Origin of the sequence: Pseudomonas pergaminensis, assembly GCF_024112395.2 — a bacterium.
Taxonomy (GTDB): Bacteria; Pseudomonadota; Gammaproteobacteria; order Pseudomonadales; family Pseudomonadaceae; genus Aquipseudomonas; species Aquipseudomonas pergaminensis.
This window is the reverse complement of record NZ_CP078013.2, coordinates 4632394-4747736: the sequence shown is the minus strand read 5'-3', so window position 1 is coordinate 4747736 and position 115343 is coordinate 4632394. Positions and strand designations below refer to the sequence as shown.

General features: G+C 61.5%; 96 protein-coding genes, 1 tRNA gene and 1 pseudogene (3 of these 98 cut by a window edge). 51 read left to right on the top strand and 47 right to left on the bottom strand.

The window, feature by feature from the left end; translation table 11 throughout:
• A protein-coding gene (locus KUA23_RS21440) for a non-ribosomal peptide synthetase (RefSeq protein WP_252992810.1) crosses the window boundary here: on the top strand, positions 1-6992 show its 3' portion. It extends 5890 nt beyond the left edge of the window; the window shows 6992 of its 12882 coding nt (coding positions 5891-12882); its start codon lies beyond the left edge, outside the window; it ends in the stop codon at positions 6990-6992.
• 109 nt (positions 6993-7101) lie between these two features.
• Here KUA23_RS21440 and dsbG read toward each other — a convergent pair whose 3' ends face one another.
• The 3 genes from dsbG to dsbD are packed head-to-tail and all read right to left on the bottom strand — an operon-like array spanning position 7102 to position 10417.
• Positions 7102-7863, bottom strand: coding sequence for a thiol:disulfide interchange protein DsbG (gene dsbG, locus KUA23_RS21435; RefSeq protein WP_078049582.1), 762 nt, complete (start codon positions 7861-7863; stop codon positions 7102-7104).
• A complete protein-coding gene (locus KUA23_RS21430; protein ID WP_078049581.1) occupies positions 7839-8690 on the bottom strand; it encodes a TlpA disulfide reductase family protein in 852 nt (283 codons plus the stop codon). Before KUA23_RS21430 ends, dsbG begins: the two co-directional genes overlap by 25 nt.
• Entirely contained in the window at positions 8690-10417 is a 1728-nt protein-coding gene (gene dsbD / locus KUA23_RS21425; protein ID WP_252992809.1) for a protein-disulfide reductase DsbD, read from the bottom strand. Before dsbD ends, KUA23_RS21430 begins: the two co-directional genes overlap by 1 nt.
• Positions 10418-10581: 164 nt before the next feature.
• On the opposite strand from dsbD, the gene KUA23_RS21420 reads away from it, so the two are divergent.
• The 5 genes from KUA23_RS21420 to KUA23_RS21400 all read left to right on the top strand — a co-directional run bounded on the left by KUA23_RS21420 (position 10582) and on the right by KUA23_RS21400 (position 15435).
• Positions 10582-11262, top strand: a complete 681-nt coding sequence (locus KUA23_RS21420) for a response regulator (RefSeq protein WP_025858611.1) — start codon at positions 10582-10584, stop codon at positions 11260-11262.
• Positions 11259-12581, top strand: a complete 1323-nt coding sequence (locus KUA23_RS21415) for an ATP-binding protein (RefSeq protein WP_078049579.1) — start codon at positions 11259-11261, stop codon at positions 12579-12581. Before KUA23_RS21420 ends, KUA23_RS21415 begins: the two co-directional genes overlap by 4 nt.
• Positions 12582-12705: 124 nt before the next feature.
• On the top strand, positions 12706-13473 hold the full coding sequence (locus KUA23_RS21410; protein WP_078049578.1) for an N-acetylmuramoyl-L-alanine amidase: 768 nt from the start codon (positions 12706-12708) through the stop codon (positions 13471-13473).
• A gap of 263 nt (positions 13474-13736) precedes the next feature.
• Complete coding sequence (locus tag KUA23_RS21405; protein WP_078049577.1) at positions 13737-15131, top strand: aspartate aminotransferase family protein; 1395 nt, start codon at positions 13737-13739, stop codon at positions 15129-15131.
• Between the two features lie 82 nt (positions 15132-15213).
• Positions 15214-15435 (top strand): MbtH family protein, encoded by a 222-nt coding sequence (locus tag KUA23_RS21400; protein WP_065873388.1) that lies wholly within the window; start codon positions 15214-15216, stop codon positions 15433-15435.
• 113 nt (positions 15436-15548) lie between these two features.
• On the opposite strand, the gene KUA23_RS21395 is transcribed toward KUA23_RS21400, so the two are convergent.
• The 8 genes from KUA23_RS21395 to minC all read right to left on the bottom strand — a co-directional run bounded on the left by KUA23_RS21395 (position 15549) and on the right by minC (position 23741).
• Positions 15549-16895, bottom strand: a complete 1347-nt coding sequence (locus KUA23_RS21395) for an amidohydrolase (RefSeq protein ID WP_100492422.1) — start codon at positions 16893-16895, stop codon at positions 15549-15551.
• A 17-nt stretch (positions 16896-16912) separates the two neighbouring features.
• Positions 16913-19078 carry a mechanosensitive ion channel family protein gene (locus KUA23_RS21390; protein ID WP_078049575.1) on the bottom strand — a complete coding sequence of 722 codons (2166 nt, stop codon included), beginning with the start codon at positions 19076-19078 and terminating at the stop codon, positions 16913-16915.
• 52 nt (positions 19079-19130) lie between these two features.
• Positions 19131-19307, bottom strand: coding sequence for a hypothetical protein (locus KUA23_RS21385; RefSeq protein ID WP_177409498.1), 177 nt, complete (start codon positions 19305-19307; stop codon positions 19131-19133).
• Between the two features lie 207 nt (positions 19308-19514).
• Positions 19515-20804 carry a M18 family aminopeptidase gene (locus KUA23_RS21380; RefSeq protein WP_025854984.1) on the bottom strand — a complete coding sequence of 430 codons (1290 nt, stop codon included), beginning with the start codon at positions 20802-20804 and terminating at the stop codon, positions 19515-19517.
• A 197-nt stretch (positions 20805-21001) separates the two neighbouring features.
• Positions 21002-21637 carry an RluA family pseudouridine synthase gene (locus tag KUA23_RS21375; protein WP_078049574.1) on the bottom strand — a complete coding sequence of 212 codons (636 nt, stop codon included), beginning with the start codon at positions 21635-21637 and terminating at the stop codon, positions 21002-21004.
• A gap of 95 nt (positions 21638-21732) precedes the next feature.
• Entirely contained in the window at positions 21733-21987 is a 255-nt protein-coding gene (minE, locus tag KUA23_RS21370) for a cell division topological specificity factor MinE (RefSeq protein WP_003175252.1), read from the bottom strand.
• A gap of 3 nt (positions 21988-21990) precedes the next feature.
• Complete coding sequence (gene minD, locus KUA23_RS21365) at positions 21991-22803, bottom strand: septum site-determining protein MinD (RefSeq protein WP_003175251.1); 813 nt, start codon at positions 22801-22803, stop codon at positions 21991-21993.
• 200 nt (positions 22804-23003) lie between these two features.
• Positions 23004-23741: a septum site-determining protein MinC gene (minC, locus tag KUA23_RS21360; RefSeq protein WP_078049573.1), complete on the bottom strand. Its 738-nt coding sequence runs from the start codon at positions 23739-23741 to the stop codon at positions 23004-23006.
• A 119-nt stretch (positions 23742-23860) separates the two neighbouring features.
• Here minC and KUA23_RS21355 point away from each other — a divergent pair, with 119 nt between their 5' ends.
• Together KUA23_RS21355 and KUA23_RS21350 are read left to right on the top strand one after the other, a co-directional pair.
• Positions 23861-24793, top strand: coding sequence for a lipid A biosynthesis lauroyl acyltransferase (locus KUA23_RS21355; RefSeq protein WP_099492369.1), 933 nt, complete (start codon positions 23861-23863; stop codon positions 24791-24793).
• A gap of 42 nt (positions 24794-24835) precedes the next feature.
• Entirely contained in the window at positions 24836-25969 is a 1134-nt protein-coding gene (locus tag KUA23_RS21350; RefSeq protein WP_100492424.1) for a patatin-like phospholipase family protein, read from the top strand.
• A gap of 54 nt (positions 25970-26023) precedes the next feature.
• On the opposite strand, the gene KUA23_RS21345 is transcribed toward KUA23_RS21350, so the two are convergent.
• The 7 genes from KUA23_RS21345 to puuE form a co-directional block, all read right to left on the bottom strand.
• Entirely contained in the window at positions 26024-26809 is a 786-nt protein-coding gene (locus KUA23_RS21345; RefSeq protein WP_078049570.1) for an outer membrane protein OmpK, read from the bottom strand.
• Positions 26810-27259: 450 nt separating this feature from the next.
• Positions 27260-28606 carry a nucleobase:cation symporter-2 family protein gene (locus tag KUA23_RS21340; RefSeq protein ID WP_016976352.1) on the bottom strand — a complete coding sequence of 449 codons (1347 nt, stop codon included), beginning with the start codon at positions 28604-28606 and terminating at the stop codon, positions 27260-27262.
• A gap of 194 nt (positions 28607-28800) precedes the next feature.
• Complete coding sequence (locus KUA23_RS21335; protein WP_252992808.1) at positions 28801-30111, bottom strand: urate hydroxylase PuuD; 1311 nt, start codon at positions 30109-30111, stop codon at positions 28801-28803.
• Between the two features lie 51 nt (positions 30112-30162).
• Positions 30163-30666 (bottom strand): ureidoglycolate lyase, encoded by a 504-nt coding sequence (locus tag KUA23_RS21330; RefSeq protein ID WP_099492371.1) that lies wholly within the window; start codon positions 30664-30666, stop codon positions 30163-30165.
• Between the two features lie 119 nt (positions 30667-30785).
• The gene (gene alc, locus KUA23_RS21325) at positions 30786-31781 is read right to left on the bottom strand and encodes an allantoicase (protein ID WP_078049568.1); all 996 of its coding nucleotides are present in this window, start codon (positions 31779-31781) and stop codon (positions 30786-30788) included.
• Positions 31782-31822: 41 nt separating this feature from the next.
• Positions 31823-32338, bottom strand: a complete 516-nt coding sequence (gene uraD, locus KUA23_RS21320) for a 2-oxo-4-hydroxy-4-carboxy-5-ureidoimidazoline decarboxylase (protein ID WP_078049567.1) — start codon at positions 32336-32338, stop codon at positions 31823-31825.
• Positions 32335-33261 (bottom strand): allantoinase PuuE, encoded by a 927-nt coding sequence (gene puuE, locus KUA23_RS21315; RefSeq protein ID WP_078049566.1) that lies wholly within the window; start codon positions 33259-33261, stop codon positions 32335-32337. The genes uraD and puuE overlap by 4 nt, the downstream gene beginning before the upstream one ends.
• Positions 33262-33650: 389 nt before the next feature.
• On the opposite strand from puuE, the gene uraH reads away from it, so the two are divergent.
• Positions 33651-34004 (top strand): hydroxyisourate hydrolase, encoded by a 354-nt coding sequence (uraH, locus tag KUA23_RS21310; RefSeq protein WP_099492373.1) that lies wholly within the window; start codon positions 33651-33653, stop codon positions 34002-34004.
• Between the two features lie 155 nt (positions 34005-34159).
• Positions 34160-39343, top strand: a complete 5184-nt coding sequence (locus tag KUA23_RS21305; protein ID WP_252992807.1) for a dermonecrotic toxin domain-containing protein — start codon at positions 34160-34162, stop codon at positions 39341-39343.
• On the opposite strand, the gene KUA23_RS21300 is transcribed toward KUA23_RS21305, so the two are convergent.
• The 3 genes from KUA23_RS21300 to KUA23_RS21290 form a co-directional block, all read right to left on the bottom strand.
• Complete coding sequence (locus KUA23_RS21300; RefSeq protein ID WP_099492375.1) at positions 39327-39965, bottom strand: LysE family translocator; 639 nt, start codon at positions 39963-39965, stop codon at positions 39327-39329. The two genes, KUA23_RS21305 and KUA23_RS21300, sit on opposite strands and share 17 nt — an antisense overlap.
• A 10-nt stretch (positions 39966-39975) precedes the next feature.
• Positions 39976-41322 carry an NCS2 family permease gene (locus KUA23_RS21295; protein WP_078049562.1) on the bottom strand — a complete coding sequence of 449 codons (1347 nt, stop codon included), beginning with the start codon at positions 41320-41322 and terminating at the stop codon, positions 39976-39978.
• Positions 41323-41504: 182 nt separating this feature from the next.
• On the bottom strand, positions 41505-41933 hold the full coding sequence (locus tag KUA23_RS21290; RefSeq protein WP_078049561.1) for a MarR family winged helix-turn-helix transcriptional regulator: 429 nt from the start codon (positions 41931-41933) through the stop codon (positions 41505-41507).
• 81 nt (positions 41934-42014) lie between these two features.
• Between KUA23_RS21290 and KUA23_RS21285 the strand changes: the two genes are divergently transcribed.
• Complete coding sequence (locus KUA23_RS21285) at positions 42015-43181, top strand: aminotransferase-like domain-containing protein (RefSeq protein WP_100492426.1); 1167 nt, start codon at positions 42015-42017, stop codon at positions 43179-43181.
• A 10-nt stretch (positions 43182-43191) separates the two neighbouring features.
• Positions 43192-43794, top strand: a complete 603-nt coding sequence (locus tag KUA23_RS21280) for a glutathione S-transferase family protein (RefSeq protein WP_078049560.1) — start codon at positions 43192-43194, stop codon at positions 43792-43794.
• A gap of 100 nt (positions 43795-43894) precedes the next feature.
• On the opposite strand, the gene KUA23_RS21275 is transcribed toward KUA23_RS21280, so the two are convergent.
• Positions 43895-44785, bottom strand: a complete 891-nt coding sequence (locus KUA23_RS21275) for a LysR family transcriptional regulator (RefSeq protein ID WP_099492376.1) — start codon at positions 44783-44785, stop codon at positions 43895-43897.
• A 111-nt stretch (positions 44786-44896) separates the two neighbouring features.
• Here KUA23_RS21275 and KUA23_RS21270 point away from each other — a divergent pair, with 111 nt between their 5' ends.
• Genes KUA23_RS21270 through KUA23_RS21260 form a run of 3 tightly spaced genes read left to right on the top strand, consistent with a single transcriptional unit; the run spans position 44897 to position 47827 of the window.
• A complete protein-coding gene (locus tag KUA23_RS21270) occupies positions 44897-46189 on the top strand; it encodes a CitMHS family transporter (protein ID WP_100490090.1) in 1293 nt (430 codons plus the stop codon).
• Between the two features lies 1 nt (position 46190).
• The gene (locus KUA23_RS21265) at positions 46191-47516 is read left to right on the top strand and encodes an acyclic terpene utilization AtuA family protein (RefSeq protein ID WP_214498067.1); all 1326 of its coding nucleotides are present in this window, start codon (positions 46191-46193) and stop codon (positions 47514-47516) included.
• A complete protein-coding gene (locus tag KUA23_RS21260; RefSeq protein WP_099492378.1) occupies positions 47513-47827 on the top strand; it encodes an AtuA-related protein in 315 nt (104 codons plus the stop codon). The genes KUA23_RS21265 and KUA23_RS21260 overlap by 4 nt, the downstream gene beginning before the upstream one ends.
• Before the next feature lie 95 nt (positions 47828-47922).
• On the opposite strand, the gene KUA23_RS21255 is transcribed toward KUA23_RS21260, so the two are convergent.
• The 5 genes from KUA23_RS21255 to KUA23_RS21235 form a co-directional block, all read right to left on the bottom strand.
• Positions 47923-48294, bottom strand: coding sequence for a glutathione S-transferase N-terminal domain-containing protein (locus KUA23_RS21255; RefSeq protein ID WP_078049555.1), 372 nt, complete (start codon positions 48292-48294; stop codon positions 47923-47925).
• 102 nt (positions 48295-48396) lie between these two features.
• A complete protein-coding gene (gene folE / locus KUA23_RS21250) occupies positions 48397-48942 on the bottom strand; it encodes a GTP cyclohydrolase I FolE (RefSeq protein ID WP_003442011.1) in 546 nt (181 codons plus the stop codon).
• 78 nt (positions 48943-49020) lie between these two features.
• A complete protein-coding gene (locus tag KUA23_RS21245; protein WP_078049554.1) occupies positions 49021-49578 on the bottom strand; it encodes a Smr/MutS family protein in 558 nt (185 codons plus the stop codon).
• 75 nt (positions 49579-49653) lie between these two features.
• Positions 49654-49974, bottom strand: coding sequence for a hypothetical protein (locus tag KUA23_RS21240; RefSeq protein WP_078049553.1), 321 nt, complete (start codon positions 49972-49974; stop codon positions 49654-49656).
• Positions 49975-50116: 142 nt separating this feature from the next.
• Positions 50117-50707: a cysteine hydrolase family protein gene (locus KUA23_RS21235; RefSeq protein ID WP_078049552.1), complete on the bottom strand. Its 591-nt coding sequence runs from the start codon at positions 50705-50707 to the stop codon at positions 50117-50119.
• Positions 50708-50947: 240 nt separating this feature from the next.
• On the opposite strand from KUA23_RS21235, the gene prmB reads away from it, so the two are divergent.
• The gene (prmB, locus tag KUA23_RS21230; protein ID WP_078049551.1) at positions 50948-51856 is read left to right on the top strand and encodes a 50S ribosomal protein L3 N(5)-glutamine methyltransferase; all 909 of its coding nucleotides are present in this window, start codon (positions 50948-50950) and stop codon (positions 51854-51856) included.
• Between the two features lie 980 nt (positions 51857-52836).
• On the opposite strand, the gene KUA23_RS21225 is transcribed toward prmB, so the two are convergent.
• A complete protein-coding gene (locus KUA23_RS21225) occupies positions 52837-53643 on the bottom strand; it encodes a hypothetical protein (RefSeq protein ID WP_058424625.1) in 807 nt (268 codons plus the stop codon).
• A 99-nt stretch (positions 53644-53742) separates the two neighbouring features.
• The gene (locus KUA23_RS21220) at positions 53743-54705 is read right to left on the bottom strand and encodes an alpha/beta hydrolase (protein WP_346356355.1); all 963 of its coding nucleotides are present in this window, start codon (positions 54703-54705) and stop codon (positions 53743-53745) included.
• A 143-nt stretch (positions 54706-54848) separates the two neighbouring features.
• Between KUA23_RS21220 and aroC the strand changes: the two genes are divergently transcribed.
• From aroC to KUA23_RS21200, 4 genes are all read left to right on the top strand, one after another.
• A complete protein-coding gene (gene aroC / locus KUA23_RS21215; RefSeq protein WP_252992806.1) occupies positions 54849-55940 on the top strand; it encodes a chorismate synthase in 1092 nt (363 codons plus the stop codon).
• A gap of 97 nt (positions 55941-56037) precedes the next feature.
• Complete coding sequence (locus tag KUA23_RS21210) at positions 56038-57201, top strand: MFS transporter (protein WP_078050975.1); 1164 nt, start codon at positions 56038-56040, stop codon at positions 57199-57201.
• Positions 57198-57728, top strand: coding sequence for a 1,2-dihydroxy-3-keto-5-methylthiopentene dioxygenase (locus KUA23_RS21205; RefSeq protein ID WP_078049547.1), 531 nt, complete (start codon positions 57198-57200; stop codon positions 57726-57728). The genes KUA23_RS21210 and KUA23_RS21205 overlap by 4 nt, the downstream gene beginning before the upstream one ends.
• Positions 57729-57939: 211 nt before the next feature.
• Positions 57940-58209, top strand: a complete 270-nt coding sequence (locus tag KUA23_RS21200; RefSeq protein WP_078049546.1) for a response regulator transcription factor — start codon at positions 57940-57942, stop codon at positions 58207-58209.
• Between the two features lie 73 nt (positions 58210-58282).
• On the opposite strand, the gene KUA23_RS21195 is transcribed toward KUA23_RS21200, so the two are convergent.
• A complete protein-coding gene (locus KUA23_RS21195; RefSeq protein WP_010208870.1) occupies positions 58283-58561 on the bottom strand; it encodes a DUF3509 domain-containing protein in 279 nt (92 codons plus the stop codon).
• Positions 58562-58913: 352 nt separating this feature from the next.
• Between KUA23_RS21195 and KUA23_RS21190 the strand changes: the two genes are divergently transcribed.
• The 5 genes from KUA23_RS21190 to KUA23_RS21170 all read left to right on the top strand — a co-directional run bounded on the left by KUA23_RS21190 (position 58914) and on the right by KUA23_RS21170 (position 64633).
• Positions 58914-60740, top strand: coding sequence for a long-chain-acyl-CoA synthetase (locus tag KUA23_RS21190; RefSeq protein ID WP_252992805.1), 1827 nt, complete (start codon positions 58914-58916; stop codon positions 60738-60740).
• 114 nt (positions 60741-60854) lie between these two features.
• On the top strand, positions 60855-61370 hold the full coding sequence (locus KUA23_RS21185) for an ankyrin repeat domain-containing protein (RefSeq protein WP_078049544.1): 516 nt from the start codon (positions 60855-60857) through the stop codon (positions 61368-61370).
• A gap of 41 nt (positions 61371-61411) precedes the next feature.
• Complete coding sequence (locus KUA23_RS21180; protein WP_099492287.1) at positions 61412-61942, top strand: hypothetical protein; 531 nt, start codon at positions 61412-61414, stop codon at positions 61940-61942.
• A 68-nt stretch (positions 61943-62010) separates the two neighbouring features.
• A complete protein-coding gene (locus tag KUA23_RS21175; RefSeq protein WP_003172956.1) occupies positions 62011-62202 on the top strand; it encodes a PLDc N-terminal domain-containing protein in 192 nt (63 codons plus the stop codon).
• A 343-nt stretch (positions 62203-62545) separates the two neighbouring features.
• Positions 62546-64633 (top strand): LTA synthase family protein, encoded by a 2088-nt coding sequence (locus KUA23_RS21170; RefSeq protein ID WP_099492288.1) that lies wholly within the window; start codon positions 62546-62548, stop codon positions 64631-64633.
• 71 nt (positions 64634-64704) lie between these two features.
• Here the strand turns inward: KUA23_RS21170 and KUA23_RS21165 are convergent, their stop codons facing one another.
• Positions 64705-64857, bottom strand: a complete 153-nt coding sequence (locus KUA23_RS21165) for a DUF3309 family protein (protein ID WP_015885095.1) — start codon at positions 64855-64857, stop codon at positions 64705-64707.
• Between the two features lie 328 nt (positions 64858-65185).
• Here KUA23_RS21165 and KUA23_RS21160 point away from each other — a divergent pair, with 328 nt between their 5' ends.
• Positions 65186-66001 carry an SDR family oxidoreductase gene (locus KUA23_RS21160; RefSeq protein WP_078049541.1) on the top strand — a complete coding sequence of 272 codons (816 nt, stop codon included), beginning with the start codon at positions 65186-65188 and terminating at the stop codon, positions 65999-66001.
• A gap of 128 nt (positions 66002-66129) precedes the next feature.
• Positions 66130-66333, top strand: coding sequence for a carbon storage regulator CsrA (csrA, locus tag KUA23_RS21155; RefSeq protein WP_078049540.1), 204 nt, complete (start codon positions 66130-66132; stop codon positions 66331-66333).
• A 2-nt stretch (positions 66334-66335) separates the two neighbouring features.
• On the opposite strand, the gene KUA23_RS21150 is transcribed toward csrA, so the two are convergent.
• The 4 genes from KUA23_RS21150 to KUA23_RS21135 all read right to left on the bottom strand — a co-directional run bounded on the left by KUA23_RS21150 (position 66336) and on the right by KUA23_RS21135 (position 71466).
• Complete coding sequence (locus KUA23_RS21150; protein ID WP_003192759.1) at positions 66336-66563, bottom strand: YheU family protein; 228 nt, start codon at positions 66561-66563, stop codon at positions 66336-66338.
• Positions 66564-66622: 59 nt separating this feature from the next.
• Positions 66623-67807, bottom strand: coding sequence for an osmoprotectant NAGGN system M42 family peptidase (locus KUA23_RS21145; RefSeq protein WP_015885092.1), 1185 nt, complete (start codon positions 67805-67807; stop codon positions 66623-66625).
• Between the two features lie 149 nt (positions 67808-67956).
• Complete coding sequence (gene ngg / locus KUA23_RS21140) at positions 67957-69690, bottom strand: N-acetylglutaminylglutamine synthetase (protein WP_252992804.1); 1734 nt, start codon at positions 69688-69690, stop codon at positions 67957-67959.
• A gap of 3 nt (positions 69691-69693) precedes the next feature.
• Positions 69694-71466 (bottom strand): N-acetylglutaminylglutamine amidotransferase, encoded by a 1773-nt coding sequence (locus tag KUA23_RS21135; RefSeq protein ID WP_252992803.1) that lies wholly within the window; start codon positions 71464-71466, stop codon positions 69694-69696.
• Between the two features lie 309 nt (positions 71467-71775).
• Here KUA23_RS21135 and KUA23_RS21130 point away from each other — a divergent pair, with 309 nt between their 5' ends.
• Entirely contained in the window at positions 71776-76608 is a 4833-nt protein-coding gene (locus KUA23_RS21130; RefSeq protein ID WP_252992802.1) for an NEL-type E3 ubiquitin ligase domain-containing protein, read from the top strand.
• On the opposite strand, the gene mnmC is transcribed toward KUA23_RS21130, so the two are convergent.
• Complete coding sequence (gene mnmC / locus KUA23_RS21125) at positions 76605-78593, bottom strand: bifunctional tRNA (5-methylaminomethyl-2-thiouridine)(34)-methyltransferase MnmC2/FAD-dependent 5-carboxymethylaminomethyl-2-thiouridine(34) oxidoreductase MnmC1 (protein ID WP_252992801.1); 1989 nt, start codon at positions 78591-78593, stop codon at positions 76605-76607. The two genes, KUA23_RS21130 and mnmC, sit on opposite strands and share 4 nt — an antisense overlap.
• Before the next feature lie 141 nt (positions 78594-78734).
• Between mnmC and pap the strand changes: the two genes are divergently transcribed.
• From pap to KUA23_RS21110, 3 genes are all read left to right on the top strand, one after another.
• Positions 78735-80249 (top strand): polyphosphate:AMP phosphotransferase, encoded by a 1515-nt coding sequence (gene pap / locus KUA23_RS21120; RefSeq protein WP_100490096.1) that lies wholly within the window; start codon positions 78735-78737, stop codon positions 80247-80249.
• Positions 80250-80357: 108 nt separating this feature from the next.
• Entirely contained in the window at positions 80358-81542 is a 1185-nt protein-coding gene (locus KUA23_RS21115; protein WP_252992800.1) for a thiolase family protein, read from the top strand.
• Between the two features lie 487 nt (positions 81543-82029).
• Positions 82030-82986 carry a DMT family transporter gene (locus tag KUA23_RS21110; RefSeq protein WP_078049533.1) on the top strand — a complete coding sequence of 319 codons (957 nt, stop codon included), beginning with the start codon at positions 82030-82032 and terminating at the stop codon, positions 82984-82986.
• Here the strand turns inward: KUA23_RS21110 and KUA23_RS21105 are convergent.
• Complete coding sequence (locus tag KUA23_RS21105; protein WP_100490098.1) at positions 82983-84365, bottom strand: class II fumarate hydratase; 1383 nt, start codon at positions 84363-84365, stop codon at positions 82983-82985. The two genes, KUA23_RS21110 and KUA23_RS21105, sit on opposite strands and share 4 nt — an antisense overlap.
• A 193-nt stretch (positions 84366-84558) precedes the next feature.
• Here KUA23_RS21105 and KUA23_RS21100 point away from each other — a divergent pair, with 193 nt between their 5' ends.
• The 7 genes from KUA23_RS21100 (at position 84559) to KUA23_RS21070 (ending at position 92345) form a co-directional block, all read left to right on the top strand.
• Positions 84559-85077 (top strand): DUF2059 domain-containing protein, encoded by a 519-nt coding sequence (locus KUA23_RS21100; protein WP_003236690.1) that lies wholly within the window; start codon positions 84559-84561, stop codon positions 85075-85077.
• A 6-nt stretch (positions 85078-85083) separates the two neighbouring features.
• Complete coding sequence (locus KUA23_RS21095) at positions 85084-85377, top strand: BolA family protein (RefSeq protein ID WP_069077894.1); 294 nt, start codon at positions 85084-85086, stop codon at positions 85375-85377.
• A gap of 196 nt (positions 85378-85573) precedes the next feature.
• Positions 85574-86515, top strand: a complete 942-nt coding sequence (gene trhO / locus KUA23_RS21090) for an oxygen-dependent tRNA uridine(34) hydroxylase TrhO (RefSeq protein ID WP_078049531.1) — start codon at positions 85574-85576, stop codon at positions 86513-86515.
• Between the two features lie 36 nt (positions 86516-86551).
• Positions 86552-87154 carry a DsbA family protein gene (locus KUA23_RS21085; protein WP_178076789.1) on the top strand — a complete coding sequence of 201 codons (603 nt, stop codon included), beginning with the start codon at positions 86552-86554 and terminating at the stop codon, positions 87152-87154.
• Complete coding sequence (locus KUA23_RS21080; RefSeq protein WP_252992799.1) at positions 87147-88964, top strand: ABC transporter ATP-binding protein; 1818 nt, start codon at positions 87147-87149, stop codon at positions 88962-88964. The genes KUA23_RS21085 and KUA23_RS21080 overlap by 8 nt, the downstream gene beginning before the upstream one ends.
• Before the next feature lie 71 nt (positions 88965-89035).
• Positions 89036-91498 carry an EAL domain-containing protein gene (locus tag KUA23_RS21075; protein ID WP_252992798.1) on the top strand — a complete coding sequence of 821 codons (2463 nt, stop codon included), beginning with the start codon at positions 89036-89038 and terminating at the stop codon, positions 91496-91498.
• A 79-nt stretch (positions 91499-91577) separates the two neighbouring features.
• Complete coding sequence (locus tag KUA23_RS21070) at positions 91578-92345, top strand: iron-containing redox enzyme family protein (RefSeq protein WP_428847468.1); 768 nt, start codon at positions 91578-91580, stop codon at positions 92343-92345.
• A 19-nt stretch (positions 92346-92364) separates the two neighbouring features.
• On the opposite strand, the gene KUA23_RS21065 is transcribed toward KUA23_RS21070, so the two are convergent.
• The 4 genes from KUA23_RS21065 to KUA23_RS21050 all read right to left on the bottom strand — a co-directional run bounded on the left by KUA23_RS21065 (position 92365) and on the right by KUA23_RS21050 (position 96928).
• Positions 92365-93291: a GGDEF domain-containing protein gene (locus tag KUA23_RS21065; protein ID WP_078049526.1), complete on the bottom strand. Its 927-nt coding sequence runs from the start codon at positions 93289-93291 to the stop codon at positions 92365-92367.
• Between the two features lie 307 nt (positions 93292-93598).
• The gene (locus KUA23_RS21060; RefSeq protein ID WP_252992796.1) at positions 93599-94873 is read right to left on the bottom strand and encodes an MFS transporter; all 1275 of its coding nucleotides are present in this window, start codon (positions 94871-94873) and stop codon (positions 93599-93601) included.
• A gap of 54 nt (positions 94874-94927) precedes the next feature.
• Entirely contained in the window at positions 94928-96082 is a 1155-nt protein-coding gene (locus KUA23_RS21055; protein ID WP_078049524.1) for an acyl-CoA dehydrogenase family protein, read from the bottom strand.
• 69 nt (positions 96083-96151) lie between these two features.
• Positions 96152-96928 carry an IclR family transcriptional regulator gene (locus tag KUA23_RS21050; protein WP_252994303.1) on the bottom strand — a complete coding sequence of 259 codons (777 nt, stop codon included), beginning with the start codon at positions 96926-96928 and terminating at the stop codon, positions 96152-96154.
• 358 nt (positions 96929-97286) lie between these two features.
• Here KUA23_RS21050 and KUA23_RS21045 point away from each other — a divergent pair, with 358 nt between their 5' ends.
• The 3 genes from KUA23_RS21045 to KUA23_RS21035 are packed head-to-tail and all read left to right on the top strand — an operon-like array spanning position 97287 to position 100863.
• Complete coding sequence (locus tag KUA23_RS21045) at positions 97287-98072, top strand: enoyl-CoA hydratase (protein WP_252992795.1); 786 nt, start codon at positions 97287-97289, stop codon at positions 98070-98072.
• 2 nt (positions 98073-98074) lie between these two features.
• Positions 98075-99604 carry a 3-hydroxyacyl-CoA dehydrogenase gene (locus KUA23_RS21040; protein WP_252992794.1) on the top strand — a complete coding sequence of 510 codons (1530 nt, stop codon included), beginning with the start codon at positions 98075-98077 and terminating at the stop codon, positions 99602-99604.
• 26 nt (positions 99605-99630) lie between these two features.
• A complete protein-coding gene (locus KUA23_RS21035) occupies positions 99631-100863 on the top strand; it encodes a CaiB/BaiF CoA transferase family protein (protein WP_252992793.1) in 1233 nt (410 codons plus the stop codon).
• On the opposite strand, the gene lldD is transcribed toward KUA23_RS21035, so the two are convergent.
• The gene (lldD, locus tag KUA23_RS21030; protein ID WP_099492300.1) at positions 100860-101990 is read right to left on the bottom strand and encodes an FMN-dependent L-lactate dehydrogenase LldD; all 1131 of its coding nucleotides are present in this window, start codon (positions 101988-101990) and stop codon (positions 100860-100862) included. The two genes, KUA23_RS21035 and lldD, sit on opposite strands and share 4 nt — an antisense overlap.
• Positions 101991-102091: 101 nt before the next feature.
• Between lldD and KUA23_RS21025 the strand changes: the two genes are divergently transcribed.
• On the top strand, positions 102092-102988 hold the full coding sequence (locus tag KUA23_RS21025) for a LysR family transcriptional regulator (protein ID WP_078049520.1): 897 nt from the start codon (positions 102092-102094) through the stop codon (positions 102986-102988).
• Between the two features lie 60 nt (positions 102989-103048).
• Positions 103049-103124 (top strand) — tRNA-Asn (locus KUA23_RS21020).
• 186 nt (positions 103125-103310) lie between these two features.
• On the opposite strand, the gene KUA23_RS21015 is transcribed toward KUA23_RS21020, so the two are convergent.
• Entirely contained in the window at positions 103311-104258 is a 948-nt protein-coding gene (locus KUA23_RS21015) for a helix-turn-helix transcriptional regulator (protein WP_100490104.1), read from the bottom strand.
• Between the two features lie 173 nt (positions 104259-104431).
• Between KUA23_RS21015 and KUA23_RS21010 the strand changes: the two genes are divergently transcribed.
• The 3 genes from KUA23_RS21010 to KUA23_RS21000 are packed head-to-tail and all read left to right on the top strand — an operon-like array spanning position 104432 to position 106897.
• Positions 104432-104860 carry a hypothetical protein gene (locus tag KUA23_RS21010; protein WP_100490105.1) on the top strand — a complete coding sequence of 143 codons (429 nt, stop codon included), beginning with the start codon at positions 104432-104434 and terminating at the stop codon, positions 104858-104860.
• A 3-nt stretch (positions 104861-104863) separates the two neighbouring features.
• Positions 104864-106225 (top strand): M48 family metallopeptidase, encoded by a 1362-nt coding sequence (locus tag KUA23_RS21005; protein ID WP_252992792.1) that lies wholly within the window; start codon positions 104864-104866, stop codon positions 106223-106225.
• 3 nt (positions 106226-106228) lie between these two features.
• A complete protein-coding gene (locus KUA23_RS21000) occupies positions 106229-106897 on the top strand; it encodes a hypothetical protein (protein ID WP_223204471.1) in 669 nt (222 codons plus the stop codon).
• Positions 106898-106983: 86 nt separating this feature from the next.
• Here the strand turns inward: KUA23_RS21000 and KUA23_RS20995 are convergent, their stop codons facing one another.
• Positions 106984-108270: a CitMHS family transporter gene (locus KUA23_RS20995; RefSeq protein WP_071490729.1), complete on the bottom strand. Its 1287-nt coding sequence runs from the start codon at positions 108268-108270 to the stop codon at positions 106984-106986.
• A gap of 108 nt (positions 108271-108378) precedes the next feature.
• Positions 108379-109305, bottom strand: a complete 927-nt coding sequence (locus KUA23_RS20990) for an SMP-30/gluconolactonase/LRE family protein (protein ID WP_100490107.1) — start codon at positions 109303-109305, stop codon at positions 108379-108381.
• A gap of 329 nt (positions 109306-109634) precedes the next feature.
• Between KUA23_RS20990 and KUA23_RS20985 the strand changes: the two genes are divergently transcribed.
• From KUA23_RS20985 to KUA23_RS20965, 5 genes are all read left to right on the top strand, one after another.
• Complete coding sequence (locus tag KUA23_RS20985; RefSeq protein ID WP_071492792.1) at positions 109635-110576, top strand: hydroxymethylglutaryl-CoA lyase; 942 nt, start codon at positions 109635-109637, stop codon at positions 110574-110576.
• Positions 110573-111772: a CaiB/BaiF CoA transferase family protein gene (locus KUA23_RS20980; protein WP_078049516.1), complete on the top strand. Its 1200-nt coding sequence runs from the start codon at positions 110573-110575 to the stop codon at positions 111770-111772. The genes KUA23_RS20985 and KUA23_RS20980 overlap by 4 nt, the downstream gene beginning before the upstream one ends.
• Positions 111773-111858: 86 nt before the next feature.
• Positions 111859-113175, top strand: coding sequence for an MFS transporter (locus tag KUA23_RS20975; RefSeq protein WP_058424970.1), 1317 nt, complete (start codon positions 111859-111861; stop codon positions 113173-113175).
• A 120-nt stretch (positions 113176-113295) separates the two neighbouring features.
• A complete protein-coding gene (locus KUA23_RS20970; protein WP_102592320.1) occupies positions 113296-114075 on the top strand; it encodes an IclR family transcriptional regulator in 780 nt (259 codons plus the stop codon).
• Between the two features lie 272 nt (positions 114076-114347).
• The gene (locus tag KUA23_RS20965; RefSeq protein ID WP_179028358.1) at positions 114348-114755 is read left to right on the top strand and encodes a HEAT repeat domain-containing protein; all 408 of its coding nucleotides are present in this window, start codon (positions 114348-114350) and stop codon (positions 114753-114755) included.
• 290 nt (positions 114756-115045) lie between these two features.
• Here KUA23_RS20965 and KUA23_RS20960 read toward each other — a convergent pair whose 3' ends face one another.
• Positions 115046-115343, bottom strand: partial view of an antibiotic biosynthesis monooxygenase family protein gene (locus tag KUA23_RS20960; protein WP_252992791.1) — the 3' portion only. The gene runs 2 nt beyond the window's last position; the window shows 298 of its 300 coding nt (coding positions 3-300); its start codon straddles the right edge of the window (only 1 of its three bases is visible, at position 115343); it ends in the stop codon at positions 115046-115048.
• Positions 115342-115343: pseudogene (locus tag KUA23_RS20955) on the bottom strand (zinc-binding dehydrogenase); its annotated part runs 252 nt beyond the window's last position; the annotation flags it as partial. The gene KUA23_RS20960 and the pseudogene KUA23_RS20955, both read right to left, overlap by 4 nt.

Sequence of the window (115343 nt, the reverse complement as noted above, 5' to 3'; positions counted from 1 at the left end):
ACCGCTACAGCGGCCAGACCGACCTGCGCATCGGTGCGCCCGTGGCCAACCGTATTCGCCCGGAAAGCGAAGGGCTGATCGGCGCCTTCCTCAACACCCAGGTGCTGCGTTGCCAGCTCACTGGGCAGATGAACGTCGCTGAATTGTTCGAGCAGGTGCGCCACACCGTGATCGAAGGCCAGTCCCATCAGGACCTGCCGTTCGATCACCTGGTGGAAGCCCTGCAGCCACCGCGCAGTGCGGCGTACAACCCGCTGTTCCAGGTGATGTGCAACGTGCAGCGCTGGGAATTCCAGCAAAGCCGCCAACTGGCCGGCATGACCGTCGAATACCTGGCCAACGATGCGCGTGCGACCAAGTTCGACCTCAACCTGGAAGTCACCGACCTCGACCATCGGCTGGGTTGCTGCCTGACCTACAGCACCGACCTGTTCGACGAGCCGCGTATTGCGCGCATGGCAGAACATTGGCGCAACCTGCTGGAAGCCTTGATCGCCAACCCGCAACAGCGCCTCAGCGAACTGCCCTTGCTGAGCGCCGCCGAGCAGCGGGCCGTGCAGGACAGCCTGGGCATCGAGGCGGGCGAACACCGCCTTGATCAGTGCATCCATCCACTGTTCAGCCAGCAGGCGGCAGCCCGTGGTGATGCACCGGCGCTGACCTTCGCCGGTGAAACGCTGAGCTACCGCGAGCTGGAGGCCCGCGCCAACCGCCTGGCCTGGATGCTGCGTGAGCGCGGCGTCGGCCCGCAGGTGCGGGTGGGCCTGGCACTGCCGCGCTCGCTGGAAATGGTCATCGGCCTGCTGGCGATCCTCAAGGCGGGCGGCGCCTACGTGCCGCTGGACCCTGAATATCCGCTGGACCGCTTGCACTACATGATCGAAGACAGCGGCATCGGCCTGTTGCTCAGCGATGCGGCGATGTTCGCAGCGCTCGGCGAATTGCCGGCGAGCGTGGCCTGCTGGTGCCTGGAAGATGACTTGCCGGTGCTCGCCAACTACCCGGCCGATGCGCTGCCGTTTATCAGCCTGGCGCAACACCAGGCGTACTTGATCTACACCTCCGGCTCCACCGGCAAGCCGAAAGGCGTGGTGGTGTCCCACGGTGAAATCGCCATGCATTGCACAGCGGTGATCGAGCGGTTTGGCATGCGCCCGGATGACTGCGAATTGCACTTCTATTCGATCAACTTCGACGCCGCCACCGAGCGTTTGCTGGTGCCGCTGCTCAGTGGCGCGCAGGTGGTACTGCGCGCCCAGGGCCAGTGGGATGCCGAGGAAATCTGCGGATTGATCCGCACCCATGGCATCAACATCCTGGGCTTCACCCCGAGCTACGGCAGCCAGTTGGCGCAGTGGTTGGCCACTCAGCAGCAGACCTTGCCGGTGCGTATGTGCATCACCGGCGGCGAAGCCCTGACCGGCGAACACTTGCAGCGCATCCGTGCCGCGTTCAAGCCACAGGTGTTCTTCAACGCCTATGGCCCGACTGAAACCGTGGTGATGCCGCTGGCCAGCCTTGCACCGGAGCAGTTGGAGGAGGGCGCCGCCAGCGTGCCGATCGGCAGCATCATCGGTGACCGCGTGGCTTACATTCTCGACGCCGACCTGGCCCTGGTGCCGCAAGGCGCGACCGGCGAGTTGTACGTCGGCGGCGCCGGCCTGGCCCAGGGGTATCACCAGCGTCCGGGCATGACCGCCGAGCGTTTTGTCGCGGACCCGTTTGCGCGCAACGGTGGGCGCCTGTACCGCACCGGGGACCTGGTGCGCCAACGCGCCGATGGCCTGGTGGAGTACTTGGGGCGTATCGACCATCAAGTGAAGGTTCGCGGTTTCCGCATCGAACTGGGCGAGATCGAAACCCGCCTGCTGGAGCACGATGCCGTGCGCGAAGCGGTGGTGCTGGCGCTGGATTCGCCGAGCGGCAAGCAGTTGGTGGCGTATCTGGTCAGCGATGCCGAGCACGGCGCGCTGCGTGACGCGCTGAAGGCCCATCTCAAGGCGCAACTGCCGGATTACATGGTGCCGGCGCACTTGATCGTGCTGGACAGCATGCCGCTGACCGCCAACGGCAAGCTTGATCGCCGTGCCCTGCCGCAACCAGATCCTGAGGCAAACCGCCAAACATATGTGGCGCCACGCAATGAACTTGAAAGCACCCTGGCTGCGATCTGGTGTGCGGTACTGAACGTGCAACAAGTCGGCCTGGACGATAACTTCTTTGAGCTGGGTGGCGACTCGATCCTGTCGATCCAGGTGGTCAGCCGTGCGCGGCAGGCCGGGATTCATTTCAGCCCTCGCGACCTGTTCCAGCACCAGACCGTGCAGACCCTGGCCGCCGTCGCCACCCGCTCCGAGCAGGTCACGGCCGAGCAGGGCGTACTGACCGGGCCTTCGGGCCTCACGCCGATCCAGCACTGGTTCTTCGACACCGAGATTCCACAGCGTCAGCACTGGAACCAGGCGCTGGTCCTCAAACCATTGCAACTGCTGGAGCCTCATCGCCTGGAGCAAGCGCTGCTGGCCGTGCTGGAGCACCACGACGCCCTGCGCCTGAGCTTCTCCCGGCGTGACGCGCACTGGCACGCCGAGCATTTGGCCGTGCCGCGAGGCGGCGTGCTGATGCAGGCGCAAGTGCGCGACATGGCGCACTGCACCGCGCTGTTCACCGACACCCAACGCAGCCTCCACCTGGAACACGGCCCGCTGCTGCGCGCCTTGCTGGTGGACGGGCCCGAGGGGCAGCAACGCCTGCTGATCGCGATCCATCATCTGGTGGTGGACGGCGTGTCGTGGCGCGTGTTGTTGGAAGACCTGCAGAACGTCTACCGTCAACTCAGCGACGGTCAGTCCGTCAGCCTGCCGGCCAAGACCAGCGCCTTGCGTGACTGGGCCGCGCGTTTGCAGGCCTATGCCGGCAGCGAATCCCTGCGTGAAGAGTTGAGCGTCTGGCAAGACCAATTGGCTGGGCCGGAAACCGTATTGCCGGTGCCCCGTCCGCAAGGCTCGCTGCGTAACCGCGATGCCGACACCGTCAGCGTGCGCCTGGATGCCGAGCACACCCGCCAGTTGTTGCAACAGGCCCCGAGCGCCTACCGCACCCAGGTCAACGACCTGCTGCTGACCGCCTTGGCCCGTGTGCTGTGCCGCTGGAGCGGCCACGCGTCGGCGCTGATCCAACTGGAAGGCCACGGCCGCGAAACCCTGTTCGATGACATCGACCTGACCCGCAGTGTTGGCTGGTTCACCAGTGCCTATCCGCTGCGCCTGACCCCGCAAGCGTCCCAGGGCGACTCGATCAAGGCGATCAAGGAGCAACTGCGCGGCGTGCCGCATAAAGGCCTGGGCTATGGCGTGCTGCGCTACCTGGCCGACGACCTGTGCAAACAGCGCATGGGCGCACTGCCGAGCGCGCAGATCACCTTCAACTACCTGGGCCAGTTCGACCAGAGCTTTGGCGCCGATGCGCTGTTCCACCCGATGGACGAGTCCACAGGCCTGGCCCATGACCCGGATGCGCCGCTGCCCAACGAGTTGAGCGTCGACAGCCAGGTGTACGGCGGTGAGCTGGTGCTGCGCTGGACCTTCAGCCGTGAGCGCTTCGATCAGCACAGCGTGCGCGAATTGGCCGAGGCGTACCTGGCCGAACTGCAAAGCCTGACCCAGCACTGCCTGCAGGACGATGCCGGTGGTCTTACACCGTCCGACTTCCCGCTGGCCCACCTGAGCCAGTCGCAACTCGACAGCCTGCCGATACCGGCCAACGTCATCGAAGACGTCTACCCGCTGACACCGATGCAGGAAGGCCTGTTGCTGCATACCCTGCTCGAACCGGGCACCGGCCTGTATTACATGCAGGACCGCTACCGTATCAACAGCGCCCTGGACCCCGAGCGCTTCGCCCAGGCCTGGCAGGCGGTGATCGCCCGTCACGAAGCCTTGCGCGCCTCGTTCTGCTGGAACGTCGGCGAAGACATGCTGCAAGTAATCCACACACCGGGCAGCACGCCGATTGAATACCTGGACTGGAGCGAGGACCCGGAAAGCGAACAGGAACCGCGTCTGCAAGCGCTGCTCAAGCAAGAGCGCGAAGCCGGTTTCGATCTGCTCAACCAGGCGCCGTTCCACCTGCGCCTGATCCGCGTCGGCGCTGAACGCTACTGGTTCATGATGAGCAACCACCACATCCTTATCGATGCCTGGTGCCGTTCGTTGCTGATGAATGACTTCTTCGAGATCTACATGGCCCTAAGCGAAGGCCACGAGGCGCAGTTGGCCACGCCGCCGCGTTATCGCGACTACATTGCCTGGCTGCAACGTCAGAACCTCAACGAGGCACGCCAATGGTGGCAGCAGAACCTGCAAGGGTTCGAACGCACCACACCGATCCCGAGTGACCGGCCGTTCCTGCGTGAACACGCGGGCCACAGCGGCGGCATGGTGGTGGGCGATTGCTACACCCGCCTCGATGCCCGCGACGGTGCGCAATTGCGTGAGTTGGCCCAGGCTCATCAACTGACCGTCAACACCTTCGCCCAGGCGGCGTGGGCCTTGGTGCTGCGGCGCTTGAGCGGCGACCGTGACGTGTTGTTCGGTGTCACCGTGGCCGGGCGCCCGGTGGAAATGCCGGAGATGCAACGCACCGTCGGCCTGTTCATCAACAGCATCGCGCTGCGGGTAAAACTGCCCGAGGACGATCAGCGTTGCAGCGTGCGCCAGTGGTTGAGCGGCTTGCTCGACAGCAATATGCAACTGCGCGAGTACGAATACCTGCCGCTGGTTACGATCCAGGAGCACAGCGAATTGCCCAAGGGCCAGCCACTGTTCGACAGCCTGTTCGTGTTCGAAAATGCCCCGGTGGAAGTCTCGGTGCTGGACCGTGCGCAAAGCCTGAATGCCACCTCGGACTCCGGCCGCACCCACACCAACTTCCCGCTGACCGCCGTGTGTTACCCGGGTGATGACCTTGGTTTGCACCTGTCCTACGACCAGCGCTACTTCGACGAGACCACCGTGCAAGGCATGCTCGGCGAGTTCAAGCGCCTGCTGCTGGCGCTGGTGCAGGGCTTCCATGGCGACATGGCCGACCTGCCGCTGATCGGTGAGCAAGAGCGCGGGTTCCTGGTGGAAGGCTGTAACCAGAGCGAGCACGACTACCCGCTGGAGCGTAGCTATGTCGAACTGTTCGAGGCCCAGGTATCCGCGCATCCTCAGCGGGTTGCCGCCAGTTGCCTTGATCAGCAATGGACGTATGACGAACTCAATCGCCGCAGTAACGGCCTGGGCCACGCGCTGATCAGTGCGGGCGTCGGTCTGGATCAACCCGTGGCATTGCTGGCCGAACGCAACCTCGACCTGCTGGGTATGATCATCGGCAGCTTCAAGGCCGGTGCCGGCTACCTGCCGCTCGACCCAGGCCTGCCGAGCCAGCGACTGCGCAGCATCATCGACCTCAGCCGCACACCGCTGCTGGTGTGCACTGAGGCATGTCGCGAGCAGGCCATCGAGTTGCTGGAAGGCTTCGACTGCCAGTTGCTGGTGTGGGAAGAAGTGCCTGCACGCGGCGAAAATCCCGGCATCTACAGCGGTCCGGACAACCTCGCCTATGTGATCTATACCTCGGGTTCCACTGGCCTGCCCAAGGGCGTGATGGTGGAACAGCGCGGCATGCTCAATAACCAGTTGAGCAAGGTGCCGTACCTGGCCTTGAGTGACGCAGATGTGATCGCACAGACCGCTTCGCAGAGCTTCGATATTTCCGTGTGGCAATTCCTCGCCGCGCCGCTGTTTGGCGCGCGGGTGGACATCGTGCCGAATACTCTCGCCCATGATCCCCAAGGTTTGCTGGAGCACGTTCAGGCCCAAGGGATTACCGTGCTGGAAAGCGTGCCGTCGCTGATCCAGGGCATGCTGGCCCAGGAGCGTATTGGCCTGGACGGTCTGCGCTGGATGCTGCCGACTGGTGAAGCCATGCCGCCGGAGCTGGCGCACCAATGGCTGTTGCGCTACCCCCAGATTGGCCTGGTGAACGCATATGGCCCGGCCGAATGCTCGGACGATGTGGCGTTCTACCGCGTCGACCTGGCGTCGACCCGTGGCACTTACTTGCCGATTGGCACACCGACCGACAACAACCGTTTGTACCTGCTCGATGGGGCGCTGGAGCTGGTGCCCCAAGGCGCGGTTGGCGAGTTGTGTGTCGCCGGTACGGGCGTCGGTCGCGGTTACGTCAGCGACCCACTGCGCACCGCCCCAGTGTTTGTACCGAACCCCTTCGGTGCCGCGGGCGAACGGCTTTACCGCACCGGCGACCTAGCGCGCCGTCGCAGTGACGGCGTGCTGGAGTACGTCGGGCGAATCGACCATCAAGTGAAGATTCGCGGCTACCGTATCGAACTGGGTGAAATCGAAGCGCGCCTGCACGAACAACCGGAAGTACGCGATGCGGCGGTGGGCGTGCAGGAAGGCGTCAATGGCAAGCACCTGGTCGGCTACCTGGTGGCGGCTGATGCAGCGCTGAACCCCGGCGAGCGCCTAGACCGCATCAAGCAGCGCCTGCGGGCCGAACTGCCGGAATACATGGTGCCGCTGCACTGGCTATGGCTTGACCGCCTGCCACTGAACGCCAACGGCAAACTCGACCGCAAAGCCTTGCCGACCCTGGAGATCGGCCAGTTGCACAGCCAGGACTACCTGGCGCCGCGAAACGAACTGGAAACCACCCTGGCCGCCATTTGGGCCGAGGTGCTGAAAGTCGACAGGGTAGGGGTAGAGGACAACTTCTTCGAACTGGGCGGGCATTCGCTGCTGGCCACGCAGATTGCCTCGCGGGTGCAGAAAACCCTGCAACGTGACGTACCGCTGCGGGCGATGTTCGAGTGCAGCACGGTGGCGGAGTTGGCCGAGTACATCAATGGGTTGGCGGCGAATGAGATCAGCGCCGAGAAGGTGGACCGGTTGAGTGATTTGATGGCGGAGTTGGAGGGGCTTTAAGCTTCGTTGTCTGTCAGGGCCTCATCGCCGGCAAGCCGGCTCCTACAGGTGAAACGCACTCCAACTGTAGGGGCCGGCCTGCCGGCGCTGGTGTCAGACCGGGCGCCGCTTACTTCGGCCCAAGAATCTTGACCAGCTTTTCCGGCGACGGCGCCCCTTGCTGTTGCTGCAAGCCACCCTTGTCATCCAGATAGAAAATCGCCGGCGTTGCCGACAATTCCAGCTCGTCCATCAACTTCATGTTGTTATCAAGCTTGGCCTCGATATCGGCCGGGATCTTGGCCAGGGCCTGCAGCTTGCTGCCCTTGCCGGCGGCTTCGTGTTCTTCCAAGGCCTTTTGCGGGTCTTTGGCGGCAAACAGCGCGGCGGATTTGCCCGGGCTGTCTTCGCGGATAATGCCCACCATGATGTGGCGCAGCTGCACCTTGCCGGCCTTCACCCAGGGGCGGGCCTGTTCCCAGAACATGTTGCAGTACGGGCAATTGGGGTCGCTGAACAGGTAGACGATGCGCGGCGCGTTTTTGTCGCCGTCCTGGATCCAGCTGCTTTTCTCCATTTTGGCCCAGACTTCCTTGGCCATCGGCGCGTACACCAGTTTTTCCAGGGGCGCGCTGCTCAGGTCGTTGCCCTGGGCGTCGTACAGGTTGCCGGCGATCACGTTCTTGCCGTCGGCGGTCAGGTACAGCGCCATGCCACGGTTCTGGTACTGGGCGGCGTAGCCGGTGAGGCCGCTGGGAGCGTCGAATTTGCCGAGGATCTTGGCACCCTTGGCTTCGATCTGTTTGATCGGCGCCGGCCAGTCTTCGGCCTGGGCCAGGGTGGCGGCAAGCGTCAGCGGCAGCAGGGTCAGCAGGTGGCGGAGGCGGGGCATGTCGGTTTCCTTGTGGCAGCAGGAGCGGAGTCGAAGGGTTCCATGGCACGGGCCAGGCTGGCCTGGGACAACTCGCCCAGGTGGCTGTTGATCAGGCGCCCGTCGGCGCGATAGAACAGGGTGGTAGGCAAGGCCATCGAGCCCACGGCCTGGCCGAGGCGGCCGCTGGCGTCGAACAGCACGTTGTCGAGGGTCAGGCCCTGGGTGGCGAGAAAGGTGCTGACGCTTTGCATGCTTTCGGCCTGGTTGACGAACAGGAAGGTCACGTCCGGGCGTTGATGTTGGGCGCGTTCCAGCACCGGCATTTCACGCCGGCAGGGCGGGCACCAGGTGGCCCAGAGGTTGATCACCAGCGGGCCGCCCTTGTAGTCGGCCAGTTGCACCACGTCGCCATTGGCATTGCGCAGGGTGATGTCCGGCAGTTGCGAGCCTTTGTCATACAGGCTCAGGGACAGGCTGGCCATGCCCCAGAACACCAGGCCGGTGATGACCCCGGCACTCAGCGGCTTGCGCAGGGCCGGGCGACGCCAGCCGTAGGCGAGTGCGCCGAGCACCAGTGCGATCACGCCGGGCCAGGCGAGGAAGCCGCCGTCACGCAGGTCGACCATTTGCAGCCAGTCGTTGCGGTAGTCACTCCAGTACATCAGCACAAAGCTGACGCGGGCCACCAGCATACCCAGCAGGAACAGGCTGAACAGCACCGACTCCGGGTTTTCACCGCCACGCTTGGCCACGCGCCAGCCCACCAGGGTGGCGAGGATCAGCGCGCTGATCAGCAGGATGTGATTCAGGGCGATGGCGAAGGTGCCAATGGTCAGCGTCAGCATCAGAGGGCGTCCCGGGCTTGCGTCCAGCGTTGCAGGAAGGCGGTGGCATCCACTTCGCCGGTGATGCGCTGGGCACGGCGTTCTTCACCGTCCGGGCCGATCCACACGAAGCTGGGTGGGCCGGGGACTTTATAGCGGCCGAGCAGCTCGCGGCTGGCGGCATTGTCGGCGGTGACGTCCAGGCGCAGCAGGCGCACGTCTTTCAAGGCGTCGAGTACTTCCGGTTTGCCGAACACCTGTTTTTCCATGATCTTGCACGACACGCACCAGTCGGCGTAATAGTCCACCAGCACCCATTGTCCCTGGGCCTTGGCACTGTCGAGCTGGCTTTGCAACACGGCGGGGTCGCTGGTGGTCATGAAGGCGTCGTGGGCGGTGGGGGCGGCGGCGGCCCGTGAGCCACTGTAGACCTTCAGCGGTTGCCACAGGTCATCGCTGCCACCCGCTGCGCCCACCACCAACACGGCGCCCCACAGGCCCAACACCAGGGAGCCGGCGCCGAACACTTTGGCGGCGAGGCCGTATTCGCGGGCCAGGGTCCAGCCGCAGTAGGCCATCACCAGCGCGAGTGCGCCCCACAGGCCGACCCACAGGTTTTCGCCGACCACCGGACGAATCATCCACACGGCGGTGCCGAGGAACAGGAAGCCGAAGATGCCCTTGAGTACGTTCATCCAGGTGCCCGGCTTGGGCAGGAAGCGGTTGCCCACGGTCACCAGCAGCAACAGTGGAATACCCATGCCGATGCCCATGTAGAACAGGATCAAGCCACCGTGCAGCGCGTTGCCGCTTTGCGCGATATACAGCAGCACGCCCGCCAGCGGCGCGGTCATGCAGGGGCCTACCAGCAGGCCGGATAGTGCACCGAGCACCCCGGCGCCTACCAGGCTGCCGCCGCTTTGCTGACGGCTGACGTTGTCCAGGCGATCGCGCAGGAACGCCGGCAGTTGCAGCTCAAAGAAGCCGAACATCGGCAGGGCGAGGATCACGAACAACGCGGCGAAACTGCCGAGGATCCAGGGCGTCTGCAGCAGCGCGGCGAGGTTGCTGCCGAGCAGGGCAGCCAATACACCCAACGCGGCATACACCAACGCCATGCACACCACGTAGCTGCTGGCCAGGGCAAAGCCGCGACGCGGGCTGGCGCCACTGCCCACCACCAGGCCGGCGAGAATCGGCAGCATCGGCAACGAGCACGGCGCAAACGCCAACAACAGGCCCAGGCCGAAGAACAGCAACAGGCTCCAGCCCAGGCTGCGCTGCTGCAAACCACTGGCCAGGCTCTGGTCCTGAGCTTCGGCGGTGGCGGCCACGGCCGGGTTGCCACCCAGGTCCACGGTGATCGATTGCGGCGGGTAGCACAGGCCCGCGTCGGCGCAGCCCTGCCAGCCCAGCTTGATTTGGCCGGTGGCGCCGGCCGGAATCTTCACTTCCAGGCCCTGGCGATACACCTCCTGGTCGCCGAAGAACTCATCGCTGTGGGCCTCGCCTTGCGGCAGCACGGGCTTTTCGGCCAGGCCATCGAATTTCATGCGCTGCTTGTACAGGTAATAACCGTCGGCAATCTGCCAATACAGCTGCGTCTCGCCACTTTCAAGACGTTCGGAGGTAAAGGTGAAGGCTTTGCCCACCGGAAGGAAATCAGGTTTGGTCTCAAACGGGTTGCCCGGCGCGGCCTGGGCCAATCCCGCGAACAACACCAGCAGTAAGGTAAACAGATGCCGCATGGTCAAGCCTTAGTTCGATGCAAGTGAGGCACACAATGTGTGGCGTTGATTAACCGATGATTAACCGAGGCTATTCTAGAGTCTTAGTGGGCGTCTTTTCACGGCATAATCGGCGCTTAATCCACGGCACTTTTAATCTCCCGATCTTTTATGAAGGGTTCAGCATGCACGTATTGGTCTGCGAAGACGACGAACTCATCGCCAGCGGCATCGTGGCCGGCCTCACCGCCCAGGGTTTTACCGTCGAGCGCGTGGCCACGGCGGGCGCCGCACGCGCGATGCTCAAGGCGGCGACCTTCGACATCATGGTGCTCGACCTCGGCCTGCCGGATGAAGACGGCCTCAAGCTATTGCAGCAACAGCGCAGCCAGGGCCTGGAAATTCCGGTGCTGATCCTCACCGCGCGAGACTCGGTGACCAACCGCGTCGACGGCCTGCAAGCCGGCGCCGACGACTACCTGCTCAAACCCTTCGACCTGCGCGAACTCGCCGCGCGCCTGCAAACCCTGTTGCGACGGGTGGCGGGGCGCAGCGTCAACCTGATCGAGCATGGTCGCCTGGCCTACGACCCCAGCAGCCGCGAAACCTTCCTGGGCGGCCAGCCGGTGGACCTCTCGCGCCGCGAGCAGGCGCTGCTGCAAGCCTTGCTGCACAACAAGGGGCGTGTGCTGTCCAGCGAGCAGCTCAAGGACAGCGTCTACGGCTTCAACGACGAGTTGGAGAGCAACGCCCTCAACGTGCATATCCACCACCTGCGGCGCAAATTGGGTAACGGCATCGTCGAGACCGTGCGCGGCCTCGGCTACCGCCTGGGCCCGGCTGACGGGGGCGAGGACGCATCGTGAAAAGCCTGCGCCTGCGCCTGACGTTCAAGCTGGGCGCCGCTTTTGTGTTGATCTGGGCCCTGGCGGCCGCCTGGATGCTCAACGACCTGCGCAACCAGATGATGTTCTCCCTCGACCAGCGCCTGGTGGCGTCGGCGCGCATGGTGGCGGGGCTGACCGAGCAGATGCCGGGCCTTGCCAGTGTGAGTGGCGGCGCGCATTTCAGCGCCGAACAGTTGCAGGTGCCGGGTGGCATGGCCTGCCAGGTCAGCTCCTTGCGCGGGGAAATCCTGGCACGCAGCCACACCACGCCGGACGAGGGGCTGGAATCGCGCATGAGCGGGTTTCGTGACCAGGTCATCGATGGCGTGGGTTGGCGCAGTTTCACCCTGTCCCGTGGCGACCTTTTAATCACCACCGCCGACCGCCAGGTGGAGCGTGAAGCGCTGAACCTGTCGATCCTGCTGGCGGCGTCGGTGCCGGTGGGCGTGGCGATGCTCGGCTGCCTGTGCCTGCTGTGGCTGGGTATCGGTCAGAGCCTGCTGCCGCTCAATCGCATGCGCGACGCCTTGATGCGCCGCAGTGCCGACTCCCTCGAACCGCTGCAGATCCATCCGTTGCCCAGCGAGCTCAAGCCGCTGCTCGACACTCAGAACCAACTGCTGCAACGCATCGCCAAGACCATCGAGCGCGAACGCCGCCTTACCGGCGACGCCGCCCATGAACTGCGCAGCCCGCTGACAGCCATCAAGACCCACCTGCAAGTAGCCCGCATGACCGAAGGCGCGGCCCGCGACCAGTCCCTGGCCCATGCAGAGGAGGGCGCCGACCGCCTGCACCGGACCCTGGAACAATTGCTGTTGCTGGCGCGAGTGGAGGGCAACCTGTCGTTTGACGATGGCATGCACTCCAGTGCCGAGGATGTGGCACGGCTGGCGATCCAGGATGCCAATGCCGGTGACAACGCGCGTATCGACCTGATCCTGCCGGCCAACCTCTCGGCCACCCCGGTGGAAATGCCGGTGGGCCTGGCGGTTGCGGCCTTGCGCAACCTGCTGGACAACGCCTTGCGCCACACGCCGGCGGACACCCGGGTGGAACTCAGCGTAATCACCGCCGCCGACACGGTGGTGTTTCGCGTGCGCGACCACGGCAAGCAGATCTCCCCCGAGGACCTGCAGTACCTGACCCAACGCTTCTGGCGCAATGGCAACAGCGAAGGCTGCGGCCTGGGCCTGGCGATCGTGCAAGCGATCGTGCAGCGTTGCGCCTGCTCGTTGAAGTTCGACAGCCAACCGGACGGCCTGCGCGTCGACCTGGGCATGCCGCTGCGACGCTGATCCCTTTTCTCTCACGTGCCAAATAGTTACCGCCCTCCTGAGGATCAAGTCTTCAGGATGGCGGTAATTTTTTTGCGCTTTAACGGGCTGAACGACTCGGCCTGTATTGAAAAGGACGGTTCTTATGTTGGTCATTGATACAAGTTTCCCTGCCAAAGGCTTCAACGAACGCAACGGCGAGCCGGTGCGGCAGTTGATCCTGCATTACACCGCGGCGCCTTTTGGCTCATCCCTGCGCACCCTGACCCAGGACGGGGTCAGTGCGCACTACCTGCTGCCCGATCCAGAGGACCCCAGCTACCGCGCTGCGGGCTATGAAGAACTGCGGGTCTTCCGGTTGGTGGAGGAGGACAAACGCGCCTGGCATGCCGGGGTGAGCCATTGGGCGGGGCGTGACAACCTTAATAGCCGCTCGATTGGCATCGAGATCGTCAACCTGGCGCGGGATGACGGCGGCGTGTTCACGTTTCCTGCCTACGGGGAGGAACAAATCGAGGTGTTGATTGCGCTGGTCCGCGACGTTCTGGGGCGTTATCCGCAGATCGGGCCGACCGACATCCTCGGGCACTCGGACGTGGCGTACGGGCGCAAGAGTGATCCGGGGCCTCGGCTGCCGTGGCAGGGTTTGCATGAGGCGGGGGTAGGGGCCTGGTTTGATGAGGCGACGCGGGCAATGTACCAGCGCCGCTTTTGCCTCGGGTTGCCGCCAGAGGTCGAGGTGGAGCGGGCGTTTCAGCGTTACGGGTATGCGCCTGCGAAAAATCGGCAAGGGTTTCAGCAGAGGACGAGGGCGTTTCAGATGCACTTTCGGCCTCGGGATTACTGCGGGTTTCTGGACGGGGAGACCTGCGCGATTTTGTATGCGCTGAACGAAAAATACCTGGGGCTCTGATGCCGAACGCGGTTCAAATGTGGGAGCGGGCTTGCTCGCGAATGCAATCTGCCAGTTGATGGGAGTGGCGACTGACGCACCGCCTTCGCGAGCAAGCCCGCTCCCACATTTGGATCTTCATCCATCAGTTAACGATCACAGTCACTAAATCCCTCTCATGCTGGTGCGTTTCCAGAACAGGAAATCCGTGCGCATGCCCCTTGGGCCAGACGCCAGCGGATCGGCAGTTTGGTCACCACATCAGCGTATTGAGGGATCGAGAAATGTCAGTCGCTACCAGCCGTATCGAAGACGCCCAGGTGCATGAAACGCTCTATCAGTTCGACGAAACACCCTTGCTCGCCCGCCAGCGCCAGCAGGAGTCCAACGCCCGCAGCTACCCTCGGCGCATTCCCCTGGCGCTCAAGCGCGCCAAGGGTATTTACGTGGAAGACGTGGAAGGCCGCAGCTTCATCGACTGCCTGGCCGGCGCCGGCACCCTGGCGTTGGGGCATAACCACCCGGTGGTGATCGAGGCCATCCAGCAAGTGCTGGCCGATGAACTGCCACTGCACACGCTGGACCTGACTACGCCGGTCAAGGACCAGTTCGTGCAGGACCTGTTCGGCCTGTTGCCGCCGGCATTGGCGCGGGAAGCGAAGATCCAGTTCTGCGGGCCCACCGGCACCGATGCGGTGGAAGCCGCGTTGAAGCTGGTGCGCACCGCCACCGGGCGCAGCACGGTGTTGTCGTTCCAGGGCGGTTACCACGGCATGAGCCAGGGTGCCTTGAGCCTGATGGGCAGCCTGGGGCCGAAGAAACCCTTGGGCGCCTTGCTCGGCAATGGCGTGCAATTCTTACCGTACCCCTACGACTACCGTTGCCCGTTTGGTTTAGGCGGGGCGCAAGGGGTGAAGGTCAACCTGCACTACTTGGAAAACCTGCTGAATGACCCTGAGGCGGGGGTATTGCTGCCGGCGGCGGTGATTGTCGAGGTGGTGCAGGGCGAGGGCGGTGTGATTCCGGCTGACCTCGACTGGCTGCGTGGCCTGCGACGCATCACCGAGCAGGCGGGCGTGGCGTTGATCGTCGATGAAATCCAGAGCGGTTTCGGCCGCACCGGTAAGATGTTCGCCTTTGAACACGCCGGCATCATTCCGGATGTGGTGGTGATGTCCAAGGCCATCGGCGGCAGCTTGCCGCTGGCGGTGGTGGTGTACCGCGACTGGCTCGACACCTGGCTGCCGGGCGCACACGCCGGGACCTTCCGTGGCAACCAGATGGCGATGGCGGCGGGCTCGGCGGTGATGCGCTACCTCAAGGACCACGACCTGGCCGGTCACGCCGCAACCATGGGCGAGCGCCTGGGTGAGCACCTGCGCATCCTGCAGCGCGACTTCCCGCACCTGGGGGATATTCGCGGCCGTGGGCTGATGCTCGGCGTGGAACTGGTAGACCCGACTGGCACGCCAGACATCCAGGGCCACCCGCCGGTGCATCGCCAGCTGGCGCCGCTGGTGCAGCGCGAATGCCTCAAGCGTGGGCTGATCCTCGAGCTCGGTGGCCGGCATGGCAGCGTGGTACGGTTCCTGCCACCACTGGTGATCACCGCTGTTGAAATCGACCGGGTGGCGGATATCTTCGGGCGCGCTTTGGCGGCAGCGGTCGCCAGCCTCTAATTTTTTTCCGGTTCGGTACGTTTCTACAGATATCAGTGCTGCGCGCGGTGCGCAGCCAGCCTTTTAGCGATGGAGAACAGCAATGACCTCAGTATTTGACCGCGACGACATCCTGTTTCAGGTAGTGGTCAACCATGAAGAACAGTATTCCATCTGGCCCGATTACAAGGCTGTGCCGGAAGGCTGGCGCACCGTGGGAAAGAGCGGCATGAAGAAAGAGTGCCTGGCCTACATCGAAGAAGTCTGGACCGATATGCGTCCACTGAGCCTGCGCCAGAAGATGGATGGCGCCACGCTCGCTTAAGCACCGCAAATCAAATGTGGGAGCGGGCTTGCCCGCGATAGCGGTTTACCAGTCATCGAATACATCGCCTGACACACCGCCATCACGGGCAAGCCCGCTCCCACAGAAACGCTTTACAGTGCCTGGTTGGCGTACAGGTAATCCGTCGCCAACGACGCCAACGTCCTCACCCCCACTACCAGCGCTGACTCATCCACAAAGAACCCCGGGTTGTGGTTCGGCGCCGCCTTGCTCATGTCCTGATCCCTCGGCGTCACCCCCAGGAACACAAACAGCCCCGGTGTTTCCTTGGCATAAAACGAGAAATCTTCGGCGCCGCCCACCAGCGGGGCCTGCACCACGTCATCCTTGGCCGCCCAGCGCAGGCTCGGCAGCATCTTCTCGGTCAACGCCGGGTTGTTGATGGTGGGGTCGTACTTCTCGATGATGGTGACTTCGGCCTTGGCGCCGCCGCTTTCGGCGATTTTTTCCACGGTCTGCCGCACATCCGCGTGCAGTTTCTGGCGGATGCCGTAGTCGTAGGAGCGAATGGTGCCGGTCATGTCCACCGACTCAGGGATGATGTTGTAGCGCGTGCCACCGTTGATGGTGCCAATGCTCACCACTGAGGGGAACGAGGAAATGTCGGTGCGGCGGCTGACCACGGTTTGCAGGCCGACGATGGTCTCTGCGCCCACGGTGATCGGGTCGATGCCGTCCCAGGGGCGACCGGCGTGGGTCTGTTTGCCAAGGATCTTGATGCGCAAGTCATCCGAGCTGGCCAGGGTCGGTCCTGGGCGGTAGGCAATCTGGCCGGCGGGTACACCCGCCCACACATGCAAGCCAAACACTGCGTCCGGCTTGGGCGCCTTCATCACGCCTTCTTGCACCATCATTTTGGCCCCCCAGGTATTTTTACCGTCGGGGATGAAATCACTCGGGCCTTCTTCGGCCGGTTGGAAGTAGAACACCACGGTGCCGGGCAGGCGTTCGCGCATGCCGGTCAGGATCTTCGCAGTGCTCAGCAGGATGGCGACATGGGCGTCGTGGCCGCAGGCGTGCATCACGTCGACGTCCTTGCCCAAGTAGGTGCCTTTGGCTTTGGAGGCGAAAGGCAAGTCGGCGACTTCCTTCACCGGTAGTGCATCCATGTCGGCACGCAAGGCGACGGTCGGGCCGGGCAGGGCGCCTTTGAGTACGGCGACCACGCCGGTGCGGGCGACACCGGTCTTGACCTCAAGGCCCAGGTCACGCAGCTGTTTGGCGACCAGCTCGGCCGTGCGGGTTTCGGTGTTGCCCAGTTCAGGGTGGGCGTGAATGTCGCGTCGGGTTTCCAGCAGCGCCGGCTCAAGTGCCGTTGCCTGGGTGGCGATTGCCTCCCGGGCACTCTCCTGGTCGCTGCTGGCGGCAACCACGACACTGCTGGCCACAGCGCACAGCATGCCGAACGCCCATTGGTGTGTCAGACCGGTTAAACGCATAAGGACCTCTCCTGAGTTTATTGTTGTTGATCTTTCTCCTGCACCGTGCCGGCGGTCACCACCTGCACACTCAAGCGCGGCGTGGCCAGGTCCAGCCCGGCTTCATCCAGATGACGCTTGAGCGACAGGTTGAACGCCCGCGACACTTCCCACTGCTTGATCGGCGCCGTCTTGAAGCGTGCGCGCAGGATCGCGCTGCCGGATTCGAAACTCTCTACGCCCTGGATCTCCAGTGGCGACCAGATATTGCGACGTTGCAGAGGGTCGTTGCGCATTTTCTGGCCGACATCGCGCATCAGCTTGATGGCGTCGTCGATTTCCATGTTGTAGGGAATCGCCACCCGGAAGATCGCGTAGCCGAACTCCCGTGAGTAGTTCTTGATGCTCTTGATCTCGCTGAACGGAATGGTGTGCACGATGCCGTCGATGTCGCGCAGGCGCACGGTGCGGATGGTCAGGCCTTCCACCGTCCCCAGGTGGCCGCCGACATCCACGTAGTCATCGATGGCCAGGGAGTCTTCGATGATGATGAACAGGCCGGTGATCAAGTCTGCCACCAGCGATTGCGCACCAAAGCCGATGGCCAGGCCGATCACACCGGCACCCGCCAGCAGCGGCGTGACGTTCATGCCCATGTTCGCCAGGGCGACAATCGCGGCGATGATAAAGATGGTCACGAACAACACGTTGCGGATCAACGGCATCATGGTTTGCGCCCGCGCATTGGCCAGGCCTTTGCGCGAACGGGTGAGGGCGTGATGGATCGCGGTGTCACTGAGGATCCAGATCAGCCAGGCGAACAGCAGCGTGCCGCCGAGGCCGAACAGCTTGACGCTGATTTCATGGCCGTCGCCTTCGGTAAAACGGATCAGCGACAGGCCCCACACGCGCAGGCCTAATTCGATAAACACCAGCCATACCACCAGGTGGGCCAGGGTGTAGACGAAGCTTTTCAGGCGCTCGGAGTACAGCGCATGGCGTTTGTGCCCGCGTTGCGGCTTGAGGGCGTGGCGACGCACCAACCCGTTGATCACCATGCACAGCACCAGCAACACGGTGCACAGCAGGGACTGGCGCAAGGCCGTGCTGGTATCGCCGGCAGAGACAAAGGTGGCGAACAGCGAGATGCCCACCAGCAACAACGCCGGGATGTACCAGAAGGAGCCGATGATTTCGATGGTGTCACTGAGGGCGCGGCGCGTCAGGCGGCGCGACAGTGGCTGGTTGCGGATCAGGTGGGCGATGGGCCGGCGGAAACGCAGGATGAATACGCCGGTGGACAGCGCCGCCATCACATTGGCGACCGTTGCAGCCGTATGGGACAAGTGCTGGCCCAGGGCCTGAACCAAGCGCGGGTCGCTCAAGGCTTCACCGAAGGCGGCAAAACTGCCGATCCACCAGAGTGGGCGGAAGGCCTGGTGGCGCAGGATATACAACGCGCGATGACGATGGGGACCGTCGAGCACGGAGAAGGCAATCACGCAGATGGCCGAAAAACAGGTGCCCACCACCAGCGCGTAGGCCAGGACCATCGCCAGGGATTTGCCCAGGGACGAGGGCAGCGCATAGCTCAGGTAGACCGTGATCACCAGGGCGATCAGCCACGGGCCGAGTTTGCGCAGGGCAAAGCGCACCATGTCCCAGGTGCGCGGGTGTTGCGGCAGTTCTTCGGGCAGGCCGAAGCGTTCGCGAACGCGGTGGCTGAGCCAGATCAGCGCGGCGGCGAGCAGGCTCCAGACCGCCAGGATCAGGGCAAACCCGAAAATGATCGGCAGCCATTCGTTGGCCGGCAGCATCAGCGCGCTGAGTTCTTCCTTGGCCAGGTCGACCTCGTTGGACCAGCGCCCCAACGGGCTGTCGGCGCCGGAGAACTGCTGCTCAAAACCGGACAGCGTACTGCCGATCAGCCCCAGTACCCCCTGCTCGGCGGCAGGCTGGGCTTTTTGTGTGGCGGCGCGCAGTTTTTTCAGGTCAGTGAGCAACTGGGTACGCTGCTGGTCGTTCTCCAGGGTTTTGATCACCTCGTCCAACGACTGCCCCAGCGGCACTTCGGCCTGGGGTTGGGTCTTATTGGTACTGCCCAGCAAGCCAGGCAAGCTCACGGCTTGGGCAGGCGCGAGCGGCAGCAGGGTGAGCAGGGCAATCAGGCAATAGCAGGGCAGGGCAAACAGACGGGAAAGCACGAGGCGGTCAACCTTGGAAACGACGAATTGACCGAGTGTACGAGTGCAATCGTCATTCGGCCAGTTTGGCGAGGATCTTGTACACCACGGTGCCCAGGATCAGCAGCATGCCGATCCACATGCCGAATACGCCGAGGGGCTTGTCACGGAAGTTGAAGCCTACCGCCAACAGGATCATGCCGATCATGATCGGGATAAGCATGGCGTGGAAGGAGGACATGGAGATCATGGTGCGACGGCCTTGTCGGAGTGGGAATACTGACAAGTCTAGGTCGGATTGCGGAAAATGCAGGTGATGCAGATCAGGTGTACGCAGAACTAATGTGGGAGCGGGCTTGCTCGCGAATGCGGTGGATCAGTCACAACATCTTTGACTGACACTCTGCATTCGCGAGCAAGCCCGCTCCCACATTTTTGACCGAGTCAGCCCTAATTATCAGGGCAGGTCGTGGCTTGCATAAAACGCACCCAACACCTTGACCAGATGCGCCAGGTCATGGCTGCCGCACAGTTCGCGAATGGAGTGCATGGCAAACGTCGGCAGGCCGATGTCCACGGTGCGCACGCCCAGGTGGCTGGCGGTGATCGGGCCGATGGTGGAGCCGCAACCCATGTCGCTGCGCACCACGAAGCTCTGCACCGGCACTTCCTGAGCCATGCACAGGTGGCGGAAGAACCCGGCGGTTTCGCTGTTGGTGGCGTAGCGCTGATTGCTGTTGACCTTGATCACCGGGCCGGCATTGAGCTTGGGACCGTGGTTGGCGTCGTGCTTCTCGGCGTAGTTCGGGTGCACGCCGTGGGCGTTGTCGGCCGATACCAACAGGGATTTCTGAATGGTGCGTACGAATTCATCACCTTCCGGCAGCAGGCGGCGCAGGGTCTGCTCGAGCATCGGGCCATCGGCGCCGCACGCCGAGCAGGAGCCGACCTCTTCGTGGTCGTTGCACACCAGCACGCAGGTTTCTTCGCTGTCGCTGGTGAGCAGGGCTTGCAGGCCCGCGTAGCACGACAGCAGGTTATCCAGGCGTGCGCCAGCGATGAAGTCGCCGTTCAGGCCGATGACCGCAGCGCTTTGCGTGTCGTAGAAGCTCAGCTCGTAGTCGAGCACCACATCGGCGTTCAAGCCATGTTCCCGCGCAAGCTGCTCGGTGAGCACGGCGCGGAAGTCCACGCGCTCGTCACCGGCAAATTGCGCGAGGATCGGCGGCAGCTCGGTCTGGGCATTGATCGCCCAACCCTGGTTGGCTTCACGGTTCAGGTGAATGGCCAGGTTGGGGATGATGGCAATCGGCAGCTTGAAATCGATCAGCTGGCTTTCGACCTTGCCATCGCGGCGGAAAGTGACGCGGCCGGCCAGGGACAGGTCGCGGTCGAACCACGGCGCCAGCAGCGCGCCGCCGTAGACTTCCACGCCCAACTGCCAGAAGCCCTGGCGTTGCAGTTCAGGCTGGGGCTTGACCCGCAGGCACGGGCTGTCGGTGTGGGCGCCGACCAGGCGGATACCGCCTTGCAGCGGCGAATGACGGCCGAGCTTGAAGGCGATGATCGAGGAATCGTTACGGGTGACGTAATAGCGCCCGTTGGCCTCGGTGGTCCAGGTTTCGCGCTCGTCGAGACGCTGGTAGCCGGCCGCTTCCAGGCGCTGGGCCAGGGCAGCAGTGGCATGAAAAGGAGTAGGGGAGGCCTTGAGGAAGTCGATCAGGCCTTGATTCAACGCTTCGCGCATAAATAGCTCCAGACAGCAATGCGCGGAGTTTACCGTATTGGCTCGCGATTTGGCGTGAAGCTACCTTCTTGAGCAACACACAAAACTACTGTGGGAGCTGGCTTGCCTGCGATAGCGGTGTGTCAGTCAATGCATTTGGCACAGATAGACCGCTATCGCAGGCAAGCCAGCTCCCACAATGTACTGCGTTCGCAGCTTTAAAAAGGGGCGGGGCACTCGAAGCGCAAACGCTCGCCACTTTGCGGGTGGGTGAAGCTCAGCATGCTGGCGTGCAGGCACAGGCGCGGCCAGGCGGCCAGGGCCTGCTCATGGGCATACAGGCCATCACCCAACAGCGGGTGGCCGATCGAGAGCATGTGCACGCGCAACTGATGCGAGCGCCCGGTGATCGGCGTCAGCTCGACGCGGCACCAGTCGCCACACCGTTCCAACACCTTCCAGAAGGTCAGCGCATGCTTGCCGAATTCATGGTCGACCACATGGCGAGGCTTGGTCGGCGGGTCGTAGCGCAGGGGCAGGTCGATGCTGCCGCTGTCCAGTTCCGGTTGGCCCCAGGCCAGGGCGGTGTAAGCCTTTTCGGTTTCACGGTCGTGAAACTGGCGGGACAATTCGCGGTGGGTGTCGGCGTCCCGGGCCAGCAGGATGATCCCAGAGGTTTCCCAGTCCAGGCGATGGACGATGCGGGCTTCGGGGTAGCCGTTTTCCTGCAGGCGGGTGATCAGGCAATCCTTGTTGTCATCGGCGCGGCCAGGCACCGAGAGCAGCAGGGTGGGCTTGTTCACCACCAGGACAGCGTCGTCCTGATAGAGGATATGGATAGTGGACAACGGCATTAAACAGCCTCGTAACAAACGCCAACGGCGGCTCGCCCACCCGGCCCGTAAAACAGGTCAGGGTGAACGAGCCGCCGTGGCAGCCGCCTTTTCGATCAACGATCAGGCAGGGTGATATTGAGTTCCAGAATCGAGCAGCTGCCGTCATTTTCCAGGGCGACATGCACGTCATCGTTGCCGATATTGACGTACTTGCGGATCACCTCGACCAGTTCCTTCTGCAAGGCTGGCAGGTAGTCCGGCGTGCTGCGTTGGCCGCGTTCGTGCGCCACGATGATCTGTAGACGCTCTTTCGCTACCGACGCGGTACTTGGCTTTTTGTTGGCGCGAAAGAAGTCGAGAAATTTCATTGTTTAGTTGCCTCCAAAGATACGCTCGAAGAATCCCTTCTTCTTAACATCGAGGAAGCGATGTTCCACGGTCTTGCCCAGCAAGCGATCAACGGCATCGCTGTACGCCTGGCCGGCGTCGCTCTGGTCGTCAAGAATCACTGGAACACCCTGGTTGGAAGCCTTCAGGACGGCCTGGGATTCCGGGATCACACCCAGCAGGGTCACGGCGAGGATTTCCTTCACGTCTTCAACGCCCAGCATTTCGCCGTTGCTGACGCGCTCAGGGTTGTAGCGGGTGAGCAGCAGGTGCTCCTTGATCGGGTCCTGGCCTTCCTCGGCGCGCTTGGATTTGCTGGCCAGCAGGCCGAGCATGCGGTCCGAGTCACGTACGGAGGACACTTCCGGGTTGGTGACCACGATGGCTTCATCGGCGAAGTACATTGCCAGGTGAGCACCGGTCTCGATACCGGCCGGCGAGTCGCAGACCACGTATTCGAAGGTTTCCTTCAGCTCGGCGAGGACTTTGCCTACGCCTTCTTTGGTCAGCGCGTCTTTGTCACGGGTCTGGCTCGCGGCCAGCACGTACAGGTTCTCAAGGCGCTTGTCCTTGATCAGGGCCTGTTGCAGGTTGGCTTCACCGTTGACCACGTTGACGAAGTCATACACCACGCGGCGCTCGCAGCCCATGATCAGGTCGAGGTTACGCAAGCCGACGTCGAAGTCGACGATAACTGTCTTGTGGCCGCGCAGAGCGAGACCGGTACCGATAGCGGCGCTGGTGGTGGTCTTACCCACACCACCCTTGCCGGATGTAACCACGAGAATCTTGGCCAAGGTGTTTCACCCCTAAGGAAAAAGGACATTTCGGTCCCTGAAAAACATCTCTTGGAACTCGCTGCAGGCGGACAGCCTTTGTAGGAAAAAGATGGGGTTTCCCTAGGGGAAACGCCACTTCCGATTATTCCTACGCAAGTCTTGCCGGTTTCGCTGTGCTATCAGAGTCTAGAGATGCTTGGAAAATGCGGCAGTATCCGTTAAAGACGGATGATGTTCAACACATCGCCCGACAGGTTGACCTGCACCGAAGCCCCCCACAGCGGATCACGGCGCAAATCTTCTGAAACCTTGTACTGGCCTGCGATGGACACTAGCTCAGCGGTCAACTGCTGGCAAAAAATACGGGCCTTGGTATCTCCCTTGATGCCGGCGAGGGCACGTCCGCGCATCGGGCCGTATACATGGATGTTGCCATCGGCCAGAAGTTCCGCCCCCGGACTGACCGAGGAGATCACCACAAGGTCGCCACCCTGGGCGTAAATTTGCTGCCCGCCGCGTACGGGCGAGGTGATGATCTTTGTAGGCTTGATCGCAGGCTCGGGTGGTTTTTCCGGTTTTTTCTTCTCTTCACCGACCAATGGTTCAAGCGGACGCTCGCGCGCGCCGGACGGTGGCAGTACTGGCAGTTCAATGGCGATGGCGGCGGCAATGTCCTCGATACGGCTGGCGCGAATCGCGAGGGTGCGCAGCCCATGGGAGCGACACACACGCATCAGGCCAGGCAGATCGATGCTGCCCTGGCCGGCGGGCAGTTTGTCCAGGGCCAGCACCAGCGGGGCATTGTTGAAGAAATTCGGCGCCAGGGCGACCTTGGCGGCCAGCTGGCGGTCCAGGGCCTCGAGGTCATTACGGGCGAGTTCCAGCACGGTGATGGCGAGCATGCTGCCTTTCAGCTGGAACACGGGATCTTGGTCTAGCGGTTCGGTTTGGCTCATGGTCGGCAAAAGCGGCTTGTCACGAAAAGTGTCGAGACTTATAACGAGAACACTCACGGGCCGCAAGCCGAGTCGAACCGTTGTAGAATGCGCGGCCCTTGTCTTTACCGGAATCTGTAATGGATCGCCCGCGTTTTCGAGCTGTATTTTTTCACCCGCGTTTTTGGCTGTTATGGCTGGGACTCGGCCTGCTGTGGCTGGTCACCCAACTGCCGTACCGTGCGCTGCTGGCGATTGGTCGCCTGCTGGGTGCGGGTATGTACCGCGTGGCCGGCGAACGTCGCCGCATCGCTGCGCGAAACCTGGAACTGTGCTTCCCGGAAAAATCCGCCAAAGAGCGTAAACATTTGCTCAAGGAAAACTTTGCCTCCACCGGCATCGCGTTCTTTGAAATGGCCATGAGCTGGTGGTGGTCGCGCCAGCGCCTGGCGCGCCTGGCCCACGTCGAAGGCCTGGAACACCTCAAGCAGGCCCAGCTGGATGGCAAGGGCGTGATCCTCATGGCCCTGCACTTCACCACCCTGGAAATCGGCGCAGCGCTGCTGGGGCAGAAGCACACCATTGATGGCATGTACCGCGAGCACGGCAACCCGTTGTTCGACTATATCCAGCGCCGTGGCCGCGAGCGTCATAACCTCGATTCCCTGGCCGTGGAGCGCGAAGACGTGCGTGGCATGCTCAAGCTGCTGCGCGCCGGTCGCGCCATCTGGTACGCACCGGACCAGGACTACGGCGCCAAGCAAAGCATCTTCGTGCCGCTGTTCGGCATCCAGGCCGCCACCGTGACCGCCACCAGCAAGTTCGCCCGCCTGGGCAAGGCGCTGGTGGTGCCGTTCACCCAGGAGCGCCTGGCCGACGGCAGCGGCTACCGCCTGGTGATCCACCCGCCGTTGACCGACTTCCCCGGCGAGAGCGATGAAGTCGACTGCCTGCGCATCAACCAGTGGGTCGAAGCCTCGGTACGTGAATGCCCCGAGCAATACCTGTGGACCCATCGCCGCTTCAAGAGCCGGCCGCCGGGTGAAGCCAAGCTGTACGAAAAACGCCGCTGATAAGACCGAACCTTCCCTTGATGGCCCACATGGAGTGACGCAATGCGCCCAGCTGAACCGGTTACTGGCTTGATTCTTTCCGGCGGTGGGGCGCGAGCGGCGTATCAGGTAGGGGTATTGGCGGCCATTGCCGAGTTGTTGCCGCCAGGGTCGCCGAACCCTTTCCCGGTGATCGTCGGCACCTCGGCCGGCGCGATCAACGCAGTAACCCTGGCCAGTGGTGCCATGGACTTCACCGCCGCCATCCAACGCCTGACCGCGTTCTGGCAGGGCTTTCGCAGCCATCTGGTGCTGCGCAGCGATTGGCCGGGGGTGATTCGTCAGGCGGGCCGCTTTTTCATCCACAGCCTGCTGGGCATTGGTGCCCAAGTGCCGGTGGCACTGCTGAACAGCTCGCCGTTGCGCGAATTGTTGCAAGAGCGCTTGAACCTTGAGGGCATCGACGAGGCTATCCGCCACAAGCACCTGCACGCCGTTGCGGTGACGGCCTTCGGTTACGAGTCCGGGCAAGCGGTAACTTTCTACCAGGGCGGCGGCACCATCGACGCCTGGTTACGCCACCGCCGCATCGGCGTGCCGACCCAACTGACGGTTGAGCACCTGCTGGCCAGTTCGGCGATTCCCTTACTGTTCGCCCCGGTGAAGCTCGACCAGGAGTATTTTGGCGATGGCGCCGTGCGGCAATCGGCACCGATCAGCCCGGCGTTGCACCTGGGCGCCAGCCGCGTGCTGGTGGTCGGCGTCAGTGGCAACCCGCGCGGCAATGAACCGGCGACGCAACGTACCTACACCGGCCAGGAGCCGACCCTGGCGCAGATCGGCGGGCACATGCTCAACAGCACGTTCATTGACAGCCTGGAAAGCGACATCGAATTGCTGGAACGCTTGAATCAGTACAGCCATGCCGCGCCTGGCGTGGCGGCGGTGGAGGTGCTGGTGATTGCACCGAGCCAACCCATCGATGAAATCGCGGCGCGGCATCGGCAGGAATTGCCGGCGGCATTGCGTATGTTTTTACGCGGGCCGGGAGCGACCAAGACCAGCGGGGCAGGGGTGTTGAGTTACTTGCTGTTCGAGGCGGGGTATTGCAGCGAATTGATTGAGTTGGGGCGGCGCGATGCGTTGGCCAAGCGTGAAGAGTTGTCGCGGTTCCTAGGCCTCACGCCGAACCTGTAGGCGCCCGGCAAGCCGGGCTCCTACAGGGGGAGGGGCATGGAAAATCAGCCAGGGTCAGAAGTGGTACTTGACCAGGAAACTAGCGGTGTCCTGGTTTGTCTTGAATGCACCCGAATCTTCAATCCCGTACTTGTTCTTCCAGTAGTCGTATTCAAAACCCACATACAACTGCTTGTCGCCCCAATGCAGCGCTTTGCCCAGGTCGTATTTGACTTGTGGGTTGAAGTGCAGGTTGGCGTGGTAAGTACCACGGGCGTTCGTATCATTGTCGACTACCCAGTCCATAAAGCCGTCGATCAGGATATTCGAGTTGCCCACCGGGATTGTGTACGACCACACCGGGGTGATCTGCCAAACACCGTCACCCGGGCGATTGCCTTCGGTCTGGCGCTGGTAGAAGTTCAACTGGAAGTAATCGAAACCGGGGATGTTCAAGTCAAAACCAGGGCCCACCAGGTACGACTCGTTATCGCCTTCGCCGAACTCGTAAGTGAGTGCCAGCAATACATCCTTGATCGGGCCGAATGACAGGTCCTTGTCCAGAATCTTGCCGAACGACAAACGTGGGCTGAACTCGCCGTAGTAAGTATTCGGGCCCACATTGCCGTCTTCCTTGCCGTTATAAAAGATGCGGTCGAGGAAGAAGAAGTTGTCGCCGTACTTCCAGGCATCGGCATGTTCGAACGTGACGGTTTGCTGGATCTGCGGGTTGACGGTAAAGCTCTTGCCCCACAAGTAAGTCAGGCTGTTGTTCTGCCACTGCAACAGGTCACCGGCCACGGCTTGGCCACCGGCCAGCAGGGATCCCGCCAGCATCAGGCCTTTGAACATAGGTTTCATTCGGTTGCTCCCGAGTTAAAGTTTTATGGTTTTTCTTCTACGCAGACGCTCTGGTGTGGCGCCTTTTGGTTCGCTGCAAAAATCGTCTGTTCGGTCAGCTTTAGTGCTTTTAGCAAGAGCTGCGCCAAGGTGTTTAAAAAGCCAAAAAATCCCCGTCGGCTGCATGGGATGCAGTCGAATTCAGAGGACGTTTGCGCACTTTGGCCGCAGACATGAGGCCGGGATAAGTTGGCCTTGCAGTCAGCTTTTACATTTGCTGTTTTTTTTTGAGTCGATTCGAGCGGGCGCGGAGAATACTGGCTCCCAGGCCGTGGCTCAAGTGCGCTGTAACAGAGCGCGTGGGGCGAGAATGGGGCACGGCTTGTGGCCGGCCCCAGGTGAAGGGTGTGCATGCTTGTGTTCCCTGTTTCGTTATTGTTTTTATTCTTTGCTTTTTAGTAACAGGGGGAATCAATGCGTATGAGCGACTTCAGGGCGTTCAGCGCCACCGAGAATGTTGAACAGGATATTCAGCGACAACGCGCTGAGCGTGGCCATGGCGATGCCACTGTGGGTAATCGGGCTCATCCACAGCGGTAGCTGCGCGAAGAACTCCGGGCGCACCACGGGGATCAGGCCCATGCCGATACTCACCGCCACCAGCAACTGGTTGCGACGGTCGGCGATGTCGGCTTCCTGCAGGATCTTGATCCCGGTCGCCGCCACCATGCCGAACATGGCGATGGCCGCGCCGCCCAGCACCGCCGGTGGAATCGATGCCACGAGGTAGGCGGCCTTGGGCAACAGGCTCAGCACAATCAGGAAGACCCCGGCCATGATCGTCACCGAACGGCAACGCACGCCGGTCATCTGCACCAGGCCGATGTTCTGCGCGAAGGAAGAGTGGGTGAAGGTGTTGAAGAAGCCGGCAAAGAATGACGCACCGGCATCACACAACAGGCCACGGCGCAGCATCTTCGGCGTGACATCCTGGCCGGTGATCTTGCCCAGCGCGAGAAACATCCCGGTGGATTCGACAAAGATGATCACTACCACCAGGCACATCGACAGGATCGGCGCCAACTCGAACTTGGGCATGCCGAAGTGCAGCGGCGTCACCACTTGCACCCACGGCGCCATCGCCAGGCCGCTGAGGTCGACCATGCCGAGCGCACCGCACAAGGCGTAGCCCAGGCCCATGCCGATCAGCACCGAGATATTCACCCAGAAACCGCGCATGAAGCGGTTGATCAGTAGGATGGTGGCCAGTACCAGTGCGGCAATCGCCAGGTAGATCGGCGAGCCAAATGTGGCGGCGGCACTGCCGCCCCCGGCCCAGTTCACGGCCACCGGAAACAGCGACAGGCCGATCGCGGTGATCACCGTGCCGGTCACCAGTGGTGGGAAAAAGCGTACGACCTTGGACATGAACGGCGCGATCAGCATGCCGAAGAACCCGGCGGCGATGGTTGCGCCGAAGATCCCCTGCAAGCCGATGCCGGGCATGCCGGCCATGGCGACCATGCTGCCGACGGCGGCAAAACTGGCGCCCATCATCACCGGCATGCGAATGCCCACCGGGCCGATGCCAAACGACTGCACCATGGTGGCGATCCCGGCCACCAGCAGGTCGGCGTTGATCAGGAAGGCGATTTCTTCACGGCTCAGGCCGGCGGCTTGGCCAATAATCAGGGGCACGGCGACGGCGCCGCCGTACATCAGCAAGACGTGTTGCAGGCCTACCAGAATCAGTTGCAAGAGGGGCAGCCGCACCATGGCGGGCGCGGCAGGAATCTGCGGTTCGGCTAACTCGGTCATGCAGCACCTCGGATCTTTTTATTGTTGTGTTGTTTGGCATTCAATTGCCGGGTGGAACTTGCGCTTGAAAACGCTGCAAAGCCCCTGTGGGAGCGGGCTTGCTCGCGAAAGCGGTGTGTCATTCAAAACATAAGTGACTGAACCCTCGCATTCGCGAGCAAGCCCGCTCCCACCATTGGATTTGCATCAGGCTGTCAGTTGGTACGGGCCCCCTGATTGATCCAGGTGCCAATCAAGTCCCGTTCCTGCTGGGTCATCTGGGTGATGTTGCCCAACGGCATGATCTGGCTCGCCACGGCCTGCGCTTGAATACGCGCGGCCTGCTGCTGGATCTGTGCCGGGGTGTCAAACATCACCCCAGCCGGCGCGGTGCTGAACAGTGGGCTGGTGGGCTTGGCCGAATGGCACACGGTGCAACGCTGTTCGATCACGCTGTGGACCTGGCCGAAATCGGTGGTGGCCTGGGCCGGTGCCGGTTCGGCCGCCGGAGCAGCCGGAGCAGCCGGTGCAGCAGGTGCAGCAGGTTTCAGGCCACCACCCACTGCGGTTTCCGGCAATGGCTGATACTCGATTGCCGCGGGTGCCTTGGCCACTTCTGGCGAAGTCGATACCGGTTTTGGCCCGGTCACATACGCTAGGCAAATCATCGCCAGCGCGCCTACCGGCAACGTCCACGCATACTTCTGGCTGTTATGCCGGGTGTTGAAGTAGTGCCGCACCAACACCGCCGCCACCGCGATACCGGCCAGGATCAGCCAGTTGTATTGGCTGCCGTAGGTGCTCGGGAAGTGGTTGCTGATCATGATGAACAGCACCGGCAAGGTGAAGTAGTTGTTGTGCCGTGAACGCAGCAGGCCTTTGGCCGGCAGCGCCGGGTCTGGTGTGCGGTTCTCGGCGATCGCCGCGACCAGTGCACGTTGCGCCGGCATGATGATGCGGAACACGTTGCCCACCATGATGGTGCCGATCACCGCACCCACGTGCAGGTAGGCGCCACGGCCACTGAACACTTTGCTGAAGCCGTACGCGGCGGCAATCAACAGCACGAACAGGATGAAACCGAGCAGGGCAGGGCGCTTGCCCAGGGCCGAATCGCAGAGGAAGGAGTAGATGAACCAGCCGGCGAACAATGAGCCAATGCCCAGCAATACGCCTTCCGGACCACTGAGGCTGCTGCCAGGGGCCAGCAGGTACAACGTGGGGTTCCAGTAAAACACTACGCACAGCAGCGCGATGCCGGACATCCAGGTGAAATAGGCTTCCCATTTGAACCAGTGCAGGTTGTCCGGCATGGTCGGAGGGGCCAGTTTGTATTTTTCCAGGTGGTAGATACCGCCACCGTGGATCGCCCACAAGTCACCGGCCAGGCCGCTCTTGGGGTTGACGCGATTGAGGTTGTTTTCCAGCCAGACGAAGTAGAAAGAAGCGCCGATCCACGCGACGCCCGTGATCATGTGAACCCAGCGCACGCTCAGGTTCAGCCATTCCATCAAATGTGCTTCCACAGTCTTTACCTCTCGCCTGTCACCCTTGTTGTCGGGTGATCAGACCTTCTCTTATTGGTGGGGGGCGAGGATCAACCGCTCATCCTCTTTGAAAAAATGCTCATCGCAGTTATTGCCTGTGCCACTGCGATCAACCACCAGGAAGTCATCCCGCTTTTCGATCGTCAGCACCGGGTGGTGCCAGACGCCGCGATGGTAATTAATGCCCTGCCTGCCGTTGGTGACGAAGGCGCGGACCAAGCCCGATACAGGTGCATCGCCAAGTGGCGCGACCACGATCAGAAAGGGGTTGCCGAGCAGCGGAATGAAAGCCTGGCTGCCCAGCGGGTGTCGTTCCAGCATGCACACGGTCAGCGGCATGTCCTGCGCGTCGGCGCGGAAGATGCTGATGATGGCGTTGTCCTCTGGCTTGGCGGTTTCCACCGTTGCCAGTTTGTGGAAGCGCATGGTCGACCCGTTGTTGATCATGAAGTGATCGCTGCCGTCGGTTTCGATAACGTCTCCGAAAGGGGCGAAGGCTTCTTTGGTCAGGGGTTCGATCATCAGTGTGCGCATGGCTGTCTTCTTATCCGAATACTGTGTTGTTTGATCTGTTGTCATCGCGGGCAAGCCCGCTCCCACACTGGGAATGCATTCCCCTGTGGGAGCTGGCTTGCCTGCGATGGGTTCACCGCTTACTTAGCTACCTTGCCCAATACGCGCAGGCGGCTCACGCCACCATCCGGGAACACGTTCAGGCGGATGTGGGTAATCGGGCCCAGCGCCTTGATCTGCTCGGCGAACGTGTGTTCAGCGTGCATTTCCAGCTTCTGCGCCGGCAGCAGTTCGCGCCAGAACAGCGATTGGGTTTCGATCTGGCTGTCGGTGCCGCCCTTCACGAACGCGCCCTGGATCGAGCAGGTGTCCGGGTAGTTGCCCTTGAAGTGCAGGGTATCGACGATGATCTTCTCGATCTCGCCTGGGTGGCCCAGGGCGACAATCACCCAGTCATTGCCTGGCGTGCGACGACGTGCGGTTTCCCAGCCGTCGCCCATGTTGATGCCACGGCCCGGGTTGAGGATGTTGCTCATGCGGCCGAAGTGCTCGTCGGAGCACGCCAGCGCGCGGCCACCATTCAAGGCAGCAGCCAGGTCGACCTGTTCGTTGTCGCCCACCGAAGACCAGTCGCGGAACGGCACGCCGTACACACGCAGACGCGCCACGCCGCCATCCGGGTAGATGTTGAAGCGCAGGTGGCTGAATGCCTGGTCGTTGTTGATCTCGTGGTAGTGGTGGCTGTTGCCCTGCAGCTCGACGGCCGACAGCACTTCCACCCACTGGGTGTTTTCGTCAGGCTCGCCCGAGGCCAGGAAGCAGGCTTCCAGGGACGCCGACGGCGGGTAGTTGCCGGTGAAGAATGAAGTGTCGATGTCCACGCCCTTGATCGAACCCGGCACGCCCAGGCGGATCACCGCGCTGTCGTAGCCTTCGAAGCGCTTGCGGCGCGACTCCCAGCCGTCCATCCACTTGCCGTTGTCATCGAAAACGCCCTCCTTCCACACGGCCGGAGTCGGCTGGAACAGGCGGTTGGCGTCGGCGAACCAGTCATCGGTGACGGAGATGATCTTGGTGCCCAGGCGGGCGTCGGCCAGGTTGACGAACTTTTCGAAAGGTACGGCGTAAGCTTTCATTCTTCTTGTCTGCCTTAGATAAAGTGGCTGGGGATGGTCGTTTAGAGGGTCAGTAAGCGGAACAACGCGATCTTGTTGATCTCGTCCAGCGCGCACTTGAACTCAGTGTCCACCGAGTTGTGGATGCGCGTTTCGAACGCGGCGAGGATCTGGTGCCGGTTGCTGCCTTTTACCGCCATGATGAAGGGAAACTTGAACTTGGCCTTGTAGGCATCGTTCAGCTCGGTGAAGCGCGAGAACTCTTCGGCCGTGCATTGGTGAATACCGGCGCCAGCCTGTTCATTGGTGCTGGCTTCGGTGAGTTGCCCCTGGACGGCGGCTTTGCCGGCCAGGTCCGGGTGAGCGACTACCAGCATAAGCTGGCTGGCATGATCGGCGCTCAACAGGATGTCGCTCATGCGCTGGTGCAGGGTTTCGATCTGGTCGATCGAAGTGTCCTGGCCCAGGTCGAAGGCCTTTTCGGCCACCCATGGCGAATGTTCGTAGATGTCGGCGAAGGCTGCGACGAATGCATCGCGGCTCAGGGTCGAGGGTTTCAAGGTGTGGAACGCAGTCATTTCGCGGCTCCCGTGTACGGGTGGGTTTCGTGCCAGTGACGGGCGATGTCGACGCGGCGGGTGAACCACACCTGTTCATGACCTTTTGCGTATTCGATAAAACGCTTCAACGACGCCAGGCGCGCCGGGCGGCCGATCAGGCGGCAATGCAGGCCGATGGAAAGCATTTTCGGCGCCTCGGCGCCTTCGGCGTAGAGCACGTCGAACGCGTCCTTGAGGTACTCGAAAAAGTCATCACCCTTGTTGAAACCCTGCACCTGGGTAAAGCGCATGTCGTTGGTGTCCAGGGTGTAGGGGATCACCAGGTGCGGCTTGCCGGTGGGGTTATTGGGTTCCCAGTAGGGCAGGTCATCGTCGTAGGTGTCGCAGTCGTAGAGAAAGCCACCTTCCTCCATCACCAGCCGCCGCGTATTGGGGCCGGTGCGCCCGGTGTACCAGCCCAGCGGGCGTTCGCCGGTCAGTTCGGTGAGGATGCGGATGGCTTCGAGCATGTGCTCGCGCTCCTGGGCCTCGTCCATGTATTGGTAGTCGATCCAGCGGTAGCCGTGGCTGCAGATCTCGTGGCCGGCGGCGACCATCGCGCGGATCACATCCGGGTGGCGCTGGGCGGCCATGGCCACGGCGAAGATGGTCAGCGGGATATCGAATTCCTTGAACAGTTTGAGGATGCGCCACACGCCGGCACGGCTGCCGTATTCGTACAGCGACTCCATGCTCATGTTGCGCTCGCCCTGCAGCGGCTGGGCCGAGACCATTTCCGACAGGAAGGCTTCGGACTCTTTGTCGCCGTGGAGGATATTGCGCTCGCCGCCTTCTTCGTAGTTGAGTACGAAAGACAGCGCAATGCGCGCCTTGCCCGGCCAGTGGGGGTGAGGAGGGTTACTGCCGTAACCGATCAGGTCGCGTGGGTAGTCAGCGCTCACTGCAGTCTTCCTTCTTGTTCGTCGTAGTAGCGATGAGTGATTGTATACAACTTATCGCCGACTTTGTAAGCCCGCATTTCTGCATTTTTTCTAAACGGCACATGAATAGGCTATTGCAAGAAACCTGCCTGACTGGTCAGCTAAACCGCAAAATCTTTTTGCCAGATGCCCACCTGTAGGAGCTGGCTTGCCAGCGAGGGGTTCCCATCGGCGTATCAGGCCAGACACTGGCGTCGGCACGCCGGCTCCTATAGGGGTTGGGATATTTGTTGAATTTATTGTGTACAATTTTTTTAGAAAGTGTCTTAATCAGCCATCGCCGACTTTTTCGCTGCCCCGAAAAAGTGCGGATCACTCTTCTTACTGTCTACGGGAGGCGCAAAGACGCCATGGGACGCTTGACCACACACGTATTGGACGCCGCGCACGGCTGCCCCGGCAGCGCGATCAAGGTTGAACTGTACCGCGTCGAAGGCGCGCAACTGGAACGGGTTGCCACCGCCCTGACCAACAGCGACGGTCGTTGCGACGCGCCGCTGCTGCAAGGTGATGACTATCGCAGCGGCGTGTACCAACTGCAATTCAGCGCCGGCGACTATTACCGCGCGCGTGGTGTGCAACTGCCAGAGCCGGCCTTCCTGGATGTAGTGGTGCTGCGCTTTGGCATCAGCGCCGAGCAGGATCATTACCATGTTCCCCTCCTGATTTCGCCTTACAGCTACTCCACCTATCGCGGTAGCTGAGCGTCACCTTGCTTCACACCCCCAAAGCTCTTCGTTGGTTTTTCGCCCGCCCACACTGCGGGCTTTTTTTCGATTCTTGGATGGGCTTAACTATCTAGCGCCTTTTGAATATGCGCCCCATCTAGGCTGGTTTTTTCTCATTGATAGAAAACACCATGAGCCCGCCCCTCGATACCAACGATGCAGACATAGCCGCCCAAACGGCATCGCAGGACATGCGCAACACACTGCGATGGCGAATAAACGCCAGTACGCATCCCAGCCGCTTGGTCAATAAGATTGCCCTTGCCGACCTTCGGTGTGTCGAGTCGACTCGGGCACTTGCCCACCTGATAGGACGTTCGCCCACAGTATTGAAGGTCATTCGCGCCGAGCTGCACAAGGCGTTTGAGATTGACCCGGACACGCTGTTGTTTACCCAGCTCAAGCCGCCGCTCTTGCCCGAGAAGGTCCAGACGCTGACCGAGCGGGCATTGTTGGTGCTGGTGAAGCCGGCGGTGGAAATCAACGTCAACGCCTTCACCGCACTGAGCGTCAAGGGCGAGCCGAATCGTCGATTGCTCTACACGCCGTCGGAGGTGGTGCAACGGGTTATCGAGATGCGGCTGACTGACCGGCTGGCCCACGCGCAGGAAACCTATTGGAATACCCTGGCCATGGGTTCCTGGCTGACGCGGCGTGAGCGCTGGATCGAGCTGCACGTGGGACTGTTCGCTGACCGGGCCTTTATTACCTGGCAATTGGACGAACTGTCGAGTGCGGCAATGCAGATGGTCCAGGCCGTCATCGATGCCCCGACTGCTGAGGCACGCCAGCGGGCGGGTGAACCTTGGGTCAACGTGCACGTGAGCCAATTGATGTGGCCGGGTGCGCCCGCTGAAGCGATCCCCGGAGCATTGCATATTTATCGTGAGGGCGAGCCTGCTAGAGCCCTCCACGTAATTTACCTTCCAGGTGTGGTACGCAATTTTTACGAGTATCCGAGCTTCACCGACCTTCAATGCGGCCTGCTGGAGCTGGACAGAGAGCGTTTTCACCAGCTGTGGCAGTGTATGCCGTTGAATCGACGCAATCGATTGTGCCCACCGGCTGGCCTGTCGCCGACAACTGGATTCGCGTGTGGTCCGAAGATTGTGGGGGATGCACTGACGCAAGGCGCTCAGATGTTGCTGGAGGGGCAATGGGCCAATGAAGTCGCTTGTGCCTTTACGATTAATCTGGCGCAGGTCTACTCCGCAGAGCCCCCCCGGTCTCAACCGCTGGAGGCAGTGCCCTTTCTCAGGTTCATGGAGCGCACCAGAAAGCAGTTGATCGGCGGCGTTCGCCTGGGGCCCATCCGCGACTCATTACTTGAGTGGGATCATCAGCGACGACACGCAGAAATAGTGTTTGCGAGCATGGCACCGGGCCTCGCGTTACTCACCGAAAAGCATCAGTTAAAACGCTATGAAAAAGGTCTGGTCGCGCTGTTGGCCCCGGATGATCCCGCCGCAGAGACACCCGCGTACCAAGAGCTCCGGTCGCTGATGAGTCAATTGGAGGTGCATGCACAGGCGTTGAAGACGTTGATGAAGGAGGTGCTGCAACGGTCGCTTGATCTGGTTTTTTGGGCTGAGCGACCCGGCGGAGCGGGGACTCCCAGGCGTGTTTCTCTGTTCATGAACGCCCAGGCCGAGGCTCTGCGTTGTGAGGTTCAATTGCAACACCGACTCGCACTCCTCAGCACGGCCCATCGGGACTTGATGATTGAAGTGATAGAGCAGCCTTTGGCAAGCAAGCGCCCCGGCAGTCAAACAAGGGTGATGTCAGTCGCAATCGGCAACGACCTAGGCGCCTTCTTTTCGCTCCATAACCTGTGGGTGGTCACCACGGCAGCGGCGCTCAGGAGGCCGACGCGCCAGCTCCCCGTGGTTCTGTACGCTTTTGGGGTGGAGGGGGGGGTGTTGGCTTTTTCCGGGATGGAGCGGTTAACCCGCAGTCTCAAGGCGAGCCTGAGCAGCCGGGACGACTCTGTGCTGTGGGGCTGTGTGGAGCGCGATAAGCGTCGCGACTTACGTGCACACGCCGCCCGTGAAACCCTGAGCGTGCGCTATGTAGAGATCCCAGGTAAACCCGCGCTGGCCACGCTCAAGAAATTGCTGGGGGCCTACGACCGTTTGCACAAAAGCAGTGAAGATATCACCGGTGTTTTCAGCGAGGTAAAGGATCCGCAGTTGAGCCGTGCGCTGCTGCTGATTGAGCTGAAGCAACACCTGCAGGTTCCTGTCAACAGTACTCTGAGCCGCGCGCAGGCGAATATTGAGCTGCTGCGCAAGGTTGCGCTTGAAGCGAAAAAACTGCCGGCATGGTTAACGGGGGCAACGCGTGCGCAGCGTAGACCCTTCAGGCGCTTGCAGACGCTGTACATGAGCAGCGTCTGGGCATTTTTAGCGCGGCAAGAGCAACGTCTGCCGGACTTGCACACCTATGCCCGCCAAGCGTTGACCGCCCGCTTGCGTCGCGAGGGGATCGCCTTGGAGATTGGTGTGGATGAGCCCTTTATCGCGATGTCTGGCGATATTCACGGCACGTATTGTGATTATGAAGAGGCTTGCCTCCTGAAGGGTCCGCGAACCCTATTGCCCCTGTCTTCTGCATGCAGGGCCTTCAGTCTGTTGGAGGTGGCGCTGCAAAACCTTGATCCGCTGGCATCTTGGACGCAGTACAAATTAAACCGTGCCTGTATTCTGCGAAGGCCATGGCCAGGCTTTCATGTTAACCATCTGAGGCAAATGATCTCTTCGCTGGATATCGGCGGTCACTACGACGGGTTGATAAAAAACACCTTTTACCCACCGGCCAGCCCCGACCACTCGCCCAGCGAAGGACGTATTCCCGAGTTATTGAATCGCGTGTTGCGCACGGGCGCTGATTATCATCTGTTTTGCGCGGTTCAACAGGGGTTGTCCACCACAGCACAGAGCGTGTTCAGCACGGCAATGGCCGCACGTGCGCCGCAGGATCTGTTGAAAAACCAACATGAATTACGACTGCATGGGGTTCATGTGGTGGGACATACGATGCAACATGATCGCTATGTCGCCGGGATAGTGGTGGTAGAAGACAAGCGCTCCGGACTTTGCGTGGTCTATTGGCCCCAGGCCCCGCACGCGTTGGTGCTCACTGAGTACAGCGGGCTTGAAAAGGCCCGAGCTGAGTTGAACCGCCTGGGCGCATTGCCCGATAACGCCAAGGCGCTGGCGCGGCAGGTCGCGCCGGGTTGGGCCTTTCAGGCAACGCTTGAACCAGAGGCCACCAGCATTCTCGATGTGGCCACCGGTACCGCCTTTGTGAAAGGGATTTGGCGGTTATCTCGCGCGCTTCGGGTGAAGCATCGGGAGCCATCGCTGTCGCTTGACGAGATAGAGGAGCAGTTGTCCGAACAGATTGCCAGTGATCCGCAGGATTGGCTGGCAATCGTCGCCAACCCCGGCTGCGATGCCCAGGCGTTGCTGTACCGCGGGTACGTACATGAGCTGCAGCGCCAGACACAGGCGGCCAGTTACTCCAACAAGGCGCTGGAAAAATATCGAACCCGCCGTCTTCGCGATGAGAGCGTCGCCAAAATACGCATGGTATTGAGTGTCTTTATTCCGATTCTCGGGCTGTTCAGTGACCTCTATGAGTTGCACATCGCCGCGCAACGTTATCAACGCTCTGGCGACCCCCGTGATAAAGGCGTGCTCGCCGATACGATAAAATTTTTCATGGTCGGCCTGGTCATGACCTTCATACCTGGCCCGGGTAGAGCGGGGGCGGGTGCTGCACGGTCTGCTCTGCCTCCGGCTTTGCGGCGGATGCATCGCTGGCGTGTGGAGCCGGCCCCTACCTTCCCCTCGACCCCATCGGTGAGGCAGCTTCCGGCACTGGAGCGTTTTAAAGTCAAATCGGTGCACGAAGACGCTGTGGCGTTGAAGGGGCCGGGGCGGGAAGGTGTCTACGTCAAAAATGGCGAGCTGTTTGTGGTGGACGGCACTCACCATTATCCGGTTTACCGGCGCGCGAACGAGCCGTCGTTGCGCTTGAAAAACAAGCAGCTGCCGGAACAGGACGAACTGATCATCAACATCCATGAATCCCGGGAGTGGTTACTCGGCGCGGACGCGCCTCTGCCGGCGGCTGGAACGAGTTCGGGCGTGCTTGATCCATGGCCCTCCCGGGCATCGCCGGCGCCGGACTGGTGGCCACCCGTCGTGCGCACGGCTACCGAAAACAGGATCCTCCAGTCCTCCACACCCGCCCTCCATTGGCTCGATTGGCGTATGCAAATCCAGATCAGTCCGCAATTAAACTCCCCCGCACCTGGCATTTTCTTTGTGCCATTGGATGCTCACGGGTTTTCCTACAATGCCCTCCGGGTCGCCCCTGCCTATACGAGCTTCACAGACCCCTCAAGCGGTTTTTACAGGTTGCTGCCGCAGGGTGGGCAAGCACCTTTGAACCGTATCGTGTTTATTACGAAGAATGAGCCCCCGGTCTCGTTGGCTCGCGTCGATATCGAGCGTTGGACAAGCACGCATCTGGTAGAGCAACCCCTTCCAGCGTCTCGCACGCCAACGGGCGGGTGGCAACTGCATGCGCCCTTGTTCGATAAGCCGCTCACGGAGTATGTGGCGGACGCCTTTCCGTCCATGACGCATAAGAGTCGCGAATTTGCCGTGGCGAGGATGATTGAGCTGTCAGATACGACCAGGGCGGCGACGGCGACTCATATGCTCAATGTGCGCGCAACGCTGGACGGCTGGTTGCCGCCAGCACCTGCAAAACCTGGGCAGACGGACGATTTGCTGAGGATGTTACGGCCAACTGAACGAGGACGAAGCACTACATTCGTCGGCTACCAGGGCGCAGCCCCTGGCTTCACGCGTGTTGATTTCACGCCGCCGCGCCGCTTGGCAAAACCGCTGCAGCGCGAAGGCAAAGGGCGGGCGGCTGAACGCGGTGTCGCGCAGCGCGATGCCGTCAAGAGCGTGCTGCAGGAGCAAGGGTTCAGTGTTCGGGAGCTCGAAGTCAAACGCGGCAAATCCGTACAGGAAGCCGTCGCCACACACCCCCGTTCACCCGGCATGCTCTACTACCTGACTTTTCACTGGATTGAAAAGGCCAGCCTCCCCTTGGGCAACAGGTTGACGGATAATTGGTTCCTGGGGCGATCCGCCGTCTATATGAACACGGCGTTGTCGGCCGAGGTCAAGCTCGCACTGAGTGAGCAACGCTTGGTGCGTATTTTGGCCGGCATCCAGTGGCCCGTTAATGGGCGGGTATCGGCCACTGTTTACTTCGTCAAACTGGCAGCCTGACCTTGATCAGCGAAACAATGCCCGCCCCACTGAACAGGGCGGCGCTGATGCGGTTGAACCAACTCTGGCCCTTGCCGCTGCGCAAGTAGCGGGCGGCGCCGTGCGCGCCCAGGCCGTAGGCCAGCTTGCAGAGCAAATCGAGTAGCGTCCACGTCGCAATCATTATCAGCAACTGCGGCAGGAACGCTTGCTGGCTGCTGAGAAATTGCGGCAGGAACGCGGCGAAAAACAGAATGTCCTTGGGGTTGCTGGCGCCTAGTACAAACGCACGGCCAAACAGGGCGCGAAAGCGCGGCGTGCTCGCTACCGGTGGGACTTCGGCAGCGTGTGCCGGCTGCCGCGATTGCTGCCAGCTTTGCCAGGCCAGATAAAACAGGTACGCCGCGCCAAGCACTTTCAAGGCGCTGAACAGTTGTTCCGACGCCAGCAGTAGCGCGCCTAAACCGAGGGCCGAGGCGCTGAGCAAACAGATAGAGGCAAACACCCCACCCAGAAACGCTGGGTATGACCGACGCAAGCCATAATTGAGGCTGTTGCTGATCATCAACAGTGACAACGGCCCGGGGATCAGAATCACCACCAATGCCGCGCCGCTGAACAGTAGCCAGGTTTCCAGGTTCATCCGTTACTCCTTATAGAAATATGAATTTGGCGATAAAAATCGCGCACAGCACCCACAGGCTCACAGAAATCTCGCGGTACTTGCCGGTGCCCGCCTTGAGCGCCACGTAGGTGATAAACCCCAGGGCGATCCCGTCGGCGACCGAAAACGTCAGCGGCATCATGATCGCGGTGACGATTGCCGGAATGCTGTCGGTGGCTTCATCCCAATTGATATGGGCCATGCTTGCCATCATCAGCATTGCCACATAAATCAACGCACCCGCCGTGGCGTACGCCGGAATCATGCCGGCCAACGGCGCGAAAAACATCGCCGCCACAAACAGGATGCCTACCGTCACCGCTGTCAGCCCGGTGCGACCGCCAGCGGCCACACCTGCGGCACTCTCCACGTAACTGGTAACCGGTGGAACGCCGACCATGGCGCCGAATACGCTGGAAGCACTGTCGGCCTTCAAGGCGCGGGACAGGTTGTCGATCTTGCCATCGGCATTCACCAGGCCGGCCCGTTGCGCGACGCCCATCAGTGTACCTGCGGTGTCGAACATGTGTACAAAAAGAAAGGCAAATACAACGCTGATCATGCTTACATTGAATACACCCTTGATATCCATGGCCATCCAGGTCGGCGCCAGGCTGGGTGGGGTGGAGAGGATGCCGTTGTAGTGCACCAGGCCCAGGCCCCAGCCGGCGAGGGTCACGGCGATGATGCTGATCAGGATCGCGCCGAACACACGGTGATAGCTGAGAATGGCGATCAGCAGGAAGCACACGGCCGCCAGCAGCGGCGCCGGCTCGTGCAAGGAGCCGAGCTTGATCAAGGTAGCTGGGCTGTCGACGATGATGCCGGCGGTCTTCAGGCCAATCACCCCGAGGAACAGGCCCACCCCTGCGCCCATGGCATGCCGCAGGCTCACGGGGATGCTGTTGAGCAACCATTCACGCACGCGGGACAGGGTGAGGCCCATGAACAGCACGCCGGAAATAAACACCGCACCCAGCGCGGTTTCCCAGGTGTAGCCCATGGTGCCGACCACGGTGTAGGTGAAAAACGCGTTCAGGCCCATGCCCGGCGCGAGGCCCACGGGCCAGTTGGCGTACAGGCCCATCAATAGGCAGCCCAAGGCGGCGGCGATGCAGGTGGCGACGAACGCCGCGCCGTGATCGATGCCAGCGTCGGCCATGATGTTGGGGTTGACGAAGATGATGTAGGCCATGGTGATGAAGGTAGTGAGGCCGGCGATCAGCTCGGTCTTCACTGTGGTGCCATGCAAGCGCAGTTTGAACAGGCGTTCCAGCCAACTGTTCTGTGAGGGGGCAAGGTCCAGCGTCGGGGCTTCGGATTTGCGGCTATCCACAGCGAGTACTCCTCAAGAGTTTTATTGTTATTTCCAGCGCCGGTCACAGGTGTAGGCAACAGCGCTTTGAGGTACTGGCGGGTTTTGTTGACCAATAGGTCAGGAACTCGCGCGAGGCGAATTATGCTTTTGTATACAAATAAAGCAAATAATGTTTTCGAATAGCGGTGTGAGGGGATAGGTCAACCGCTCAATGCTTGATTGACGGCCAGCCATCCCGCTACCGCTTCTTCCCCGGCCTCGCCGAACGCGCGCTGCAACAACTTCACTTGTTCACGGCGCAGGGATTGCTCGAAACGCAGGCCTTCTTCCGTGAGTTCAAGCAGGCGTTTGCGCTTGTCGGTCTCGGACGCAACGCTGTTCACCAAGTGCATTTCCTGCAGTTGGCGCAGCGGTATGTTCAGCGCCTGCTTGCTCACGCCCAGCAGTTCCAGCAGTTCTTTCACGCTCAAGGCAGGGTAGCGCGCGATAAAAAACACGATGCGCTGGTGCACCCGGCTCAGGCCACGGCGCTCGAGCATTTCGTCAGCCTTGGCGGTGAACGCCTGGTAGCCAAAGAAGAACGCTTCCATGGCCTCTTGCTGGGCGGTTGGGTTTTTAAGGTCAAGCATATTGACGTATCCGTGCAAGTCATCGTAATTTCGGTCAACCAGTTTGACGTATTTCCCACAGGCTTCGCTACCGGTGACCTTATGGCCTTCTCTGAACGTGTTACGCGCCTTAAAAGCTCCTTGATCCGTGAAATCCTCGCGGCCGCCCAGCGTCCGGAAGTGATGTCGTTCGCCGGTGGCCTGCCCGCAGAAGCCATGCTGCCCGCACTGAACTGGGACGACATGCCGCTGAACATCGGCCAGTACGGCATGAGCGAAGGCGAACCACAGCTGCGCGAACTGCTCGCCGCAGAAGCACGCGCCTTGGGTGTGCCGTGCCAGGCCAGCCAGGTGCTGGTGGTCAGCGGCTCCCAGCAAACCCTCGACCTGGCGGCCAAGCTCTATATCGATAAAGGCACGCAAATCCTGTTGGAAGGCCCGACCTACCTGGCCGCCTTGCAGATCTTCCAATTGTTCGGCGCGCACTGCCTGACCGTGCAACTGGAAGCCGACGGTCCCGACCTGGCCGCGTTGCGTACAAACCTCGAACGCCATCGCCCGGCGTTCATCTACCTGATCCCGACCTTCCAGAACCCCTCGGCCGTGCGTTACAGCGAAGCCAAGCGCGAGGCCGTCGCGGCGTTGCTCGATGAGTTCGGCGTGACCCTGATCGAAGACGAACCCTACCGCGAATTGACCTTCGACGGCGGCAGCGCCAAACCCATCGTCGGGCGCCTGCAAAAGGCCAGTTGGATTTACACCGGCACCGTGTCCAAGACCTTGTTGCCAGGGCTGCGCGTCGGCTACCTGATCGCCAGCCCGGACTTGTTCCCACACCTGCTCAAGCTCAAGCAGTCGGCGGACCTGCACACCAACCGCGTCGGTCAATGGCAGGCGATGCAGTGGATCGGCACGCAAAAATACCAGCATCACTTGGTGCAACTGCGCAGCTTTTACCGCGAACGCCGCGACGCTTTCCAGGCCGCACTGGAACGGCATTTCAGCGACCTGGCCGACTGGCAAGTGCCCCAGGGTGGATTATTCTTCTGGCTGACCTTGAAACAGCCGCTCGACACCCGCACCTTGTTGGCTCAAGCGCTCGACCAGAACGTCGCGTTCATGCCCGGTGAACCGTTCTTTTCCGAGCCAGACCAACACCTTGGCTCGTTGCGGCTCAATTTCAGCCATATCGACCCGGCCCGCCTGGACGAAGGTCTCAAGCGCCTGGCCGCGGTGGTCCGTCAAGCACAGCACGCGCAAGCGGCATAAGGGGAGCCCCATGTACAAGGTTTATGGCGATTACAAGTCGGGCAACTGCTACAAGGTCAAATTGATGCTCAGCCTGCTGGGCATTCCGTATGAATGGATCGATGTGGACATCCTCAAGGGTGACACCCAGACCGCCGAGTTCCTGGCGAAGAACCCCAATGGCAAGATCCCCGTGCTGGAACTGGAAGACGGCACCTGCCTGTGGGAGTCCAACGCGATTCTCAACTTCCTCGCCGATGGCAGTGAGTTCCTGCCGACCGAGCCGCGCCTGCGCACCCAAGTGCTGCAATGGCAGTTTTTCGAGCAATACAGCCATGAGCCGTACATTGCGGTGGCGCGGTTTATCCAGTTTTACCTGGGCCTTCCCGAAGACCGCCTGGAGGAATACAAGAAACTGCACAAGGGCGGTTACAAGGCCCTCAAGGTCATGGAGCGCCAACTGCAACTGACGCCGTACCTGGTCGGCGAGCAGTTCTCCATTGCGGACGTGGCCTTGTATGCCTACACCCATGTGGCAAATGAGGGTGGTTTTGAGTTGGATGCTTATCCGGGTGTGCAGGCGTGGTTGAAGCGTGTTGCCAGCCATCCCAAGCACGTGCCAATGCTCGACTGACAACGAGGCGCAAATGTGGTGCTTGCTCGCGAATACGCTGCGTCAGTCGAATCATCAGTGACTGACACACTGCATTCGCGAGCAAGCCCCACATTTAGCGCTACGGTGTGTCAGATAGTTCGTCGTGCAGCAGGTCAAAGCAGCGTTGTGCCGCCGGACTCAACCCCATCCCGCTGCGACTGATCAACCCGATCTCCCGGTTCACGCCGGGGTGATCGATGTCGATGCGCTTCAACCCCTCCAGGCTGTCCGCCGCCGACTCCGGCAGCACACTGATCCCCAAACCCTGGCGCACCAGCGCCAACACGGTCGACATGTAGTTGGCCTCCATCCCCGCATTCATCGTCAGGCGCGTCTCATCGAACAGCGCGTCCACTTGTTCACGCACGCTGCTGTCACGCCCTGTGAGGATGATCGGTTGGTCCGCCAGTTGTTCCAGGGCCAGTGTGCGATGGCGGGTCAGCGGATGATCCACCGGCACAAATGCACACAAGCGATCATTCAGCACCGGCACGAAGTCCAGGCCATGGCTGAGCCGTGCGCGCACGCCAATGCCGAAATCCACTTCGCCGGAACGCACCTGGGCATGAATGCGATGAGCCACCAGGTCATGCAGGCGTACTTCAATCCCGGCAAAACGTTCGCGGAACAGGCGTAGAACCGGCGGCAGGGTGCCGGCGCACACCGAGGGCAGGGCGGCGATGGTGACCACGCCACGGCGCAAGGCAGCAAGGTCGCGGGAGCCGGTGACAATGTTGTCCAGGTCGAGCAGCAGTTTTTCCATCGGCCCGCGGGCGTCCTGGCCGGCGGCGGTAATGCTGACATGGCGCGGGCTGCGATCGAGCAGGGCGACGCCTAGCCAGTCTTCCAACTGTTGGACTTGCACCGTCAGCGCCGACGGCGACAGATGCAGCTCATTGGCCGCCTTGGTGAAACTGCCGGTGCGGGCGACCGCAAGGAACGCCTGAATGTGCTGGATGCTGTTCTTCATTTTGTTTTTCCGAACACTGGCTGGTGAATATTCCAATTTACAAAGACTAACCCGCTTCCAATACTCCAGTGAAAACAATAACCGGCCATCAAGGCCGCTCTGGAGTAACCCATGCTCGCTACCCTGGGTGTCATTACCATCCTGTGCCTGCTCGCTGCCGTCATGAGCAAACGCCTTTCGCCGCTGGTGGCCCTGATCGCCTTGCCGATCATCGCTGCGCTGCTCGGCGGATTCGGCCTGCAAACCAGTGCTTTCATCATCACCGGTATCAAGAACGTCGCCCCCGTGGTGGGTATGTTTGTGTTTGCGATCCTGTTTTTCGGGATCATGACCGATGCTGGCATGCTCGACCCCATCATTGACCGCATCTTGCGCACGGTAGGGACGCGTCCTACACGAATTGTCGTAGGCACCGCGACCCTGGCGCTGCTGGTGCACCTGGACGGTTCCGGCGCGGTGACCTTTCTGGTGACGGTGCCGGCGATGCTGCCGCTGTATACGCGGCTGGGCATCGATAAACGCATCCTGGCCTGCGTGTGCGCGATGGCGGCCGGGGTCAACTTCCTGCCCTGGACCGGGCCGGTGTTGCGCTCGTCTGCGGCACTGCATGTGCCGGTGGCGGACCTGTTCCAGCCACTGATCCCGGTGCAGATCGTCGGCCTGATCTTTGTGTTTGCCTGTGCCTGGTGGCTCGGCCGTCGCGAAGAAAAACGCCTGGGCCTCGGCGCCGGCTCCAGCGTGGATGCCGTGCCGCAGCGGGTGCTCAGTGACGATGACATCAAGCTGCGTCGTCCGCGCCTCTTCTGGGTCAACCTGATCCTCACCGTGCTGGTGATGGTGGTGATGATTGCCGGTTGGGTCGACCCGGTGGTGATGTTCATGCTCGGCACCGTCGTGGCGCTGTGCATCAACTACCCGAACGTCGACGCCCAGCGCGCCCGCATTGATGCTCATGCGAAGACCGCCCTGACCATGGCCAGCATCCTCTTGGCCGCCGGGGTGTTCACCGGGATCATGCAGGGTACCGGCATGCTCAAGGCCATTGCCGAAGTGGCGGTGGCGCAGATTCCGGCGGGCCATGGCAAGTTGATCCCGGCGGTGGTGGGCTTCATTTCCATGCCGCTGAGCATGCTGTTCGACCCTGATTCCTATTATTTCGGCGTGATGCCTGTGATCGCCGAAGTCGGCAAGGCCCTGGGCGTCGACCCGCTGCAAGTGGCCCAGGCCTCATTGCTGGGCGTGCACACCACCGGTTTCCCGGTCAGCCCGCTGACCCCCGCAACCTTCCTGCTGGTGGGCCTGTGCAAGGTCGAATTGGCCGACCACCAACGCTTCACCATTCCGTTTCTGTTTGCCGCGTCAGTGTTGATGACCCTGACGGCGTTGCTCCTGGGAGTTATTTGAAATGAAAACCTTGCGCATCGGTTCCGGCGCCGGCTATTCCGGTGACCGTATCGAACCTGCAGTCGAGTTGGCCGAATACGGCGACTTGGATTACCTGGTGTTCGAATGCCTGGCCGAACGCACGATTGCCCTGGCGCAGCAGGCGCGCATCAGTGACCCGCAGGGTGGCTACGACCCGCTCCTGAGTGAGCGCATGCGCCGGGTGTTGCCGTTCGTTGGTGTGAAGGCCGGGCGCCGGCGTTTGCGGGTGATCACCAATATGGGCGCGGCCAACCCGGTGGCAGCGGCAGTTGAAGTGCGGCGAATTGCCAGCGAGTTGGGCCTTGGTCTCAAGGTGGTTGCCGTGGTCGGCGACGATGTGTTGACGGTGTTGCAGCCAGAGTGGTTGCTGGACAACGGCCAGACCGTCGGCTCCCTGGGCGAGCGGCTGATCTCTGCGAATGCCTACCTGGGTGTCGACGGCATTCTGGAGGCGTTGCGCGCTGATGCCGATGTGGTGATCACCGGGCGGGTGGCCGACCCTTCGTTGTTCCTGGCGCCGCAGATGTTCGAATTCGGCTGGGCGGCGGACGACTGGCAACGCCTGGGCCGAGGTACCCTGGTCGGGCATTTGCTCGAATGCGCCGGGCAAGTCAGCGGCGGCTATTTTGCCGACCCCGGTTTCAAGGATGTGGACGACCTGGCGCGCCTGGGCTTTCCGTTGGCCGAGATCGATGCCGATGGCGACGCGCTGATCACCAAGGTCAGCGGCTCCGGTGGGCGGGTCAGCCGCGCCACCTGCACTGAGCAACTGATCTACGAAGTGCACGACCCGGCGGCGTATCTGACGCCGGATGTGACCGCGGACTTTTCCCACGTGGGCTTTGTGGAGGAGGGCGTTGATCGCATTCGCGCCGTGGGGGCGGATGGCCGTGCACGACCCGAGCAGTTGAAAGTCAGCGTGGGTTACCTGGACGGTTGGATCGGCGAAGGGCAGATGTCCTACGGCGGCCCCGGCGCGGTCGCGCGGGCGCAGTTGGCGCGAGAGGTCGTCCTCAAGCGGCTTGAGTTGATGGGCGTGAACATGCAGGACGTGCGCGCCGAACTGATCGGCATGGACTCGCTGCACGGCCCGCGCAGCACGGTCGAGCCCTGGGAAGTGCGCCTGCGCGTGGCGGCGCGCTGTGAAGAGCGCGGTGAAGCGGTGCGCGTGGGCAATGAAGTGGAAACCCTCTACACCAACGGCCCGTCCGGTGGTGGTGGCGCCAGTAAAAGCCTGCGGCAGGTGGTGGCGGTGGCGTCTTTGCTGCTGCCGCGTGGTGCGGTCAAACCGAGGATCGAAGCATGAAGCTGCACACACTGGCCCATTCCCGCACCGGGGATAAGGGCGACACGTCGAATATCTCGATCATTGCGTACCGTGGCGAGGATTACCCGTTGCTGTGCGAACACCTGACGGCCGAGCGCGTAACAGCATTTTTTGCGGACCTGCTGGAGCCCGGCGCCGCACCCGTGCGGCGGTACGAATTGCCAAATGTGCAGGCACTCAACTTCGTGCTACCGGGGATCTTGCGCGGCGGGGTCACCCGTTCGCTGGCGCTGGATGCCCATGGCAAGTGCCTGGGGTCCGCGCTGCTGGATTTAGACATCAACCTGTAGGAACCCGGCTTGCCGGCGATGGGCCCGAAAGCCAGGCGGTGGTTTTTTGCACGCCATCGCCGGCAAGTCGGGCGCCAACGGGAGGGCGGTGTCTGTCAGATTGCGGCGAAGCGCTTGTCGAGGTAATCGATGATCACCTTGGAGTCGTACATCCAGGTGGTCTGGCCATTCTCTTCGATACGCAGGCACGGCACCTTGATCTTGCCGCCTTGTTCCAGCAGGGTCTGGCGGTCCTGCTCGTTGTTTTTCGCGTCCTTCAGGGCCACCGGTACATTCAGGCGATGCAGGGTACGGCGAGTCTTCACGCAGAATGGGCAGGCGTGGAATTGATAGAGGGTCAGTTCCTTGGCGGCGGCATTCACCTGCGCCTGCTGCTCGGCGGGACGCTGCTTTTTGCGGGGGCGGGTCAGGAAGTCGCCCGCGATGATGATGTGGCCGAGGCCGACTCGAAGTGCTTTGACGAACATGGCTGAAACCTCTTGCCCATGACAGAAGGGGCCGCAGCTTACCTTAATTCTGCAAGCGAAAAAAAACCGGCGATGAACGCCGGTTTTTTCTTACGCAGCCCGTTACTTGATCAGGCTGAGGAATTCGCTACGGGTGGCCGCGTTTTCGCGGAACTCACCCAGCATCACCGAGGTGATCATCGACGAATTCTGTTTTTCCACACCGCGCATCATCATGCACATGTGCTTGGCTTCGATCACCACGGCCACGCCCAGGGCGCCGGTCACTTGCATCACCGCGTCGGCGATCTGGCGGCTGAGGTTTTCCTGGATCTGCAGGCGGCGGGCATACATGTCGACAATCCGCGCAACCTTGGACAGGCCCAGCACTTTGCCGCTCGGGATATAGGCGACGTGAGCCTTGCCGATAAACGGCAGCAGGTGGTGTTCGCACAGCGAGTACAACTCGATGTCCTTGACCAGCACCATTTCGCTGTTGTCGGAGCTGAACAAGGCACCGTTGGTGACCTCTTCCAGAGTCTGCTCATAGCCGCGGCAAAGGTACTGCATCGCCTTGGCGGCACGCTTTGGCGTGTCGAGCAGGCCCTCGCGGGAAACGTCCTCGCCGAGTTGGCCGAGGATCGCGGTGTAATTCTGTTCCAGGGACATGAAACTACCTGTGGGATTTTCGCAAAGCGCAAGGTTACGGTGGCGGGCACATCGCTGCAAGCCTGACGATGGCACTTGTTACTCGTCGCGCCCTTCCATCATGGTGCGCTTGAGCATCACATACACCGCACCGGCGCCGCCGTGGCGGGGCTGGCACGAGGTAAAGCCGAGTACCTGGGCATGCTGGCGCAGCCAGGTGTTGACGTGGCTCTTGATCATTGGGCGCTTGCCGTCCAACCGCACGGCCTTGCCGTGGGTGACGCGTACGCAGCGGATTTCGAACTTGGTCGCTTCGGCCAGGAAGGCCCACAAGGTTTCCCGGGCTTTTTCCACGGTCATGCCGTGCAAGTCGAGGCTGCCTTCGAACGGGATCTGGCCGGCCTTGAGCTTGCGCATCTGGCTTTCCTGCACGCCGTCGCGGGCCCACATCAGCTCGTCTTCGGGGCCGACGTCGATCACGAACTGGTCCGAGAGGCCGTCCACGGTGGTGGCATCGGTGCGCACGGTCGCGGCCTGGCGCAGTTTGGCGATTTGCGCCCGGTCAGCCTTGGGTTTGCCGGTGTCGGCGCGGTCGTGCTTGATCGGCTTGACGCCGCGCAGCTCGTTTTTGAACAGGGAAAAATCGTCGTCTTGCATGTCAGCCTCCGCGAAGGGCGGGCAGTTTACCTAAATCGCGGCGGCCGGGGCGCAGGAAACGCTATCCAAGCGCCATCAGTCGTGCTTTTTCATCAGGTGCGATGCGATATTCAGCGACAACGGTTGGCGCATTTTCCGACGGCTGCGCCGCCACAACCAGATACCCAGCCACAGCACCAGCAGGCCTATCACCAACAGAATCGCCGAGCCACCGGGGCTGGCATTCAGTTCGCCAAGGGCCGGCGAATGACCAAACAAACCGGCGCCACCAGCGCCGGCCAACAGCACACCTACAATCGCCAGCAGCGCGGCAATGCCGGCCACCAGGCGCAGACGCCAATTGCTCGGGCCCTTGGGGCGCAAGCGACGAGCATCAAAACCATCGGATATCTTCATTCCGACCTTTCCTCCAGGGTATCGGCCCTTCGACCGGACAATACACAGGTTGTTCCGGGACGAGGGGTAAATGCGCCAAATGAAAAGGCATTGCGGATGAGCGGGGCAATAAACACTGCCGCGCCGCTCATCAGAAGGTCGATCAGATCAGATCTTTGGTCAACGCCAGGGTGGCGAAGTTGTCGGCCATGATGGCCATTTCGGTCTGCTGTACGTGTTCGGCGCTCAGGATGCCGCCTTTGTACGGCAGGTCACGGGTGGCGCAGGCGTCTTCCACCAGGGTGCAGCGAAAGCCCAGGTTCTTGGCGGCACGCACGGTGGTGCTGACGCTGGAATGGCTCATGAAACCGCAGACGATCAGGTCCAGGGAGCCGAGGTCCTGCAAGTGTTTTTCCAGGCCGGTGCCGTGGAACGCGCTGGGCAGCAGCTTGCCGATGATGGTTTCGTCACCCTCAGGCTCAAGGCCCGGGATGAATTCGCCGCGCTCGCCCTGGGGGTCGAACAGGCCGCCCACGGTGCCCAGGTGGCGCACGTGCACGATCGGGCGCCCGGCATTGCGCGCTGCGCCAACCAGTTGCTTGATGTTGCCAACGGCAGCGTCCATGCCCGAGAGGGCGAGCGGACCGCTGAGGTATTCCTTCTGGGCGTCGATGATCACGAGGGTCGCATGGCTGAGGTTCGCTGCTGCGTAACCACGACCGCTGAGTTGAAACATCGTCTTTGGAACGGACATTCTGGGGCTCCTGTGAGGGGGGCTTTTGTGACATTGTCCACTGGCTGAGCGGTTCTGTGAATCGCTACCATCGTAAGGTACGCCGTTGTTGACGTGCAGCCATGTCAAGAGGTGGGCCTGTTTAACACAATGATGGCAATTTGTATGAAATCCGACGGATGGCGAAGGGTTTTCGTACATCGTCGGTACAGGTGAAGGCTGTTAGAATTGCCAGTCGTTTTTTCCCAGGAGCTTGCCCCCGTGATCACATCCCGCCTGCGCACCGTGCGCGACCACATCCGTTGGGCTGTCAGCCGTTTCCATGGGGAAGAGCTTTTTTTTGGGCATGGTACCGACAATGCCTGGGACGAAGCCCGGCAATTGGTGCTCGGCGCCTTGCACCTGCCGTGGGAAATTGCCGATAGCTATCTGGATTGCAACCTGGAAGAAGAGGAAATCTCCCACGTACAGCGTCTGCTGCATCGCCGTATCCATGAGCGTGTGCCCACGGCTTACCTGCTGAAAGAGGCCTGGTTCTGCAGCCTGTCGTTTATCGTCGACGAGCGCGTGTTGATCCCGCGCTCACCGATTGGCGAGCTGATCGAAAACCGCTTCGAACCTTGGCTGGCCCAGCCACCGGCGCGCATCCTCGACCTGTGCACCGGCTCCGGCTGCATCGGCATCGCCTGCGCCTACGAGTTCCAGGACGCTGAAGTGGTACTGGGGGACTTGTCCTTCGAAGCACTGGAAGTCGCCAACCAGAACATCGAGCGCCACGGCGTCGACGAGCGCGTATACACCGTGCAGGGCGACGGCTTCGACGGCCTGCCGGGCCAGCGCTTTGACCTGATCGTGTCGAACCCGCCGTACGTGGATGCCGAAGACTTCGCCGACATGCCGGATGAATACCAGCACGAACCGGAACTGGGCCTGGCCTGCGGCGACGATGGCTTGAACCTGGTACGGCGCATGCTGGCCGAAGCGGCAGACCACCTGACCGAGAAGGGCCTGCTGATTGTTGAAGTGGGCAACAGCCAGGTGCACGTCGAAGCGCTGTACCCGGAAGTGGACTTCGCCTGGCTGGACTTCCAGCGCGGTGGCCACGGCGTGTTCATGCTCACCGCGGAGCAATGCCGCCAGCATCAGGCCGTCTTCGCCGCCCGAGTGTGAGGCACAATCTGTAGGAGCCCGGCTTGCCGGCTCCTACAGGTGCGTATTCCACAGGTATCTTCGCACCAACCAACCCTAACCACGATGCGAAGCGAGCCGCTCTTGATCTTGATGTTGCCTTTGATCTTAGGCGCCCCGTCAAACACGCTGGCCGGAATTCGACAGGGATTTGGGGGGTAAACCGGCAGGGATGCCGGTTTAGCCGCCCCGCGCCATGGATGGCGCGTGGCGGCGGCCCCCCAAATACCTGTCGGATTACGGGCACACCGAGCCTAGGCGAGGTGCCGAGTGTTGGGGCAAGAGCCCTTTGCTTACTTTGGGGCTTTTCCAAAGTGAGCCGCCGTAAGGGCGGAACCATTAGCAGCCGTTACCCAAGTCACGGATATGTACTCGGTCTGATCCAACATCCTGGTCGGCTGTCAGGCCGCCTTCGCAGGCAAGCCAGCTCCCACATTTGGATCGCGGGATGACAGTTAGATTGTGGTCGGCTGTCAGGCCGCCTTCGCAGGCAAGCCGGCTCCCACATTTGGATCGTGGGGCGACAGTTAGATTGTGGTCGGCTGTTAGGCCGCTTTCGCAGGCAAGCCAGCTCCCACATTTTTGGATCGTGGGAGGACAGTTTGATTGTGGTCGGCTGTCAGGCCGCTTTCGCAGGCAAGCCAGCTCCCACATTTGGATCGCGGGGGTGACAGTTAGATTGTGGTCGGCTGTCAGGCCGCTTTCGCAGGCAAGCCAGCTCCCACATTTGGATCGTGGGGGGACAGTTAGATTGTGGTCGGCTGTCAGGCCGCCTTCGCAGGCAAGCCAGCTCCCACATTTGGATCCTGGGGTGGCAGTTAGATTGTGGTCGGCTGTGAGGCCGCCTTCGCAGGCAAGCCAGCTCCCACATTTGGATCGTGGGGTGGCAGTTAGATTGTGGTCAGCTGTGAGGCCGCTTTCGCAGGCAAGCCGGCTCCCACCTTTGACTGCGTTCCAGCTCACTAGCGGTGGGTGGCAATCCAGATCAGCAACCCCGCCTGAAACACCGTAAACGCCACCAAGCACGTGATGGTAAACCGCAACCCGCTGTCCTCACGCTTGAACTTGGTAACCTTTTCCTCTTCCTTGCGCAGCTTCACTTCCTGCTCCGCCAAGTTCTGCTCGGCCTGCTGCAGCATCTGCGCGGCTTCGAGAATCTCCACAAACTGCACCTTCTCGGTGTTCCAGCTGTCCAGCACATCGCCGACCTTGCCCGGCTGCACGTTGCCTTTCAGGTGCTGCACATCGGCGTAGGCCACATCAAACCCCTGGATGCGCAAGAAGTGATCGCGGCGCAGGCGGGTGGCCTCGTTCAATGCATCTTTGTTGGCCAGGTCAACGCCGTCGACGCGGTAGTGCGACCACTTCTTCTTCGCCCATGCAGCGCCTTGGGCCACCAGGAAGCGACCGATGCCGCGGTTGGCCGGTTCGATTTCCAGGCTGTTGCCGGGGCCGAAGTGCACACGGTGCTTGTCGTGGTCGACCCAGATATCCAGATGGTTCTGTTCACGGCGTACCCGCTGGCCTGGCAGCTGGATGACCATGCGCAGCAAGCTGTGGTGTTTGTCATTGCGTTCGGCATAGCCGAACTGCACGAAGCGCAACGGTCGTACACCGGTGGCACGGTCAGTGGCCAGGGGCGCAAGGCGCAGCATCTTGAAATGCTCGGCCTGTACATCCGCCCACGGCAGGGGTGCCGCGTCGACGGCCTCGGTTTTTTCAGCCGGGGTGTCGGCGGTGGATTCCGGTGTTGCTTCTGTGGTTGTCATGCGGCGCGATCCTGTCCAAACCCAGCAAGTCGACAGTCTTTTTACTGTCGACTCTGGGCTTATCGGCCGTTTCTCTCAGGACTGGAGGCAAATTGTCGCTTAACGGGGGTGAAGTCCGTCGATAAAGCGCACAAGGCGGCTGCCCAGCTCAGCAGCGAGCGGCAGTTGGGGGGCATTGTAGGAGGCCAATTGCTGCTTCACGTCGTTGGGCACAATACGCATCACATGGTTCATACCCTCGATCAACACAAGTTGCGCATCGGGTTTGGCCTTCTTCAGTTGCTGCGCGTCGCCCACACCCACCTGGATATCGTTGCTGCCCTGGATGATCAGCGCGGGCATGCGCAATTTGGCGAACGCGGCCGACGGGTCGGCACGGAACAGGCTGATCAGGTAAGGCTGCACGCTGGGCCGGAAAATGCCTTCCAGAGGGCCAGGCACATCGGTATCCACCTGGCCGGCCTTGAGGTGATCGAGGATCTCGTTGCTGCGCAGCAACAGGGCAGGGGGCAGGTGATCGGCCAATTGCTGGCGAATGACTTGATCGACCGGGCGTGCGCTGCCGGACAGGGAGATCACGCCCGCCGGGTCCAGTTGGGGGGCGGCGAGGGCGGCAACCAGGGCGCCTTCGCTATGGCCCAGCACAATCAGCGGGCCCATGCGCTTGTCGGCCTTGAGCAGTTTGCCCCAGGCCACCGCATCAGCCACGTAGGCGTCCAGGGTCAGGTTGCGTTCATCCGGCGTGGCGGCCAGGCTGGCGGCCACGCCGCGCTTGTCGTAGCGCACGCTGGCGATGTTATGCCGCGCCAGCACCCAGGCCAGGCGCTTGAGGCTGTCGTTGCGGGCGCCGTCGGCACTGTTGCCATTGCGATCGGTGGGGCCGGAACCGGCGATGATCAGCACCACCGGCACGGGCTTGTCAGACTGAGGCAGCAACAACGAGCCAAATAGCTCGCCGCTGCCGGTGTCCAGGCTGATGGGGCGTTGCAGCACAACAGGGGAGGCGGCCTGGGCCACGGCGGTAAACAACGTCAGGGTGAACAGAAGAACTCGCAGCATCATCGCGCCATCATGAGGAAGGTGCCGGTTGGACCAAGGTCTACCGGTAAGGTTTCGAGGATGAACTACTCGGTTAGCCTGCGTATACTGGCCGCCTTAAGTTATTACGGTTGACTTGATTCAACTGATTTCACGGAGCGCCCTGCATGTCCGGCAATACCTTCGGCAAGCTGTTCACTGTCACCACCGCGGGCGAAAGCCATGGCCCGGCGTTGGTCGCCATTGTCGACGGCTGCCCGCCCGGCCTCGAGCTGTCCCTGGAAGACCTGCAGCGTGACCTCGACCGTCGCAAGCCCGGCACCAGTCGCCACACCACTCAGCGCCAGGAGCCTGACGAAGTCGAGATCCTCTCCGGCGTGTTCGAAGGCCGCACCACCGGTTGCGCCATCGGCCTGCTGATCCGCAACACTGACCAGAAGTCCAAGGACTACTCGGCGATCAAGGACCTGTTCCGCCCGGCCCACGCCGACTACACCTACCACCACAAATACGGCGAGCGCGACTACCGCGGCGGTGGCCGCAGCTCGGCCCGCGAAACGGCCATGCGCGTAGCTGCCGGTGCCATTGCCAAGAAATACCTGGCCAGCCAGGGCATCACTGTTCGCGGCTACATGAGCCAGTTGGGGCCGATTGAAATCCCGTTCAAGACCTGGGACAGCGTCGAAGACAATGCCTTCTTCAGTCCGGACCCGGATAAAGTGCCGGAACTGGAGGCCTACATGGACCAGCTGCGCCGCGACCAGGACTCCGTCGGCGCCAAGATCACCGTGGTGGCCGAAGGCGTCAAGCCGGGCCTGGGCGAGCCGATCTTTGACCGCCTCGACGCCGAACTGGCCCACGCGCTGATAAGCATCAATGCCGTGAAGGGGGTTGAAATCGGCGCCGGCTTCGCGTGCGTGTCCCAGCGCGGCACCGAGCATCGCGACGAGCTGACCCCGGAAGGTTTCCTCAGCAACAACGCCGGCGGCATCCTCGGCGGCATTTCCTCCGGCCAGCCGATTGTTGCGCACCTGGCGCTCAAGGCCACCTCGAGCATTACCACCCCGGGCCGTTCGATCGATGTGCAGGGCAACCCGGTGGACGTGATCACCAAGGGCCGCCACGACCCGTGCGTCGGCATCCGTGCCACGCCGATCGCCGAAGCCATGATGGCCATCGTGTTGATGGACCACCTGCTGCGCAACCGTGGGCAAAACGCCGATGTGCGCGTGAATACACCGGTGCTGGGCCAGCTGTGACAGCCTGCTGTGGTGAGCGAGCTTGCTGTGCTCAGCAAGCTTTTTGTGGTGAGCGAGCTTGCTCGCGCTGGGCTGCGAAGCAGCCCCAAAAATCGACATGACGCCCGCACTTCCTTACTGGCGCCTCTCCAGCTTCTACCTCTTCTACTTCGCCCTGCTCGGGGCGACAGCGCCATTCCTGGCGCTGTATTTCGACCACCTGGGATTCTCCAGCGCGCGCATCGGCGAGCTGGTGGCCATCCCCATGCTGATGCGTTGCGTGGCACCCAACCTGTGGGGCTGGCTGGGCGACTACACCGGACGACGCCTGGCCATCGTGCGGTTTGGCGCGGTGTGCACGCTGGTGAGTTTTTCGCTGATCTTCGTCAGCCACACCTACGCCTGGCTGGCCCTGGTGATGGCCCTGCATGCCTTCTTCTGGCACGCGGTGTTGCCACAGTTCGAAGTGATTACCCTCGCGCACCTGCAAAAACAGACCGCACGCTACAGCCAGATCCGCCTGTGGGGTTCCATCGGGTTCATCCTTACCGTGGTGATCATGGGCCGCCTGTTCGATTGGCTGAGCCTGGACATCTACCCGGTGGTGGTCGTGGTGATCATGGCCGGCATCATTGGCGCGAGCCTGTGGGTGCCGAATGCGCAGCCCGCCACCCAGGGTAACCGCCTGGCGGGCGATGGCTTTCTCAAGCAACTGCGCAGCCCCGGGGTCTTGGCGTTTTACGCCTGCGTGGCCTTGATGCAGATGAGTCACGGCCCCTACTACACCTTTCTGACCCTGCACCTCGAACACCTGGGCTACAGCCGTGGCGTGATCGGCCTGCTGTGGGCGTTGGGGGTGGTGGCGGAAGTGTTGATGTTCCTGGCCATGAGCCGCATCCTCTCGCGCTTCTCAGTACGCCGGGTGCTGCTGGCCAGCTTCCTGTTGGCGGCGCTGCGCTGGTTACTGCTGGGCTCGTTTGCCGAGTTTTTCTGGGTGCTGCTGCTGGCGCAAGTGATGCACGCCGCCACCTTTGGTAGTTTTCATGCGGCGGCGATTGCCTTTGTGCAGCGCAGTTTCGGCGACAGGCAACAAGGTCAGGGCCAGGCGCTGTACGCCGCCCTGGCCGGCACCGGCGGCGCATTGGGCGCGTTGTATTCGGGTTACAGTTGGAACCTGTTGGGGCCGACCCTGACCTTCAGTATCGCCAGTGTCGCGGCCCTGGCCGCCGCCATCATCATCGGTCTTCGATTGCACGAGCAGAACCAAGGAACCCTTCAATGAGTTATGTCGCTGTCTACTCCGTCGCTACACCGGACACTCCGAACAAGGTCCTGACCCATTTCGATGACATCGCCGCGACCCTCGCCGAACAGGGTGTGCGCTTTGAGCGTTGGCAACCCGTCGCGACCGAGAAGGGCGCCAGCGATGCTGAACTGGTTGCGGCCTACCAGGCGCAGGTCGATGCCCTTGGCTACGCCCGCGTGGAAGTGCTCAGGGTTACCGGCGACCACGCGCAAAAGGACGAACTGCGTGCGCAGTTTCTGGATGAACGCCGCTACAGCGAAGACGACGTACGGGTGTTCCTGGCAGGGCAGGGCCTGTTTGCCCTGCACATAGGCGACTCTGTCTACGCCGTGCGTTGTGAGAAAAACGACCTGCTGGTGATCCCGGCCGGCATGGCGCACTGGTTTGATATAGGTGAGAACCCGCACGTTGTGGCATTGCGGTTATTCAACACCGCAACAGGGTTGTTGCCGCAATTCACCGGTGACGAGATTGCCCGTCGCTTACCCGGTTTGGACGATTAATCGCGGGCTATCAGAAACTTCAACCCTTGAAGGGTGGAAGTTGTTGTGGGAAGAAGCTTAAAACTTTGTGAGGCCTTGCTGTTTATTTCAAGGCCTACGCCTGAGTCTCCCTCATTGTGTAACTCTCCTCGGTATTAACGTTTATATCACCTGTCAATAGGAGGAATCCGAAGGGTGATAACGCTAAGCCAATAAATAAGGAGAGAAACCAATGAGAGGTCCAAGGGAATCATCCCAAGCGCCTTATTCGGTGCCCAATGCGCTGAGGCGACGGATCAACCTGGCCGGAAAGCCGCTGACGCCTGCGGAGCGGGAGATACTGCGTTGGGCTTCCGAAGGCAAGACTGTCTGGGAGATCAGCCAGATACGCGCCACCTCCGAAGCCACGGTGAAATTCCACCTGCGCAACATCTATGGCAAGTTGCAAGTCAGCAACCGTGTCCAGGCGCTGAACGAAGCGGCGCGCATGGGGCTATTCTGAATCCATGAAAAAGGGCCGCGACACTCAACGGTGTCGCGGCCCTTTTCTGTGTCTGCTACTTAAGCTTAGGCGCTTAAGCCGAATGGTAGGTCGGCAGGGCAAAGCGGTTCTGGCTTTGCAACATCGAAATTTGCGGCAGATCGCTGGCTTGTTCTGCCAGGTCGCGGCGAATGGCGCTGATGACCCAGGTCAGCTGGTCGGCAGTGTGCAGTTGTTGGTAAGAGATCGAGCGCTTGACCTGTTTGCCTTCACTGTTACGCAGGGTCAACAGGATGCCACCGTCAGGACGTGGCTGGGTGGTGACGTCGTAGTTGGAGAATACTGAAGCGAATTTATCTTGGATCAGGCTCATGTCTATCAGCTCCGTTGGCTCAATTGGGCAAGCATGGAGAGATAGGTGCAGTGATTGTGCCAGCTACTGAATTTATAAAATATCGTTATAAATCAGCGTGTTATAAAAAATGCAATTTTTCGTATTCGTGCAATTTGCATGAATGGCCATCATGCATCCTGCATTTTGCGTTGCTCGCCACGGACGAACGGGCGCGTCCTTACTCATAAAGACTGCCGCCGCCCGACTAAATTCCTTTTTTCAACGCTCACCCATCGGGATACAAAACTTTTCAAATCCCGCGTGTACAGCCGAAGAGGGGCTGGCGTACTTTCCTTCGAGGTTTAAGAAGAATAAGAAAAAGGAGGTTCCCATGAACCACCCGCAAAACGACATGATCACCTGGGGCATGATGCTGCGTAAGGTGCCTGCCATCGTTCGCGCACTGCCCCGTGTGGTCCGCGGCATGCGCGCCGCCAATGTCACCGACCCCGCACAACCTTGTGGCCTTGGCTGGCATTTCGAACAAGCGACCCTGCGCAACCCGCAGGGCACGGCGTTGTTGTACGCCGATCGTGTGCTTAGTTACACCGAAGCCAATCAGCAGGCCAACCGCATTGCCCACCATCTGCATGCCCAAGGCATCGGCAAGGGCGACGTGGTAGCAATGTTTATCGAAAACCGCCCGGAGTTGCTCCTCAGCGTGCTGGCCGTGGCCAAGCTGGGCGGCATCTGCGCGATGCTCAATACCGCGCAGACCCAAGCGGCGCTGGTGCACAGCCTGAACCTGGTGAGCCCGGTGGCGATTGTAGTCGGTGCAGAATTGGTGGCTGCTTATGAAACGGTGCGTGACCAGGTAGAGATTCCCGCCGAGCGGACCTGGTTTGTAGCAGACCAACAGTCCAGTGCAGCGCCCGGCGGTTATTGCGACTTGCTGGCCGCCAGCGCCGAGTGCCCTGTGGACAACCCGCCAAGCACCGCGCAGATCTTCTTCAACGACCCCTGCTTCTATATCTACACCTCCGGCACAACCGGATTGCCCAAGGCCGGCATCATGAAGCATGGCCGTTGGACCAAGACTGCCGTCAGCTTCGGCAGCATTGCCCTGGACATGGGGCCGGACGATGTCCTTTATTGCACCTTGCCGCTGTACCACGCCACGGGTCTGTGCGTGTGCTGGGGTTCGGCGATTGTGGGGGCGTCGGGGTTCGCCATCCGGCGCAAGTTCAGTGCCAGCCAATTCTGGGATGACGCCCGCAGATTCAACGCGACCACCCTCGGGTATGTCGGCGAATTGTGCCGTTACTTGCTCGACCAGCCTGCAGGTGCAAACGACCGCGGGCATCGCGTGACCAAAATGGTCGGCAATGGCCTGCGCCCAGGCGTGTGGGCGCAGTTCAAGTCGCGTTACGGCGTAGAGCATGTTTGCGAGTTGTATGCCGCCAGCGACGGCAATATCGGTTTCACCAACGTCTTGAACTTCGATAACACTGTCGGCTTTTGCCTGCAGCATTGGGCGTTGGTGGATTACGCCCATGACACCGGTGAACCGATCCGTGGCAGCGATGGCTTCATGCACAAAGTGAAGACAGGCGGGCAGGGGTTGTTGCTCGCCAGGATCGATGAAAAATCGCCCTATGACGGCTACACCGACCCCGAAAAAAACCGCAAGGTGATCCTCAGTGATGTGTTCGAGAAGGGCGACCGCTACTTCAACACCGGCGACCTGGTGCGTAGCATCGGCTTTGGCCATGCGCAATTTGTCGACCGCCTGGGGGATACCTATCGCTGGAAAGGCGAAAACGTCTCCACCACGGAAGTGGAAAATATCCTGCTGCAACACCCGCAGATCGCCGAGGTTGTGGCCTATGGGGTGGAAATCGAAAACACCAACGGCCGCGCGGGCATGGTCGCCATTACCCCGAGCGAGTCCTTGGCCGCCCTGGATCTGCGTGAGCTGCTGCAGTTCGCCCATGGTCAGCTGCCGCACTACGCAGTGCCGCTATTCCTGCGGATCAAAGTGAAGATGGAAACCACTGGCACCTTCAAATACCAGAAGGTCCGGCTCAAGGAGGAAGCATTCGACCCGGACAAGGCGGGCAATGACCCGGTCTACGCCTGGCTGCCGGGGTCGGACAGCTATGTGCCCGTCACCGGGCAGTTGCTGGCGCAGATCCAGGGGGGACACTTTCGTTACTAAAGGCAGCGCTATTGAATGTGCCTATCGGGGCTTTTGACAAAAAAGCCATGACATGTGGGAACTCCATCGCGACACTGGGCGCCATATAAAGCACTACCTATGGAGCCGTCCCACATGTCAGACCAAGCTAAACAAATGACCGATGACGAAGCCGCCGAATTTGCCGAGCAGGTCTTCGACGTAGCGCGCCGTGGCGACGCGGCCATGCTCGCCGCGCTGTTGGCCAAAGGTTTGCCGGCCAACTTTCGCAACCACAATGGCGACACCCTGCTGATGCTGTCGGCCTACCACGGCCATGCCGATGCGGTAAAAGTGTTGCTGGAGTTCAAGGCCGACCCCCTGATCGCCAACGACAAGAACCAACTGCCGATTGCCGGTGCTGCGTTCAAAGGCAACTTGCCAGTGGTGCAGGCGCTGATCGAAGGCGGGGCGCCGGTCGATGCTTGCTCCTCGGACGGGCGTACGGCATTGATGATGGCGGCGATGTTCAACCGCGTCGAAATGCTCGACTACCTGCTCGGCCAGGGCGCCAACCCCAAGGCTACCGATGCCCAGGGCGCAACGGCATTGGCAGCAGCATTGACCATGGGCGCGGTGGATACGGCGGCGAAATTGCAGAAACTGGTGTAGGCTTTGCGCCCTCGAAAACCAGCACGCCACAGGATTGCCCCATGAAAACCGCCCTCGTCGAACTTATCAGCAAAATCAGCGCCGGGGTCATGGGCGAAGACGAGGTGGCGCGTATTGCCGATGAAGCGGCTCAGGCCTACGCGGATCCTGAGGCGTTTCTGGCAGCCAACCCGGACATCAACTACGACGACACCTTCCCCATTCCGTTGGGTGAGTGGGTGGTGGTCGGCAGCCTGCCGGACACCGTGCTGTTCCAGGCCGACACCTACGCCGACCTGTTCGCGCAGATCGTCGCGTCGTTCGGTCCCGGCGTGGCGTTCAACCTCAAGCCCAAGCAACTGGCCAAGACCGAAGACCTGACGGCGCTGAACCGTATCCAGATCCAGATGAGCGCCCTCAGCCCGGAAGACGGCGGCTACGTGCTGCTTAACTTCAGCCAACTGCTGGATGATGAAATCCAGGCGGTGCTGGTGTACGGCAACGACCTGCCGCGCGTGCTGGAGTTGTGCGCCGAAGTGGGGATCAAGGGCGAGCCGTCCCTGGAAGCGCTGAAGATCGCCGTCCACGTCTGAAATAAAACGGAACCCCGGCCAGGGCTGACTATCCTAAAGGTGCATGCCCTCACTTTAGGAGCGACACCATGGGTTCCACTTTTAATGGCTTGATCGGCCTGATCATCCTGGCGCTGGATATCTGGGCGATCATCAACGTATTCAAAAGCGGCGCGAGCACGGGCGCCAAGGTGCTGTGGATCCTGTTGATCCTGCTGCTGCCAGTGCTGGGCCTGATCATCTGGGCGATTGCCGGGCCGCGGGGCAATGTGCGGATTTGATGACGTAGCACGCTAAATGTGGGAGCGGGCTTGCCCGCGAATGCGTTAGGTCAGTCAGCGCTTTTCGACTGACCCACTGCATTCGCGGTCAAGCCCGCTCCCACATTGGTTTCAGCACAACCCTTAGATTTGTGTATCGAAATATTCGCTGCACAGAATTTTCACATTCCATCCAAGACAATTCGCCGGCTTTATTTCCCTGCCAAGGCTCTATCGCACGTGCCACTAAAGGCGGGGCAGCGGTGCACGTTCAGTAATTAATAGCCTTGCTGCCGTTGATCGGGCACCATTCGCGCCACTGCACTACTTCGTCACTTAAACTTCCAATGGGTCCTGAAACGACATGGCAAACCCGGACGCCCTGAGTCAGCAGCGAGCTTCTAATCGCCTGCTGCAACCGACCGTCAAATCCCATCTGGCGTACACGCTGCTCTGCGCACTGGTCATGATGGTGATGTTCTCCCTGCTGCGCCTGGCGCTGCTGGTCTACAACCGCGAGATGATCCTCGACACGCCGGCCTCGACCTTCCTTGAAGCGTTCGCCAACGGCCTGCGCCTGGATATCCGCCTGGTGGTGTACCTGCTGATCCCGTTGCTGCTGGCTTTGTTCAGCGTACGGGCCATGGCCGCGCGCGGGTTTTTCCGTTTCTGGCTCACCGTTGCGTCCAGCATCGCGCTGTTCCTGGGCCTGATGGAGATGGACTTCTACCGTGAGTTCCACCAGCGCCTCAACGGCCTGGTCTTCCAGTATGTGAAGGAAGACCCGAAAACCGTGATGAGCATGCTCTGGTACGGTTTCCCGGTGGTGCGCTACCTGCTGGCCTGGGCCGTGGGCACGCTGATCCTGAGCATCGCGTTCAAAGGTGCCGACCGTGCGACGCGCCCGCGTGGCCCGTTCAGTGGCGGCAGCATTGGCACCCGCCAGGTTGCCCCGTGGTACACACGCATTGCGGTGTTCGTGGTCTGCCTGCTGATCGCCGTGGTCGCCGCCCGTGGCACCCTGCGCCAGGGCCCGCCGCTGCGTTGGGGGGACGTCTACACCACCGAATCCAACTTCGCCAACCAGTTGGGCCTCAATGGCACCCTGTCGCTGATCGGCGCGGCCAAGGCACGTTTCTCCGAGCATCGTGATAACACCTGGAAAGCCACGCTGGAACAGCCGCTGGCCACCCAGACCGTGCGCGATATGCTGGTGCTGCCGACAGAAAAACTGGTCGACACCGACACCGCCGCCGTGCGCCGCGAGTTCACGCCGCCGGCAGAGAAAACCCTGCCGATCAAGAACGTTGTAGTGATCCTGATGGAAAGCTTCGCCGGCCACTCGGTGGGCGCCCTGGGTCGTCCGGGCAACATCACGCCGTACTTCGACAAACTGTCCAAGGAAGGCCTGTTGTTCGACCGCTTCTTCTCCAACGGCACTCACACTCACCAGGGGATGTTCGCCACCATGGCGTGCTTCCCGAACCTGCCGGCATTCGAATACCTGATGCAGACCCCGGAAGGCAGCCACAAGCTGTCGGGCCTGCCGCAGTTGCTGAGCGCGCGCAAGTTTGACGACGTGTATGTCTACAACGGCGACTTCGCCTGGGACAACCAATCGGGCTTCTTCAGCAACCAGGGCATGACCAACTTCATTGGTCGCAACGATTTCGTCGACCCAGTGTTCTCCGACCCGACATGGGGCGTGTCCGACCAGGACATGTTCAACCGTGGCCTGGAAGAGTTGAAGGCCCGCGAAGGCGGCAAGCCGTTCTATGCCTTGCTGCAAACGCTGTCGAACCACACGCCGTATGCCTTGCCGACGCCATTGCCGGTGGAGCGGGTGACAGGCCGTGGCAGTCTCGATGAGCATTTGACGGCGATGCGCTACTCCGACTGGGCCCTGGGCCAGTTCTTTGAAAAGGCCCGCAAGGAGCCGTACTTCAAGGAAACCCTGTTCGTGATCGTGGGCGACCACGGCTTCGGCAACGAACAGCAGATCACCGAAATGGACTTGGGCCGCTTCAACGTGCCGATGCTGATGATTGCACCGGGCATGCAGGAGAAGTTCGGCGAGCGTGACCACACGGTGGGTACGCAGATCGACATCGTGCCGACCATCATGGGCCGTCTGGGCGGCGAAACCCTGCACCAGTGCTGGGGTCGCGATCTGTTGAACCTGCCGGAAGGCGATAAAGGCTTTGGTGTCATCAAACCGTCCGGCAGCGATCAGACTGTTGCGTTGGTTACCGGCGACCGAATTCTGGTGCTGCCGAAGGAAATGCCACCCAAGCTGTGGGAATACGAATTGGGCGCTAACCCGACGGGTAAAGTGATTCCTGAATCACCGGATGAAGGTGCATTGAGGCAGAAACTCGAGTCCTTCCTGCAGACGGCCACCAAGAGTCTGTTGGATAACACCGCCGGCGTGGTTGACGGCAAGCCGGACTAATTAACCGGCCATAAAAAAAGAGGCCTTTTAAAGGCCTCTTTTTTTTGTGCGTGTTTTACTGCGGCGCGGATTTATATCCGGCCGAGCAACAACAGGACCAGCAGGACCACCAGTACGACGCCCAGGATACCCGACGGGCCGTAACCCCAGTTACGCGAGTGAGGGAACACTGGCAGACCACCGACCAGCAGGAGGATCAAGATAATGATCAGAATGAGGCTCATGGTTTTTTTCCTTATTGGCCTTCTGCAAAGACCGGTTATTAACGATAGGCCCGCTAGTTAATTCACGAACGCCTTAACAACTCCGACTGCCGTCCATCGCGAAAGATTCACTATTTTTTTTAAGCAATTTGCGAACTTGCTTATTTCTTTTAATACGTTCGCAACTTCACCTTATAAGTTGAAAAATATTGAACTTAGGCTATAGGCGAACCTCGGACCGGGCCGCTGGTTTGCCGGGGGCATTCATCACCCTGATGGTGGATGGGTGCAGGAAAATCCTTCGCTACACTGCCGGTCACTTCTTCCGTGAACCACAAGGCTACCTCCTATGCAAAACCGCATGATGATCACTGGCGCCGGGTCCGGCCTGGGTCGCGAAATCGCTTTGCGCTGGGCGCGCGAAGGTTGGCAGTTGGCCTTGTCGGATGTCAGCGAGGCGGGCCTGCAGGAAACCCTCAAGCGCGTCCGCGAGGCCGGTGGCGATGGGTTTACCCAGCGCTGCGACGTGCGCGACTACAGCCAGCTCACCGCCTTTGCCCAGGCCTGCGAGGTGAAACTCGGCGGGGTCGATGTGATCGTCAACAATGCCGGCGTGGCCTCGGGAGGGTTCTTCGCCGAATTGTCCCTGGAGGATTGGGACTGGCAGATTGCAATCAACCTGATGGGCGTCGTCAAGGGCTGCAAGGCATTCCTGCCCCTGCTGGAAAAGAGCAAGGGCCGCATCATCAACATCGCGTCCATGGCCGCGCTGATGCAGGGGCCGGCCATGAGCAACTACAACGTGGCCAAGGCCGGCGTGGTGGCGCTGTCGGAAAGCTTGCTGGTGGAGCTCAAGCAACAGGAAGTCGGGGTGCATGTGGTATGCCCGTCGTTCTTCCAGACCAACCTGCTGGACTCGTTCCGCGGGCCGACCCCGGCAATGAAAGCCCAGGTGGGCAAGTTGCTGGAGAGTTCTCCGATCTCGGCGGCGGACATCGCGGATTACATCTATCAGCGGGTCGCAGCGGGTGAATTCATGATCCTGCCCCACGAACAGGGGCGGATGGCATGGGCATTGAAGCAGAAGAACCCGCAGTTGCTGTACGACGAAATGACTAGCATGGCCGATAAGATGCGTGCCAAGGCGCAGGCAGCCAAGGGCTAATCCGGCAGCAGTCTGTCAGGCAATTTACCTGCGTTTGTAGGGCTTGCCTGAATTCTCCGCAAGCCATTGATGCCCCTACACCGAGCGCGCATGGTCAAGGTCCTTTCATTGCTAAAAGGATAACCGCCATGCTGGTTTTAAGCCGCGCCGTGGGCGAAGTCATCTCCATCGGCGATGACATCTCCGTGCACATTCTTGAACTGAACGGTACCCAGGTGAAATTCGGTGTGGAGGCACCGAGCGGGGTGCATGTACACCGGGCCGAGGTCTACCAGAAGATCCGCGACCGCCAGGGCGCCGCTACCCATCCGGTACCGGTGCCCAATCTCTGAGGTCAGTCGAACAGATGCTTGGGCACATCGTGCTTGAGCATCAGCTGGCACTGCTCGCTTTCCGGGTCGAACACGATCAGCGCCTGGCCCTTGGTCAGCGCCTGGCGCACGCGCAACACGCGGGTTTCCAGGGGCGTGTCGTCGCCATTGTCGGTGCCGTCACGGGTGACGAAGTCTTCGATCAGGCGCGTCAGGGTGTCGACTTCAAGTGCGTCGTAGGGAATCAGCATACAAGCCTCGGGTGATGGATCCCGGCGATCCTACTGCGCCGGGATCAGAGTTGCCAGTCTCAGGACTTGTTGCCCACCAGACTGTCCACCGACGGCACCCGCGTGTCGCTCTCCATCTGCGTCTCGTGTTCGATCTGATGGCTGAACCGATCCAGGGAACCCTGGGCCGGCTGCGCATCGCTGGCGAACACGGGCGGGCTGAGGATGTAGGCGCCCAATAGGCGACTCAATGCCGCCAGGCTGTCGATATGCGTTCGCTCGTAGCCGTGGGTCGCATCGCAACCGAAGGCCAGCAAGGCGGTGCGGATATCGTGGCCGGCAGTCACGGCCGAGTGGGCGTCACTGAAGTAGTAGCGGAACAGGTCGCGGCGCACGGGTAATTCGTGGTCAGACGCCAGGCGCAGCAAATGCCGCGACAAGTGATAGTCATACGGCCCGCCGGAATCCTGCATCGCCACGCTCACTGCATGCTCGCTGGAGTGCTGGCCGGGTGCGACCGGGGCAATGTCGATACCGACAAATTCACTGACGTCCCAGGGCAGGGCGGCCGCTGCACCACTGCCGGTTTCCTCGGTGATGGTGAACAGCGGGTGGCAGTCGATCAGCAAGGGCTCGCCGCTGTCGACAATTGCCTTGAGCGCGGCAAGCAGGGCGGCGACACCCGCCTTGTCGTCCAGATGGCGGGCACTGATATGCCCGCTCTCGGTGAACTCCGGCAGCGGGTCGAAGGCCACGTAGTCGCCGATGCCGATCCCCAGGGAATCACAATCGGCGCGGGTGGCACAGTAGGCGTCGAGGCGCAGTTCCACATGGTCCCAGCTCACCGGCATTTCATCCACGGCGGTGTTGAACGCATGCCCGGAGGCCATCAGCGGCAGCACGCTGCCGCGGATCACGCCGTTATCGGTGAACAGGCTGACGCGGCTGCCTTCGGCGAAGCGGCTCGACCAGCAGCCCACGGGCGCCAGGCTCAGGCGGCCGTTGTCCTTGATCGCGCGCACGGCGGCGCCGATGGTGTCCAAGTGCGCGGACACCGCGCGGTCGGGGCTGTTTTTCTGACCCTTGAGGGTGGCGCGGATGGTGCCGCGCCGGGTCATTTCGAAGGGAATGCCCAGTTCTTCCAAGCGCTCGGCGACATACCGCACGATGGTGTCGGTAAAGCCGGTGGGGCTGGGAATGGCGAGCATTTCCAGCAGGACTTTTTGCAGGTAGTTCAGATCGGGTTCTGGGATGGTTCGGCTCATAAAGACTCCTGATAACTCGGGAAGATGGGGGGGCCATTGATGGCCTCATCGCCGGCAAGCCAGCTCCCCCATTGGAAGGCGTTCAACCTGTGGGAGCAGCCTTGTCCGCGATGCGGCCGGGGCAGGCCACCCCTCGCTCAAGCCATCGGTTAACTGTGAGGAAACAACAAATCCACAAACCGCTCGGCCGTAGGCTGCGGTTCATGATTGGCCAGGCCGGCCCGTTCGTTGGCTTCGATAAACACATACTCGGGTTGGTCGGCGGCGGGGACCAGCAGGTCCAGGCCCACCATGGGGATGTCCAGGGCGCGGGCGGCGCGCACGGCGGCGTCCACCAGCGTGGGGTGCAGGATGGCGGTGACGTCTTCCAGGCAACCGCCGGTGTGCAGGTTGGCGGTACGGCGCACGGCCAGGGTCTGGCCACGGGGCAGGATGCTGCTGTAGTCGAAGCCGGCCGCTTTCAGCGTGCGTTCGGTCTCGCCATCGAGGGGGATTTTGCTTTCGCCGTCGGTGGCGGCCTGGCGCCGACGGCTTTGCGCTTCGATCAGCGCGCCGATGGAATGCTGGCCGTCACCGGTCACCTCCGCAGGTCGACGGATCGCGGCGGCCACTACCTCAAAACCAATCACCAGGATGCGCAGGTCCAGGCCTTCGTGAAAGCTCTCCAGCAACACACGGCTGTCGAACTGGCGCGCCGCTTCAATCGCCTGCTGCACCTCTTCGATGCTCTGCAAATCCACCGCCACGCCTTGGCCTTGCTCACCGTCCAGCGGCTTGACCACGATGCGCTGGTGCTCGTCGAGAAACTCCAGGTTGTCATCGGCACTGCCCGCCAGCTGTTGCGACGGCAGCCGTAGCCCGGCCGCTTTCAACGTTTTATGGGTCAGGCTTTTGTCCTGGCACAGCGTCATGCTGATGGCGCTGGTCAGGTCACTCAACGATTCGCGGCACCGCACACGACGCCCGCCATGGCTGAGGGTGAACAAGCCCGCATCGGCGTCATCCACTTGCACATCGATGCCACGCCGGTGGGCTTCTTCGACGATGATCCGCGCATACGGATTGAACCCCGCCTGCGGACCAGGACCGAGGAACAGCGGTTGGTTGATACCGTTCTTGCGCTTGATCGCAAAGGTGGTGAGCGCGCGGAAACCGAGCTTGGCGTAGAGGTTCTTGGCCTGGCGGTTATCGTGCAGCACCGACAGGTCCAGGTAGCTCAGGCCACGGCTCATGAAGTGCTCCACCAGATGGCGCACCAGCACTTCACCCACGCCTGGGCGCGTGCATTGCGGGTCGACCGCCAGGCACCACAGGCTGCAACCGTTTTCCGGGTCGTGAAACGCCTTCTGATGGTTGAGGCCCATTACGCTGCCGATCACCGCGCCGCTATCTTCGTCTTCCGCCAGCCAATACACCGGGCCACCTTGATGACGCGGGGTCAGGCGTTCGGCGTCGACCGGCAGCATGCCGCGCCCTTGATACAGCTGGTTGACGGCCTGCCAATCGGCGTCGGTCTGCACCCGGCGAATGCGAAAACCGCGAAACACACGGGTGGAAGGCCGATAGTCACTGAACCACAGGCGCAAGGTGTCGGACGGGTCGAGGAACAATTGCTGCGGGTGGATCCCCAGGATCTGCTGCGGTGCCGCCACGTAGAGCGCGATGTCACGCTCGCCAGGCTGTTCGTTCAGCAGTTCCTGGGCCAGGCTCGCCGGGTCGGGGAAGGTATGCCCGATCAGCAACCGGCCCCAACCGCAATGCACGGCAATCGGCTCGGCGGCCAGTGGGCTGCCGTCTTCCGCCAGGCGGGCTTGCAGGCGCTCATAGGTGGGCGCCTGGCCCTTGAGCAAGCGTTGGCTATAAGCCGCTGCATGGGGTTTCATCAATCAGATTCCTTGTTCGCTGAGCCACAGGTTCAGCGCTGCCAGTTGCCACAGCTTGGAGCCGCGCAGCGGGGTCAATTGGCCTTGCGGGTCGGTGAGCAGGCGGTCAAGCATGGCCGGGTTGAACAGGCCGCGATCCTGGCTCGGGTCGAGCAGCAATTCGCGCACCCAGTTCAGGGTGTTGCCCTGCAGATGCTTGAGGCCGGGCACGGGGAAGTAGCCTTTCTTGCGGTCGATGACTTCGCTTGGGATCACGCGGCGCGCGGCTTCTTTCAACACCTGCTTGCCGCCGTCGGGCAACTTGAACTTGCCGGGTACGCGGGCTGACAATTCCACCAAGCGGTAGTCAAGGAACGGCGTGCGCGCTTCCAGGCCCCAGGCCATGGTCATGTTGTCGACGCGTTTGACCGGGTCGTCCACCAGCATCACGGTGCTGTCCAGGCGCAAGGCCTTGTCCACCGCGGCATCGGCGCCGGGCATGGCGAAGTGTTCGCGCACAAAGTCGCCAGCAGCATCGTTGGCGGTCAGCCATTTGGGCGCGACCGTGGCGGCATAGTCGTCGTAGCTGCGGTCGAAAAACGCTTCGCGGTAGGCGGCATACGGGTCGCTGGCACCCTCGACTTGCGGGTACCAGTGGTAGCCGGCGAACAGTTCATCGGCGCCTTGGCCGCTCTGCACGACCTTGCAGTGCTTGGCCACTTCCCGCGACAACAGGTAGAAAGCGATGCAGTCATGGCTGACCATCGGCTCGCTCATGGCGCGGAAGGCGGCCGGCAGTTGTTCGATGATCTCGCTTTCGGCAATGCGCAATTGATGGTGACGCGTGCCGTAGTGCTTGGCGATCAGGTCCGAGTACTGGAACTCGTTGCCGGCCTCGCCACCGGCGTCTTCGAAGCCAATGGAGAAGGTCGACAAATCCTGCACGCCAACCTCGCGCAGCAGGCCCACAAGCATGCTCGAATCGACACCGCCCGAGAGCAGCACACCGACATCCACGGCTGCACGTTGGCGGATCGCCACGGCTTCGCGGGTGCTGTCGAGCACGCGGTCGGTCCAGTCTTCGAGGGTCAGGTGTTTTTCATCGTCATGGGGACCGTAGGGCAGGGTCCACCAGGTTTTCTGCTCGGTCTTGCCACTGGCATCAATGCGCATCCAGCTGGCCGGTGGCAGTTTTTCGATACCGGCCAGCAAGGTGCGCGGCGCAGGCACCACGGCGTGGAAGTTCAGGTAATGATTGAGGGCGACCGGATCGAGGATCGGGTTGATATCGCCGCCCTTGAGCAGCGCGGGCAGGGCCGAAGCAAAGCGCAGGCGTTGGCCGGTGCGCGACAGGTACAGCGGCTTCACGCCGAGACGGTCGCGGGCGATGAACAGACGCTGGGCATCACGCTCCCAGATGGCAAAGGCGAACATGCCGTTGAGCTTGGGCAGCAGCGCTTCGCCCCAGGCGTGGTAGCCCTTGAGCAGCACTTCGGTGTCGCCGCCGGAATAGAAGGCGTAGCCCAGGGCTTCCAGCTCTTCTCGCAGTTCCGGGAAATTGTAGATCGCGCCGTTGAACGCCAGGGACAGCCCCAAGTGGGCGTCAACCATCGGTTGGGCGGAGCCGTCCGACAGGTCCATGATTTTCAGGCGTCGATGGCCCAGCGCGATCGGCCCTTGGGCATGAAAGCCCCAGGCGTCGGGACCACGGGGGGCCAAGTGATGGGTGATGCGCTCAATCGCAGCCAGGTCGGCAGGTTGGGCATCGAAACGTAATTCTCCAGCTAATCCGCACATAAATTCCTTACCGGTTTTTCCGTTGGGGAGGGGAAACACTCAATACGCCCTGAGGGCGCGTACCCAGAAACTGACACGGGGCTACAGTGGGAGTTTTAGAACAATACGTTATAAGGCACATGGCCTTAGCGCCTCATATGAGCCCCCAGACGCCGCGCGGGCTGGGCGCAAAGGGCGTTACATAACGCCAGGTTGCATACAAAAAAGCGGCCGATCCGACGGCTGACCGTCTCGTTATTCGAATGCGTTTTCAACCGGCACGCCTTTAGGGTGGGTGATTCTTTTGCAGCGTGACAGGGATGCCCATCCATGACGGAAAAACGCGATTTGAGTGCGGTCACCGACTCAGTAACGGACGATGAACTGCTGGCAGTCCTGTTGGACGTGACCGGTGACCTGGCTAAAGCCCAGGTACTGCGCCACACCCTGCCTGCCTGGCTGGTTGAAGCCGAACCCGCAACCCTGGCAGCCCTGGAAAAAGCCCATGCCGACAGTGAACAGCCACGTCGTCAGCTCGAACAGCTATTGGAGCGCGTGCAGCCGTTGCACCAGTTCTGCACGGAGCGCTTGCATACGTTCCTGCTGAGCAAGGGTGTGGAGAATATTGATGTCGAACATGACCAACTGGAGCTACCCAAGCGCACGATTTCAGCCCCCGCGCCGCCACTGAGCGGTCCTTTGATTGAAGCGATTCGATGGGAAAAGCACAGCCTGATCAAGGCAGCCATGCAGAATTTCGATGCGGCCCAGGCGCGCGATGATAAAAGGCCGCCGTTGGCACGGGTACGCTCCGGCAAGACGCAGCAGGTGCTCGCGGGTATCACCGGGCAGCAATTCATGAGCCATTGTCGGGAGTTGGACCTGGGTGAAGCCTACCAGCGCCACCTGCGTGAGGTGTTCAACTTGCCCCATCCGTCCGAAGCGCCGCCGCCGATGGGCTTGAGTTACAACCCGGCGGCCGTGACGATTGGCCAGTCCAAGTGCCTGGACATGCAGATCGACCTGCACATCGCCTGCGCCAAGGAGCACGTCAGCGCCGCAACGGCCGAGCGGCTGCTCAGGTTGATCAAGGCTGACCGCCCCGCCAGTGAACTGGAATACCTCGCACCCTTGGAAAAGCCACTGCGCTGGCAAGGCCTGAACCTGCATGACGCTTGCCTGTGGAGCGTATTGGTGGTCTCCGATGATGACCCCGGCAAGTTGGGGGCCGGGTCTTTCCTGGTGTATATGCCCAACGAGCCGGTCAGGCCGTGGTACGAGTACGAACGGCTTGAGGACTTCAAGTTGTACTTGCGCTTGAAGTTGCAAGTGGTGTCCTACCGCAGCTTTTTCGCAGGCTACCTGGATGAGTTCGTGCGGCTGGATTTTTTTAAGCGTTTCGAGCAGGACAAAAGCCTGGGCTCGCTGGAGCCCTTGCCGGTCAACAGCGGGTTTTCAGGGTTTTATTTCAATGCCTATGTGGGCAAGGTACAGCGTGATGCCCTGGCCTTGGCACCCCCTACGGTGCTGGTCGATAAGGACGCCGATGAGGCCCGCTGGCTGGGTTATCTGGAGACCGGGCTGGATGTACTTAATGTGGCTGCTTTAGTCGTGCCGGTACTCGGCCAGTTGATGATGGGCGTGGCCGTCGGGCAACTGTTGGGCGAGGTGTTCGATGGCGTCGAAGACTGGTCCCATGGTGACAAGGTCGAGGCCCTGCATCACCTGGCCAATATTGGCGAGAGCCTGGCCGCCATGGCCGCGTTTGCAGTGGGTGGGCGGGTGGTGGGCACCTTGAAGGCCCGGGTGTCGTCGGCGGATTTTTTCAGCAATGTCGAGGCCGTCACGCGCACCGACCACCGCCCGGGCCTGTGGCGACCGCGCCTGGCGCCCTACAGCCAGGCGCTTCCCGAAGCACTGCCTTGGGTCGCCGACAGCAAAGGTGTGGTCCAGTCGAAAGGGCAGTCCTGGGTCAAGCTCGATGGTGCAACCTATGCGATCAGCTACGACCCGGGCATTGGCAAATGGCGGATCAACCATCCGTTGCGTCCACATGCCTACCGCCCGCCGTTGAACCATAACTATCGCGGTGGCTGGCAGCATGTCTTTGAGCAGCCTGAGCAGTGGAATGACCTGCGCTACAACTTGACCCGCCTCGACCCCAGCCTCGATGAGTGGAGCCCGGAGGCCACCGAGGCGATGGCCCATGTCACCGACCTGAACATCCCTCGGGTGCGTCGCCTGGCCCTCGAACACGAACCTTTGCCACAGCGCTTCCAGGACTGCGTGATGCGCTTCAAACAGCATCAAAAGGTGGCTGACCTGATGGGCCAACTGAAGCGCGGCGAGGTGCCGTCCGCCGATACGTCGCTCACACAGATGCTGGCGATTCCATTGATGCCAGGCTGGCCGAGGGGAAGGTTTATCGAGCTGCTGGATGAGCAGGACCAGCTGCTGGAACGCTACCCCGATGTCCGCCCCTTCGATTATAAAGATTTAAGCGTTCACCTCACCCAGCGCCAGCTCAAGGACGGGCAGGTGATGCAGACGGTGTTGCAGGCGCTCAGCGAGGATGAGCGCAGCGCCCTGTTGGGCGAAAAGGCTCCGTTGGACGAGGCGCCTGCGCTGCTGAGACGCCGCTTGCTGGTAACACTCAAGACTCAACAACAAGTGCTGACGCAACAGCTGTACCAGGCACATGAAGGGTATACGCAGGGCGAACTGCTGCTGCTCAAAAAAGCCTTCCCGCAGCTCTCTAACCGCCGGGCCTGGGAGGTGCTGACCGACGCGCCCTATGCCCAGCGCCTGTACCTGCACAAACAGGGCCGTGTTCCGCTGGCGCTTGCCGAACGTGCGCGCGAGGCGGCGGCCCTGACGCAACAGGATCAGGCGGTGACCGGTTTGTACTTGCCCGAGCAGGCGCAGGCCATGACCCGACGCCTCGCCCTGAGGGTGATGCAGGATTTGCCAGGCTGGCCCCGCGAGCTGTTTCTGCAACTTCGCCAGCAGGCAGTGGACGGCGAGGTCGTGGCCGAGGTCGGGGAGCCGACGGCCAGTGTGCGGCACACGCTGGTGCAGACTGCCGAGGGTTTCCAGGCGTTTGATCAGGCGAACAGACCCTTGGCCGAACGGGCGGACGGGGCACTGGGTTTTTATCAGGCGCTGGTGGATTCAGTGCCGAATCGCCACCGTGCAGCCCTGAACCTGCAAGGCAATGGCGTACCCCAGCGACTGCTCACGCGTATCCGCTTGCAGACCCAGGATCGACGGGCGCGCGTGGCAGCCTACCTGCAAGCCGAATGGGTGCCCGCCGAGCCTGAACCTGTCCCGTGCATACAGGGCGCGCCCCCGGCATTGCCGTCCTTGGTGCCCAATTTGTTGCGCAAGATGAGAAAACTCTACCCGTTGACGGATGACACGCAATTGGCGGGCATTGTCCAGTCCGCCGGCGCGGATCACCTGAGCCGTGCGAAGGCGGTGGAGGCCCTGGAACGGCAATTCGTAGCGTTGCACAATGCCTTGGAAATCTGGCGCAGCGACCGCTCCGCACATGATCCCAGCGTCATATCGCGCTGGGATTACCGATTGAGCCGCTATCAGGTCGCCAAGGCCATAGAGCATGGCTGGAAAGGCATGACCCAGCGGTTCGACCACCAACGCCGCAGCGTGCCGGCGCTGTCACTGGACAGCATGCTGCATGATCCCTTGCCGACGCTGCCGACGCAGGTCAGCTTCGAGCAAGTGCGGCTGCTGTCCCTGGGCCAAATGGCGCTGACCGATACTGCGGCCTATTTTCTCAAGCATTTCAAAAACCTGATGTCCCTCAACCTGGCGGATAATCGTGTCAGCCGCATCCCGCAGGCGCTGGCGCTGATGCCGGAGTTGGAATACCTGTGCCTGGCCAATAATGCCGTGTTGCTCGATGAGTATTCGCGCAACACGCTGGCGGGGCTGCGCAGCCTGCGGGTGTTGAACCTGAGCAACAACCCGTTGGTGGACCCCCCGGATGTCAGCAGGATGTTCATGCTGCGCGAATTGATGTTGCGCAATTGCCGACTCAAGGAATTCCCCAAAGGCGTGTCGCGCCTGCCGTACCTGGAGAATCTCGACCTGCGCGGGAACGATATCAGTGTATTGCCCGAGTGGTTGTTCCAGGCACCGCGCAGTTATGCGCGGATCGTCAACCTGCGGCATAACCCGTTGGATGCGCGCAGCCAACAATTGCTCCGTGAATACCGCAACGTGCATGGCGTGGGCATGGGGTACCTGGAGGATGATCTTGCCCGCTTGACTGAGCAGAAGGCGCGTGACCTGTGGCTGGCCGATGAGCGTGTGGCAGGGTTTAGCGAGAAACACCAGATCTGGACCGGGCTCAAGGATGAGCCGGGCGGTGACGGCTTGTTCACGCTGTTGGCCGAGCTGGGCGGCACGGCCGACACCGAGCACGTGCGTGAGGACATGGACCGGCGAGTCTGGCGGGTACTCGATGCTGCCAGCCAGGACACCCAGCTGCGCGAAGAAATTTTCGAGCGTGCCGCCACGCCGCTCAACTGCGACGACGCTGCGGCCGTCAGTTTCAGCAACCTGGAAGTATTGGTCGAAGTACGCGCAGCAGCCCGTCTGGTCGCCAGTGGACAACTGACGGCCGAACCCTTGTTGAAGCTGGCCAGAGGGCTGTTCCGTATCGATCAGTTGGAGCGCCTGGCATACAACCATTGCCTGGAACATCCCGCCGCTGACCCGCTGGAGGTCAGCCTGGCATATCGGACCGGCCTGGTGGACCGCTTTCACCTGCCCGGGCAGCCCACCCATATGCGCTTTTCGCGCTTGGGCGGGGTGACCGCGAAAGACCTCGATGACGCAGAGGATGTGGTCAAGTCCGCCGAGCTGTCGCCGCGCTTGTTGCGGTATCTGGTGGATTTGCCGTTTTGGACCCAGTACCTCAAGCACACTCACGCAGCGCGGTTCGAGGCGCTGAACGAGCCATTGGACCTACGCCTGGAGGCAGTCTTCGACCAAAGCCTGACGCTGGACGACGCCAGCTATCGCGAGCAGATGAACACGATACTCCAGGAACAGGTGAAGGCCGAACGGGATGAGCTTGAGCGCCTGACCCAGGAAGCCTTGAAACACGGCGACCTGGGCGGGTGTGTCATGCCCTAGGGCTTTGCGGCGTTGCTGCGGATCAGCCCGCGCACGGCAAACCGATTGGGGTGGCAAGCCTCGGCCACGCTGCGCGGTACCGGCAAGGGTTCATCGTCCAGCCAGGCCGCCAGCAGTTCGCCGCACAGCGGTGCGGTGATCAGCCCCCGTGAACCGTGGCCGCTGTTGATATACAGGCCATCGAGCCAGGGGCAGTCGATGTTTGGCACGCTGCGGGCATCCTTGCGCAGCGACGCGTAGGCCTCGGTGAACGCCGGGCTGTCAGCCAGTGGCCCGACAATCGGCAGGTAGTCCTGGCTGGTGCAGCGGAACGCCGCGCGGCCTTGTAGGGTCGCAGGGTCCAGGGTGTCGGCGTGCAGGCGTCGAGCCAAGTCCGTGGAGATTTCGTTGAGCAGGCCCAGGTTGTCGGCGTGTTCGGCGGCCGTGGGGGTGAGGTCTTCGTTGGTGAAGTCAAAGCTGGCGCCCAGGGTGTGCTCGCCCAGGCGCGGCGGGGCCACATAACCTTCGGCGCACACCACGGTGGCGAGGGCTTGGCTCTCGGTCGTGTGTGGCAAACGGGTGATCTGCCCGCGAATGCGCTTGAGGGGCAACTCGGCACTGGCGGCAAAGCGCTTGACCTCGGCCGCACCGGCCAGCACCACCACGGCGGCGCTGGCCAGCAGCTGCTCGCCATCCCAGGCCTGCCACTGGCCGTCGACTCGGCGCAGATCGAGCACCTCATGGTGGGTGAGTACGCGGACGCCAGGCCGGTGCGCCTGCCATTCGCACAGGGCCGGTGGATGCACCCAGCCGCCCTCTGGGAAAAACAGCCCGCCGTGCTCCAGCGCAATGCCGGCGCGGGCCTGGGCCTGTTCGCGGTCGAGCAGGTGCAGCAAGTCCGGGGCGAAAGCGTCGGCCAGTTGTGCCTGGCGTTGCGCTTCCTTGGCGTCGAAGGCCAGTTGCAGCACGCCGCAACCGTCCCAGTCCACGCCGCGATGCAGGTGTTCGAGCACGCGGCGGGTGTAGCCGAACCCGGCGACGATCAGTTGCGACAACGCCGTGCCATGGGCCGATAGCTTGAGGTACAGCACCCCCTGCGGGTTACCGGAAGCCTCTTGGGCGAGGGCCGCATGGCGTTCCAGCAGGCTCACCTGCCAACCCCGCGCCGCCAGGCTGGCCGCCGTGGCGCAACCGGCCAGGCCGCCGCCGATCACCAATGCCTGGCGCTCACCCTGAGGGGCAGGGGGGCGGGCGAACCACGGCTTGGGTTGTGCAGGCGTTGGTGTATCGGAAGGCCAACCGAGAAACTCACCGCGCAGGATCTCCCACTTATGGCCAATCCCCGGCGTGCGCTTCATCTTGAACCCGGCAGCGTTGATCAGCCGACGCACCCAGCCAGTGCTGGTGAAGGTGCTGATGGTACAACCCGGTGCTGACAGCCTGGCCAACTCGGCGAACAGTTCAGCGGTCCACATCTCGGGGTTTTTCGCCGGGGCGAAGCCGTCCAGGAACCAGGCGTCGAACTGTGCATCCAGTTGCGGCAATTGCTCCAGGACGTCACCGATCAGCAGGGTCAACGTCACGCGGCCGTTATCCAGCACCAGGCGCTGGAAGCCTTGATGAATGGCGACGTACTGGGCCAGCAGAGGCGCGGCGAAGGGCGCGAGCTCGGGCCAGAGGTTGAGGGCGCGTTGCAGGTCGGCGTGGCTCAGTGGGTACTTTTCCACGCTGACGAAATGCAGGCGCGCGCCTGCCACGGCGTGTTGCTCGAACAGTTGCCAGGTACACAGAAAATTCAAGCCGGTGCCGAACCCGGTCTCGCCGATCACCAACCGCCCGCCCACCGGCAGCGCAGCAAAACGCGCTTGCAGACGGTTCTGTTCAAGGAACACATAACGGGTTTCTTCAAGGCCCGACTGGTCGGAGAAGTACACGTCGTCGAACACCCGCGAGTGCGGGCGACCTTGGTCATCCCAGTCGAGTTGGGCGTGGGTGATGGGGTTCATGGGCGGCTCGGCTAATACAAGGCCGCCATTCTAGCCGATCAACAGGCTTTGAATTGATCCATGGCAAGCGCGGGTGGAATTTCCTCCCGCATGGCGTTGCCCAATCCGCTAGTCTTGATCCATCTTGAAACGGAGCTGCCCATGTTCGAATCCGCCGAAATCGGTCACGCCATCGACAAAGACACTTTTGAGGCCGAGGTGCCCGCCCTGCGCGAAGCCTTGCTGGAAGTGCAATACGAACTGCAGCAGCAAAAGCGCTTCCCGGTGATCATCCTGATCAACGGCATTGAGGGCGCCGGCAAGGGCGAGACCGTCAAGCTGTTGAATGAATGGATGGACCCGCGCCTGATTGAAGTGCGCACCTTCGACCAGCAGACCGACGAAGAGCTGGCACGGCCACCGGCCTGGCGCTACTGGCGGCAACTGCCGGCCAAAGGGCGCATGGGCATCTTTTTCGGCAACTGGTACAGCCAGATGCTGCAAGGCCGCGTGCATGGGCAGATCAAGGACGCACGGCTCGACCAGGCCATTGCCGGCGCCGAACGCCTGGAAAAAATGCTCTGCGACGAAGGCGCGCTGATCTTCAAATTCTGGTTCCACCTGTCCAAGAAACAGATGAAGGCGCGGCTCAAGGCCCTGGCCGATGACCCGCTGCACAGCTGGCGCATCAGCCCGCTGGACTGGCAGCAGTCCGAGACCTACGACAAGTTCGTGCATTTCGGCGAGCGCGTCCTGCGCCGTACCAGCCGCGACTATGCGCCGTGGCATGTGATCGAAGGCGTCGACAGCAACTACCGCAGCCTGACCGTGGGCAAGATCCTGCTCGAAGGCTTGCAGAACGCCTTGAAGTTGCCCAAAGGCAAGGCCAGTGGCATGAACCCGGCGCCGCTGCCCACCGCCGTCGACCAGATGAGCCTGCTTAACAGCCTCGACATGACGCTGCGCCTGGACAAGGACGATTACGAGGAACAACTGATCACCGAACAGGCGCGGTTCTCCGGCCTGATGCGTGACAAACGCATGCGCAAGCACGCCCTGGTCACTGTGTTTGAAGGTAATGATGCGGCGGGCAAGGGCGGGGCTATCCGGCGCGTGGCGGCGGCGCTTGACCCGCGTCAGTACCATATCGTGCCGATTGCCGCGCCCACCGAGGACGAGCGCGCCCAGCCGTACTTGTGGCGGTTCTGGCAGAAAATCCCGGCGCGGGGCAAGTTCACCGTGTTTGATCGCTCCTGGTATGGCCGCGTGCTGGTGGAGCGTATCGAGGGTTTCTGCACCACGGCGGACTGGATGCGCGCCTATGGCGAGATCAATGACTTTGAAGAGCAACTGCGCGACGCGGGGGTGATTGTGGTCAAGTTCTGGCTGGCCATCGACAAGCAGACCCAGTTGGAGCGCTTCCAGGCGCGCGAAGAGATTCCGTTCAAGCGCTTCAAGATCACTGAAGACGACTGGCGCAACCGCGACAAATGGGACGACTACCGCGCGGCCGTGGGCGACATGGTCGACCGCACCAGCACCGAAGTCGCGCCCTGGACGTTGGTGGAAGCCAATGACAAGCGCTGGGCACGGGTGAAGGTGTTGCGCACCATCAACCTGGCGTTGGAAGAGGCGTTCGCCAAGACCGACAAGCACGATAAGAAACGCAAGAAGTAGGTTCGACGCCATGCTTTTGCATAGGCGGGGTGAATGATCGTCGCGGTTGCGCTGAGCTGGATCTATCCTCGATCCATCTCTCCAACAATGACAAGATCGAGGTAGCCCATGCGTGAAGTAGTGATCGTCGACAGCGTGCGAACCGGCCTGGCCAAATCCTTTCGCGGCAAGTTCAACCAGACCCGTCCGGATGCCATGGCCGCCCATTGCGTCAATTCGCTGCTCGCGCGCAATGGCATCGACCCGGCCACGGTGGAAGATTGCATCGTCGGCGCCGGCTCCAACGAAGGCGCCCAGGGCTACAACATTGGGCGCAACGTGGCGGTGCTCTCGCAATTGGGCACGGGGACCGCGGGCATGACCCTCAACCGATTCTGCTCTTCGGGCTTGCAGGCGATTGCCATCGCTGCCAACCAGATTGCCTCGGGCTGCAGCGACATCATCGTCGCCGGCGGCGTCGAGTCCATCAGCCTGACCATGAAAAGCGTGAACACCGACAACCTGATCAACCCGCTGCTGAAGGAGCAGGTGCCGGGCATCTACTTCCCCATGGGCCAGACCGCCGAGATCGTCGCGCGTCGCTACAACGTCAGCCGCGAAGACCAGGACCTGTACGCCCTGCAAAGCCAGCAGCGCACCGCCCAGGCCCAGGCCGACGGCCTGTTCAACGATGAAATCGTGCCGATGACGGTCAAGTACAAGGTCGAGGACAAGAATACCGGTGAGGTGCAGGTGCTCGATGGTGTGGTCGACCGTGATGACTGCAATCGCCCGGACACCACCTTGGCCAGCCTGCAAGGCTTGAAGCCCGTATTTGCCGAAGACGGCTCGGTGACGGCGGGCAACTCGTCGCAGCTTTCCGACGGCGCTTCGATGAACCTGGTGATGAGCCTGGAAAAAGCCCTGGCGCTGGGGCTCAAGCCCAAGGCGTTTTTCCGCGGCTTCACCGTCGCCGGCTGCGAACCGGACGAGATGGGCATCGGCCCGGTGTTCTCGGTGCCCAAGCTACTCAAGGCCAAGGGCTTGCAGGTGGCGGATATCGACCTGTGGGAACTCAACGAAGCATTTGCGTCCCAGTGCCTGTATGCGCGTAACCGCCTGGAAATCGACAATGCCAAGTACAACGTCAATGGGGGCTCGATTTCTATCGGCCACCCCTTCGGCATGACCGGTTCGCGGCAGGTGGGGCACCTGGTGCGTGAGTTGCAGCGGCGTAACCTGCGCTACGGCATCGTCACCATGTGCGTGGGCGGCGGCATGGGCGCCAGCGGGCTTTTCGAAGCTGTGTGCTGAAGCTTAACGCGGCCCTTGTAGGCGCTGGCTTGATAGCGATGGCGGTGGTGCGGTGTACATATCCGTTATTTGGGTAACGGCTGCTATGGGTTCCGCCCTTACGGCGGCTCACTTTTGAAAAGCGCAAAAGTAAGCAAAACGCTCTTGCCCCAACACTCGGCACCTCGCTCACGCTCGGTGTGCCCGTAATCCGCCAGGTATTTGGGGGGCCGCCGCCACGCGCCATCCATGGCGCGGGGCGGCTAAACCGGCATCCCTGCCGGTTTACCCCCCAAGTCCCTGTCGAATTCCGGCCAGCGTGTTTGACGGGGCGCCTAGGATCAAAAGCGAGATCAAGATCAAGAGCGACTCGCTTCGCATCGTAGGTACGTTTTTTTGCACTCTGGAGCTGGCAAGCCAGCTTCTACATTTTGAACGGCGGCGTATCCCGGATCGTTCGCTTGCCCCTAGAATGCGGCTTCCACTTCCTCAGGCATTCGGGGCACTCATGCACATCTCTTCCGGCCGCTGGGTCTATGGTTTTCTCCTGACCCTGCTGACCGCGTTTCTGTGGGGCATTCTGCCGATCAAACTCAAGCAGGTCCTGCAGGTGATGGACCCGATCACCGTCACCTGGTTTCGACTGACCGTGGCCGGCGGTTGCCTGTTCGTCTACCTGGCGCTCACCAGGCGCTTGCCCAGCCGCAAGGTACTCGGCCCCAAGGGTGGCTGGCTGGTGGGGATGGCGGTGTGTGGTTTGGTGGGCAACTATGTGTTGTACCTGGTGGGCCTGAAAATGCTCAGCCCCGGCACCGCGCAGTTGGTGGTGCAGATGGGGCCGATCTTCTTGATGATCGCCAGTGTGTTCGTGTTCAAGGAGCGCTTCAGCCTGGGGCAGGGCGTGGGCCTGGTGGTATTGATCATCGGGTTTGGCCTGTTCTTCAACCAGCGCCTGGAAGAAATGCTCACCTCGCTCGGTGCCTACACCGCCGGCGTGCTGACCATCCTGCTCGCCACTACCATTTGGGTGTTCTACGCCCTGGGCCAGAAGCAATTGCTGACGGTGTGGAATTCGCTGCAAGTGATGATGGTGATCTACCTGTGCTGCGCCGCGCTGCTGACACCCTGGGCGCATCCCTTGGAGGCATTGGACCTGAGCCCGCTGCAAGGCTGGCTGTTGCTGGCGTGTTGCATGAATACGCTGGTGGCCTACGGCGCCTTTGCCGAAGCGCTCGCCCACTGGGAAGCCTCGCGGGTCAGTGCGACTTTGGCGCTGACGCCTCTGGTGACGTTCGTGGCGGTGGCCTTGGCGGCGTGGCTGTGGCCGGAATACGTGCAGGCCGAAGAGATCAACGCCCTGGGGTATACCGGGGCGTTGGTGGTGGTGCTGGGCTCGGCGACTGTTGCACTGGCGCCATCATTGCTCGCCGGGCTCAAGGCCCGGCGGTTGCGCATGGCGTCCTAGGCGCCGAGCATGTCTTCGGGGCGCACCCACTGGTCGAATTCCGCATCGGTGAGGTAGCCCAGGTCCAGCGCGGCCTCCCGTAGCGTCAGCCCTTCGGCATAGGCCTTCTTGGCGATCTCTGCGGACTTGTCGTAGCCGATGTGCGGGTTGAGCGCTGTGACCAGCATCAGCCCACGCTCCAGGTGTTCGGCCATCTGCACGGCATCCGGTTCAAGACCGGCCACGCAGTGCTCCTGGAAGTTGTTGCAGCCGTCGGCCAGCAGGCGGATGGACTCCAGCAGGTTATGGATGATCACTGGCTTGTACACATTCAACTGCAAGTGCCCCTGGCTGGCGGCAATGCCGATGGTCACGTCATTGCCCAGGACCTGACAGGCCAGCATCGACAGCGCTTCACATTGGGTAGGGTTGACCTTGCCCGGCATGATCGAGCTGCCCGGTTCGTTGGCCGGCAACTTCACCTCGGCCAGGCCGGTGCGCGGGCCCGAGCCCAGCAGGCGCAAGTCGTTGGCGATTTTCATCAAGGCCACGGCCAGGGTCTTCAGTGCGCCGTGCAGGGTCACCAGCGGCTCGTGGCCCGAGAGGGCGGCGAATTTGTTCGGCGCAGTGACGAACGGCAAGCCCGACAGTGCGGCCAGCTCGGAGGCAATCGCCTCGCCAAAACCGTGGGGCGCATTGAGCCCGGTGCCGACGGCGGTGCCGCCCTGGGCCAGTTCGCACACGGCGGGAAGGGCCGCGCGAACGGCGCGTTCAGCGTAATCAAGTTGGGCGATAAAGGCCGAGAGTTCCTGGCCAAAGGTGATCGGCGTGGCGTCCATCATGTGGGTGCGCCCGGTTTTCACCAGCTTCATATGCTTGGCAGCCTGCTCGGCGAGCCCGCCGGACAGGGTCGCGATCGCAGGGAGCAGTTGTTGATGCACCGCTTGTACGGCGGCGATGCTCATGGCCGTAGGGAAGCAGTCGTTGGAACTCTGGGAACGGTTGACGTGGTCGTTGGGGTGCACCGGGCTCTTGCCGCCGCGCTTGTTGCCCGCCAGTTCATTGGCGCGCCCGGCGATCACCTCGTTGGCGTTCATGTTGCTCTGGGTGCCGCTGCCGGTCTGCCAGACCACCAGGGGGAACTGGTCGTCGTGCTGGCCCGCCAGTACTTCGTCGGCGGCCTGTTCGATCAGGCGGGCGATATCGGCGGGCAGGTCGCCATTACGGTCGTTGACCCGTGCCGCCGCCTTCTTGACCAAGGCCAGGGCGTGCAATACCGCCAGGGGCATGCGCTGTTCGCCAATGGCGAAGTTCACCAGCGAACGTTGGGTCTGGGCGCCCCAGTAAGCGTCATCCGGGACGTGGACTTCTCCCAGGCTGTCGGTTTCGATACGGCTCATCGGGCACACTCCTTCAGGTTCGTTTGCGCAGTTTAGGCTGTGATGGGCCCTGGGGGTTCCCCTAAAAGACTTTTCATCGGATTGAGCGCCGCAAATCCAGGCGCGACAAGGGGTGGGGTTGAGCCATGGCGTTTTTTAGGCGCAGAATGGGCGCCCTTGGGGTCTTACCTCGCCTGCTAGAAAAGGAAACTCGATGACTCGTCTTCGTGCCATCTGTACCGCGGTTGCTCTGGTTTGCGCCAGCGGCCAAGTCTTTGCCGATACCGCCAGCCATAACGCCAGTGCCGAAGCCTTCCTTACCCTGGCTCATGCCGACAAGCTGGGTACCCCGGTGTACATGCAAGTGCAGCAAATGTTCGCCCAGCGTTTCGAGCAGACCAAGGCGCCTGCCGCCAAGCAGTCCGTACTGGACAGCTACCAGGCCAAGGCCAACGCCGCCCTGGACCAGGCCATTGGCTGGCCAAAGCTGAAGCCTGACATGGTAAAGCTCTACACCACCAACTTCAGCGAATCCGAGCTCAAGGACCTGGTTGCCTTCTACCAGTCGCCACTGGGCAAGAAAGTCCTGGAAAAAATGCCGCAGCTGACCCAGCAATCGGCCCAGATGACCCAGGCCAAGCTGGAAAGCGCCGTACCGGTAGTGAACAAGCTCTTGGAAGACATGACCAACGAGCTGACGCCAAAAGCCGCCGCACCGGCCAAGAAGAAGTAAGCAGGAATGACCATGCAACAGCGTATCGAAACGGCGCTTGCCGCCTTGGGCACCGACCACTTGAGCGTGCTGGATGAAAGCCATATGCACAGCCGTGGGTTGCAGACCCACTTCAAGGCCGTGCTGGTCAGCCCGCAGTTCGAGGGGCTCAACCGCGTTAAGCGCCACCAGAAGGTCTACGCCACCCTGGGTGACCTGATGAGCGAGTTTCATGCGCTGGCGCTGCATACCTACACGCCTGAGGAATGGGCGAAAATCGACGCAGCCCCGGCTTCGCCGACCTGCGCCGGAGGGCACTGACAGCAGCTGCAAGCTTCAAGTTTCAAGCTGCAAGATTGAAGCGCGCTTGCCTCTGCGTTTTTGTTAGAATCCCACGCGCCGCCTAGTCGGCGCGTTTTTTTTGCTTTCGCTTTTACTTGCAGCTTGCAGCTTAAAACTCGCAACTGCCCAAATCCGGTTCACCCCTTACGAGGGTAGCCACCTGGAGAGAACACCCATGACTCAACCGATTGTCGTGGCGGCACTGTATAAGTTCGTCACCCTCGAAGATTACGTCGCCCTGCGTGAGCCATTGCTGCAGGCGATGGTCGACAACGGCATCAAAGGCACCTTGCTGATTGCCGAAGAAGGCATCAACGGCACCGTTTCCGGCAGCCGCGAAGGCATTGATGGCCTGATGGCCTGGCTGAAGAACGACCCACGCATGGTCGACATCGACCACAAAGAATCCTACTGCGACGACCAGCCGTTCTACCGCACCAAGGTCAAGCTCAAGAAAGAGATCGTGACCCTGGGTGTCGAAGGCGTCGACCCGAACAAAAAGGTTGGCACCTATGTCGACCCGCAGGACTGGAACGCGCTGATCAGCGACCCGGAAGTGCTGTTGATCGACACCCGTAACGACTACGAAGTGTCCATCGGCACCTTTGAAGGCGCGATCGACCCGAAAACCACCAGTTTTCGCGAATTTCCCGACTACATCAAAGCCAACTTCGACCCGGCCAAGCACAAGAAAGTCGCCATGTTCTGCACCGGCGGCATTCGTTGCGAGAAAGCCTCGAGCTACATGCTCAGCGAAGGTTTCGACGAGGTCTACCACCTCAAGGGCGGCATCCTGAAGTACCTCGAAGAGGTGCCCCAGGAAGACACCAAGTGGCAGGGCGACTGCTTTGTTTTCGATAATCGCGTGACCGTGCGCCACGACCTGAGCGAAGGCGACTACGATCAATGTCATGCCTGCCGCACACCGGTGAGCGTCGAAGACCGCGCCTCCGAGCACTACGTGGCTGGCATCAGTTGCCCGCATTGCTGGGATAAGCTGCCGGAGAAGACCCGTCGCAGCGCGATTGACCGCCAGAAGCAGATCGAGCTGGCCAAGGCCCGCAACATGCCGCACCCGATTGGCTTCAACTATAAGCAAACTCCTTCCGAGGCCTGAGCCATGTCTGCGCGCCTGCTCTATGTAATGGACCCGATGTGTTCCTGGTGCTGGGGCTTTGCCCCGGTGGCCGAAGCGTTGGTGGAGCAGGCCCAGGCGGCCGGCGTGGAGTTGCACCTGGTGGTGGGTGGCTTGCGCACCGGCAGCGGCGCGGCGCTGGAGCCGACGACCCGGCGCTATATCCTGGAGCACTGGCAGGCGGTCACCGACGCCACAGGCCAGCCGTTCAAGCGTGAAGGTGCGTTGCCCGAGGGGTTTGTCTACGACACTGAGCCTGCGTGCCGTGCCATCGTCACTGCCCGCAGCCTGGCGCCGGATTGTGCCTGGAAGCTGCTGGGGCTGATCCAGCGCGCGTTTTATGTCGAGGGCCGCGACGTGACCCTCGCCAGCGTGCTGGTGGAGCTGGCCGAGCAGGCGGGCATCCCGCGTATCGAGTTTGCCGGCGCCTTCGACCGCGCCGAGCAACACGCGGCCACCGCTGCCGATTTCACCTGGGTACAAGACTTGGGCATCGCCGGTTTCCCGACGTTGCTGGCCGAGCGTAATGGCCAATTGGCCTTGTTGACCAATGGGTATCAGCCGCTGTCCGAGCTGTCGCCGTTGTTGGGTCGATGGCTGGAGCGAGCAACCTGTGCATGATCAGCCCGACAAAGAACCCGGTAAACGCATCGACCGCCTGACCTGGGCGGAAATTCGCCGCCTGGCCCTGCGCCACAAGAAATCCCTGTGGATCGCCAATGGCGTTGCGGTACTGGCGACCCTGTGCAGCGTGCCCATCCCGCTGCTCTTGCCGTTGCTGGTGGACGAAGTACTGCTGGGCCATGGCGATGCCGCCCTCAAGGTGATGAACCACGCGCTGCCCCTGGGCTGGCAGAAGGCAGCCGGCTATATCGGCTTGATGCTGCTGGTGACCTTGTGCCTGCGCTGCGGCGCCCTGGTGTTCAACGTGGTGCAGGCACGGCTGTTTGCGCGGCTGGCCAAGGACATCGTGTATCGCATCCGCGTGCGGCTGATCGAACGGCTCAAGCGTATATCCCTGGGCGAATATGAAAGCCTGGGCAGTGGCACTGTCACCACGCACCTCGTCACCGACCTGGATACCCTGGATAAATTCGTCGGCGAAACCCTCAGCCGCTTCCTCGTGGCCATGCTCACCCTGGTGGGCACCTCGGCCATTCTGGTCTGGATGCATTGGCAACTGGCGTTGCTGATCCTGCTGTTCAACCCACTGGTGATCTACGCCACGGTGCAGTTGGGCAAGCGCGTCAAACACTTGAAAAAACTGGAAAACGACAGCACCTCGCGTTTTACCCAGGCGCTGACCGAAACCCTGGACGCGATCCAGGAAGTGCGCGCCGGCAACCGCCAGGGCTTTTTCCTCGGGCGCCTGGGCCAGCGTGCCCAGGAGGTGCGCGACTACGCGATCCACTCGCAGTGGAAAACCGACGCCTCCAGCCGTGCCAGCGGGCTGCTGTTCCAGTTCGGCATCGACATCTTCCGCGCGGCGGCGATGCTGACGGTGTTGTTTTCCGACCTGTCCATCGGCCAGATGCTCGCCGTGTTCAGCTACCTGTGGTTCATGATTGGTCCGGTGGAGCAATTGCTCAACCTGCAATATGCCTACTACGCAGCGGGCGGGGCGCTGACGCGGATTAATGAGCTGCTGGCGCGCGCCGATGAGCCGCAATACGCCGGTGGCCAAGACCCCTTCACCGGGCGTGAGACCGTCGGCATCGAAGTGCGCGGCCTCAATTTCGGCTATGGCGAAGAGCTGGTGCTCGACCAGTTGAACCTGGCCATTGCGCCCGGTGAAAAGGTGGCGATTGTCGGCGCCAGCGGCGGGGGCAAAAGCACCCTGGTGCAACTGTTGCTCGGGCTCTACACGCCCCAGGCCGGCACGATCCGTTTTGGCGGTGCAACCCAGCAGGAAATCGGCCTCGAGACAATTCGCGAGCACGTCGCCGTGGTGCTGCAGCACCCTGCGCTGTTCAACGACACCGTGCGTGCCAACCTGACCATGGGCCGTGAGCGCGGTGACCAGGCCTGCTGGCAGGCACTGGAAATCGCCCAGCTGGATGCTACTGTCAGGGCTTTGCCCATGGGCCTGGACAGTGTGGTCGGGCGTTCGGGCGTGCGGTTTTCCGGCGGGCAGCGTCAGCGCCTGGCGATTGCGCGCATGGTGTTGGCCGAACCGAAGGTGGTGATACTCGACGAAGCCACCTCCGCCCTGGACGCCGCCACCGAGTACAACCTGCACCAGGCGCTGGCGCGATTCCTCAGTGGGCGTACTACACTGATTATTGCCCACCGCCTGTCGGCGGTTAAGCAGGCCGATCGAGTATTAGTGTTCGACGGCGGTCACATTGCAGAGGACGGTGACCATCAGCAACTGATTGCTGACGGTGGGCTGTACGCCAAACTCTACGGACACTTACAACAAGTGCGTTGATTTAGCCTAGGCTGAGCTATCGGAAGCGGATTTTCGCGTGCGTATCCAGCAGTGCATGTGCAAGGGACTTCATGAAGCAAAAGCGGACTCTCGGAACGCCAAGGCTGTTGGGCATTGTCTGGCCCTTTATCGCCGTCGTACTGTTCCAGGCATTGTTAGGCTGCGTCAGTCTTTATGTGCTCTCGGCGGTGCGTGGTTACGTGGCTGGCGAAAGCCTGTGGTCCAAGGGCCAGAAGGACGCCATCTACTATCTGACCCTCTACGCCGACAACCGCGACGAAGCCACTTACCTCAAATACCAGCAGGCCATCGCCGTGCCCCAGGGCGGGCATGAGCTGCGCATCGCCCTGGACCGCTCCACCCCCGACCTGAGCGCTGCACGCCTGGGGATTCTCAAGGGCGGCAACCACCCGGATGACGTCTCCAGCCTGATCTGGTTGTACCTCAACTTTCGCCATTTCAGCTATCTGGAAAAAGCCATCGAGCTATGGACCGTGGGCGATGGCTACCTGGTGCAACTCGATGACCTGGCGCGGGAGATGCACGGTGCAATCACCCGTGACCAGGTCAGTGCCAACGATGTGCGGCAATGGAAGGCGCACATCATCGCCATCAACGAAGGTGTGACGCCAGCGGCCAAGGCCTTCAGCGATGCCTTGGGCGAAGGCTCGCGGATGATCCTGCGGCTGCTGTTGATCACTAACCTGGCGACGGCCCTGGGCCTGATCGTGCTGGCGTTGTTGCGTACCCATAAGCTGCTGACCCAGCGCCACGCGTTTGCCGACGCACTGCAGCAAGAGAAGGAGCGGGCGCAGATCACCCTGGAGTCAATTGGCGACGGGGTGATCACCACCGACGTCGACGGCGCCATCACCTATATGAACCCGGCAGCCGAGGCGCTGACCCACTGGAATTCGGCCCAGGCCCAGGGGCTGCCGCTGGCGGCGCTGTTCAAGTTGCTGGATGACAATGCCCAGCCTGACGGCTTTACCTTGATCGAGCATATCGTCAAGGGCCAGCTCAGCGGGGGCAGCGAACACTCCAAAACCATCCAGCGCCTGGATGGCAGCACGGTGTCGGTGACCCTGGTGGGCGCGCCGATCCGCAGTGCCGGCAAAATCACGGGGGCGGTGCTGGTGTTGCATGACATGACCCAGGAGCGTCAATACATCGCCAACCTGTCCTGGCAGGCGACCCACGACGCCCTGACCGGCCTGGCCAACCGCCGCGAGTTCGAGTTCCGCCTGGAGCAGGTGCTGCATCCTTCCACTCAGCAAAACGGCGGGCGCCATGCCTTGATGTTCCTCGACCTGGACCAGTTCAAGCTGGTCAACGACACCTGTGGCCATGCGGCGGGTGACGAGTTGCTGCGGCATATCTGCGCGCTGCTGCAGTCGGACCTGCGCGAGGGCGACACCCTGGCGCGCCTGGGCGGCGATGAGTTCGGGATCCTGCTGGAGAACTGCCCGCCGGCGGTGGCGGAAAAAATCGCCGAGAGCCTGCGCCATACTGTGCAAAGCCTGCACTTCGTCTGGAAGGGCCGGCCATTCATGACCACCGTCAGCATCGGCCTGGTGCACCTCGGGAACACCCCGACCACCCTGGAAACCTCACTGCGCGCCGCCGACATGGCGTGCTACATGGCCAAGGAAAAAGGCCGCAACCGTGTGCAGGTGTACCACGCCGACGATTCTGAACTGTCGCTGCGCTTTGGCGAAATGGCCTGGGTGCAGCGCTTGCACATGGCGCTGGAAGAGAACCGGTTCTGCCTGTACGCCCAGGAGATCTCACCGCTGGGCCACACCGACGGCGGCGATGGGCATATCGAGATTCTGCTGCGCCTGCATGACGAGGCCGGGCGGATGATCCTGCCCGACAGCTTCATCCCGGCCGCCGAGCGTTACGGGTTGATGACATCCCTGGACCGTTGGGTGGTGGAGAACGTGTTCAGGATCATCGCCCGTTGCATACTGGAGCGTCCGGAGCGCCCCATGGCTATGTGTGCGATCAATCTGTCAGGCATCACCATTGGCGATGATGACTTCCTTGGGTTTTTGCGTGAGAAGTTTCATACATACAATATTCCGCCGGGAATGATTTGTTTTGAAATTACTGAAACCAGTGCGATTGCAAACTTGGGCAGTGCGATCCGCTTTATTAATGAACTCAAAGCCTTAGGGTGTCATTTCTCCCTGGATGACTTCTGTGCCGGAATGTCCTCATTCGCCTATCTCAAACATTTACCTGTAGACTTCCTGAAGATCGATGGAAGTTTCGTAAAGGATATGCTGGACGACCCGATTAACCGCGCGATGGTCGAAGTGATCAACCACATCGGCCATGTCATGGGTAAGCGCACAATTGCAGAGTTTGTTGAGACACCGCAAATCGAACAGGCGTTACTCGAGATTGGTGTGGATTACGCTCAGGGCTACCTGATTGAACGACCGCAATTGTTTACCTTTGATAGCTTGCAGTGTCGACCTGTGCGGCCGCAGCCTCTGTTATTCAAGGCGCCCGGCACATTCCGCTGAAACATTTGCTGGTCTGTACAATCACACTTAAAAAGGAGCCTTAACAGTGATCGACACATTCATCAGAACCGGCCCGCTTATGGAAGCCTCGAGTTACCCCGCCTGGGCTCAAAAACTGATCCTGGACTGTAGCGAGAGCAAGCGCCGCGTTGTCGAACACGAACTGTACCAGCGCATGCGCGATAACGCGCTCAGCGCCAAGACCATGCGTCACTACCTGATCGGTGGCTGGCCAGTGGTGGAACAGTTTGCCTTGTACATGGCACAGAACCTCACCAAGACCAAATTCGCCCGCCATCCTGGGGAGGACATGGCGCGCCGCTGGCTGATGCGCAATATTCGCGTGGAACTCAACCACGCCGACTATTGGGTGCATTGGGCCCGTGCCCACGGTGTGAGCCTGGAGGAGTTGCAGGCTCAGAACGTGCCGCCGGAGTTGCATGCGCTGAGCCACTGGTGCTGGCACACCAGCTCCGCCGATTCGCTGATCGTGGCCATTGCCGCGACCAACTACGCGATCGAGGGGGCGACGGGGGAGTGGTCTGCGGTGGTGTGCTCCACCGGTGTCTACGCGGCCGCCTTCCCCGAGGAAGAGCGCAAGCGTGCAATGAAATGGCTGAAGATGCACGCGCAGTACGACGACGCCCATCCGTGGGAAGCACTGGAGATCATCTGCACCCTGGCCGGGATGAACCCAAGCAAGGAATTGCAGGTAGAGCTGCGCCAGGCCGTGTGCAAGAGCTACGACTACATGTACCTGTTCCTGGAAAGCTGCATGCGCCTGGAGAAAGAAAAATCCCCAGCCGTTCTGCGTGAACGCCAGGCGCGGGTCGCCAGCGAAGCCTGACGTCATTCAATGGCGGGGGTTACCCCGCCATTGCCAGGCGGTTGCGGCCTTCGCGCTTGGCCACGTACAACGCACTGTCGGCCCGGCGCAGCAGGCTTTCGCCAGACTCGGCGGCCAGTAGGGTCGAGCAACCCAGGCTGACCGTCAATTCGATCCGTGTCCCGTCCGCCCAGTATTCCTGGTTCTGTGCCGCCTGGCGCAGGCGTTCACCGACCATCGCCGCCGCGTCACGGCCGGTGTTGGACAGCAGGATCAGAAACTCTTCCCCGCCAAACCGAAACACCATGTCCACGTTCCGCAACTGGCCCTTGATCGCCCCGGCGACGGCGCGCAGTACGTTATCGCCAGCGGCATGACCGTGGGTGTCGTTGATGGTCTTGAAGTGGTCGATGTCCAGCATCAGCAACGACAGCGGGTTCAGGTGCCGACGCGCCATGTCGATTTCCCGTTGCAGGGTCTGGTCCATGGCGATGCGGTTGCCGGTCTCGGTCAGCGGGTCGCGCAGCGCGCTGCGGGTGGCGGCGCGATAAAGCAAGGCGTTGCGCATCGGGTAGAGCAGGGTGGACAGCAGGGATTCGAGCTGGCCGAGTTCTTCTTCCACCAGACGCTGGTTGCGCCGAAAGATCAGCTCGCCGAGGTGCTCGCCCTCATGGCTCAGGCAGTAGCTCACCGAATGGTGGCCGCGATGGCCGAACTCCAGGCGCAAGTCGCTGGCTTGATGGCGGTACTGCAGGGCGTCCAGCGGTACCAGGCGTTGGATCTCGCGGAAGAACACGCCGAGGATGCGCTCCGGTTCCAGGCTGGTCTGCAATTGCTGGCTCAGCTGCTGGCGAAGTTGCGCAAGGGTCGTGGGGCGGCGTGGAAGGAGGGATGGTTGACCAAATCCCAGGCGTTGCAATTTGGCGGTGTCAAAGTCAATTGCGTTGGTCTGGGTAGGTGTTTTCATAAGCGATCGGCCTCAAAGCACATAGCTGTCTTACAGGCTCGATGAGAGTGGCGAGTGCCAAGCGTCTTACTGTTCCTTCAGTTCCGTAAAACATAGGTAACAGTTTAGACCGCTTTGCCAAGGGTTATAACCCCTGGGTACTGCCGCACGTCTTGTCATCGCTTAACCTGCTTGGGTGAGGTTAGAGCGAGATTCATGCCAAATAGGTTCAATCTAATTAAATGGCTTATAAATCAAGCGACTGTTTTTATCGCTAAAAACAGTCGCCGAATGATGACGCCAGTTATTTGGCAACTGAAGGCAGGGCTTACTGTTTTTGCGGATCAAACTGCTTATCGCGAATAAACAACGCGGGGATCACACCGCAGATAAAATACGCGCCGCCCATCACCAGGAAGCCCATGCCGATCGAGCCATGGGACGCCAGGAAACCGATGGCCGCCGGTGCCACTGCCGCACCAATGCGCCCGATGTTATAGGCGCCGCCCACTGCAGAGCCGCGAAACTTCGCTTCGAAGCTTTCGGTCATGTACGTGGCATTGACGCCATAGGGAATCCCGTACAGGAAGCCGAACACCACCAGCATCCACAAGATGTTTTCGGGGCTTTGGAACAATACGATTACTGGAAGGAAGACTGCCGTGCCCAGGGCGCCAAATGCAAACACGGCGCGACGTCCCAGGCGATCCGCCGCCAGCCCCGCGAGGATCTTGCCAAAGATCATCGCCGCATAGGTGCCGACCATGTAGCTGGTCATTGACTTGAAGTTCATCCCCAACTCGCCTTCCAGGTAGGACGGCATCCAATTGTTCACGCCGTAGTAGCCGAACTGCAGGAAGCCTGCGGTAAGGGCCCAGAGCAGAAACATGCGGCTGGCCTTCGGGTCGCTGAAGATCAATTTGAACATGCCGTCGGGCTTTTTCTTCAGGGCCTGCTGGCTACCAGTGGCTTTCTCCCGTGCTCGCTCGGCCCGTGCGGTCAGCCAGGCCTGGGGCTCGGGGACCAGGCGTTGCATCAGCACGGCGAGGATCACCGGGATGATTGCCACGTAGAAAAGCCAGCGCCAGCCGTGCTCGGGAAGGATCCAGCCGGCCAGCAGGGTGGCGACGATGTAACCCACCGACCAACCCGCCTGCAGGGTGCCGAGCACGGTGGTGCGGTAGCGGGTCGGCACGTATTCCGCCATCAGCGTATTGCACGCCACATACAGCGCGCCCAGGCCGAGGGAGGCGAAAAACCGCGTACTCGCGAACTGCCAATAGCTGTGGGTCATGCCCAGGATCGCCGTGCCCACGGAGAACAGCACGATGCTCCACACCACGGTCTTCACCCGGCCAAAGCGGTCGCAGGCCCAGCCACCGTAGATGCCGCCGATGGCCATGCCGGCCAGGGTGAAACTGCCGAGGCTGCCGGCCTCGACGCTGGTCAGGCCGAATTCGACCTTGAGGCTGCTGAGGCTGTAGGACAGCAGCATCAGGTCTGCGCCATCGATCAACAGGCCAAGGAAGCAGAAGATAAAAACGATGATCCACAGTTTGCTTTGTGCAGGCGACAACGCGCCCGCCGATGCGGCGACTTCCATAACGATACCTTGCTTGTAGTTGTTAGGGCATTGGGTATGGTGGTGCGGTGAGGCTTAGCGTTGCGCCGCGCGAATCATGTTGCGGGCAATCACCAGTTGCTGGATCTGCGTCGTGCCTTCGTACAGTCGGAACAGGCGCACATCCCGGTAGAAACGTTCGATGGCGTACTCGCTGATATAGCCGGCACCGCCATGGATCTGCACGCAACGGTCTGCGACGCGGCCGCACATCTCGGTGGCGAACATCTTCGAGCACGAGGCTTCGGTGCCGATGTCCCGGCCTTCGTCGCGCTGGCGGGCAGCGTCGAGCACCATGCAGCGCGCGGCGTAGATTTCAGCCTTGCTGTCGGCGAGCATGGCCTGGATCAGTTGGAACTCGGCAATCGGTTGGCCGAACTGCTTGCGTTCGATCGCATAGTTCAGCGCGTCGCTCAACATGCGTTCGGCTGCGCCCACGCTGACGGCGGCGATGTGCAAGCGGCCTTTGTCGAGGACCTTCATGGCGGTCTTGAAGCCCACGCCTTCCACGCCACCGATCAACTGGCTGGCGGGCACACGCACGTTGTCGAAAATCACGTCACTGGTGTGGGCGCCTTGCTGGCCCATCTTGTGGTCGCGCTTGCCCAACGACAGGCCGGGCGTTTCACGTTCGACGATAAAAGCGCTGATCCCACCCGAACCCTTGATGCCAGGATTGGTGCGCGCCATTACCGTAAAGATCCCGGCGTGTGGGGCGTTGGTGATGAAGCGCTTGGTGCCGTTAATGATGTAGTCATCGCCATCGCGCACCGCCGTGGTTTTCAGCGAGGCGGCGTCGGAGCCGGAGTCCGGTTCGGTGAGGCAGAACGAGCTGAGCAGCTCGCCGCTGGCCAGCAACGGCAGGTAGTGTTCTTTCTGCGCATCGGTGCCGTCGAGCAGGATGCCGATGGAGCCGATGCCATTGTTGGTGCCGAAGTAGGAGCGGAAGGCCGGGGAGGTGCGGCCCAGTTCAAAGGCAATAGTCACCTCTTCTTCCATGGTCAGGCCCAGGCCGCCGTAGGCTTCGGGAATGGTCAGGCCGAACAGGCCCATGTCCTGGAACTGGCTGACGATATCCGCCGGGATCTCATCGGTCTCGGCGACTTCGTTTTCCCGTGGGATCAGCGCTTCGTCGACGAACTGCGCAATGGCGTCCACCAGGATATGAAGCGTTTGTGCGTCTCGGATCATGTGCATTCCTCAGCGGCCCGTTCGGCGGGCCTGTTATCGTCGATCTGCCGAGGCCATGCACCTGTCCAGCTAGCGGGTGGCGGCCTCGATATTGTTCACCATGTGCTTGAGGCGTGGGCCGATGTCGTCTTCGAGTTTCTCCCGGGAGAGGTGGAAACTCGGTCCGCCACAGTTGAACGCCAGCAAGCCGTGTTGTGCGTGTCGCAGCGGTACGGCGATGGCGTTGACATCGCGGTGCCACTCACCGATCGACATGCAGTAGCCGAAATCGGTGTAGTCCCGGAAGGCGCGTTCCAGCCCCTTGCGGATCGTCGGCCAGTCCTCCAGATGACGCTGGCGGATGTGGTCGAGAATGAAATCCCGCTCGTTTTCCGGCATCGCTGCCAGGCAGGCGCGGCCTGCTGAACTCAAGTGCAACGGCAACCGCGTACCCACCTGGCGGCGCATGGTCATGTTCGCTTCGCCCTGGACCACGTCCAGGTACACCGCGTCGAGGCGGTCCCGGGTGGCCATCGCGACGGCAGCCTGGGCGTACCTGGCCATGGTCTCCATCAACGGATGCGCCACGGCCCGGATCGACAGGTTCGACAGCATCGCGTAACCGAACGCCATCACGCCCACCTCCAACTGGTACCGGCCCGACTGCGGCAGGTGCTTGAGGTAACCCAGGCGCGTCAGCGTGTGGGTCATGCGGGTGATCGTCGGCTTTGGCAGCCCGGTCTTGCGCGCCAGTTCCTGGTTGCCCAGCACGCTCTCGCTCGGCGTGAAACAGCGCAGCAGTTCCAGGCCACGGGCCAGGGCGGTGACGAACTGGCGGTCCTTGTCTTCCTCCTCATCGTTGTTCATCGGGTCAATCAACAAATGCTCGAAGGCGTTGTTGCCTGTAGGGACGTTTCCTGCAGGGGCTCCGGGGGTGTCCGAGTCCGCGTTTCGACGGCGCATGTTAATCCTCATATTTTTATAAAATCAACAAAACAAAATAGTATTCCGCACAGCGAAACTACGCAACTTTTTAATCTGTGATAGTTAACGTTGATAAAAGCCTTTAAAACAGCAAGTTATCGATCGTTTTAGTCAGGCTTAGGGTTTTTACGTTTACACGTGCGGGGTCGATACTTATGATTATCGATAAATACGGAATGTTATTTCGCACAGCGAAACTAATAACAATTCCACTAACAAGAACGTTGTAGCAGGAGTGAATGTGACCAGCGCTAACCCACCCGTAGTGACCCTCGACGTCCAGGACAATGGCGTGGCCGTGGTCCTTATCCTTCGGCCCGAGGTCAAGAACGCCCTCAATGCCCAGGTGCGTGAAGCCCTTGCCGAGCATTTCCGTGCGCTGTCCCGGCGCCAGGATGTACGCGCCATTGTGCTGACCGGTGGCGAACAGTTTTTCGTCGCCGGGGCGGATATCAAGGAGTTCGCCGCAGCGGGCGCGATTGATATGTACCGCCGCCATACCGAATACCTGTGGGAAGCCATCAGCCGTTGCCCCAAGCCGGTGATCGCTGCCGTCAACGGTTTTGCCCTGGGCGGTGGCTGCGAGCTGGCGATGCATTGTGACCTGATCGTGGCTGGCGAATCGGCGCGCTTTGCCCAGCCCGAGGTCAAGCTGGGCTTGATGCCGGGCGCGGGCGGCACCCAGCGCCTGGTGCGTGCGGTGGGTAAGTTCCAGGCGATGCGCATTGCGCTCACCGGCTGCATGGTCAGTGCGAAGGAAGCCCTGGCGATGGGCATGCTCAGCGAAATGGTCAGCGACGACCAGACACTGCCGCGCGCACTGGAACTGGCCGCGCAGATCGCCGCGCTGCCGCCACTGGCGGTGCAGCAGATCAAGGAAGTGATGCTGGCCGGTGCCGACCTACCGCTGGAAAGCGCCTTGGTGCTGGAACGCAAGGCGTTCCAATTGCTGTTCGATTCCAAGGACCAGAAGGAGGGCGCCGCGGCGTTCTTCGAGAAACGCACGCCGCAATACCGAGGGGAATAAGCATGACCGACACCCTGAATACGATGGGGCTGGTGGGCACCGGTGTCATGGGCGCAGGCATTGCGCAAATCGCCGCTCAAGCCGGTGTGGCGGTGCGCCTGTTCGATGCCCGTGACGGCGCTGCGCAAGCGGCGCGGGACCACCTCGACAGCACGTTTGCGACGTTGGTAAGCAAGGGCAAGATCAGCCAGGCGGCGATGGACGCGGCGTTGGCCAACTTGCAGGTGGTCGGCCTCATCGACGAGCTGGAGGGCTGCGACCTGGTGGTGGAAGCCATCGTCGAAAACCTCGACGCCAAGCGCGGGCTGCTGCAACAGCTTGAAGGTATCGTGAGCCCGAACTGCATCCTGGCGACCAACACCTCGTCACTCTCGGTCACGGCCATCGCCACCGGTTGCCAGCGCCCTGAGCGCGTGGCCGGGCTGCATTTCTTCAACCCGGTGCCGCTGATGCGTGTGGTGGAGGTGATCGACGGCCTGGCCACCGCGCCGGCGGTCGGTGACGCGCTGCTGGCGCTGGTGGCGCGGATCGGCCATCGCGGTGTGCGCGCCAAGGACACCCCGGGGTTCATCGTCAACCACGCCGGCCGTGCCTATGGCACCGAGGCCCTGAAAATGTTGGATGAAGGCATCGCCGAGCGCGGCGATATCGACCGCATCCTGCGCGACGGCGCCGGGTTCCGCATGGGGCCGCTGCAGCTTCTGGATCTCACCGGCCTGGACGTGTCGCACCCGGTGATGGAGTCGATCTACAACCAGTTCTATCAGGAGCCACGCTACAGACCGTCGCCCCTGACCCGGCAGATGCTGGTGGGCGGCCGCCTCGGGCGCAAGACCGGCCATGGCTTCTATCACTATGAGAACGGCCAGCTCATCAACGGCCCGCAACCCCAGCCGGTGCCCCGTGTGCAACAGCAGCCACCGGTATGGATCGCCACCGAGAACAGTGAAGACTACGAGCGCTTGAGTGCCCTGGTGATCAACTTGGGCGCCCACGTGGAGCACGCCGCGCAACCCTCGCCCGACGCGTTGTGCCTGCTGGCCCCGTATGGCCTCGATGCCACCAGCGCCTGCGTGCGTTTCGATACCGACCCTGCACGGACCCTGTGCGTCGACCTGCTGACGGACCTGTCACGCCATCGCACACTGATGCAAAACCCGCTGACATCCACGGCCATGCGCGACGCGGCACACGCCTTGCTGGCGGCGGATGGCGTGGGCGTCACGGTGATCGGTGACAGCGTTGGCTTCGTGGCGCAGCGCACCTTGGCGATGGTGGTCAACCTGGCGTGTGACATCGCCCAGCAACGCATTGCCAGCGTCGAGGATATCGACCAGGCGGTGCAGCTCGGCCTGGGCTACCCCAATGGTCCGCTGGCGTGGGGCGATGCCCTTGGGCCACGGCGGCTGCTGACGATTTTGCAGCGCATGAGCGAACTCACCCACGACCCGCGTTACCGCCCCAGCCCTTGGTTGCGGCGGCGGGCGATGCTGGGGATTTCCCTGCGCCATGAAGAGCCGACACTCGGCTGATTTCCCAACCTCACAGGATAAGAACAATGGGTGCATTGACAGGTTTGCGGGTGCTGGATTTAAGCCGTGTGTTGGCCGGTCCCTGGTGTGGGCAAGTGTTGGCCGACCTCGGTGCGGAAGTGATCAAGATCGAACGCCCCCAAAGCGGCGACGACACGCGTGGCTGGGGCCCACCCTGGATGAAGACTGACAACGGCGAGTCATCCGGCGAAGCTTCGTATTACCAGTCGACCAACCGTGGCAAGTTATCCGTGGCCATCGACATGGCCAGCCCCGAAGGCCAGGAGCTGGTGCGCGCACTGGCGGCCAGCTCGGATGTACTGATCGAAAACTACAAAGCGGGCTCCCTGGCCCGCTACGGTCTGGACTACGCGACCCTGGCAGAGCTCAACCCGCGCCTGGTGTATTGCTCCATCACGGGCTTCGGCCAGACCGGTCCGCGTGCCGAAGAGCCCGGCTACGACTTCATCATCCAGGGCATCGGCGGCCTGATGAGCATCACCGGTGAGCGTGATGACCTGCCGGGCGGCGGCCCGCAAAAAGTCGGCGTGGCGTTTTCCGACCTGATGACCGGCCTGTATTCCACCGTGGCAATCCAGGCCGCGCTGCTCAGCCGGGAACGTACCGGTGTGGGTCAATACATTGATATGGCGCTGCTGGATGTGCAGGTCGCCACGCTCGCCAACCAGAGCATGAATTACCTGGCCTCGGGCAAGGTGCCGCAGCGCTATGGCAATGCCCACGCCAATATCGTGCCTTACCAGGTGTTCCGCGCCGCTGACCGCGACTTCATCATCGCCTGCGGCAACGACAGCCAGTTCATTGCCTTGTGCCAGAGCATTGGCCTGCCACACCTGCCGGACGACCCGCGCTTTCGCCGCAATGCCGACCGCGTGGCGCATCGCGAAGCAATCGTCGCGCTGCTCTCGGCGCACTTCCTGGGACGCAGCGCCGATGAGTGGGTGGCGTGCATCCATGCGTCGAAAGTACCGGTGGGGGCGATCAATTCCATCGCCCAATCCCTGGAAGAGCCCCAGGTGATTGCCCGCAACCTGATGGTGAAAATCCCCCACCCCCGCAACCCGGACTTTGCCATGGTCGGCAGCCCGATCAAGCTGTCTGGTACGCCCGTGGAGTATGTGCGGCCGGCGCCGATGCTGGGGCAACACACCGACGATATCCTCGGCGGGCGGTTGGGCCTGACGCCGGAGCAACTGGCCCAACTCAAGGCCCGCGGGATCGTCGAGCAGCAGGGTTAGACCAGGGTGGTGCGGTCGATCTGCTCGATGGAGGTGACGCCGGTCAGGGTCATGGCCACGCGCATTTCCTTGGCGAAGATGTCCAGCAGGTTTTCCACGCCGTGCTGGCCATCGGCGGCCAGTGCATAGGCGGTGGCGCGTCCCAGCAGGCACGCCTTGGCACCCAGGGCGAGCATGCGCACCACGTCCAGTCCGGAGCGGATGCCCGAGTCCACCAGCACCGTGAGGTCATCGCCCACTGCATCGGCAATCGGCGGCAAGGCCTTGGCGGTGGACAGCACGCCGTCCAGCTGGCGGCCGCCGTGGTTGGAGACCACGATGCCGTCGGCGCCGAAGCTCACCGCGTCCTTGGCGTCCTGGGGGTCGAGGATGCCTTTGATGATCATCGGGCCTTTCCAGAACTCACGGATCCACTCCAGGTCTTTCCAGCTGATCGACGGGTCGAAATTGTTCGCCAGCCAGCCGATGTAATCTTCCAGATGGGTCGGTTTGCCCAGGTACTTGGAGATATTGCCCAAGTCGTGGGGGCGGCCCATCAACCCGACGTCGAACGCCCACTGCGGCTTGGTCACGGCTTGCAGCATGCGCCGCTGTGCCGCGAACGGCCCGGACATACCCGAATGAGCATCGCGATAGCGCGCGCCGGGCGTGGGCATGTCCACGGTAAACACCAAGGTGGTGACCCCAGCGGCTTGCGCGCGCTCCAGCGCGTTGCGCATGAAGCCACGGTCCTTGAGCACATACAGCTGGAACCAGATCGCCTGCGCGCTTTGCGACGCCACTTCTTCAATCGGGCAGACCGACACCGTCGACAGGCAGAACGGAATGCCTTTGTTCGCCGCTGCCTTGGCCGCCTGCACTTCGCCGCGCCGCGCGTACATCCCGGTGAGGCCGACCGGGCTGAGGATCACCGGCATGTCCAGTGACTGGCCGAACAGGGTGGTTTTCAGGCTCAGGTTGTCCACATTGCGCAGGATGCGTTGGCGCAGGCTGATCTCGGCCAGGTCCGAACTGTTCGCACGCATCGTGTGTTCGGCGTAGGCGCCGCCATCGATGTAGTCGAACAGGAAGCGCGGCAGCTTGCGCTTGGCGGCTGCGCGGTAGTCGGAGGCGGACGAGATGATCATTATTAGGGGCTCCACAAGGCAAAGTGGGTTCAGGATAGGCAACTCTCTGGCATGATAAAAACAACTTTTATCACTGGTAGCCAGTCGCCAAAGGAATACTGATGAACCTCAGAACATTGCGGGCCTTTGTCGAAGTGGTGCGCCAGGGCGGTTTCTCCCAGGCTGCCGAGGTGGTGGCCCTGACTCAATCCACCGTAAGCAAGGCGGTCAAGACCCTGGAAGAGGAACTGGGCACGCCGCTGCTCAATCGCTTGGGCCACCGCAACGAACTCACCGCTGCCGGCGAAATTGCCTACCGCCGCGCTTTGGTGCTGCTCGCCGAGCGCAATGACCTGGTGGCCGAAATCAACGACCTGCGCGGCCTCAAGCGTGGCGTGCTGCGCATCGGCCTGCCACCCGTGGGCTGCGGCGTGCTCTTCGCAACAATGTTCGCCACCTACCGCAGCCGCTACCCGGACATCGACATCGAACTCACCGAATACGGCAGCAAACGCCTGCGCGAGTGCCTGGAAGCGGGGGAGGTCGACCTGGCGGCGCTGTTGCTGCCGGTCGACGAAGACTTCGATTACCAGCCGGTGCGCAATGAGCCGCTGATGGCCGTGCTGCCCATCAGCCACCCACTGGCTCACCTCGGGCGTATCGACTTCACCCACCTGGCCGATTCGCCGTTCATCCTGTTCGAAGCCGGCTTCGCCCTGAATGCCAAGATCCTCGCCGCCTGTGAGCGCAAAGGCGTCACCCCCAAAGTGACAGCCCGCAGCGGGCAGATCGACTTTATTGTCGACCTGGTCGCGGCCGGCCTGGGCGTGGCCTTCCTGCCACGCATGCTGGCGCACAAGCATCAACACGCCGGCATCGCCCTGATCCCTCTGGACGAACCGCACACCGACTGGCACATCGCCCTGGCCTGGCGCGCCAGCGCCCACCTGCCACCCGCCGCCCTGGCCTGGCTGGAACTGGCTAGGGAGCACGCCGTTTCAACCGGCCATCCGGTTTAATCACGCCGAGTGCCAGAGAAAGCTTGACTTCTCCTTTTCAATCAGTAACATACGGCGCATTCCGCGATAGCTCAGTTGGTAGAGCAAATGACTGTTAATCATTGGGTCCCTGGTTCGAGTCCAGGTCGTGGAGCCAGATAGCGACATAAAGAGAAGCCTGCAGAGATGCAGGCTTTTTTTTGCCTTGGATTTCTCTGGGGGGGATCAAAGCGCACAGCGTGATAGGCATGAAGGCGTCTCTAATCCTACGATTCAGAGGGAAGCCCCATGAAAGTCGCTGCAGTGGTTTCAACCAAAGACGGCAGAGTCGGCGTAGCGAACGTCAGGATTCAGCCCCAGGCGGATGACCGAAGTACGCCTTGTAGGCGTGGTTGAAGTTGGCAGGGTTGGCGTACCCCAGGCGGTGGGCAATCTGCGCCACGTGCCATTTGCGCTGGCGCAGCAGGGTGCGCGCCAACTCCAGGCGCTGCTGGCGCACATAATCGAGCATCGATTGGCCGTACACCCGGCTGAAGGCACGTCTGAGGGTGGTTTCACCCACGCCCAGTTCCCGTGCCAGCGCCAGCGTGCCGGGTGGTTTCATCAAGTTTGCGTCGAGCTTGAAGCGTGCTTCATGTGCCAGGTCCGAATGGCTGCGCAACGGGGCCGTGGGCTTGGCCGGTTGTGGCGCCAGGTGCGTGGCCAGCTCGACCAGCACGGCCAGGCTCAGGCTTTCCTGGTTCAGCCGTTCCAACGCCCCCTGGTAGGGCGAGTGATAAAGGCGCTCGAACAAACGCCCGACGGCGCGACAGCCGTGCAGTTCTGAAAAGTGCATGCCATCGTCGAGCAGCCTGGCCAGCGATTGCAGTGACGGGTCTTCTTCGGCCAATTGGCGCAGATAGTCGCCGCCGATGCGCAGCCCGGCCATGCGCGCACGGCTACCGGCAGGCATCTGGTCCATGGCTTCCATGCTTTCGCTCAAGCCCAGCACATGGGGGGCGCCGGGGGTGTATTCATTTAGCCGACCGTCTACCCGATGCTGCCATTGCCCACCCAGTACCTGCACGATGCACACGCTGTCGGGCAGCACCTTGTGGATGCGTAACGGTTCGGGGAACCGCAGATCGCAGTCGAAATACTGCAGGTGCGGCCGCACCGTCTGCGCACGGTAATGGCCGATCGCGCTGCCCATGACCTGCTGCGCGCTGTCATCGAATACACCGGCCTGGTCCAGGGCCTCTGGGTGATCGAAGCAGAAGTGGGTGTCCAGATAGGGGTTGCGGCGGTCCATTGGTAAAAGCGTCCGTCAGAGCGGGTGGGCAGCGTTGCATGATATCGACATCGGGCAGCCCGATCAGTTGTTGTGAGTCACGGCCTTATTGTTGTGCGCCCCGGCCGGGCCGCTTGGCAGGCGTCGGCGCGTTGATTTCAATGGTCGGCTTTGAACTGTCGAGGAAACCGTAAATGTTGATATATCGCAAGTGGGCAGCGCTGCTGGGCCTGGTTCTGGCCGTGATTGCGGGGATCGCCCAGGCTGACAACCGCCCGGAAGTCGCGGAAAAAGTGCTGGCCTATGCCGGCGAAGGCGGCGTGAAAGTCTGGACCCTGCGCATCGGCACGCGCAGTGACAATCAGGCGCTGGTGCAGGTAGAGGGCGTGGACCACGACTGGAACATGAAGATCCAGAAAATGGCCGTGGAAAAGACCGGCAAGGACACCCGCTATTCCACCACCGTGGACGGCCAGAAGTTCGTCGTGCTGGTGCTGCGTCAAGGCTGGGGCGAGCTGTACTTGCCCGGCGAAGCTCAAGCGTTGAACGTTGGCTATGACGAGTTCCTGTCCAGCCAAGGCAATGCGCAGGCATTCCTGACCGATTATTTGCAGGCCAACTGAGCAGTGGGTCGATTCGCACGGTGGTCGTGGGCGCTGACGATACTGGTACTGCCGCTGGCCCTGATGGGGTGGGCCAGTCTGCAGAGCTGGCGCGCCGATGAAGTGCTGCAGGACGCGCAAAGTATCGACGGCGACTACGCCTGGCTGCGTGTGCGTCAGGCCCTAGCGGGGTTGGCGTACTGGCTGGCCATCGCCGCGTTGGTGGCCGGGCTCTCAACATGGCTCAAGATGCGGCTGGACGCATGGCGCGCGCGGCAATCCAAGGACTTTCTTTACGGCCGTCTGTTCCTCTGCTGGCGTGCTCTGGGCCACTGGTTGGTGGCCTACACCGGGCTGCTGGTCTGCGCGCTGGCGCTGTGCCTGCTGTATGAACTGAGCTGGGGCTGGAGCCACTTCAAGGCCGGCGGCTGGTTCATGCTGTTGGTGGCGGTGCCAGTGATTACCGTGCTCTGGACAGGCTGTCTGTTGATTGAGCGGTTGCGCCGGCAATGGCACGCCTTGGACCGGCCTTCCTCGGCGTTTCTGGGCCAAACCCTGGGGCGCGCCAAGGCACCGGCCTTATGGGCGTGGGTTGAGCAACTGGCCAATACGGCCGGCGCGCCGGTGCCCGACCATATCGTGGTGGGCATCGACCAGGCGTTTTTCGTCACCAGCGTCGATGTCGCGCTGCAACCCGCCGGTGACGTGCTCAGCGGGCGCACCCTTTACTTGCCGCTGACCTACCTCTCGAGCCTGAGCCAGGCCGAAGCGGCGTCGATCATCGGCCATGAGCTGGGCCATTTCAGCAGTCGCGACACCGAACGGGGCAGGGAGATCGGGGCGCATTTCAGCCTGATGTGCCTGCACTTTTCGTATATCAGCGCTGGGGATGCCGACCCGGCGTGGGTCGAGCGCCCGGCAATCTGGATGACGCAGCGTTTCCTGCACCACTTTCAACTGGCGGTGCACCACTGGGGCCGCGCCCAGGAATTGGTCGCAGATAGGGTGGGCGGCAACATCGGCGGTGAGCGCTTATTTTGCCAGGCACTGTTACGCGTTATCGCGCTCGACGGTGAGATCCACACGCTGCTCACCGAGCGCCACCCGAACCTGATCCAGGCCCTTACCGACCACCTGCTCCATACACCGCTGCGCTTGGACAAGGCAGCGCTGGACCATGCCATCGCGCACCCGTTCGATACGCACCCGCCGACAGCACTGCGCATGCAGCAACTGGGCGTGCGACTGGATGACGACCTGCTGGCCCAGGCCACTCGCGTGCCTACCGAGCACGACCGCCACTGGTTCAGCCAACTCACCCATGCATCGTCCTCCGATGTCGGGCTGCCTGTATCACCGCCTATATCAATCGCTCAAGGAGAGTGACCCATGACCCAACCCTCCGATCCGCTGTCGGATCTCGCCAGCACACTCAGTCAGGAATATGCCGACTCCCGCGAAGCTCAGCGCGAGCGTGCGATCGCCGAACTCGAGCAGGTCATCCATCGCGTGCCCGAGCAGACCGAATTCACCAATTCGCGCCGTTACAAGGTGCGCGGTCCGCTGTTTTTGCTGATTGCCCTGGGCTTGCTGGGCTTCGGGCTGCACCGAGGTTACAACGGCTTGGCCGTGTGTGCCGCGGTGATGGCCGTGGTGTTCGTACTGCTCACTTGGCAGCACCGCAACGCCGGGCAACATACCTTTATGCGCCTGACCCGCCGCCAGTTGTTTGTGGACACCTTGAGTGCGCCGGTCGATCTCGTCGAAATTGCCGACGTCAGCGTCAGTGAGGAAGGCTGGCTGACCGTGCAGAAACTGATTTTGCGACCCGGTGCGCCCCTGCCTGTGCATCGCGCCACGCGACAGCTGTTCGGCAACCAGGCGCTGGCCCTGAACAAACCCCAGCCGCAGATCCTGATTCAATCCGCCGGCGTGATGCATGAGGGCCATACCCTGGATGACGACCAGATCGCAGGCATCCTCAACGCCTATTGCCAAGCCGCCCAGGCCCAACAACATCTTGATGCGCTGCGCCAGGGCACTCAGCGCGATTCCTGAGCGGTTGTACGGTAGAGCCGGTTCAGGGTTGTTGAAATTGCCTCGCTGCATTGACATCCAGATCCGCAAATCAACCTGTTGAGCATTCAGTTTATGACCGTGATCGCGCCAGTTGCGATGGCCGCGACCAACATCACCAGCACGGTGCCGAAGGTCCACTTCAGCGAGACCCGCTGGTTATCGCCATAGTCAATGTCCAGCAGCCCGCACAGTAGGTAAGTGGAGGCCACCAGTGGGCTGAGCAGGTGCACTGGCTGGCCGATCAACGATGCGATGGCCATTTCGTGGGGGCCGATGCCGTAGTGGGCAGCGGTTTCGGCGAGGATGGGCAGCACTCCAAAATAGAACGCGTCGTTGGTCAGGACGTAGGTGAACGGCATGCTGAGCAGCGCGGTGATGACTGACATGCCGTGGCCAGCCTGCTCTGGCAGGATGGCGATCAGGTTATCGGAGATAGCCTTGATCATCCCGGTGCCGCCCATGATGCCGACGAAGATGCCCGCCGCAAAAATCAGCAGGGTCACGGCCAACACATTGTCGGCGTGCCGACCGATGACTTCCTTCTGCTGTTTGAGCGTCGGGTAGTTGATCAGGCAACCCAGGCCGAAGGCGACCATGAACAGGATCGGCAGCGGCATCAGGCTGAGCATCATCGAGCTGATGAGGGCGACCGTCAGGACCACATTGAACAGAAATTTCGGGTCGCTCAGGCGAACGTGTGCGTAGCCTTCGAGCACCTTGTCTTCGCTGACGCTGACAATACCCAAACGGCGGTATTCCATTCGACCTAGCCACCAGGCGGCAAAAATCACCCATACACCGCCAGCAATCATGATGGGAACCATCTGTAAAAACAGTTCGGTGATGTCGACGTGCATGGCACTGGCCGCTCGCGAAAACGGCCCGGCCCACGGCAGGATGTTCATCACCCCGATGGCCAGCAGTAGCACGGTGGCCATGACCTGCAAACGAATGCCGGTCAGACGATACAGCGGCAAAAAAGCTGCTGTGGCGATGATGTACGTGGTTGCGCCGTCGCCGTCCAGGCCGACGCACAACCCCAGCACGGCGGTGCCGACAACGATCTTGCGCGGATCGCCCTTGACCAGCCGCAACAGCACCTTGATCAGCGGGTTGAACAGACCGGCGTCGGTCATCATGCAGAAATACAGGATCGCGAAGGTCAACATGATGCCGGTGGGGGCGAGCATCTTCACGCCGTCGTACATCATGCCGCCCAGTTGCGTGGCGAAACCGCCGAGGCAACCGAAGAGGATCGGCACCAGCAGCAGCGCCACCAGCGGTGAAAGGCGCTTGCTCATGATCAGGTACATGAAGCAGACGATCATGGCGTAGCTCAGAAAGATCAACATGGGCATCCCTTTTATTGGTTTTGTAGGGGGCGAGCGCGGGACGGCTCGCGTTCTTCGGGCCGAACGAAGCCGGTGCAGCAGGCGCACAGGATTCAGCGTGTTGCGGGTTTAGTGGTGCGAGAACATCGGCTGGCCGCTGTGGGGCAGGTCGGCGACCAGGATGGAACCGGTAGAAGAGTCGGTGATGAACAATTGCCGATTGCCCTCGCCACCGAACGCCAGGTTGGTCAGGGTGCGGCCTTGGGTGCACGAGCGAATGCGGTACAGCGGCACGGCGTGAGGGTCGAACACCCAGACGCAGCCGTTACCGGCATCGCACACATACAGATTGCCTTCGCTGTCCAGCGCCATGCCGTCGGCGCCACTGACGCCCCCGGCCATGGCGGTGAAAATGCCCGCCTTGCTGGTGCCGCCGTCGCGTTGGATCGGCAGGCGCCAGACAGCGTTGCCCCGAGTCATCGCCACGAAGAGCGCGTTCTGCGCGAGGTCCATGACAAGGCCATTGGGGCTCGGGCCGTTGTCGATCAGACGCGTGAGGGTCTGCTTTTCCAGATCATAGGCGTAGACGCGACCGGTCGGGTCCTGCTGGCCGGTCTGGCCCTGATCGGTGAAGTACAGCTTGCCGCCGGCATCGAAGAATAGGTCGTTGACACCCTTGAAGCCTTCGCTGCGGCTGTGAGTGAGGAACGGCGTCACCGCGCCGGTGTGCGGAGCGAGCGTCAGGATCCCTTGCTTGTAATCGGCGATGAAAATCCGCCCGTCGCGGTGGATTTTCAAACCGTTGGGCCAGCCATCGTACTCGGCGATCAACGTCCAGTGGCCATGAGGGTCGATGCGCAGGATGCGGCCGTAGGGAATGTCGGTGACGTACAGGTTGCCGTCCCGGTCGAAGGACGGCCCTTCGAGAAAGCTTTTGACCTTCTGCCCTGGTTTGTTGGCGCGTACCCAGTCGGAGTCGCCGTCTTTCCAGAATTCTTCGGGCAGCGTGGTGAACACGCGGGTCGACAAATCGCGAGGCGGGGCATACAGGCTCACAGGATCAGCTCCTACGGGGGGCGAACGGAAAGCACCGATCTTGCTGGTGACGAGACCTTTTCGCCTTATTGTTTTTGTTCTATCTGACAGAACGTTGTGTTTGCAGATAGAACAAGGTTTGACTTTATTTTTTCAGCTGTCAACCCACCGGGATTGTCTGTTTTTCATTTCGCCATTCATCACCAGGCACTCCCAACGCTCTCGGGAGCGCCCTGGCGCATCGCTTGGGATGAGAGGCGTTGACAGTGGGATTTTGTCGGCTCATGATTATTTCAGAACAGTGTTCTGTCAGATAGAACTATTGCATTCCACCACCCGGAGACCCGGCGATGAACTCTAATAACAACCTGGACATCCTGATCAGCGAGGTCGGCCCCCGTGATGGCCTGCAAAGCATTAGCGCGACCATGCCCACTGCGCTCAAGCTTCAATGGCTGACGGCCCTGGCCGACGCGGGCTTGAAGGAGATCGAGGTCGGCTCGTTCGTGTCCCCCCGACTGCTGCCGCAAATGGCCGATGCCGCCGAGTTGGTGGCGCACATGCGTCAGCGTTCGGACGTGTTCGTTACCGCGTTGGTGCCGAACCTCAAGGGCGCCGAGGCAGCGTTCAACGCGGGCGTACAAAAGATCACCCTGCCCATTTCCGTCAGCGAGCCCCATTCACTGGCCAACATCCGCAAGACCCATCAACAGGTCTACGACGAAGTGCGCACGGTGATGGCCCTGCGCAACGAGCGCTTCCCGCACGTCGAGGTCGAGGCCGGGCTGTCGACGGTGTTCGGTTGCACGATTCAGGGCGAGGTGCCCGAGGACGACGTGCTGCGCATGGCCCTTACGATGGTCGAGCTGGGCGTCGATGAAGTCGGGCTCGCCGACACTGTGGGGTACGCCAATCCGGCGCAGGTGCGTCGCGTGTTCACCCGTCTGCGCAACGAGATCGGCAGCAAGGCCGGCAGCGCGCATTTTCACAATACCCGTGGGCAGGGCCTGGCCAATGTGGTCGCGGCGCTGGACGTTGGCGTCACCACCATCGATGCCTCTCAGGGCGGTATCGGCGGTTGCCCGTATGCGCCGGGGGCGTCGGGCAATATCGTGACCGAGGATCTGGTCTACCTGCTCGAGTCCATGGGCCTGCGCACCGGCGTGGACATCGACAAGCTGGTGGCCGCTCGCGCCTGGCTGAAACAGGGCCTGCCGGGAGAGCCGCTGTATGGCTTCATCCCTGACGCAGGCGTCGGCAAGAATTTCCATTACGCCGGAGGTGCGCGATGAGCCTGCTCAATCGGAACCTTCAGGCGCTGCCGCTGGCAGGCGTGCGCGTGGTCGAGTTCGTGCACATGGTCATGGGCCCGACCTGTGGACTGGTGCTGGCTGACCTCGGCGCTGAAGTGATCAAGGTCGAGCCGACGCCCGAGGGTGACAACACGCGTCGTCTGACCGGCTCCGGCGCTGGCTACTGGATGACCTACAACCGCAACAAGAAAAGCTTCGCGGTCGACATCAAGACCGAGGAAGGCATGGCCGCGGTGCGCAAGCTGATCGAAAGCGCCGATGTGGTCACCGAGAATTTTCGTCCCGGCGCCATGGACAAGCTCGGCCTGGGCTACGAGCAGGTCAAGGCGATCAAGCCGGACATCATCTACAGCTCGATGAAAGGCTTTCTGCCGGGGCCGTATGAACATCGCACTGCGCTGGACGAGGTGGTGCAGATGATGACGGGCCTGGCCTACATGACGGGTCCCGAAGGCCGCCCGCTACGCGCCGGTGCCTCGGTCAATGACGTAATGGGCGGTATGTTCAGCGCCATCTCGATTCTGGCGGCGCTGTGGCAACGCAAAAACACCGGGGAAGGGCAGTTCGTGCAGACCGGGCTGTTCGAGAACTCAGCGTTTCTGGTGGGGCAACACATGATGCAGATGGCAACCACTGGCAAGCCTGCCGCGCCGATGCCCAGTCGTTTGTCAGCCTGGGCGATCTACGACGTGTTCAATACCCTGGGCGATGAGCAGGTGTTCATGGGCGTGGTGAGCGATAGCCAGTGGGTCAATTTCTGCCAGGGTTTTGGCTTTACAGAGCTGGGGCGCGACCCTGAACTGGTGAAAAACACCCAGCGCGTGCAGGCCCGGGCGAGGATTCTGCCGCAGGTCCGCGAGCGTCTGGCGCAAATGAGCAAGCAGGAGGTCATGGACCTGTGCGAGCAGACGGGCCTGCCGTTTTCGCCGATCCAGCGGCCGCAGGACCTGTTCGAGGACCGGCACCTGAACGAGTCGGGTGGGCTGGCCCATCTGACGCTGGAGAACGGCGACGCGGTCAAGGTGCCAATGCTGCCGTTCGAGATGAATGGTCGTCGCTTCAATACCCGCCTCAATGTGCCGCAAATGGGCAGTCACTCTGCCGAGCTGCTCGAAGAAATGGGCTACGCGTCGGGTGACATCGAAGCGTTGCGCGGGCGTGGCATCGTTCGCTGATACCGCTGGAAGGGATTCCTGATTCCTGTAGCTGACGGACATTCCCGCCGTCAGCCTTATAAAAATAAATGCTGAGGAAACCCGTCATGGCCATCGTCACGACACCCCCGCACAGCAGCGATATCAGCAGCGTGCGCTCCCTGGATGCCGAGCAGACCCGCGTCCTGCACAAGGCCGCCTGGCGCTTGATCCCCTTGCTCGCGCTGGCGTATTTCTTCAATTACCTGGACCGCACCAGCGTCGGCTACGCCGCGTTGCAGATGACCGAGCAGTTGGGCCTGACCGCCACGCAGTTCGGTCTTGGCGCGGGCATCATGTTCTTCGGCTACTGCCTGTGCGAAGTGCCGAGCAATCTGGCGATGTACCGTTTCGGCGCCCGCCTTTGGATGGCGCGGATCATGATCACTTGGGGCCTGGCCGCTGCCGCCACCGCGATGATCGTCGGGCCGTACAGCTTCTATATTGTGCGCTTGATCCTCGGCATCGCTGAAGCCGGCTTCTTTCCCGGCGTGATTTTCTTCCTTACCCTGTGGTTCCCCGCGCAATACCGCACGCGGGTGTTGGCCTGGTTTACCGTGGCCACGCCGATCTCGTTTCTGGTGGGTGGGCCGCTGTCGATCTGGCTGTTGCAGATGCACGGTTTGCTCGGGCTTGCGGGTTGGCAGTGGATGTTTCTCATCGAAGGGGTGCCAGCGTGCATCCTCGGTTTGATTACCTTGAAGGTGCTGACCAACCACCCGGCCGAGGCCAAATGGCTGACCGCCGAAGAACGCCATGTGCTGACCGGCATGCTCGCCGAAGAGCAGAGCAAAGGTCAGCACAGCCATGGCTTCAAGGCCGCACTCAAAGACCCACGCGTGTGGATTCTCAGCTCGATCACCTTCAGCTTCACCCTGGGCTCCTACGGCATCGGTATCTGGTTGCCGCAGATGCTCAAGGCCCATGGTGTTGAAGTCAGCATGATCGGCTGGGTTGCGGCCATTCCGTACTTCTTTGCCACTGTAGCGCTACTGATCTGGGCCAAACATGTGGACCGTACCGGCAAAGGCATTTTCAACCTGACCGTGGCCATGCTGCTGGCAGGCTTTGCGTTAATCCTGGCGCTGCGAATGGACGCGCTGGTTCCGGCACTGGCAGGGATCACTTTAGCGCTGATCGGCACGATCGCTGGCAAGACGATTTTCTACACTTTGCCGGGCAAGTTCCTGCGCGGGCAAGCCGCAGCGGGTGGAATCGCACTGATCAATTCCATTGGCGCGTTTGGCGGGTTTGTCGGGCCTTACCTGATGGGCTTTTTGAAGGACTACACCGGGTCGTTCACCGCAGGTCTGATGGTCATGGGCTGCATCATGTTCGTTGCCGCAGCAATGGTCGTCTCGCTTCGCTTCTTCCTGCGCGAGTAGTGAGCAGCGGCTGCACTTTTTTCAGAAGGGATCGGGCGGCTCTGATATTGTCTTGCGGGTTGGCGGGGTGGTTTGCGAATCATCCGCCGCCTGCGAGCGACGAATCGACAATGAGTGTCTATGACTACCGAATCTGAAAAAAACCTTTCCGACCAGGCCGCCAATGCCGAAGGCGGCGTGGCTGCCGTCGACCGCGCATTTGCCATTTTGTCGGCCTTCAGCATCGAGCAGGACTGTCTGGCCCTGGCCGAAATCGCGCGGCGGACGGGGTTGTACAAAAGCACCATCCTGCGCCTGATCGCCTCGCTGGAAAAAGCCGGGTTCGTCCGTCGCCTCACCGATGGTCGTTACTCGGTCGGCCCTGAGCCTCTGCGTTTGTCGCAGCTGTACCAGACCTCGTTCCGACTGCGCGACGTGATTCACCCCTTGCTGGAGTCGATCACTGAGGAAAGCGGTGAAACCTCTTCGTTCTACGTGCTGGAAAACGGCAGCCGCGTCGTGTTGTTTCGGGTCGAGCCCAAGCGTGCGGTGCGGGTTTCGGTGCTGGAAGGCGCGCGCTTTCCGTTGCAGGCCGGAGCGTCAGGCAAGATCCTTCGGGCCTTTTCCCGCGATGCGGAGCCTGCATTGACCGAGGTCCGCGAACGCTTCTGGGCCTGTTCCTTCGGCGAGCGGGACCCGGAAACTACCGCCGTATCAGTGCCGGTGTTTGCCATGGGCCATGAGTTGAAAGGGGCGCTGACCTTGTCCGGTCCGTCCGACCGTCTGCTCAAGGAACACATCGAACATGCGGCGTCGATCCTGTTGAGAAACGCAGCCATCGCCAGCAATGCGCTCGGAGGTAATGACCGAGAGCTACGTGCAGCTCTGACACGTCTGGGCGAATCGATGGTCCGTCGTTAACCGGCGAGCGACCGCTTAGGGCCGATGTTGTGAGAGGCAGCAGTCGGCCCACCCAAGGCCGGCAATACCCATTCTCTTGGAGTCGGTAGTGGTACAAAGTTGTACATTTAATTGACGCCACTATATCGCCATCTTAAGATCGCCGCTCATTGATGGCACTACGCCATATAGAGGGATCTAGAAATGTGTCATCAAGGTTGGGGAACGCGTTACTGCTGGCTATCCTTGTGGCAGAGGCTGTACGGATCCGACGAAATTCTGATAGGTGAAATATGTTTAAAGAATATGAATTTTTGCTGGATTCAATAGGGTCAGAAGATTACTGGTCGGATGTAGGAATTGATGTCGCGGCCTCCAAGATCTCTCAGTTTGATAATTCAAGCTGGGACGAACTTGAATCTACTCTTCTGGCGAAGTCTGAAGTCTGGCGAGGTCGGTGCGCGGAGTCTCTCGGTGACTCGAATGATGAGCGGGCGTTGCGTGTTTTGCTAACGCTTCTAAAAGCTGGAGAGGAGTCGGTTGTCATTCATGCAATTGAATCAATTGAGTCAGTTTTTTTGGCTGGCTACATTCATGACAGGGCGCAGGTCTTACGCGCTCTAGATGAAGGATTTGAGGCAGAGAGCAGAACGTTGAAGCTAATGGCGGCTACGTTGGTCAGGAAGTTAAGTGAGGCATGAAGATTGCTCGGTAGCTGACAGAGGACGCCTCCTTTTCCTACAGGTCATTGTTTTGCCACGCTTTGACAAGCCAACCCAACCCGACTAACTTTCGTGGCGTGACGTATTCGCGTACTCACGCTATGCAGCGATTCTATTTCTCCAGCACGTTTTTCGTGGCCCAGTTGTGACTAGTCGGTAGCAAATGACTGTTAATCATTGGGTCCCTGGTTCGAGTCCTGGTCGTGGAGCCAGATAGCGACATAAAAAGAAGCCAGCAGCGATGCAGGCTTTTTTTGCCTTGGATTTTTCTAGCCGCTCAAAACCGCCCCCTCAATGTGATAAACCTGCGGCTCCTCCGAAAAGTATTTTTCCAGTCCCAACCTAAACACCCGATGATCCTCACTCGCTTCAAACCCCGGCGTGTGATTCTCCAGCGACGCCCAGCGCACAATCAGGTTGAATCGTTCAGGCGTCTCGATCCCTTGTGCGAGCATGTGGCCCAGGTAGCCTTTGGCACGACTCAGTAACGGCGCCTTCTTTCCAAAGGCCCGCCTGAACGCGTCGATGTGTTCTTTAGGAACCGGCAGCACGGCGATCTCGTAAATC

What these genes read in the sequence shown, in the direction of transcription:
- KUA23_RS21430 (WP_078049581.1), bottom strand. Translation starts at nt 8,690, where the DNA reads ATGCTGACGCTGACCATTGGCACCTTCGCCATCGCCCTGAATCACATC.
- KUA23_RS21195 (WP_010208870.1), bottom strand. Translation starts at nt 58,561, where the DNA reads ATGAGCCTGATCCAAGATAAATTCGCTTCAGTATTCTCCAACTACGAC.
- csrA (WP_078049540.1), top strand. Translation starts at nt 66,130, where the DNA reads ATGCTGGTTTTAAGCCGCGCCGTGGGCGAAGTCATCTCCATCGGCGAT.
- KUA23_RS21270 (WP_100490090.1), top strand. Translation starts at nt 44,897, where the DNA reads ATGCTCGCTACCCTGGGTGTCATTACCATCCTGTGCCTGCTCGCTGCC.
- trhO (WP_078049531.1), top strand. Translation starts at nt 85,574, where the DNA reads ATGACTCAACCGATTGTCGTGGCGGCACTGTATAAGTTCGTCACCCTC.
- mnmC (WP_252992801.1), bottom strand. Translation starts at nt 78,593, where the DNA reads ATGAACCCCATCACCCACGCCCAACTCGACTGGGATGACCAAGGTCGC.
- dsbG (WP_078049582.1), bottom strand. Translation starts at nt 7,863, where the DNA reads ATGCCCCGCCTCCGCCACCTGCTGACCCTGCTGCCGCTGACGCTTGCC.
- KUA23_RS21115 (WP_252992800.1), top strand. Translation starts at nt 80,358, where the DNA reads ATGCGTGAAGTAGTGATCGTCGACAGCGTGCGAACCGGCCTGGCCAAA.
- KUA23_RS21300 (WP_099492375.1), bottom strand. Translation starts at nt 39,965, where the DNA reads ATGAACCTGGAAACCTGGCTACTGTTCAGCGGCGCGGCATTGGTGGTG.
- KUA23_RS21160 (WP_078049541.1), top strand. Translation starts at nt 65,186, where the DNA reads ATGCAAAACCGCATGATGATCACTGGCGCCGGGTCCGGCCTGGGTCGC.
- pap (WP_100490096.1), top strand. Translation starts at nt 78,735, where the DNA reads ATGTTCGAATCCGCCGAAATCGGTCACGCCATCGACAAAGACACTTTT.
- KUA23_RS21355 (WP_099492369.1), top strand. Translation starts at nt 23,861, where the DNA reads ATGGATCGCCCGCGTTTTCGAGCTGTATTTTTTCACCCGCGTTTTTGG.
- KUA23_RS21150 (WP_003192759.1), bottom strand. Translation starts at nt 66,563, where the DNA reads ATGCTGATTCCCTACGACGCACTTGAAGTCGACACCCTGACGCGCCTG.
- KUA23_RS21145 (WP_015885092.1), bottom strand. Translation starts at nt 67,807, where the DNA reads ATGAGCCGAACCATCCCAGAACCCGATCTGAACTACCTGCAAAAAGTC.
- KUA23_RS20965 (WP_179028358.1), top strand. Translation starts at nt 114,348, where the DNA reads ATGTTTAAAGAATATGAATTTTTGCTGGATTCAATAGGGTCAGAAGAT.
- KUA23_RS21380 (WP_025854984.1), bottom strand. Translation starts at nt 20,804, where the DNA reads ATGCGCGAAGCGTTGAATCAAGGCCTGATCGACTTCCTCAAGGCCTCC.
- KUA23_RS20980 (WP_078049516.1), top strand. Translation starts at nt 110,573, where the DNA reads ATGAGCCTGCTCAATCGGAACCTTCAGGCGCTGCCGCTGGCAGGCGTG.
- folE (WP_003442011.1), bottom strand. Translation starts at nt 48,942, where the DNA reads ATGTCCCTGGAACAGAATTACACCGCGATCCTCGGCCAACTCGGCGAG.
- KUA23_RS21235 (WP_078049552.1), bottom strand. Translation starts at nt 50,707, where the DNA reads ATGTCCGTTCCAAAGACGATGTTTCAACTCAGCGGTCGTGGTTACGCA.
- KUA23_RS21180 (WP_099492287.1), top strand. Translation starts at nt 61,412, where the DNA reads ATGAAAACCGCCCTCGTCGAACTTATCAGCAAAATCAGCGCCGGGGTC.
- KUA23_RS21035 (WP_252992793.1), top strand. Translation starts at nt 99,631, where the DNA reads ATGGGTGCATTGACAGGTTTGCGGGTGCTGGATTTAAGCCGTGTGTTG.
- KUA23_RS21000 (WP_223204471.1), top strand. Translation starts at nt 106,229, where the DNA reads ATGACCCAACCCTCCGATCCGCTGTCGGATCTCGCCAGCACACTCAGT.
- KUA23_RS21265 (WP_214498067.1), top strand. Translation starts at nt 46,191, where the DNA reads ATGAAAACCTTGCGCATCGGTTCCGGCGCCGGCTATTCCGGTGACCGT.
- KUA23_RS21190 (WP_252992805.1), top strand. Translation starts at nt 58,914, where the DNA reads ATGAACCACCCGCAAAACGACATGATCACCTGGGGCATGATGCTGCGT.
- KUA23_RS21050 (WP_252994303.1), bottom strand. Translation starts at nt 96,928, where the DNA reads ATGAACAACGATGAGGAGGAAGACAAGGACCGCCAGTTCGTCACCGCC.
- KUA23_RS21075 (WP_252992798.1), top strand. Translation starts at nt 89,036, where the DNA reads ATGAAGCAAAAGCGGACTCTCGGAACGCCAAGGCTGTTGGGCATTGTC.
- KUA23_RS21135 (WP_252992803.1), bottom strand. Translation starts at nt 71,466, where the DNA reads ATGTGCGGATTAGCTGGAGAATTACGTTTCGATGCCCAACCTGCCGAC.
- KUA23_RS21245 (WP_078049554.1), bottom strand. Translation starts at nt 49,578, where the DNA reads ATGCAAGACGACGATTTTTCCCTGTTCAAAAACGAGCTGCGCGGCGTC.
- KUA23_RS21105 (WP_100490098.1), bottom strand. Translation starts at nt 84,365, where the DNA reads ATGAGCCGTATCGAAACCGACAGCCTGGGAGAAGTCCACGTCCCGGAT.
- KUA23_RS21410 (WP_078049578.1), top strand. Translation starts at nt 12,706, where the DNA reads ATGTTGGTCATTGATACAAGTTTCCCTGCCAAAGGCTTCAACGAACGC.
- KUA23_RS21260 (WP_099492378.1), top strand. Translation starts at nt 47,513, where the DNA reads ATGAAGCTGCACACACTGGCCCATTCCCGCACCGGGGATAAGGGCGAC.
- KUA23_RS21165 (WP_015885095.1), bottom strand. Translation starts at nt 64,857, where the DNA reads ATGAGCCTCATTCTGATCATTATCTTGATCCTCCTGCTGGTCGGTGGT.
- KUA23_RS21285 (WP_100492426.1), top strand. Translation starts at nt 42,015, where the DNA reads ATGGCCTTCTCTGAACGTGTTACGCGCCTTAAAAGCTCCTTGATCCGT.
- KUA23_RS21100 (WP_003236690.1), top strand. Translation starts at nt 84,559, where the DNA reads ATGACTCGTCTTCGTGCCATCTGTACCGCGGTTGCTCTGGTTTGCGCC.
- KUA23_RS20995 (WP_071490729.1), bottom strand. Translation starts at nt 108,270, where the DNA reads ATGTTGATCTTTCTGAGCTACGCCATGATCGTCTGCTTCATGTACCTG.
- KUA23_RS21225 (WP_058424625.1), bottom strand. Translation starts at nt 53,643, where the DNA reads ATGACAACCACAGAAGCAACACCGGAATCCACCGCCGACACCCCGGCT.
- KUA23_RS21185 (WP_078049544.1), top strand. Translation starts at nt 60,855, where the DNA reads ATGTCAGACCAAGCTAAACAAATGACCGATGACGAAGCCGCCGAATTT.
- KUA23_RS21070 (WP_428847468.1), top strand. Translation starts at nt 91,578, where the DNA reads ATGGAAGCCTCGAGTTACCCCGCCTGGGCTCAAAAACTGATCCTGGAC.
- KUA23_RS21240 (WP_078049553.1), bottom strand. Translation starts at nt 49,974, where the DNA reads ATGAAGATATCCGATGGTTTTGATGCTCGTCGCTTGCGCCCCAAGGGC.
- KUA23_RS20985 (WP_071492792.1), top strand. Translation starts at nt 109,635, where the DNA reads ATGAACTCTAATAACAACCTGGACATCCTGATCAGCGAGGTCGGCCCC.
- KUA23_RS21200 (WP_078049546.1), top strand. Translation starts at nt 57,940, where the DNA reads ATGAGAGGTCCAAGGGAATCATCCCAAGCGCCTTATTCGGTGCCCAAT.
- KUA23_RS20970 (WP_102592320.1), top strand. Translation starts at nt 113,296, where the DNA reads ATGACTACCGAATCTGAAAAAAACCTTTCCGACCAGGCCGCCAATGCC.
- KUA23_RS21220 (WP_346356355.1), bottom strand. Translation starts at nt 54,705, where the DNA reads ATGATGCTGCGAGTTCTTCTGTTCACCCTGACGTTGTTTACCGCCGTG.
- KUA23_RS21350 (WP_100492424.1), top strand. Translation starts at nt 24,836, where the DNA reads ATGCGCCCAGCTGAACCGGTTACTGGCTTGATTCTTTCCGGCGGTGGG.
- KUA23_RS20975 (WP_058424970.1), top strand. Translation starts at nt 111,859, where the DNA reads ATGGCCATCGTCACGACACCCCCGCACAGCAGCGATATCAGCAGCGTG.
- KUA23_RS21170 (WP_099492288.1), top strand. Translation starts at nt 62,546, where the DNA reads ATGGCAAACCCGGACGCCCTGAGTCAGCAGCGAGCTTCTAATCGCCTG.
- KUA23_RS21025 (WP_078049520.1), top strand. Translation starts at nt 102,092, where the DNA reads ATGAACCTCAGAACATTGCGGGCCTTTGTCGAAGTGGTGCGCCAGGGC.
- KUA23_RS21095 (WP_069077894.1), top strand. Translation starts at nt 85,084, where the DNA reads ATGACCATGCAACAGCGTATCGAAACGGCGCTTGCCGCCTTGGGCACC.
- KUA23_RS21210 (WP_078050975.1), top strand. Translation starts at nt 56,038, where the DNA reads ATGACGCCCGCACTTCCTTACTGGCGCCTCTCCAGCTTCTACCTCTTC.
- KUA23_RS21010 (WP_100490105.1), top strand. Translation starts at nt 104,432, where the DNA reads ATGTTGATATATCGCAAGTGGGCAGCGCTGCTGGGCCTGGTTCTGGCC.
- KUA23_RS21375 (WP_078049574.1), bottom strand. Translation starts at nt 21,637, where the DNA reads ATGCCGTTGTCCACTATCCATATCCTCTATCAGGACGACGCTGTCCTG.
- KUA23_RS21400 (WP_065873388.1), top strand. Translation starts at nt 15,214, where the DNA reads ATGACCTCAGTATTTGACCGCGACGACATCCTGTTTCAGGTAGTGGTC.
- KUA23_RS21420 (WP_025858611.1), top strand. Translation starts at nt 10,582, where the DNA reads ATGCACGTATTGGTCTGCGAAGACGACGAACTCATCGCCAGCGGCATC.
- KUA23_RS21205 (WP_078049547.1), top strand. Translation starts at nt 57,198, where the DNA reads ATGAGTTATGTCGCTGTCTACTCCGTCGCTACACCGGACACTCCGAAC.
- KUA23_RS21280 (WP_078049560.1), top strand. Translation starts at nt 43,192, where the DNA reads ATGTACAAGGTTTATGGCGATTACAAGTCGGGCAACTGCTACAAGGTC.
- KUA23_RS21065 (WP_078049526.1), bottom strand. Translation starts at nt 93,291, where the DNA reads ATGAAAACACCTACCCAGACCAACGCAATTGACTTTGACACCGCCAAA.
- KUA23_RS21340 (WP_016976352.1), bottom strand. Translation starts at nt 28,606, where the DNA reads ATGACCGAGTTAGCCGAACCGCAGATTCCTGCCGCGCCCGCCATGGTG.
- KUA23_RS21305 (WP_252992807.1), top strand. Translation starts at nt 34,160, where the DNA reads ATGAGCCCGCCCCTCGATACCAACGATGCAGACATAGCCGCCCAAACG.
- KUA23_RS21330 (WP_099492371.1), bottom strand. Translation starts at nt 30,666, where the DNA reads ATGCGCACACTGATGATCGAACCCCTGACCAAAGAAGCCTTCGCCCCT.
- KUA23_RS21110 (WP_078049533.1), top strand. Translation starts at nt 82,030, where the DNA reads ATGCACATCTCTTCCGGCCGCTGGGTCTATGGTTTTCTCCTGACCCTG.
- KUA23_RS21175 (WP_003172956.1), top strand. Translation starts at nt 62,011, where the DNA reads ATGGGTTCCACTTTTAATGGCTTGATCGGCCTGATCATCCTGGCGCTG.
- alc (WP_078049568.1), bottom strand. Translation starts at nt 31,781, where the DNA reads ATGAAAGCTTACGCCGTACCTTTCGAAAAGTTCGTCAACCTGGCCGAC.
- KUA23_RS21130 (WP_252992802.1), top strand. Translation starts at nt 71,776, where the DNA reads ATGACGGAAAAACGCGATTTGAGTGCGGTCACCGACTCAGTAACGGAC.
- KUA23_RS21290 (WP_078049561.1), bottom strand. Translation starts at nt 41,933, where the DNA reads ATGCTTGACCTTAAAAACCCAACCGCCCAGCAAGAGGCCATGGAAGCG.
- KUA23_RS21060 (WP_252992796.1), bottom strand. Translation starts at nt 94,873, where the DNA reads ATGGAAGTCGCCGCATCGGCGGGCGCGTTGTCGCCTGCACAAAGCAAA.
- KUA23_RS21055 (WP_078049524.1), bottom strand. Translation starts at nt 96,082, where the DNA reads ATGATCCGAGACGCACAAACGCTTCATATCCTGGTGGACGCCATTGCG.
- KUA23_RS21275 (WP_099492376.1), bottom strand. Translation starts at nt 44,785, where the DNA reads ATGAAGAACAGCATCCAGCACATTCAGGCGTTCCTTGCGGTCGCCCGC.
- KUA23_RS21385 (WP_177409498.1), bottom strand. Translation starts at nt 19,307, where the DNA reads ATGATCTCCATGTCCTCCTTCCACGCCATGCTTATCCCGATCATGATC.
- dsbD (WP_252992809.1), bottom strand. Translation starts at nt 10,417, where the DNA reads ATGCGGCATCTGTTTACCTTACTGCTGGTGTTGTTCGCGGGATTGGCC.
- lldD (WP_099492300.1), bottom strand. Translation starts at nt 101,990, where the DNA reads ATGATCATCTCGTCCGCCTCCGACTACCGCGCAGCCGCCAAGCGCAAG.
- KUA23_RS21015 (WP_100490104.1), bottom strand. Translation starts at nt 104,258, where the DNA reads ATGGACCGCCGCAACCCCTATCTGGACACCCACTTCTGCTTCGATCAC.
- uraH (WP_099492373.1), top strand. Translation starts at nt 33,651, where the DNA reads ATGGGACGCTTGACCACACACGTATTGGACGCCGCGCACGGCTGCCCC.
- KUA23_RS21040 (WP_252992794.1), top strand. Translation starts at nt 98,075, where the DNA reads ATGACCGACACCCTGAATACGATGGGGCTGGTGGGCACCGGTGTCATG.
- KUA23_RS21405 (WP_078049577.1), top strand. Translation starts at nt 13,737, where the DNA reads ATGTCAGTCGCTACCAGCCGTATCGAAGACGCCCAGGTGCATGAAACG.
- KUA23_RS21345 (WP_078049570.1), bottom strand. Translation starts at nt 26,809, where the DNA reads ATGAAACCTATGTTCAAAGGCCTGATGCTGGCGGGATCCCTGCTGGCC.
- KUA23_RS21395 (WP_100492422.1), bottom strand. Translation starts at nt 16,895, where the DNA reads ATGCGTTTAACCGGTCTGACACACCAATGGGCGTTCGGCATGCTGTGC.
- KUA23_RS21085 (WP_178076789.1), top strand. Translation starts at nt 86,552, where the DNA reads ATGTGTTCCTGGTGCTGGGGCTTTGCCCCGGTGGCCGAAGCGTTGGTG.
- uraD (WP_078049567.1), bottom strand. Translation starts at nt 32,338, where the DNA reads ATGACTGCGTTCCACACCTTGAAACCCTCGACCCTGAGCCGCGATGCA.
- KUA23_RS21255 (WP_078049555.1), bottom strand. Translation starts at nt 48,294, where the DNA reads ATGTTCGTCAAAGCACTTCGAGTCGGCCTCGGCCACATCATCATCGCG.
- minE (WP_003175252.1), bottom strand. Translation starts at nt 21,987, where the DNA reads ATGAAATTTCTCGACTTCTTTCGCGCCAACAAAAAGCCAAGTACCGCG.
- minC (WP_078049573.1), bottom strand. Translation starts at nt 23,741, where the DNA reads ATGAGCCAAACCGAACCGCTAGACCAAGATCCCGTGTTCCAGCTGAAA.
- aroC (WP_252992806.1), top strand. Translation starts at nt 54,849, where the DNA reads ATGTCCGGCAATACCTTCGGCAAGCTGTTCACTGTCACCACCGCGGGC.
- ngg (WP_252992804.1), bottom strand. Translation starts at nt 69,690, where the DNA reads ATGAAACCCCATGCAGCGGCTTATAGCCAACGCTTGCTCAAGGGCCAG.